Origin of the sequence: Amycolatopsis sp. NPDC049253 (assembly GCF_040678995.1) — a bacterium.
Lineage (GTDB): Bacteria > Actinomycetota > Actinomycetes > Mycobacteriales > Pseudonocardiaceae > Amycolatopsis.
In genome coordinates this window covers 1-115,343 of sequence record NZ_JBFAQX010000023.1, presented here as the reverse complement: position 1 = coordinate 115,343, position 115,343 = coordinate 1, and the positions used below count along the sequence as shown (strand labels likewise).

Annotated in this window: 67 protein-coding genes (1 of these 67 running past the window's edge); 39 read left to right on the top strand and 28 right to left on the bottom strand. The window is 72.3% G+C overall.

What is annotated here, in order from left to right; all coding sequences use genetic code 11:
• The 9 genes from AB0K15_RS35940 to AB0K15_RS35900 all read left to right on the top strand — a co-directional run.
• Positions 1–80: the 3' end of an AMP-binding protein gene (locus AB0K15_RS35940; protein ID WP_364060961.1), read on the top strand. Its footprint begins 1,423 nt before the window's first position; only the last 80 of its 1,503 coding nucleotides appear in the window; its start codon lies off the left edge, out of view; the stop codon is at positions 78–80.
• A 5-nt stretch (positions 81–85) separates the two neighbouring features.
• Complete coding sequence (locus AB0K15_RS35935; protein ID WP_364060958.1) at positions 86–475, top strand: type II toxin-antitoxin system VapC family toxin; 390 nt, start codon at positions 86–88, stop codon at positions 473–475.
• 170 nt (positions 476–645) lie between these two features.
• Positions 646–2,097, top strand: a complete 1,452-nt coding sequence (locus tag AB0K15_RS35930) for an AMP-binding protein (RefSeq protein WP_364060955.1) — start codon at positions 646–648, stop codon at positions 2,095–2,097.
• Positions 2,094–3,308: a type III PLP-dependent enzyme gene (locus AB0K15_RS35925; protein WP_364060952.1), complete on the top strand. Its 1,215-nt coding sequence runs from the start codon at positions 2,094–2,096 to the stop codon at positions 3,306–3,308. Before AB0K15_RS35930 ends, AB0K15_RS35925 begins: the two co-directional genes overlap by 4 nt.
• The gene (locus AB0K15_RS35920; RefSeq protein ID WP_364060949.1) at positions 3,305–3,793 is read left to right on the top strand and encodes a cobalamin-dependent protein; all 489 of its coding nucleotides are present in this window, start codon (positions 3,305–3,307) and stop codon (positions 3,791–3,793) included. Before AB0K15_RS35925 ends, AB0K15_RS35920 begins: the two co-directional genes overlap by 4 nt.
• A complete protein-coding gene (locus AB0K15_RS35915) occupies positions 3,790–5,058 on the top strand; it encodes a methylaspartate mutase (RefSeq protein ID WP_364060946.1) in 1,269 nt (422 codons plus the stop codon). Before AB0K15_RS35920 ends, AB0K15_RS35915 begins: the two co-directional genes overlap by 4 nt.
• The gene (locus tag AB0K15_RS35910) at positions 5,055–6,251 is read left to right on the top strand and encodes a cytochrome P450 (RefSeq protein ID WP_364060943.1); all 1,197 of its coding nucleotides are present in this window, start codon (positions 5,055–5,057) and stop codon (positions 6,249–6,251) included. Before AB0K15_RS35915 ends, AB0K15_RS35910 begins: the two co-directional genes overlap by 4 nt.
• A 108-nt stretch (positions 6,252–6,359) precedes the next feature.
• On the top strand, positions 6,360–22,187 hold the full coding sequence (locus AB0K15_RS35905; protein ID WP_364060940.1) for a type I polyketide synthase: 15,828 nt from the start codon (positions 6,360–6,362) through the stop codon (positions 22,185–22,187).
• Positions 22,184–27,487 (top strand): type I polyketide synthase, encoded by a 5,304-nt coding sequence (locus AB0K15_RS35900; protein ID WP_364060937.1) that lies wholly within the window; start codon positions 22,184–22,186, stop codon positions 27,485–27,487. Before AB0K15_RS35905 ends, AB0K15_RS35900 begins: the two co-directional genes overlap by 4 nt.
• 159 nt (positions 27,488–27,646) lie before the next feature.
• Here the strand turns inward: AB0K15_RS35900 and AB0K15_RS35895 are convergent, their stop codons facing one another.
• Positions 27,647–27,913, bottom strand: coding sequence for a hypothetical protein (locus AB0K15_RS35895; protein ID WP_364060934.1), 267 nt, complete (start codon positions 27,911–27,913; stop codon positions 27,647–27,649).
• A gap of 109 nt (positions 27,914–28,022) precedes the next feature.
• Positions 28,023–28,814: an alpha/beta fold hydrolase gene (locus AB0K15_RS35890; protein WP_364060931.1), complete on the bottom strand. Its 792-nt coding sequence runs from the start codon at positions 28,812–28,814 to the stop codon at positions 28,023–28,025.
• A gap of 211 nt (positions 28,815–29,025) precedes the next feature.
• Between AB0K15_RS35890 and AB0K15_RS35885 the strand changes: the two genes are divergently transcribed.
• From AB0K15_RS35885 to AB0K15_RS35875, 3 genes are read left to right on the top strand one after another with little or no spacing between them, the layout of a single operon-like run.
• Complete coding sequence (locus AB0K15_RS35885; RefSeq protein WP_364060928.1) at positions 29,026–31,623, top strand: LuxR C-terminal-related transcriptional regulator; 2,598 nt, start codon at positions 29,026–29,028, stop codon at positions 31,621–31,623.
• A 14-nt stretch (positions 31,624–31,637) separates the two neighbouring features.
• Positions 31,638–31,790, top strand: coding sequence for a LuxR C-terminal-related transcriptional regulator (locus tag AB0K15_RS35880; RefSeq protein WP_364060925.1), 153 nt, complete (start codon positions 31,638–31,640; stop codon positions 31,788–31,790).
• 46 nt (positions 31,791–31,836) lie between these two features.
• Positions 31,837–32,538 carry an MOSC N-terminal beta barrel domain-containing protein gene (locus AB0K15_RS35875; RefSeq protein WP_364060922.1) on the top strand — a complete coding sequence of 234 codons (702 nt, stop codon included), beginning with the start codon at positions 31,837–31,839 and terminating at the stop codon, positions 32,536–32,538.
• Positions 32,539–32,610: 72 nt separating this feature from the next.
• On the opposite strand, the gene AB0K15_RS35870 is transcribed toward AB0K15_RS35875, so the two are convergent.
• From AB0K15_RS35870 to AB0K15_RS35860, 3 genes are all read right to left on the bottom strand, one after another.
• The gene (locus AB0K15_RS35870) at positions 32,611–33,570 is read right to left on the bottom strand and encodes an NAD-dependent epimerase/dehydratase family protein (RefSeq protein ID WP_364060919.1); all 960 of its coding nucleotides are present in this window, start codon (positions 33,568–33,570) and stop codon (positions 32,611–32,613) included.
• Positions 33,571–33,583: 13 nt separating this feature from the next.
• The gene (locus AB0K15_RS35865) at positions 33,584–34,876 is read right to left on the bottom strand and encodes a nucleotide sugar dehydrogenase (RefSeq protein ID WP_364060916.1); all 1,293 of its coding nucleotides are present in this window, start codon (positions 34,874–34,876) and stop codon (positions 33,584–33,586) included.
• Positions 34,877–34,939: 63 nt separating this feature from the next.
• Complete coding sequence (locus AB0K15_RS35860) at positions 34,940–35,623, bottom strand: PIG-L family deacetylase (RefSeq protein WP_364060913.1); 684 nt, start codon at positions 35,621–35,623, stop codon at positions 34,940–34,942.
• 346 nt (positions 35,624–35,969) lie between these two features.
• On the opposite strand from AB0K15_RS35860, the gene AB0K15_RS35855 reads away from it, so the two are divergent.
• Positions 35,970–46,877 (top strand): SDR family NAD(P)-dependent oxidoreductase, encoded by a 10,908-nt coding sequence (locus tag AB0K15_RS35855; RefSeq protein WP_364060910.1) that lies wholly within the window; start codon positions 35,970–35,972, stop codon positions 46,875–46,877.
• 51 nt (positions 46,878–46,928) lie between these two features.
• Here AB0K15_RS35855 and AB0K15_RS35850 read toward each other — a convergent pair whose 3' ends face one another.
• The gene (locus AB0K15_RS35850; protein ID WP_364060907.1) at positions 46,929–47,654 is read right to left on the bottom strand and encodes a TetR/AcrR family transcriptional regulator; all 726 of its coding nucleotides are present in this window, start codon (positions 47,652–47,654) and stop codon (positions 46,929–46,931) included.
• Between the two features lie 79 nt (positions 47,655–47,733).
• Here AB0K15_RS35850 and AB0K15_RS35845 point away from each other — a divergent pair, with 79 nt between their 5' ends.
• From AB0K15_RS35845 to AB0K15_RS35795, 11 genes are all read left to right on the top strand, one after another.
• The gene (locus AB0K15_RS35845) at positions 47,734–48,174 is read left to right on the top strand and encodes a hypothetical protein (RefSeq protein WP_364060904.1); all 441 of its coding nucleotides are present in this window, start codon (positions 47,734–47,736) and stop codon (positions 48,172–48,174) included.
• 167 nt (positions 48,175–48,341) lie between these two features.
• A complete protein-coding gene (locus tag AB0K15_RS35840; RefSeq protein ID WP_364060901.1) occupies positions 48,342–48,518 on the top strand; it encodes a hypothetical protein in 177 nt (58 codons plus the stop codon).
• Positions 48,519–48,523: 5 nt separating this feature from the next.
• Entirely contained in the window at positions 48,524–49,282 is a 759-nt protein-coding gene (locus tag AB0K15_RS35835) for an ABC transporter ATP-binding protein (RefSeq protein ID WP_364061014.1), read from the top strand.
• On the top strand, positions 49,279–51,825 hold the full coding sequence (locus AB0K15_RS35830; protein WP_364060898.1) for an FtsX-like permease family protein: 2,547 nt from the start codon (positions 49,279–49,281) through the stop codon (positions 51,823–51,825). Before AB0K15_RS35835 ends, AB0K15_RS35830 begins: the two co-directional genes overlap by 4 nt.
• A 98-nt stretch (positions 51,826–51,923) precedes the next feature.
• Positions 51,924–52,826 carry a nucleotide disphospho-sugar-binding domain-containing protein gene (locus AB0K15_RS35825; RefSeq protein WP_364060896.1) on the top strand — a complete coding sequence of 301 codons (903 nt, stop codon included), beginning with the start codon at positions 51,924–51,926 and terminating at the stop codon, positions 52,824–52,826.
• A gap of 108 nt (positions 52,827–52,934) precedes the next feature.
• On the top strand, positions 52,935–58,082 hold the full coding sequence (locus tag AB0K15_RS35820) for a type I polyketide synthase (protein ID WP_364060893.1): 5,148 nt from the start codon (positions 52,935–52,937) through the stop codon (positions 58,080–58,082).
• Between the two features lie 11 nt (positions 58,083–58,093).
• Positions 58,094–62,782 (top strand): type I polyketide synthase, encoded by a 4,689-nt coding sequence (locus tag AB0K15_RS35815; RefSeq protein ID WP_364060890.1) that lies wholly within the window; start codon positions 58,094–58,096, stop codon positions 62,780–62,782.
• Between the two features lie 35 nt (positions 62,783–62,817).
• On the top strand, positions 62,818–73,065 hold the full coding sequence (locus AB0K15_RS35810; RefSeq protein WP_364060887.1) for a type I polyketide synthase: 10,248 nt from the start codon (positions 62,818–62,820) through the stop codon (positions 73,063–73,065).
• Positions 73,066–73,220: 155 nt separating this feature from the next.
• The gene (locus AB0K15_RS35805) at positions 73,221–74,144 is read left to right on the top strand and encodes an ATP-binding cassette domain-containing protein (protein WP_364060885.1); all 924 of its coding nucleotides are present in this window, start codon (positions 73,221–73,223) and stop codon (positions 74,142–74,144) included.
• Position 74,145: 1 nt separating this feature from the next.
• Positions 74,146–74,973, top strand: a complete 828-nt coding sequence (locus AB0K15_RS35800; RefSeq protein WP_364060883.1) for an ABC transporter permease — start codon at positions 74,146–74,148, stop codon at positions 74,971–74,973.
• A gap of 127 nt (positions 74,974–75,100) precedes the next feature.
• Positions 75,101–75,688 carry a hypothetical protein gene (locus AB0K15_RS35795; RefSeq protein WP_364060880.1) on the top strand — a complete coding sequence of 196 codons (588 nt, stop codon included), beginning with the start codon at positions 75,101–75,103 and terminating at the stop codon, positions 75,686–75,688.
• A 480-nt stretch (positions 75,689–76,168) separates the two neighbouring features.
• On the opposite strand, the gene AB0K15_RS35790 is transcribed toward AB0K15_RS35795, so the two are convergent.
• Positions 76,169–76,933, bottom strand: a complete 765-nt coding sequence (locus tag AB0K15_RS35790) for an AfsR/SARP family transcriptional regulator (RefSeq protein WP_364060877.1) — start codon at positions 76,931–76,933, stop codon at positions 76,169–76,171.
• A 283-nt stretch (positions 76,934–77,216) separates the two neighbouring features.
• On the opposite strand from AB0K15_RS35790, the gene AB0K15_RS35785 reads away from it, so the two are divergent.
• Positions 77,217–77,825 (top strand): ScbR family autoregulator-binding transcription factor, encoded by a 609-nt coding sequence (locus AB0K15_RS35785; RefSeq protein WP_364060874.1) that lies wholly within the window; start codon positions 77,217–77,219, stop codon positions 77,823–77,825.
• Between the two features lie 6 nt (positions 77,826–77,831).
• On the opposite strand, the gene AB0K15_RS35780 is transcribed toward AB0K15_RS35785, so the two are convergent.
• Entirely contained in the window at positions 77,832–78,458 is a 627-nt protein-coding gene (locus AB0K15_RS35780) for a ScbR family autoregulator-binding transcription factor (protein WP_364060871.1), read from the bottom strand.
• 192 nt (positions 78,459–78,650) lie between these two features.
• Here AB0K15_RS35780 and AB0K15_RS35775 point away from each other — a divergent pair, with 192 nt between their 5' ends.
• From AB0K15_RS35775 to AB0K15_RS35740, 8 genes are all read left to right on the top strand, one after another.
• Positions 78,651–79,619, top strand: coding sequence for a ScbA/BarX family gamma-butyrolactone biosynthesis protein (locus AB0K15_RS35775; RefSeq protein ID WP_364060868.1), 969 nt, complete (start codon positions 78,651–78,653; stop codon positions 79,617–79,619).
• Complete coding sequence (locus AB0K15_RS35770; protein WP_364060865.1) at positions 79,616–80,605, top strand: NAD-dependent epimerase/dehydratase family protein; 990 nt, start codon at positions 79,616–79,618, stop codon at positions 80,603–80,605. The genes AB0K15_RS35775 and AB0K15_RS35770 overlap by 4 nt, the downstream gene beginning before the upstream one ends.
• 134 nt (positions 80,606–80,739) lie before the next feature.
• Positions 80,740–81,648 carry a ribonuclease Z gene (locus tag AB0K15_RS35765; protein ID WP_364060862.1) on the top strand — a complete coding sequence of 303 codons (909 nt, stop codon included), beginning with the start codon at positions 80,740–80,742 and terminating at the stop codon, positions 81,646–81,648.
• A gap of 87 nt (positions 81,649–81,735) precedes the next feature.
• Positions 81,736–85,107: a TM0106 family RecB-like putative nuclease gene (locus tag AB0K15_RS35760; protein WP_364060859.1), complete on the top strand. Its 3,372-nt coding sequence runs from the start codon at positions 81,736–81,738 to the stop codon at positions 85,105–85,107.
• Positions 85,108–86,932: 1,825 nt separating this feature from the next.
• The gene (locus AB0K15_RS35755; RefSeq protein WP_364060856.1) at positions 86,933–87,595 is read left to right on the top strand and encodes a TetR/AcrR family transcriptional regulator C-terminal domain-containing protein; all 663 of its coding nucleotides are present in this window, start codon (positions 86,933–86,935) and stop codon (positions 87,593–87,595) included.
• An 11-nt stretch (positions 87,596–87,606) separates the two neighbouring features.
• Complete coding sequence (locus AB0K15_RS35750; RefSeq protein WP_364060853.1) at positions 87,607–88,767, top strand: NAD(P)/FAD-dependent oxidoreductase; 1,161 nt, start codon at positions 87,607–87,609, stop codon at positions 88,765–88,767.
• A 6-nt stretch (positions 88,768–88,773) separates the two neighbouring features.
• On the top strand, positions 88,774–89,967 hold the full coding sequence (locus AB0K15_RS35745) for an MFS transporter (protein WP_364060850.1): 1,194 nt from the start codon (positions 88,774–88,776) through the stop codon (positions 89,965–89,967).
• A 107-nt stretch (positions 89,968–90,074) separates the two neighbouring features.
• On the top strand, positions 90,075–90,335 hold the full coding sequence (locus tag AB0K15_RS35740) for a PLD nuclease N-terminal domain-containing protein (protein WP_364060847.1): 261 nt from the start codon (positions 90,075–90,077) through the stop codon (positions 90,333–90,335).
• Positions 90,336–90,389: 54 nt separating this feature from the next.
• Here AB0K15_RS35740 and AB0K15_RS35735 read toward each other — a convergent pair whose 3' ends face one another.
• Positions 90,390–90,908 (bottom strand): lytic polysaccharide monooxygenase auxiliary activity family 9 protein, encoded by a 519-nt coding sequence (locus AB0K15_RS35735; RefSeq protein WP_364060844.1) that lies wholly within the window; start codon positions 90,906–90,908, stop codon positions 90,390–90,392.
• Between the two features lie 260 nt (positions 90,909–91,168).
• Here AB0K15_RS35735 and AB0K15_RS35730 point away from each other — a divergent pair, with 260 nt between their 5' ends.
• Complete coding sequence (locus AB0K15_RS35730; RefSeq protein WP_364060841.1) at positions 91,169–92,530, top strand: NAD-dependent succinate-semialdehyde dehydrogenase; 1,362 nt, start codon at positions 91,169–91,171, stop codon at positions 92,528–92,530.
• A 373-nt stretch (positions 92,531–92,903) separates the two neighbouring features.
• Here the strand turns inward: AB0K15_RS35730 and AB0K15_RS35725 are convergent, their stop codons facing one another.
• The 9 genes from AB0K15_RS35725 to AB0K15_RS35685 all read right to left on the bottom strand — a co-directional run bounded on the left by AB0K15_RS35725 (position 92,904) and on the right by AB0K15_RS35685 (position 100,809).
• Positions 92,904–93,632 carry a class I SAM-dependent methyltransferase gene (locus AB0K15_RS35725; RefSeq protein WP_364060838.1) on the bottom strand — a complete coding sequence of 243 codons (729 nt, stop codon included), beginning with the start codon at positions 93,630–93,632 and terminating at the stop codon, positions 92,904–92,906.
• Complete coding sequence (locus AB0K15_RS35720) at positions 93,629–94,219, bottom strand: TetR/AcrR family transcriptional regulator (protein ID WP_364060835.1); 591 nt, start codon at positions 94,217–94,219, stop codon at positions 93,629–93,631. The genes AB0K15_RS35725 and AB0K15_RS35720 overlap by 4 nt, the downstream gene beginning before the upstream one ends.
• 5 nt (positions 94,220–94,224) lie before the next feature.
• Positions 94,225–95,085 carry an alpha/beta hydrolase gene (locus AB0K15_RS35715; protein WP_364060832.1) on the bottom strand — a complete coding sequence of 287 codons (861 nt, stop codon included), beginning with the start codon at positions 95,083–95,085 and terminating at the stop codon, positions 94,225–94,227.
• Positions 95,086–95,182: 97 nt separating this feature from the next.
• Positions 95,183–96,376: an ornithine--oxo-acid transaminase gene (gene rocD / locus AB0K15_RS35710; RefSeq protein ID WP_364060829.1), complete on the bottom strand. Its 1,194-nt coding sequence runs from the start codon at positions 96,374–96,376 to the stop codon at positions 95,183–95,185.
• Between the two features lie 20 nt (positions 96,377–96,396).
• Positions 96,397–97,272 carry an amino acid ABC transporter permease gene (locus AB0K15_RS35705; RefSeq protein ID WP_364060826.1) on the bottom strand — a complete coding sequence of 292 codons (876 nt, stop codon included), beginning with the start codon at positions 97,270–97,272 and terminating at the stop codon, positions 96,397–96,399.
• On the bottom strand, positions 97,269–97,913 hold the full coding sequence (locus AB0K15_RS35700; protein ID WP_220243445.1) for an amino acid ABC transporter permease: 645 nt from the start codon (positions 97,911–97,913) through the stop codon (positions 97,269–97,271). The genes AB0K15_RS35705 and AB0K15_RS35700 overlap by 4 nt, the downstream gene beginning before the upstream one ends.
• A 25-nt stretch (positions 97,914–97,938) precedes the next feature.
• Positions 97,939–98,883: a transporter substrate-binding domain-containing protein gene (locus AB0K15_RS35695; RefSeq protein ID WP_364060823.1), complete on the bottom strand. Its 945-nt coding sequence runs from the start codon at positions 98,881–98,883 to the stop codon at positions 97,939–97,941.
• Between the two features lie 43 nt (positions 98,884–98,926).
• The gene (locus AB0K15_RS35690) at positions 98,927–99,670 is read right to left on the bottom strand and encodes an amino acid ABC transporter ATP-binding protein (RefSeq protein WP_364060820.1); all 744 of its coding nucleotides are present in this window, start codon (positions 99,668–99,670) and stop codon (positions 98,927–98,929) included.
• Positions 99,670–100,809 (bottom strand): C45 family peptidase, encoded by a 1,140-nt coding sequence (locus tag AB0K15_RS35685; RefSeq protein ID WP_364060817.1) that lies wholly within the window; start codon positions 100,807–100,809, stop codon positions 99,670–99,672. The genes AB0K15_RS35690 and AB0K15_RS35685 overlap by 1 nt, the downstream gene beginning before the upstream one ends.
• A 179-nt stretch (positions 100,810–100,988) precedes the next feature.
• Here AB0K15_RS35685 and AB0K15_RS35680 point away from each other — a divergent pair, with 179 nt between their 5' ends.
• Positions 100,989–101,822, top strand: coding sequence for a PHB depolymerase family esterase (locus tag AB0K15_RS35680; RefSeq protein ID WP_364060814.1), 834 nt, complete (start codon positions 100,989–100,991; stop codon positions 101,820–101,822).
• 77 nt (positions 101,823–101,899) lie between these two features.
• On the top strand, positions 101,900–102,802 hold the full coding sequence (locus tag AB0K15_RS35675; RefSeq protein ID WP_364060811.1) for a MurR/RpiR family transcriptional regulator: 903 nt from the start codon (positions 101,900–101,902) through the stop codon (positions 102,800–102,802).
• Here AB0K15_RS35675 and AB0K15_RS35670 read toward each other — a convergent pair.
• Genes AB0K15_RS35670 through AB0K15_RS35655 form a run of 4 tightly spaced genes read right to left on the bottom strand, consistent with a single transcriptional unit; the run spans position 102,799 to position 106,537 of the window.
• Positions 102,799–103,677, bottom strand: coding sequence for a GntR family transcriptional regulator (locus AB0K15_RS35670; RefSeq protein ID WP_364060808.1), 879 nt, complete (start codon positions 103,675–103,677; stop codon positions 102,799–102,801). The genes AB0K15_RS35675 and AB0K15_RS35670 overlap by 4 nt on opposite strands.
• A 9-nt stretch (positions 103,678–103,686) precedes the next feature.
• On the bottom strand, positions 103,687–104,103 hold the full coding sequence (locus AB0K15_RS35665) for a cupin domain-containing protein (RefSeq protein WP_364060805.1): 417 nt from the start codon (positions 104,101–104,103) through the stop codon (positions 103,687–103,689).
• Positions 104,100–105,449, bottom strand: coding sequence for an NAD-dependent succinate-semialdehyde dehydrogenase (locus tag AB0K15_RS35660; protein ID WP_364060802.1), 1,350 nt, complete (start codon positions 105,447–105,449; stop codon positions 104,100–104,102). Before AB0K15_RS35660 ends, AB0K15_RS35665 begins: the two co-directional genes overlap by 4 nt.
• A gap of 8 nt (positions 105,450–105,457) precedes the next feature.
• Entirely contained in the window at positions 105,458–106,537 is a 1,080-nt protein-coding gene (locus AB0K15_RS35655) for an isocitrate/isopropylmalate family dehydrogenase (RefSeq protein WP_364060799.1), read from the bottom strand.
• 174 nt (positions 106,538–106,711) lie between these two features.
• On the opposite strand from AB0K15_RS35655, the gene AB0K15_RS35650 reads away from it, so the two are divergent.
• Entirely contained in the window at positions 106,712–107,929 is a 1,218-nt protein-coding gene (locus AB0K15_RS35650) for a CopD family protein (protein ID WP_364060796.1), read from the top strand.
• 225 nt (positions 107,930–108,154) lie between these two features.
• Here AB0K15_RS35650 and AB0K15_RS35645 read toward each other — a convergent pair whose 3' ends face one another.
• A complete protein-coding gene (locus tag AB0K15_RS35645) occupies positions 108,155–108,499 on the bottom strand; it encodes a hypothetical protein (protein WP_364060793.1) in 345 nt (114 codons plus the stop codon).
• 29 nt (positions 108,500–108,528) lie between these two features.
• Positions 108,529–109,488: a hypothetical protein gene (locus AB0K15_RS35640; protein WP_364060790.1), complete on the bottom strand. Its 960-nt coding sequence runs from the start codon at positions 109,486–109,488 to the stop codon at positions 108,529–108,531.
• Between the two features lie 61 nt (positions 109,489–109,549).
• Between AB0K15_RS35640 and AB0K15_RS35635 the strand changes: the two genes are divergently transcribed.
• Entirely contained in the window at positions 109,550–110,086 is a 537-nt protein-coding gene (locus AB0K15_RS35635) for a helix-turn-helix transcriptional regulator (protein WP_364060787.1), read from the top strand.
• Here the strand turns inward: AB0K15_RS35635 and AB0K15_RS35630 are convergent.
• From AB0K15_RS35630 to AB0K15_RS35615, 4 genes are all read right to left on the bottom strand, one after another.
• Positions 110,080–110,700 carry an ABC transporter ATP-binding protein gene (locus tag AB0K15_RS35630; RefSeq protein WP_364060784.1) on the bottom strand — a complete coding sequence of 207 codons (621 nt, stop codon included), beginning with the start codon at positions 110,698–110,700 and terminating at the stop codon, positions 110,080–110,082. The two genes, AB0K15_RS35635 and AB0K15_RS35630, sit on opposite strands and share 7 nt — an antisense overlap.
• Entirely contained in the window at positions 110,697–111,362 is a 666-nt protein-coding gene (locus tag AB0K15_RS35625; RefSeq protein WP_364060781.1) for an ATP-binding cassette domain-containing protein, read from the bottom strand. Before AB0K15_RS35625 ends, AB0K15_RS35630 begins: the two co-directional genes overlap by 4 nt.
• Positions 111,349–114,030, bottom strand: a complete 2,682-nt coding sequence (locus AB0K15_RS35620) for an ABC transporter permease (RefSeq protein ID WP_364060778.1) — start codon at positions 114,028–114,030, stop codon at positions 111,349–111,351. The genes AB0K15_RS35625 and AB0K15_RS35620 overlap by 14 nt, the downstream gene beginning before the upstream one ends.
• 111 nt (positions 114,031–114,141) lie before the next feature.
• The gene (locus tag AB0K15_RS35615) at positions 114,142–114,570 is read right to left on the bottom strand and encodes a transcriptional repressor (protein WP_364060775.1); all 429 of its coding nucleotides are present in this window, start codon (positions 114,568–114,570) and stop codon (positions 114,142–114,144) included.
• Positions 114,571–114,731: 161 nt separating this feature from the next.
• Here AB0K15_RS35615 and AB0K15_RS35610 point away from each other — a divergent pair, with 161 nt between their 5' ends.
• Positions 114,732–115,157, top strand: coding sequence for a transcriptional repressor (locus AB0K15_RS35610; protein ID WP_364060772.1), 426 nt, complete (start codon positions 114,732–114,734; stop codon positions 115,155–115,157).
• Positions 115,158–115,343 lie beyond the last annotated feature (186 nt).

The following is a 115,343-nucleotide window of genomic DNA, read 5'->3' as shown; positions in this document are numbered from 1 at the left end:
TCCCGCTGAACTCCAACCGGAAGATCGACCGGAAAGCCCTGGCAGTGGAGGCCGAAGTGCTGCTCACACCGGTAGCCTGACCCGCGTGGCGAAGTACGTGATCGGGCCGGAGGTCGCGCTGCGGCTGGCCGAGGAGCAGGGCGTGGTGGGGCACCGGTTGCTGGCGCCCACGCTCATCCGTTCGCACGCGTTGTCCGCGCTCTACGCGCAGGTGCGCCGCGGTGAGCTGACGAAGAAGGACGCGGCCGTGCGGCTCGACCGCGTGCGGGCGTTGAAGATCCGGCTGCTCGGCGACCGGGTGCTGCAGGCGACGGCGTGGCAAGTCGCCGAGGAACTCGGCTGGGCGGACACGTACGTCGCCGAGTACGTGGCGTTGACGCGGTTGCACGGCGACGCGTTCGTGACCCTCGACGAGCAGCTCGCCCGTGGCCTCGACGGAGTCGTGCCGGTCGCGGGGTTCGATGCGCTGAGCTGAAGCCCGTCTGAAACGGCCTGCTGCGCCTGGGTTTCCGGGCACGGCAGGCCGTTTTCGCGCGCGTGCTTAGGGGCGGTTAGGGGTGTGGCCACGCGCGCCGCCGCGGCTAGTTTTCCCGGAGTCGAGGGGCGGATCGAGGCCCCGGTTCTCGAGTTCTGGTGGGAGCAGTCGTGAACGGTACTTCGCTCGTCCATTCCCTGCTCGACGAGGCGGTGGCCGACGCACCCGGGTCGACGGCCGTGCGCGACCGGGCCGGCGCGTGGACCTACGCCGAGCTGGCCGCGTGGAGCCACGCGGTGGAGGTGGTGCTCGCCCGGCGCGGAGTGAGGCGCGGTGACCGGGTGGTCGTGCAGCTGCCCACCACGCGTGAGCTGGTCGCGTTGTTCTTCGGCACCACCCGCCGCGGCGCGGTGTTCGTGCCGGTGAACCCGGCGATGAAGGCGTTCCACTTCGACTCGGTGGTGGGCAACGCCGAGCCGGTGCTCGTGGTCACGGCCGAAGAGTTCGCTCCACTGTGGACCGAGGTCGAAGCCGCCTACGGCGCACGCGCCGAGGTGACGGACGTCGATCCCGACGACGTCGCCGTGCTCATCTACACCTCCGGCAGCACCGCCGCGCCCAAGGGCGTGATCGGCCCGCACCGCCAGGTCACCTTCGCCGCCGGCGCGATCCAGGCCGTGCTCGGCTACCGCGGCGACGACGTCGTGTTCTGCCGCTTCCCGATGTCCTGGGACTACGGCCTCTACAAGGTCCTGCTCTCGACGCTGGGCCGCAGCGAGATCGTCCTCGCCGATGCGGAGTCCGACCTGCGGCTGCTGCAGCGGATGCGTGAGGTCGGCGCGACGATCGTGCCCATCGTGCCCTCGCTCGCCACGATGATCGCCACCCTCGCCGGGCGCGAGACCGAACCGGCCGCGCCCGTGCGCCTGTTCACCAACACCGGCGCCGCTCTCCCGGAGAGCACGATCTCGCAGCTGCGCGCCGCGTTCCCCGGTGCCCGCGTCGTGCGCCAGTTCGGCCAGACCGAGTGCAAGCGCATCACGATCATGCCGCCCGACGAGGACGACCAGCGCCCCGGCGCGTCCGGGCTGCCGCTCCCGGGCACGTCCGTGCACATCCTCGCCGCCGACGGCACCGAGCTGCCGGCCGGCGACATCGGCGAGATCGTGGCCGCCGGCCCGCACGTGATGCCGGGTTACTGGCGCGCGCCGGAGCTGTCCGCCCGTGCGTTCCGCCGCGACGAGACCACGGGCGAGCTGCGCCTGCACACCGGCGACTACGGCCGCCTCGACGCCGACGGTTACCTCTACTTCGAAGGCCGCCGCGACGACATGTTCAAGCGCAAGGGCATCCGGATGTCCACTTTGGAGATCGAGGCCGCCGCCATGGACATCCCGGGCGTGCGCGCGGCCGGCGCGATCCCGCCGAGCGACACGCGGGACCTCGCGATCTGCGTCGAGAGCGACCTGCGGCCCACCACCGTGCTGCGTGAGCTGGCGAAGCGGCTCGAACCGCAGAAGGTCCCGTCGCTGTGCCACGTCGTCGACGAGTTCCCGCTCACGGCGCACGGCAAGAACGCCACGAAGGAACTGGCCCTGCTCGTGGAAGGCGCGCGCAAATGACCGAGTCACTGGCCGAACGCTTCGGCACCCCCACCTACGTCTACGACCTCGACGTGGTCGCCCAGTCGCGCGACCAGCTCTTCGGCCTGCTGCCCGAGGGTTTCGAGGTCTTCTACGCGCTGAAAGCCAACCCGCACCCCGAGATCGCCCGCGAGCTGCGCCACGGTGGCTGCCGCGCGGAGATCAGCTCCACCGGTGAGCTGGCCAACGCACTGCAGGCCGGCTTCGCCCCGAGTGAGATCCTCTACACCGGCCCGGGCAAGACCGACGCCGAGCTGGCGCAGGCGATCGCGACCGGCGTGCGGCTGTTCTCCGTGGAGTCGCTCACCGATCTGCAGCACGTCGGCGTGGCGGCCGAGAAGCACGGCGTGGTCGCTTCGTGCCTGCTGCGCGTGAACACCACGCAGGGCAGCGCGTCGACCGGCATCCGCATGATGGGCCGGCCGTCGCAGTTCGGCATCGACGCCGAGACGCTGCCGTCGCTGATGCCCGCGTTCAAGGCCGTGCCCGGCACGCGCGTGGCCGGCGCGCACTTCTTCACCATGAGCAACGCGAAGGACGAGGACAGCCTGCTCGGCGAGTACGAATTCGTGCTGCAGTCGGCCGCGCAGCTGCACCAGGAAGCCGGTCTGCCACTGGAGCTGCTCGACATCGGCGGTGGCTTCTCCTCGCCGTACGCGGTGCCGGGCCCGCGCACCGACTACCCGAAGCTGCGGGCGGGGCTGGCCCAGCTGCTGGACCTGTACCTGCCGCAATGGCGGACGGGCGAGGTCGAGCTGGCCTGCGAGTCGGGCCGGTACCTGTCCGGCAGCTGCGGCTTGCTGCTCGCCGGGGTCGTGAACGTCAAGGAGAGCCGCGGCAGCAGGTTCGTGATCCTCGACGCGGGCATCAACGTCGTCGGCGGGCTGTCCGGCATCGGCAGGCTGCTGCCCGCGGCCGTCGGCATCGAGGACACCGATCCGAACGGCGAGACCGGCAGCCTCGTCGGTCCACTGTGTACTCCCGGTGACTCGCTCGCGAAGGCCGCGCGGCTGCCCGAGCTCGCGCCCGGCGACGTGGTGACCGTGCCGAACGTCGGCGCGTACGGCGTGACCGCCAGCCTGATCAGCTTTCTCGGCCGGCCCGCGCCGACGGAGGTCGTGGTGCGCGGCGACGAGGTCGTGTCCGTGTCGCGGCTGGACTACCAGCGTGCCTACGAGGTTTCGCCGTGAGCGAGGAGATGAACGCCTACCGCGGCGGCGTCGGCACGGAACCGCCGCGCACGGTGATCGTGAGCAGCATGGCGTCCGACTCGCACACGTGGAACCTCGTGTACCTGGAGCTGCTGGTCGGTGAGCTCGGCTTCGACGTGGTGAACCTCGGCGCGTGCGTGCCCGACGAGCTGCTGGAGTCCGAATGCCTCAGCCGGCTCCCGACGATGCTCGTGCTCAGCAGCGTCAACGGGCACGGCTACCAGGACGGCCTGCGCGTGATCCAGCGCCTGCGGTCCTTTCCCGAGCTGCGCGCGCTGCCCGTGGTGATCGGCGGCAAGCTCGGCGTCGACGGCCCGCTCACCGAAGAGGAGACGGCGCGGCTGCTGCTCGCCGGCTTCGACGCGGTGTTCGACGACCAGCAGAACAATGCGTCCTTCCGCCGGTTCGCCGCGACGTTGACCGCCGGTGCCGCTCAGCTCCCCGTGCGGGTGGAGGGGGTGTGAGCTTCGAAGAGTTCGTGGCGAGCCGGCACGCGGCCGGACAGCTGGTCGTGCAGCCCCGCATGGGGTTCGCCGACCCGGCCGCGATGCGCGCCGGGCTGGCGGCGACCAGGAACGCGGCCGCCACCACCGTCGGTACCGTCACGCTCGACAGCTACACCCGTGTGTGCGACACCGATTCCGTCGCGCACGCGCTGGCCCACGGCATCGCGCTCAACGGTTACCCCATCGTCAACCACCCGGCCGAAGTCACCCGCGCGATGCTCGACGGCCTCGAAGGCCCGGACTTTCCGGTGCAGGTGCGCCACGGTTCGGCGCGGCCCGCGGACATCTTCCGCGCGATGCTCGCCGCCGGTCTGCACGCCACCGAGGGCGGACCGGTGTCGTACTGCCTGCCCTACAGTCGCACGCCGCTCGACGAGTCCGTGCGCAACTGGTCGTCCTGCTGCGAACTGCTGGCCGACGCCGACCTGCCGGGCGGACGTGCGCACCTGGAGACGTTCGGCGGCTGCATGATGGGCCAGCTCTGCCCGCCTAGCGAGCTCGTGGCACTCAGCGCGTTGGAGGCGTTGTTCTTCTACCGCAAGGGGCTGCGCAGCATCTCGGTGAGCTACGCCCAGCAGACCAACCTGCTCCAGGACCAGGAAGCCGTCGCGGCGCTGCGCCGGCTTTGCGCCGAGCTGCTGCCCGGCGCGTCGTGGCACGTGGTGATCTATGCGTACATGGGCCTGTTCCCGCGCACGCCGGAAGGCTCGCTGAGCCTGCTCGGCACGGCGGCCGAGCTGGCGCTGAGCACCGGCTCGGAGCGGCTGATCGTGAAGACCGTCGCCGAGGCGCACCGGATCCCGACCGTCGCGGAGAACATCCAGGCGCTCGAACACGCGGGTGCCGTGCGGACCACGGAGAAGATCACCGTGGACGCCGACAACCAGGTCTACCGCGAGGCCTACGCGCTGGTCGACGCCGTGCTCAACAGCCACGAGGACCTCGGGCGCGCGATCGTGGTCGCGTTCAAGCGCGGCCTGCTCGACGTGCCGTTCTGCCTGCACCCGGACAACGCCGGGCAGGCCCGCAGCTACCTCGACCCGGCCGGCCGGCTCTGCTGGTCCGACCTGGGTTCCCTGCCGCTGCGCCGCGTGGTCGAACGCGGTCCCGGCGGTGCGATCACCTCGTCGACGTTGATGTCGGCGCTCTCGTACGTCCAGCACACCCACGACGCCCAGGCATTGGCACAGCCGATGACCGCGATTGGAGGGGATTCGCGATGAGTACGCGCCGGACCGTCCGGGCCTACCCGTTCGACATGCAGGAGATCTCCGTTTCCGAGCTGTACCACACGTTGCAGCGCGAAGAGCCGATGAGCCGGGTGCAGATGCCCTTCGGCGAACCGGCGTGGCTTGCCACCAAGTACGCCGACGTGAAGCTCGTGATGACCGACCAGCGCTTCAGCCGCGAGCTGGCGCAGGGCCTCGACCAGCCGCGGATGCGCCGCCAGCAGATGGGCGACGGCATCATGGGCATGGACCCGCCCGACCACTCGCGGCTGCGCCGCCTGGTGTCGAAGGCGTTCACCGCCCGCCGGCTGGAACAGATGCGCGAAGGCGTGCGGACGCTGGTGAACGACCTGCTCGACGGGATGGTCGCGCGCGGCGACTCCGCCGACGTCGTCGAGGAGCTGGCGCGTCCGCTGCCCGTCACGGTGATCTGCGACCTGCTGGGCGTGCCGCAGGAGGACCACAAGATCTTCCGCGAGTGGACCCAAGCGCTGGTCAGCGACGCCACGGCCAAGGGTGACGTGCTCGACGTCTACGGCGACCAGCTCGACAACTACGTCGCCGGGCTGGTGGCGCAGCGGCGCGAGGAGCCGACCGACGACCTGCTCGGCGCGCTGGTCTACGCGCGCGACGCCGGCGCCAAGCTCACCGAGAACGAGCTGATCTCCATCGCCGGCGCGGGCCTGCTCACCGGCGGTGTGGAGACGGTGTCCACGGCGCTGCCGAGCTTCCTGTTCACCCTGCTGACCCAGCCGGAGCTGCTCGCGCAGCTGCGTGCGGACCCGGAGCTGATGCCGACCGCCGTCGAGGAACTGCTGCGGTACGTGCCGATCAACACCGCCGCGATGTTCGCCCGCTACGCCACCGAAGACGTGCGCTTCGGCGATGTCGTGGTGCGCGCGGGCGACCCGGTGCTGCCGGCGCTGCACGCGGCCAACCGCGACCCGGAGGTGTTCGCGAATCCGGACACCGTCGACCTCACCCGCAGCCCCAATCCGCACGTGGCGTTCGGGCACGGCCCGCACCACTGCATCGGCGCGCAGCTCGCGCGCCTGGAACTCCAGGAAGCGCTTAAGGCGATTCTCGCGCGCTTCCCGGAAATGCGGCTCGCGGACGGTCGCGAAGGCGTGAAGTGGGAATACGGCGTGATCGTGCGGGGGCCTTCGCTCCTGCGCATCGCGTGGTGATTTCCCTGCCCCTAGCGGCTTTTTCTGGGGATCCGGGCCGGTGCCGAGCCGACTTACGATCCCTCCGACGACCAGGAATGCTGCCTTGCTACAGCGGTGGAGTGCGTTATGCGTGAGTTAGACAGGAATCCGGAATCCGGTTTCGGCCAGCGGCTGACGCACTTGCCGCCGGGCGATCGGGCGGCGTTCGTCGCGGACGTGGTGCACAGTGCCACGCGGGCCGCGCTCCGGGCCGTGCTGCCGGAGGTGCCGGCCGTCCTCGACCCGGAGAAGGCGTTCTCCGACCACGGGTTCGACTCGCTGGCGGCGGTGGAGCTGCACGCGCAGCTCACCGACGCCACCGGGCTCGACCTGCCGGTGACGCTCGCGTTCGACCACCCGACCCCGGCCGCCGTCGCGCGGTTCCTGCAGGCGCAGGTGTTCGGGGAGGAGGCCGTCGACAGTGGACTGATCGTGCGCGGTGACAACCACGACGAGCCGGTGGCCATCGTCGGCATCGGCTGCCGCTACCCGGGTGGCGCGGCTTCGCCCGAGCAGCTGTGGCAGCTGGTCGCGGACGAGGTGCACACGATCAGCGGCTTCCCGACCGACCGCGGCTGGGACCTCGGCAAGCTCTACGACCCGGACCCCGACCGGCCCGGGAGCAGCTACGTCGCCTCCGGCGGCTTCCTGCCCGACGCCGGCGAGTTCGACGCCGGCTTCTTCGGCATCGCGCCGCGCGAGGCGTCGGCGATGGACCCGCAGCAGCGGCTGGTGCTGGAGACGGCGTGGGAAGCGCTGGAGCGGGCGAAGATCGACCCGACCACGCTGCGCGGCACGCCCGCTGGCGTGTTCATCGGTGCGGAGGCCCAGGAGTACGGGCCGCGCCTGCACGAAGCTCCCGACGGCCTCGACGGCTACCTCCTCACGGGCAACGCGCCGAGCGTCGTCTCCGGGCGCGTCGCCTACTCGCTCGGTCTCGAAGGCCCGACGCTGACGGTCGACACCGCGTGCTCGGGTTCACTGGTGGCGCTGCACCTCGCGGTGCAGGCGCTGCGGCGCGGGGAGACGCACCTCGCGCTCGCCGGCGGGGTCGCCGTGATGGGTGCGCCCGGCACGTTCACCGCCTTCAGCCGCCAGCGTGGCCTGGCCGAGGACGGGCGGTGCAAGGCGTTCGCCGCGGCGGCCGACGGCACCGGGTTCGCCGAGGGCGTCGGTGTCCTCGTGCTGGAGCGGCTCTCCGACGCCGTGGCCAACGGGCACACCGTGCTCGCCGTGGTCCGCGGTTCGGCCATCAACTCCGACGGCGCGTCCAACGGGCTCACCGCGCCCAACGGCCCCTCGCAGCAGCGGGTGATCACGCGCGCGCTGGCCGACGCCGGCCTTGATCCGTCCGAAGTGGACGCGGTCGAGGCCCACGGCACCGGCACGCGGCTCGGGGACCCGATCGAGGCGCAGGCGCTGCTGGCCACCTACGGGCGGGAGCGCGAGACGCCGCTGCTGCTGGGCTCGATCAAGTCCAACATCGGACACACGCAGGCCGCCGCGGGCGTCGCCGGCGTGATCAAGATGGTCGAGGCCATGCGCCGCGGCGTGCTGCCGAAGACACTGCACGTCGATGCGCCGACCCCGCACGTCGACTGGACCGCCGGCGCCGTCGAGCTGCTGACCGAAACGCGCGAGTGGCCGCTGGTCGAGCGTCCGCGGCGCGCGGGCGTGTCGTCGTTCGGGGTCAGTGGCACCAACGCGCACGTCATCATCGAGCAGGCCCCAGCCGTCGACACCGAGGAGACGCCGGCCCAGCAGCTGCCGGTGGTGCCGCTGGTGGTGTCCGCTCGGGACGAGGACGCCCTGCGGGCCCAGGCCGCCAAGCTGGTGTCCACCGTGGATGCCGGGAACCTCGCCGACCTCGGCTTCTCCCTCGCCGCCACCCGGGCCGCGCACGACCTCCGCGCCGTGGTTGTCGCCGAGGACACCGCTGACGCCGTTCGCGGGCTCACCGCGCTGGCCGCGGGGGAGCCGGACGCCGCCGTGGTCACGGGCGAGCGCACGCCGGGCAAGCTCGCGATGCTGTTCACCGGCCAGGGTTCGCAGCGCCTCGCCATGGGCCGGGAGCTCTACCTCGCCTACCCGGTGTTCGCCGAGGTCTTCGACGAGGTCATCGACAACCTCGACGTGCAGATGGACCAGCCGCTGCGCGACGTGCTTTTCGGCGACGACGCCGACGAGCTCAATCACACGCAGTACGCGCAGTGCGCCCTGTTCGCCGTGGAGGTCGCGCTCGCCCGGCTGCTGGAGTCGTGGGGCGTCCGGCCCGACGTCCTGCTGGGCCACTCGATCGGCGAGCTCGCCGCCGCGCACCTCGCCGGGGTCTGGTCGCTGGCCGACGCGTGCCTGGTCGTCGCCGCGCGGGGCCGCCTGATGCAGGCGCTGCCGGAGGGAGGGGCGATGGTCGCGCTCGCCGCGACCGAGGACGAGGTGCAGCCGCTGCTCAACGACCGCGTGGGCATCGCGGCCGTCAACGGCCCGTCGTCCGTCGTGGTCTCCGGTGGGCGCGACGCCGTCGAGGACGTCGCCACCGTGTTCCGGCTGCAGGGCCGCAAGACGAGCGAGCTGCGCGTGTCGCACGCGTTCCACTCGCCGCTGATGGAGCCGATGCTGGCGGAGTTCCGCGAGATTCTCGAGGTCGTGGACTACGCGCCGCCGTCGATCCCGGTGGTGTCCAACGTGACCGGCCGCCTCGCCAAGCCGGAGGAGCTGTGCTCGCCGGGCTACTGGCTGTGGCACGTGCGTCGCGCGGTGCGGTTCGCCGACGGCGTGGCGACGCTGGCCGAGGCCGGCGTGACGACCGCGATCGAAGTCGGCCCCGACGCCGTCCTGTCGGCGCTGGCCGCCACCGGTCCCTACGCCGACACCATCACCTTCACCGCCGCGCAGCGCCGCGACCACGCCGAGGTCACCACCCTCGCCGGCGCGCTCGGCAAGCTGCACACGCGCGGGGTGGCGGTCGACTGGAGCGCGTTCTTCGGCCCGGCCCGCCGCGTGGACCTGCCGACGTATGCCTTCCAGCGCAAGCACTTCTGGCTCACCGCCCCGGTTTCGCACGGTGCCGCGGCCGACCTCGGCCAGCTCGCGTCGAGCCACCCGCTGCTGGCCGCGGAGATCGGCCTCGCGGGCGACGGGCTCGTGTTCACCGGCCGCGTCGGCCTGAGGACGCATCCATGGCTGGCCGACCACACCATCGCGGGCACCGCGGTGCTGCCGGGCACGGCGTTCGTCGAGATGGCGCTGCACGCCGGCGAGCAGGCCGGCTGCGGCGTGCTCGATGAGCTGACGCTGCAGGCGCCGCTCGCGCTGCCGGAGTCCGGCGGGGTCGCGCTGCAGGCCGTGGTCGGCGCGGAGGAAGACGGGCGCCGCACGATCGAGTTCCACTCGCGTCCGGACCACGACGCCGACGCCGCCTGGACCCGCCACGCCGTGGGTGTCCTCGCGACCGGTCCGGTCGTCGAGCCGGCGAGCCTGACCGAGTGGCCGCCCGCCGGCGCCGAGGTCGTCGCCACCGCCGAGCTGTACGGCGAGCTGGCCGAGCAGGGTTACGGCTATGGCCCGTTGTTCCAGGGCCTGCGCACGGCATGGCGGCGCGACGACGTCGTCTACGCCGAGGTCGCGCTGCCCGCCGCGCAGGAAGCCGCGTTCGGGATCCACCCGGCGCTCCTCGACGCCGTGCTGCACGCCACCGACTTCGCCCCGGGTGAGGCCCGGGAGGCCGAGGAGATCCGGCTGCCGTTCGCGTGGAGCGGCGTGCGGCTGCACGCCTCCGGCGCGACCGAGGGACGGGTGCGCATCACGTCGCCCGCCACCGGTGGCGTCACGCTGGAGATCACCGACCCGGCCGGCGCGCCGGTGCTGTCGGTCGAGTCGTTCCGCTCGCGGGCCGTCCGCGGTGCCGACCTCGGCACGCAGGCGCGGGACCTGCTCTACAGCGTGGAGTGGACGCCGGTCACGTCCGGCGCCGAGCTGCCCACGCTCGCCGCGCTCGGCTCGGTCGCCGGCCTCGACGTGCCTGTGGCCGACGCGCTGGTGTCGCTCGTGGACGTTCCGCGGGCCGTGCTGCTGCCGGTTTCCGTGCGCGGCAAGAACGCCGCCACCGCCGCCAAGCAGGCCGCGCACCGCGTGCTGGCTGTGCTGCGGCAGTGGCTGGACAACGAGCGTTACGAATCTTCGCGGCTGGTCGTGCTGACGCGCGGCGAGCTGGCCGACTCCGCGGTGCGGGGCCTGGTGCGGTCGGCTCAGGCCGAGCACCCGGGCCGGGTGGTGCTGGTCGAGGGCGCGGTCACGCCCGGGGCACTGGCCACGGCGCTGGGCTCGGGGGAGCCGGAGCTGCGGATCGAGGGCGGCGCCGTGCACGCGGCCCGCCTGGTGCGGCTCACCGCCGACGCCGAGCGGCCGACGTGGTCGGCCGAAGGCACCGTCCTCATCACCGGCGGCACGGGTGGCCTGGGCGCGCAGGTCGCGCGCCACCTCGTCACGAACCACGGCGTGCGCAGCCTCCTGCTGGTCAGCCGCCGCGGTGCCGACGCTCCGGGCGCGGCCGAGCTGGTCGCGGACCTGCGGGAGCTGGGCGCGCGCGTGACGGTGGCCGCGGCCGACGTGAGCAAGAAGCGCTCGCTGTCCGTGGCGCTGAAGAAGGCTGAGCAGCCGCTGTCCGCCGTCGTCCACACCGCCGGCGTGCTGGACAACGCGATGATCGGCTCGCTGACCGAAGAGCGGCTCGACGCCGTGCTGGCCCCGAAGGTCGACGCGGCCTGGCACCTGCACGAACTCGTCGGTGACGTTTCGGCGTTCGTCCTGTTCTCGTCCTCGGCGGGCCTCGCCGACGGCGCGGGCCAGGCGAACTACGCGGCCGGCAACACCTTCCTCGACGCGCTGGCCGAGCACCGCTGCACCGAAGGCAAGATGGCCACGTCGCTGGCCTGGGGTCTGTGGGACGGCGACCTCGGCATGGGCGCCACACTGTCCGAAGTGGACCGCAGCCGCATCGCGCGGCTCGGCCTCGCGCCGTTGACCGTGGCCGAAAGCCTGGCCGCGCTCGACGCGGCACTGGCCTCGGGCGCACCGGCCGTGGTGCCGACGCGCGTCGACCGCTCCGCGCTGCGGGCCCGGGGCGAGGACGTCCCGGCGGTGCTGCGGGGCCTCGCACCTGCCGGCCGTCGCCGGGCGGCCGCCGCGGTCGGGTCCGGTGAGCTCACGCCGGAGCAGCAGTTCGCCGGCCGCTTCGCCCACCTCGGTGAGGCCGACCGCGACCGCGCCGTGCTCGACCTGGTGCGCACGCACGTCGCGGCCGTGCTCGGCCACGACAGCGCCGACGCGATCAACCCGGCGCGCCCGTTCGGCGAGATCGGGTTCGACTCACTGGCCGCGGTGGAGCTGCGCAACATCCTCGATTCCGTCACCGGCATGCGGCTGCCCGCCACGCTCGTCTTCGACTACCCGACGCCGCGCGCGCTGGCCGAGTACCTCGTGGGCCGGCTGGCCGGGCTCGCGCCGGCGCAGCCGGTCGCGCCGGTCACGACCGTGGACCCGGAAGAGCCGATCGCGATCGTCGGCATCGCCTGCCGCTACCCGGGTGGCGTGACCACGCCGGAGGACCTGTGGCGGCTGGTCGCCGACGGCGAGGAGGCGCTGACCCCGTTCCCGGCCGACCGCGGCTGGAACGTCGACGCGCTGTACGACCCGGAGCCCGGCAAGCCCGGCCACTCCTACGTCAAGCACGGCGCCTTCCTGCACGAGGCCGCCGAGTTCGACGCCGACTTCTTCGAGATCAGCCCGCGTGAGGCCGCCGCCATGGACCCGCAGCAGCGGCTGTTGCTCGAAGTGTCGTGGGAGGCGTTCGAGCGCGCGGGCATCGACCCGGTTTCCTTGCGCGGCAGCGCGACCGGCGTCTTCGCCGGCGTGATGTACCACGACTGGGGCACCCGGCTCGGCACGGTGTCCGACGACATCGCCGGCTACCTCGGCAACGGCAGTCTCGCCAGCGTCGTCTCCGGCCGCGTGTCCTACGCGCTGGGCCTGGAGGGCCCGACAGTCACGGTCGACACGGCCTGCTCGTCGTCGCTGGTCGCCCTGCACTGGGCGGCGCAGGCGCTGCGCCGCGGCGAATGCACGCTCGCCCTCGCCGGCGGGGTCACGGTGATGTCCACTCCGGACACCTTCGTCGACTTCTCCCGCCAGCGTGGCCTTTCCGCCGACGGCCGCTGCCGCTCGTTCGCCGACGCGGCCGACGGCACCGGCTGGGGCGAGGGCGCGGGCATGCTGCTCGTCGAGCGCCTGTCCGACGCCCGCCGCAACGGGCACCCCGTCCTCGCGCTGCTGCGCGGCTCCGCGGTGAACCACGACGGCGCGTCCAACGGGCTCACCGCCCCCAACGGCCCCTCGCAGCAGCGGGTGATCACCCGCGCGCTGGCCGACGCCGGCCTCACGCCGTCCGAAGTCGACGCCGTCGAGGGCCACGGCACCGGCACCACGCTGGGTGACCCGATCGAGGCGCAGGCGCTGCTGGCCACCTACGGCCAGGAGCGCGAAGAGCCGCTGTGGCTGGGTTCGATCAAGTCCAACATCGGCCACACGCAGGCCGCCGCCGGTGTCGCGGGCATCATCAAGATGGTCCTGGCGATGCAGCACGAGCAGCTGCCGCGCACACTGCACGTCGACCGTCCGTCCACAGTGGTCGACTGGGCCGCGGGTTCGGTGCGGCTGCTCACGCAGCAGCAGGAGTGGGCGGCCCACGGCCACCCGCGGCGCGCGGCCGTGTCCTCGTTCGGCATCAGCGGCACCAACGCCCACGTGATCCTGGAGCAGGCGCCCGAGATCGAGCACGAGCAGCCGGAGGAGACGCAGGTCGTCGTGCCGGTCGCGCTGTCCGGCCGGTCCGCCGCCGCGGTGCGCGGGCAGGCGGCCCGGCTGCGGACCTGGCTGGCCGAGCACGAGAACGTCGGCGTCGCGGAGATCGCGCGTTCGGTGGCCGCGACGCGGGCGTCGCTGGAGCACCGCGCGGTGGTCGTCGCCGGGACCGTGGCCGAGCTGGCCGACGGCCTCGGCGCCCTGGCCGCCGGTGAGGCCGCGTCCGACCAGGTCACGGACGGGAAGCTCGCCTTCCTGTTCTCCGGCCAGGGGGCGCAGCGTGTCGGCATGGGCCGCGAGCTGTCCGAGGCCTACCCGGTGTTCGCCGAGGCCTTCGACGCCGTCTGCGTGGCCATCGATCGGCACACCGACGTGCCGCTGCGCGACGTCGTCTTCGGTACCACCGGGCTCGCCGACCGCGGGCTGCTGGACCAGACGCAGTACACGCAGCCCGGCCTCTTCGCCGTCGAGGTCGCGCTCTTCCGGCTCGCCGAGTCGTGGGGGATCGTGCCCGATGCACTCGCCGGCCACTCCATCGGCGAGCTGGCGGCCGCGCACGTCGCCGGGGTGCTCTCGCTCGACGACGCCGCCAAGCTGGTCGCCGCCCGCGGCCGCCTGATGGGGGCGCTGGCGGAGCGGCCGGGTGCGATGGTCGCGTTCGCCGCGCCGGAGGCGACCGTGCGCGCGCTGCTGGCCGGGCACGACGACGTGAGCATCGCCGCCGTCAACGGGCCCGCCGCGGTGGTGGTCTCCGGTGACGCCGGCGTGGTCGCGGAGATCGAGCGCCTGGCCGGCGACATCCAGACGCGCCGGTTGCGCGTGAGTCACGCGTTCCACTCGCCGCTGATGGACCCGATGCTCGACGAGTTCCGCACGATCGCCGCCGGGCTCGCGTATGCGGCGCCGCGGATCCCGATCGTCTCCACCGTCACCGGCCGCGTCGCCACGGACGAGGAGCTGTGCTCGCCGGAGTACTGGGTCACGCACGTCCGCGAGACCGTGCGCTTCGGCGCGGCGGTCGAGACGCTCGCCGCCAGTGGTGTCCGGACGTTCCTCGAACTCGGGCCCGACAGCGTGCTGTCGGTGCTCGGCCCGCAGAGCGTCGAGGACAGCGACGGCAACACGGTGTTCGTCCCGTTCGGCCGGCGCGACCAGGACGAGGTCCGCACGGCACTGGCCGCCGCCGGGCGCCTGCACACGCGGGGCGCGGCGAAGCTCGGCCGGCTGCTCGGCGACGGCCCGGTGCGGCTCGACCTGCCGACGTACGCCTTCCAGCACAAGCGTTACTGGCTCGACGCCACGCCGTCCGGCGACGTCACGGCCGTCGGCCAGCAGCCGCTGGCGCACCCGATGCTGGGTGCGGTCGTGCCGCTGTCCGGTTCGGACACCACGGTGCTCACCGGCCGGCTCTCGGCCGCGTCGGTGCCGTGGCTGGCCGACCACGTGGTGAAGGGCGCGATCCTCGTGCCGGGCACCGGTCTGCTGGAGCTGGCCGTCGCGGCCGGCGACCAGGTGGGTCTGCCGGTGGTGGAGGAGTTGACGCTGCAAGCCCCGCTCGTCCTGCCGCCGGACGGTGCGGTCGCGCTGCAGGTCGTGGTCGGCCCGGCCGCCGACGACCGTCGTCCGGTCACGGTGTTCTCCCGCCCGGCCGGCACCGAGGGCGACTGGACGCAGCACGCGCTCGGCACGCTCTCGGCCGTCACGCGGCCCGAGCCCGCCGGGCTGACCGAATGGCCGCCGCCGGGGGCGAGCGTGATCCCGGTCGAGGGCGCCTACGAGCTGCTCGCCGACCGCGGGTACGGCTACGGCCTGGCGTTCCAGGGCCTCAAAGCCGCGTGGCGCCGGGGCAACGAGGTGTTCGCCGAGGTCGCGCTGCCGGAACCGGCCGCGTCCACGGCCGGCGCCTACGGCCTGCACCCCGCGCTGCTCGACACCGCCATGCACGCCGACCTGCTCGGCGACCCGAGCGGCGCGACGCTGCTGCCGTTCGTGTGGAACGGCGTGACGCTGCACGCGGTCGGCGCCGCGGTGCTGCGGGTGCGCATCGTCCGGCTGGACGGTGACGAGCTCTCGGCCATCGAGGTGGCCGACAGCGAGGGCCGGCCGGTCGCGACGATCGAGTCGCTCGTGTCGCGGCCGGTGCAGAAGGGGCTCTCGATCGCACCGGACACAGTGGACGGTTCGCTGCTGAAGATCGCCTGGCAGCCCGTTACCGCGCCGGCGACAGACATCGCCGTCGTGGCCGTCGGCCGCGGCCGGGTCGGGGTGGCCGCCACCTACGCCGGGTTCGCGGACCTGATCGGGGCCGTCGACCGTGGTGAGCCGGTGCCGGAGCTGGTGACGCTGTCGGTGCCGGAACGCGAAGGCGACGTGCCGGAGGTCTCCCGTGAGCACGCGGCCTGGCTGCTGGCGGAAATCCAGGCCTGGCTCGCGGAATCGCGGTTCGCGGGCACCAAGCTCGCGGTCGTCACGCACTCCGCGACCGCCGCCGGCGGCGCAGGAGTGGACGTCACCGAAGGCGCCCTCTGGGGTCTGGCGCGCGCCGCGCAGGCCGAGCACCCGGGGCGCGTGTTCCTCGTGGACGCCGACACCGCGACCACACCCGAGGACATCGCGGCCGCGGTCGCGTCGGGGGAGCCGGAGTCCGCGGTTCGCGCCGGTTCGGTGCTCGTGCCGCGCTACGCCCGCACAGAGACCACCGGGGTTTCGCCGTTCGGCGAAGGAACGGTGCTGGTCACCGGCGGTACCGGCGGGCTCGGCAGCCTGCTGGCGCGCTACCTCGTGGCCGAGCACGGCGTGCGTGACCTGGTGCTCACCAGCCGCCGTGGCCTCGACGCCCCGGGGGCGGCGCAGCTGGCCGACGACCTCACGGACCTCGGCGCCACGGTCACGGTCGCGGCGTGCGACGTCGCCGACCGCGCGGCCGTCGCGGAGCTGCTCGACGCGTTGCCGCGGCTGTCCGCCGTGGTCCACGCCGCGGGCACGGCCGACAGCGGGGTCTTCGACTCGCTGACCGCGGACCAGCTGCACTCCGTGCTCAAGCCCAAGGTCGACGCCGCCTGGCACCTGCACGAGCTGACCGCTTCACGCGAGCTGTCCGCGTTCGTGCTGTTCTCCTCCGCCGGAGGCCAGGTGCTGCCTGCCGGCCAGGCGAACTACGCCGCGGCGAACGCGTTCCTCGACGGTCTCGCGTTGTACCGGCGCGGGGCGGGCCTGCCCGCGACCGCGCTGGCGTGGGGTCTGTGGGCCGAGAACACCGGTCTCGGCGGCGACCTCTCCGAGGCCGACCTCGCCCGCATGGCTCGCCTCGGCCTGCCCGCGGTCACCGCCGAGCAGGGGCTGGCGCTGTTCGACGCCGCGGTCGCCACGGAAGACGCCGTGGTGGCGCCGCTGCGGATCGACGTGCCCGCGCTGAAGGCCCGCACCGACGAGCTGCCGGCTCTGCTGCGCGGCTTCGTGCCGCCGAGGGCCCGCCGCGTGGCCAAAGCCAAGACCGCGAGCGCGGACAACGCCCTGGCGCACGAACTGGCCGCCCTCGTCGAGAGTGAGCGCGACCGCGTGCTGCTGGACCTCGTCCGCACGCAGGTGGCGACCGTCCTCGGCTACGCGGACAAGTCCGAAGTGGACGGATCCCGCGCGTTCAAGGAGCTCGGGTTCGACTCCCTGGCGGCAGTGGAGCTGCGCAACCTGCTCGGCACGGCCACCGGGCTGTCGCTGCCGGCGACGCTCATCTTCGATCACCCGACCGCCAAGGCCGTCGCCGATTTCGTGAAGGGCAAGCTGCTCGGCGCGGTCGCGAAGACCCCGGCCACGACCACCCGCACCCACGCTTCGATGCAGGAGCCGATCGCGATCGTCGGCATGGCCTGCCGGTACCCCGGTGGCGTGCGGTCGCCCGAGGACCTGTGGCGGCTGCTCGTCGACGAGGTCGACGCGGTCAGCGGCTTCCCGACCAACCGCGGCTGGGACACCGAGGGCATCTACGACCCCGAACGCGGCAAGCGGGGCAAGACCTACGCCAACCAGGGCGGTTTCCTCCACGACGCCGCCGAGTTCGACCCGGCGTTCTTCGGCATCGGCCCGCGGGAGGCCATGGCGATGGACCCGCAGCAGCGCCTGCTGCTCGAGACGGCGTGGGAGGCCGTCGAACGGGCCGGCATCGACCCGACGGCGTTGCGCGGCAGCCTGACCGGCGTCTTCACCGGCGCCATGTACGACGACTACGGCAGCCGCGCTCCCGGCGCGCCCGCCGACGTCGCCGCCTACATCCCCAACGGCAGCTCGGGCGCGGTCGTCTCCGGCCGGATCTCCTACTTGCTGGGGCTCGAGGGTCCGTGCATGACGGTGGACACGGCGTGCTCGTCTTCGCTGGTCACGCTGCACCTCGCGGTGCAGGCGCTGCGGGCGGGCGAGTGCGGGCTGGCGCTGGCCGGCGGCGTGACGGTGCTGTCGCAGTCGGACCTGTTCGTCGACTCCAGCCGGCAGGGCGTGCTTTCGCCCAACGGCCGCTCGAAGTCGTTCTCGGCCGCGTCCGACGGCGTCGGCTGGGCCGAAGGCGCGGGGCTGCTCCTGCTGGAGCGGCTGTCCGACGCGCAGCGCAACGGCCACGAGGTGCTCGCCGTCGTCCGCTCGAGCGCGGTGAACCAGGACGGCGCGTCCAACGGGCTCACCGCCCCGAACGGCCCTTCGCAGGAACGCGTGATCCACGCGGCGCTCGCCGCCGGTGGGCTTCGACCGTCCGAAGTGGACGCCGTCGAGGCGCACGGTTCGGGCACGAAGCTCGGTGACCCCATCGAGGCGCAGGCCCTGCTGGCCACCTACGGCCAGGACCGGCCCGAGGGCCGGCCGCTGTATCTGGGCTCGGTGAAGTCGAACATCGGCCACGCGCAGGCCTCGGGTGGGGCGGCCGGCGTGATGAAGGTCGTGCAGGCGCTGCGGCACAACCTGCTGCCGCGGACACTGCACGTCGACGCGCCCTCGCCCGTCGTCGACTGGACGACCGGGGACATCGAGCTGCTGACCGAGGCTCGGCCGTGGCTGCCGAACGGGCGACCGCGCCGCGCCGGTGTCTCGTCCTTCGGCATCAGCGGGACCAACGCGCACATCATCATCGAGGAGGCGCCTCCGTCCACTGTGGAGACGCCCAGGGCCGGTACTCCGGCGCTGCCGGTGGTGCCGCTGCCGCTCGCCGGTTCGGTGGGCCAGGCACTGGCCGACCAGGCCGCCCGGCTGGCGGAGCACCTGCGGGCGAACCCGGAGCTGGACCTGACCGACGTCGGGTACTCGCTGGCCACCGGTCGCGCGGCGCTCGACCACCGCGCGGTCGTGCTGGCCGCCGGCCGCGAGGCCGCGCTCAAGGCACTCGACGGCCTCGCCGCCGGCGGGACCCCCGCGGGCACGGTGACCGGCACGATCAGCGCGGCCGACCTGACCGCGTTCCTGTTCACCGGTCAGGGCGCGCAGCAGCCGGGCATGGGCCGCGGGCTCTACGAGGCCTTCCCGGTGTTCGCCGGCGCGTTCGACGAGATCTGCGGTCTCTTCGAGACGGAGGTGCCGCTCAAGCAGGTCATCTGGGCCGAGAAGGGCTCCGACGAGGGGAAGCTGCTCAACCAGACCGCCTACACGCAGTGCGCGCTGTTCGCGATCGAGGTCGCGCTCTACCGCCTGGTCGAGTCGTGGGGCGCCGTGCCCGACTACGTGGCCGGGCACTCGATCGGCGAGCTCGCCGCGGCCCACGTGGCCGGGGTGCTGTCGCTGGCCGACGCCTGCACGCTGGTCGCCGCGCGCGGCCGGCTCATGCAGGCGCTGCCGAGCGGGGGTGCCATGGCCGCGATCGCCGCCACGGAGGACGAGGTGCGGGCCGCGCTGCCGTCCGACGTCGACGTCGCCGCGGTCAACGGTCCGCGCTCGGTCGTGATCTCCGGGCCGGAATCCTCGGTGCAGGAGGCCATGACCGCGTTCTCCGACGCAGGGCGGCGCACGAAGCAGCTGGCGGTGTCGCACGCGTTCCACTCGGCGCTGATGGAGCCGATGCTGGCGGAGTTCGGCGCGGTTGCCGAGGGCCTCAGCTACTCCGCGCCGGCGATTCCGGTGGTGTCCAACGTGACCGGGCAGATCGCCACGGCCGCCGAGCTGTGCTCGCCCGCCTACTGGGTGGGGCACGTCCGGGAAGCCGTGCGGTTCGCCGACGGGGTCACGACGTTGCTGGGCGCCGGCGTCACGCGGTTCGTGGAGCTGGGCCCGGACGCGGTGCTCACCGGCATGGCCCGCGAGAGCGACACGGCGGCGGCCGAACGGCCGGACCGCGTGGTGCAGGTGCCGGCGATGCGGCGCGGCCGCGACGAGGTGACCACGCTGTTCACCGCGCTCGGCACGCTGTTCTCGCGCGGCGCGAAGCTCGACTGGCGGGCGCTGTTCGCCGGGCGCGGTGCGTCCACTGTGGACCTGCCGACGTATGCGTTCCAGAACAAGTCCTACTGGCTCGACGCGACCAAGGGCACCGGCGACGTCGGTTCCCTGGGCGCCAAGTCCGCCGCGCACCCGCTGCTGGGCGCGTTCGTGGAGCTTCCCGACGGCGGCGCGGTGCTCACCGGCCGCCTGTCCGCGGCGACGCAGCCGTGGCTGGCCGACCACGTGGTGATGGGCCGCACGATGCTGCCCGGCACCGCGTACGTCGAGCTGGCCGCGCACGCCGGGGACCAGGTCGGGGCGGCGGTGCTGGAGGAGCTGACCCAGCAGGCACCGCTGCTGCTGCCCGAGGACGGCGTGGACCTGCGCGTGGTCGTCGGGGCTCCGGACGCGAGCGGGCGCCGGGAGTTCTCGGTGCACTCGCGGGCGGCCGAGCGAGGTGCTTGGTCGCAGCACGCGGCGGGCACGTTGACCACCGGAACGCCGGCCGCGGAGTTCGACCTGGCGGCCTGGCCGCCGGCGGGCGCCGCGGCCGTGGACCTCACCGGGCTCTACGACGACCTCGCCGGCCTGGGCTTCGGCTACGGCCCGACGTTCCGGAACCTGCGCGCGGTGTGGTTGCGCGACGGTGAGGTGTTCGCCGAGGTCGCGCTGCCCGACGGCACGGCGGCCGGCGAGTTCGGCCTCCACCCGGGGCTGCTCGACTCCGCGCTGGGCGCGACGGACTTCCTCGTACCGGGCGGGCCGAAGGTCCTGACCGAGACGACGATCCCGTTCGCGTGGAACACGGTCTCGCTGTTCGCGGCCGGTGCCACGGCGCTGCGAGTGCGGGTGCGCAAGACCGAGAGCGGATCCGAACTGGCGCTCGCCGACGCGGCCGGCGCGCCCGTCGCGTGGATCGAGTCCCTGGTCACGCGGCCGGTGTCGGAGGGCCAGCTCGGTGCGAAGGTGCCGGACTCGCTCTACCGCATCGACTGGCTGCCCGCGTCGGGCGTGCGGCTGGCGCCGTCGATCGACGGCTGGGCCGTGCTGGGTGCCGACGATCTCGGCCTGGGCCTGCCGGTCCACGCCGAGCCGGTGGCGGCCGACGTGCTGGTGCTGCCGGTCGCGGCCGAGGACGGCGACGTGCCGGCCCGCGTCCACACGACGGTGCGGAAGACGTTGGCGCTGCTGCAGAACTGGCTCGGCCGGTTCGACGACGGCAAGCTCCTGGTCGTCACCCGCGGCGCGGTCGAGGCGGACACACCGGACCTCGCGCAGGCGCCGGTCTGGGGTCTGGTGCGGGCCGCGCAGGCGGAGAACCCGGGCCGGATCCAGCTGGTCGACGTCGACGGCAAGGCGGAGTCCGCGCAGGCGCTGCCCGCGGTGGCGGCTTCGGGTGAGCCCGAGGCGGTCGTCCGCGCCGGTGAGGTGCGCGTGCCGCGGCTGGTGCGCGTGACCGAGATCGGCGAGCCGGTCGAATGGAACCCGGACGGCACGGTGCTCATCACCGGTGGCGCCGGTCTGCTCGGTGGGCTGCTCGCCCGGCACCTCGTCGCCCGCGGTGCCCGGGACCTCGTCCTCACGAGCCGCCGGGGCCTCGGTGCTCCGGGTGCCCGGGAGCTGGTCGAGGAACTCGCCGGGCAAGGCGCGAAGGTCACCGTGGCCGCGTGCGACGTCACCGACCGCGCCGAGCTGGCCGGGCTGCTGGAGACGCTGCCGAAGCTCACCGCCGTGGTTCACGCGGCCGGGCAGATGGACAGCGCGGTGCTGGGCGCCCTCACCCCGGAGCAGGTCGAGACCGTGCTGCGGCCGAAGGTCGACGCGGCCTGGCACCTGCACGAGCTCACGGCGTCGCGGGACCTGGCGGCTTTCGTCCTCTATTCGTCGGCAGGCGGCCTGGTGCTGGCCGCGGGGCAGGCCAACTACGCGGCGGGCAACGTGTTCCTCGACGCGCTGGCCGAGCACCGGGCGGCGCAGGGCCTGCCGGCGACCTCCCTGGCCTGGGGTCCGTGGGAAGGCACCGACGGCGAGGTAGACCTGGCGCACATCGCCCGGTACGGCGTCGCGGAGCTGACCGCGGAGGACGGGCTCGCGTTGTTCGACGCCGCGCTCGCGGCCCGGCGGCCGACGCTCGTGCCGGTGGAGCTGGCCGACCTGAAGGAAGCCGACCGCGTGGCTCCGCTCCTGCGTGGCCTGGTCGCGGCTCCGTCCCGGCGAACCGCCGCGGCCGGGGCTCCGGCCGCGGCGCCCGAGGCCGGGTTCGCGGACAAGGTCGCCGCGCTGGCGGCGAGCGAGCGGGAAGCCGCGGCGCTGCAGCTGGTGTGCGAGCACGCGGCGGCGGTCCTGGGTTACGACGAAGCTTCGGCCGTCGGGGTCGAGAAGGGCTTCACGGACCTCGGCATCGACTCGCTGGCGGCGCTGGAGCTGCGCAACCGGCTCGGGGCGGCGACGGGGCTGCGGCTGCCGGCGACGCTGATCTTCGACTACCCGAGCCCGCTCCCGCTGGCCCGGCACCTGCTGGCGGAACTGCTGCCCGAGACCGAAGAGAACGCTGAGATCGAGGAGACCGACGAAGCCGCGTCCGCAGTCGCGGCGATGGACCTGGCCGACCTGGTCCGCTCCGCGATGGGTGGCGACCAGACCGACGAACGAGGTGAGTCCCGGTGACCCAGTCCCCGTCGACCGAGCAGATCGTCGCCGCGCTGCGGCAGTCCATGACGGACAACGAGCGGCTCAAGGCGGACAACAAGAAGCTCTCCGCCCGGCTGCACGAGCCGATCGCGATCATCGGCATGGGCTGCCGCTACCCCGGCGGTGTCACGACTCCGGACGAGCTGTGGCAGCTGGTCGCGGGGGGCGTCGACGCGATCGGCGAGTTCCCCTCCGACCGCGGCTGGGACACCGCGTCGATCCACGACCCCAGCGGTTCCCGGCCCGGCACGACGTACTCGAACGAAGGCGGGTTCCTTCACGAGGCCGCCGACTTCGAGCCCGAGTTCTTCGGGATCTCGCCGCGGGAGGCGCTCACGCTCGACCCGCAGCAGCGCGTGCTGCTGGAGACGGCGTGGGAAGCGGTGGAGCGCGCCGGGATCGTGCCGGCGACGCTGCGCGGGACCAGCACCGGCGTGTTCACCGGCGTGATGTACCACGACTACGGCGCAGGCAGCAGCGACGGCAGCCTGATCTCCGGGCGCGTCTCCTACACGCTCGGGCTCGAGGGCCCGTCGGTGTCGGTGGACACGGCGTGCTCGTCTTCGCTGGTCGCCATGCACCTCGCGGCGCAGGCGCTGCGGCGCGGCGAGTGTTCGCTGGCGCTGGCCGGCGGCGTGACGGTGATGGTGACGCCGGATATGTTCGTGTACTTCAGCGAGCAGCACGGGCTGTCCTCCGACGGGCGCTGCAAGGCGTTCGGCAGCGGCGCCGACGGCGTCGGCTGCTCGGAGGGCGCCGGGATGCTGCTGCTGGAGCGGCTTTCGGACGCTCGCCGAAACGGTCACCACGTGCTGGCCGTGCTGCGCGGCAGCGCGGTGAACTCCGATGGCGCGTCGAGCGGCATCACGGTGCCCAACGGGCCCGCGCAGCAGCGCGTGATCCGGGCGGCGCTGGCCGACGGTGGTCTCGAACTGTCCGATGTGGACTTCGTCGAGGCGCACGGCACCGGCACGAAGCTGGGTGACCCGATCGAGGCGCAGGCCCTGATCGCGACCTACGGCAAGGTGACGACGCCGGACCGGCCGCTGTATGTCGGGTCGTTCAAGTCGAACGTCGGCCACACGCAGGCCGCGGCCGGGGTGGGTGGCGTGATCAAGGCGGTGGAGGCGCTGCGGCGCGGTGTCCTGCCGCGCACGCTGCACGCCGACGAGCCGTCACCGCACGTCGACTGGTCCGACGGCACGGTCGCGCTGCTCGCCGACGAGCGGGCGTGGCCGGAGACCGGGCGCGCGCGGCGGGCCGCGGTGTCGTCGTTCGGCATCAGCGGGACGAACGCGCACGTGATCGTGGAGCAGGGTGACCCGGCTCCCGAGCCTTCGGCCGAGGACGGGCCCGTGACGTGGCTGTTCTCGGCCACCGGGCCGGAGGCGCTGCGGGCGCAGGCGGGCCGGCTGGCGGAGGTCTCGGGCTCGGCCGCGGACGTCGGGCTGTCGCTGGTGACCACGCGGACGTTGGGCGAGTACCGGGCCGGTGTGGTGGCGGCCGATCGTGCCGGTGCGGCACGGGCGTTGACGGAGTACGCGGCCGGGCGCACGCCCGCCGGAGTCGTCGAAGGCGTTGCGGCGCCGGGGAAAACGGCCTTCCTGTTCACCGGGCAGGGCGCGCAGCGAGCGGGGATGGGGCTCGAGCTGGCCGCCGAGCATCCCGCGTTCGCCGCCGCGCTGGACGAGGTCGCCGCCGAGCTGGATCCGCACCTGGACACGCCGCTGCGCGAGCTGCTGGCGGACGCGGCGAAGCTCGACGAGACCGGCGCCACGCAGCCGGCGCTGTTCGCCGTCGAGGTCGCGGTCTTCCGGCTGCTGGAAGCGTGGGGGGTGCGGGCGGACCGGCTGATCGGGCATTCGATCGGCGAGCTGGCGGCCGCGCACTGCGCCGGGGTGTTCTCGCTGGCCGACGCGGCCCGGCTGGTGGCCGCGCGGGCACGGCTGATGCAGGCGCTGCCGCGTGGCGGCGCGATGGTCGCGGTGCAGGCGACGGAGGACGAGGTCCTGCCGTTGCTCACCGAGGGCGTCGGGATCGCCGCGGTCAACGGGCCCGATTCGGTCGTGCTGTCCGGGGTTGAAGACGCCGTGCTGGCGGTCGTGGAGAAGTTCGCGCGAACGTCGCGGTTGCGGGTGTCGCACGCGTTCCACTCGCCGTTGATGGAGCCGATGCTGGCCGAGTTCGCCGCGGTGGCGGAGAAGGTGAGCTACTCGGCGTCGACGATTCCGGTGGTGTCCACGGCCGGTGGCGATCTGTCCACTCCGGACTACTGGGTGCGGCAGGTGCGAGAGGCGGTGCGGTTCGCCGACGCCCTGCGCACGGCGCTGGCCGACGGCGTGACCACGTTCGTCGAGGTCGGGCCGAGCGCGGTCCTCACGGCGATGGGGCAGAGCTGCCTGTCCGGCGACGAGCGGGCGACGTTCGTGCCGGTGCTGCGCAAGGACCGGCCGGAGGCCGAAAGCGCGGCCACGGCGGTCGCGACGCTGTTCACGGCCGGGGTGCCCGTCGACTTCGAGGCGCTCTACGCCGGGGCGCACCGGGTGGAGCTGCCGACGTATGCGTTCCAGCGCAAGCGCTACTGGCTCGACAACCCGACCGGCGCCCGCGTGCGTGGCGTCGCCGAGGCCGGCCAGCGCGAGGCGGGGCACCCGTTGCTGGGCGCGGTCGTGGTCGCGGCGGACGCGGGTGGCGTGGTGCTCACGGGCAAGCTTTCGCTGAGTGCGCAGCCGTGGCTGGCCGACCACGTGGTGCAGGGTGCGGCGTTGTTCCCGGGCACGGCGTTCGTGGAGCTGGCCGTGCGGGCCGGCGACGAGGCCGGCTGCCCGCGGCTCGACGAGCTGACGTTGGCCGCGCCGCTGATCCTGCCCGAACAGGGCGGGGTGCGGCTGCAGGTCACGGTCGGCGCGGAAGACGAGGAAGGCACGCGGTCGCTGGGGATCTACTCGCAGGCCGAGGGCGCTGACGAGTGGGTTCAGCACGGCAGTGGCCGCCTCTCGTCCACTGTGGACGAAAGGCCGGAAGCCGCCGAGTGGCCGCCGGCCGGTGCGGTCGAGCTCGACGTGACCGGCCGCTACGACGACCTCGCCGCCCAGGGGTTCGACTACGGCCCGGTGTTCGCCGGGCTGAACCGCGTCTGGCAGGTGGGTGACCGGCTGGCGGCTGAGGTGGCCGTGCCGGAGCAGGCGAACGCCGAGGCCTTCGGCCTGCACCCGGCGTTGCTGGACGCGGCATTGCACACGATCGGCCTCGCCGGGCCGACGGAGGACAAGCCGGTGCTGCCGTTCGCGTGGTCGGGCGTGTCGCTGCACGCCGGTGGCGCGTCGAGCTTGCGGGTGCTGATTACCAGCGACGTCGAGAACACGGTGTCGCTGACGGCCACCGACCCGACCGGTGCGCCGGTGCTGAGCGTCGAAACGCTGGCGCTGCGGCCGATCGCCGACGACGCGTTCGCGCCCGCCGGGCGTTCGGCGGTGGACGACTCGCTGTTCCGCGTGGAATGGCCGGCGTGGTCAGGTGAGCCGGCCGCCGCCGTGACGTCGGCGGTGCTCGGCGAGGACGTCTTCGGTCTCGGTGGAAAGTCTTCGGCGGACCTCGCATCGCTGGTCGCCGGGATCGGTGGTGGCGACGCGGTGCCGGACGTGGTGTTCGTGCCGTTCGCCGAGCCCGCGGAGGCCACCCCGGCAGGCGCACGCGAAGCCGTGCACCGGCTGCTGGCGTTGGCCCAGGCATGGGTCGGGGAAGAGGTGCTGGGCGCGTCGCGGCTGGTCGTCGTCGCGCGCCGCGCGATCGGCACCCGCCCGGACGAGGCCGTGGCCGACCTGACCCACGCGGCTCTGTGGGGTGTCGTGCGGACCGCGCAGCTGGAGTACCCGGACCGCTTCATGGTCGTGGACCTGGACGACGGCCCGGTGCCGGTCGCGGAGGTTCTCGGCGCGATGTACGCGGCCGAGCCCGGCGTCGCCGTGCGCGACGGCCAGGTGCTGGTGCACCGGCTGGCCAAGTTCGTGCCGGACGAAAAGCGCGTGCACCTCGACGGAACTGTCCTGGTCACCGGCGCGACCGGCGTGCTGGGCAAGCTCATCGCGCGCCACCTCGTGACGTCGTACGGCGTGCGGGAGCTGCTCCTGACCAGCCGGCGCGGCCTCGAAGCTCCCGGTGCGCCCGAGTTCGTGGCGGCGCTGGAGGAACTGGGCGCTTCGGTCTCGCTGGTCGCGTGCGATCTGGCTGCCCGTGACGCGGTGGTTTCGCTGCTGGACGGCGTTTCCCTGTCCGCGGTGATCCACACGGCCGGGGTGGTCGACGACGGTGTGCTGCTGTCGCTGACCCCGGAGCGGATGGACGCGGTGCTGCGGCCCAAGGTCGACGCCGCGTGGCACCTGTCCGAGCTGACGGCGTCGATGGACCTGGCGGCCTTCGTGCTGTATTCGTCGGCGGGCGGGACGCTGGGCGCGGCCGGGCAGGCGAACTACTCGGCGGCGAACGTGTTCCTGGACGCGCTGGCGCAACACCGCGTCGCGGCCGGGCTGCCGGGCGTCTCGCTGGCCTGGGGGCTGTGGTCGGAGGGCGGCATGTCCGGCGAGCTCGGTGACACCGACCTCGTCCGGATGGCCCGCTCCGGCGTCTTCGGTCTGTCCTTTGCGGACGGTCTCGACCTGTTCGACGCCGTCTTCGGGACAACGGAACCGGCGTTGGTGCCGGTGCGGCTGGACCTGTCCGGGCTGCGGGCCGACGCGCACAGCGTGCCGGCGATGCTGCGGGGGCTGGTCAAACGGTCGACGCGGCGCCGGGTCGAGGTGGTCGACGACTCGTGGGGCCGGATTTCCTCCCTGCCGGCCGCAGAGCGGCCACGGGCCGTCGTGGAGCTGGTGTGCGGCACCGCCGCGGTGGTGCTCGGACACGACAACGCCGCCGCGGTCGACCCGCGCAAGGGCTTCATCGAGCTCGGCTTCGACTCCTTGACGGCGATCGAGCTGCGCAACCGCCTCGACGTGGTGACCGGGCTGCGGCTGCCGGCCACGCTGATCTTCGACTATCCCTCGGTGGAGGTGCTGGCCGGGTTCCTCGCGGAGTCCGTGGAGGACGGCCCGTCCGACGTCGAGGTGCGGGTGGAGGAGCTGGTGGCGGCGCTGCGGAGCGCGGACGCCGACGTGCGGGGCAAGGTCCTGGAACGGCTGAAGACCGTCGTCGGGGAGTTCGCCGAGAACGATGAGGTCGAAGACGCCAGTGCCGACGAGCTGTTCGCGATGCTGGACGAGGAGCTCGGCGCGCACTAGCACGAACGGGAAACGGGCCGTCCACAGTGGAAACCGTGGGCGGCCCGTCGTCATGTCCGGGGGAGCGGAGCGGGATGCGCTCGACGCTCGGGGCGGACGCGGATCGCGAACCTGGGACTGTGGCGGCCCCAGGGCGTTCTGTACGCGTCGGCGGGGTTCTCAGGCTTCGGTGAGCAGACCCAGGGAGCACAGCGAGCCGGCCAGCGCGATGATGTCGTAGCGCGCGTCCTCCTCGTCGGTGCCCCACAGGCCGGACAGGACGGCCGCGGCGCGGTCGACGTCGCCGTTCTGCTGCTTCAGCGCGATCCACATCGCCGCGGCGACGGGCTCGCACTCGATCTGGCGGCGGGTGGCGCGGCAGGTGAGCTCGAGGTGGCCGTTGGGGAGCATCCGCTGGGTGACGCCGGGAGCGGTCTGGATGGCCATCATGACTACCTCCGAGGGAAGTGGTTCCGGGGTGTTTCCTTGATGTACTCAGTTTCGCGGAACCGGGCCCACCGGACCATGGGGTCGGCACCTGAACGCCAGGTGGGGTTTACCCACCCCTACCGGGGCGCCGGATCGGGGTTGCGCGCTGCCACCGAGCCAGCGTGGTGGCGACGGTGCCCACGACACCGTCGAGCTGGCTGTTCAGGTAGAAGTGCCCGCCGCCGAACACGGCGACGTCGCAGGTCCCGGTGGTGTGGGCGCGCCAGGCGCCGGCCTCGGCGAGGTCGGTCACCGGGTCGGTGTCGCCGACGAGGACGTGGATGGGACACCGCAGCTCGGCACCGCCGTCGTGGCGGTAGGTCTCCACGGCCGTGTAGTCGCCGCGGACGGCGGGCAGCACCATGCGCAGCAGTTCGTCGTCGCCCAGCACGGTGGTGTCGGTGCCGCTGAGCTCCTTCAACGCGGCGATGAGACCGTCGTCGTCACGCTGGTGGACGTATTCGATGCGCTGGGCCGAAGGGGCGCGGCAGGCCGAGGCGAACAGGCCGATCGGCTCCGCGCCGCGGGCCTCGAGCCGGCGGGCGACCTCGTAGCCGAGCGTCGCGCCCATGCTGTGGCCGAACAGCGCCACGGGGCGATCGAACCACGGGCCGAGGTCGTCGGCGAGCGCGTCGGCCATGGCGGCCAGGTCGTCGAAACAGCGTTCGCCGCGGCGGTCCTGACGGCCCGGGTACTGCACGGCGACGACGTCGGCGGGCAGCCCGGCCGCGAGGGCCGCGCGGGAGAACGGGAAGTAGGCGGTCGCCGAGCCGCCGGCGTGCGGCAGGCACACCAGCCGCACGCGAGCGTCCTCGACCGGGTGGAAGCGCCGGACCCAACGACTGGTTCTTTCGTTCACGGCAGTCACAGTTCAGGAAGTGTTCGGGCCGGTGTGCGCGCGAGCAACCCCTATCAGCCCGGGAAGTGGTTGGGGCACAAGGAAACCCGCAGCGACAGAACGTGACGTGATCACCCCTTCGGGTGACTTTAGGTCGGGGTTGGTTGCCCTTAGGGGGTCACTGCGAGTCTCGGAGTCGCAGGAAGATGACCAGTGGGTCGAGGAGCTTGCGATGGGCGTGAACTGGGGGCAGAACCGCCGAACCGATCCGCAGGAGGCAGTCGGGTTTCTGGAAGGCCTGCTGATCGAATGCGACGCCGGTGCGGGGGAAACCGTGCTGGTGGGCGGCGGTCCGGCCAGTGGTAAGACACAGGTGCTGAACCAGGTAGTGGCACGGGCGAAGGAGCTGGGCATCCTCACGCTCACCGCGACCGGCGCGGCCGACGAGCGTGAGGTGGACGGCGGCGTGATCGACCAGCTGCTGGCGGGTCCCGCGCTGCCGAAAGCCGTGGCACGACAGCAAGACAAGATCACCGAGCTGTGCGGCGCGCTGCACGGCGTGGCCCGCGAACGGCCGGTGCTGGTGGCCGTGGACGACCTTCACCACGTGGACGGGACGTCGGCGCGGCTGCTGCTGAGGTTGCAGCGGCGCACCCGTTCGGCCGCCCTGCTGCTGGTGCTGACGCAGCCCGACACCTGGTACGCCGACGGCGGCCTCGAGTTCGCGTCGCAGCCGCACCGGCACGTGCAGCTGACCCCGCTTTCGGTGGCGGCGATCGCGGAGCTGGTCGCCGGCGACGGGCCGGACGGGCTGCCCGAGCAGATCCACGAGCTCAGCGCCGGCAACCCGTTGCTGGTCACCGCGCTGGTCGACGCCTACCGCAGCAGCACCGACTCCGGCTCGGCCTACTCCGAGGCCGTGCAACGGCTGCTGCACCGCTACGGCTCACCGCTGCGGGAGGTGGCGACGGCGATCGCGGTGCTGGACACCGACGTCACCACCGAAGCCGTGGCGACCGTCGCCGGCGTGGACCCGCTCGACGCCGAGACGTCGGCCGGGTTGCTCGCCGAGTCGGGCCTGGTCGCCGGTGTGCGCTTCCGGCAGCAGCCGGCCGCGGCCGCCGTGGTGGGCGGGCTGCGAGGTTCGGAGAAGGTGTGGCTGCACGTCCGCGCCGCCGAGGTGAAGCACGCGCGGGGCCTGCCGGCCGCCGACGTCGCCCGTCACCTCGTGGCGGCTGATGAGGCGAAACCCGAGTGGGCTCTGCCGGTGCTGGTGGAAGCGGCGGAGCAGGTGATGCTCGGCGACGACGTCGAGTTCGCCACCCGCTGTCTCAAGCTCGCTGCCTCCGTGACCACCGCCGCGTGGGAGCAGCAGACGATTTCGCAGCTGCTCGCGAAGATCACTTGGCGCGTCAACCCGGCCGCCGCGGCGCCGCACCTGGCTTCGCTGCGGGCGGCGGGTGACTCGCTCGACCAGTCCGACCGGATCGCGCTCGCGCGGCAGTCGCTGTGGTTCGGTGAGCGGGACACGTTCGAACAAGCTTTCGCGGCGCTCCACGACGACGTCGAACCGCTCGACCCGCGCACGGCCGCCGAGCTGACGCTGGCCGGGCACTGGCACTACGGCGTCGCCCCGGCGGCCCCGAGCACCGACGACCCGTGGCTGCACACCGCGAACACGCTCGCTTCCGTGTGGCACACCGGTGCGACCGAAGCGACGTCGGCGTGCGCGGAGCAGATCCTGCAGAACTGCCGGCTTTCGGACACTTCGCTCGAAGCGCTGGGCACCGCGATCGTCGCGCTCGCCTACGCCGACAAAGCCGACCGCGCCGAAGGCTGGTGCACGTCGCTGAGCGAAGAGGCCGAATACCGCGGCGCGGTGACGTGGAAGGCGATGCTCGACGCGTTGGGCGCGAGCCTGGTGCTGCGCCGGGGTGAGGTCGCCGCGGCGACGGACCGGGCGAACCGCGCGCTGGCCCTGCTCGACGCGCCCAACTGGGGCGTGGCGATCAGCTACCCGCGCGCCACGCTGCTCGCGGCGCACACCGCGGCCGGCGCGTTCAAGGCCGCCGCGGCCGTGCTCCGGCAGCCGTTGCCGGAAGCGGTGTTCACCACGCTCGGCGGTGTGCGCTACCTGCGGGCCCGGGGCCAGTTCCACCTGGCCACCAACCGCGGTCTGGCCGCGGTCAGTGATTTCCAGCAGTGCCAGCGGATCCTGCGGGAGCAGGAGCTCGATCTGCCCACGGTCGTGCCGTGGCGCACCGATCTCGCCGAGGCCAACCTGAAGCTGGGGAACCCGACGCTCGCCGTCGAGCTGGCCAAGCAGCAGCTGGCGAGCGCGGCGCCGACCGACGCGTACTCGCGTGGCTCGGCCTTGCGAGTGCTGGCTTTCGCCGGTGACTCCGCCGGGCGGGCAGGGCTGCTCACCCGGGCCGCCGAAGCGTTCAAAGCCTCGGGCGACCGGTTGGAGCTGGCCCGCACGACGCGGGCGCTCAATCAGCTCGGCCAGCGCGCGGAACGCTCCGCGGGCCTGGTCAAGCCGGTGCACGTGCCGCGCCAGGCCACGCGCGCGGTGACGTCGAGACCCGTGCCGCCCCGGCCCGTCGCCCCGCGCACGGAGGTGACACCCGCACAGACGACGCTCAGCGAGGCCGAGCTGCGCGTGGCCGAGCTGGCGGCTCACGGGCGCACCAACCGGCAGATCGCGGAGACGCTCTACATCACCGTGAGCACGGTGGAGCAGCACCTGACCCGCGTCTACCGCAAGCTGGGCGTGGCCGGGCGCGCCGCGCTGGCCGGCGAGCTCGCCGGCGCCGACAGCGGGCAGTGAGGGAGACGGATCCGGTGGTGCTGAACGAGATCGAGCTGCGGGTGGCGGACCTTGCCGCCCACGGCACGAGTGTCCCCGCGATCGCGGAGCTGCTGGGCGTCTCCGCGAACGCGGTGGCCGACCACCTCACGGCCGTGTACCTCAAGCTCGGGCCGCGGGCGTCCTGAACTTCGCGCGGGGGTGCGCGGAGGCCCCGCCGGATAGGGTGAGGCGGTGCTGGGAGTGGTCGAGCGGCTGTGGCGCTATCCGGTCAAGTCCACGGCCGGGGAGCGGCTGGACCACGTCGTGGTCGAGGCACGGGGATTCGCGGGTGACCGCGGGTGGGCCGTGCGGGACGCCGACGGGAAGTTCGGGTCCGGCAAGAACACCCGCCGGTTCCGCCGCATGCCGGGACTGCTCCTGCTGGGTTCGCGGTTTTCGGACGAGCTTGGCGAAGCACGCCTGCTCGACCCGGCCGGACAGCCAGTGACCGACAGCGAAGCGTTTCTGCGGGCGTACCTCCGGCGCGACGACGTGGTACTGGCACGCGAGGGGGAAGTGTCGCACTTCGACGAGTTGCCGCTGAGCGTGCTGACGACGGCGACGCTCGACTGGGCCCGGCGCGCCCTGCCCTCGGTCGCCGTCGACGAGCGCAGGTTCAGGCCGAACATCCTGCTGCGCACCCCGCCCGGCACCGCGCCGTTCGTCGAGGACGGCTGGCTCGGCAAGACCGCCGTGCTCGGCGGAGGGACACTGATCGAGTTCGTCCGCTCCAGCGAACGGTGTGTCATGGTCAACGAGGCCCAACCCGGCCTGCCGCGATCCTCCCTGGTGCTCAAGACGATCGCCGCCGCGCACGACAACCGCCTCGGCGTGCTGGCCCGGGTGCTCACCTCGGGGCGGGTGGCACTCGGCACCCCTCTCGCACTCGCCTGACGTTGCGCACGTGAACAGGCCGAAGGCCACCAGGTGGGGAACCTGGTGGCCTTCAACGGGTGACGACGGGGGTCAAGCGGTGCGGTCGGCGACGACCGCGGCGATGATGTCGTCCAACGTGCGCGTGGGGACGAAACCGATCTGGTTGTACGCGCGGGTGCAGTCGGGGATGCGGCGTTGCATGTCCTCGTAGCCCTCGCCGTAGGCCTGCTCGTACGGGACCTTCGCGATGGTGCTCGGGGAACCTGTCGCCGAGATCACGCGCTCGGCCAGCTGCGCGATGGTCGTCTGCTCGTTGCTGCCGAGGTTGAACACCTTGCCGTACGCGGTTTCGTCGGCGAGCAGGTCGATGAGCGCGGGCACGACGTCGTGCACGTGGCAGAAGCAGCGGGTCTGCTGGCCGTCACCGAAGACGGTGATGGGCTCGCCGGCCAGGGCCTGCGTGACGAAGCGCGGGATGACCATGCCGTAGCGGCCGGTCTGGCGCGGGCCGACGGTGTTGAACGGGCGCACGATCACCGTGCGCAGGCCGTGCTCCTTGGCGTACAGGTAGGCGAACGTCTCGTCCAGGGCCTTGGCTTCGGCGTAGGACCAGCGGTTCTTCAACGGCGAGCCGATGATGCGGTCGTCCTCTTCGGACAGTCCGTCGGCGGTGTTCTTGCCGTAGATCTCGCTCGTGGACGCCACGAGGATCGGGACGTCGTGGCGCAGCGCGGCGTCGAGCAGGTTCTCGGTGCCGTGCAGGTTGGTGCGCAGGCTCTCGAGCGTCTTGTCGAGGATGGTGAACACGCCGACCGCGGCGGCGAGGTGGAACACCGCGTCGACGCCGGCCATGCACGACTCGACGGCCGCCGGGTCGGTCACGGAACCCCGGACGAAGCGGAAGCCGGGGTGCCCGGCCACGGCGGTGAGGTTGTCGAGGGTGCCGGTGCTGAGGTTGTCCAGCGCGACGACCTCGTCGCCGCGGGCCAGCAGGTGCTCGGTGAGGTGGGAGCCGATGAAGCCGGCGCCGCCGGTGATCAGGTAACGCACGTCAGGAGTCCTCTCAGTTCGCGAACAGCGTGCGGTCGAAGCGGTAGGTGGCGTCGATGACCGTGCCGCACTGGGCGAGCCACTCGTAGGAGTGCCCGGGCTGGATCGTGTGGATCAGGGCGACGTCCCAGTCGCCGCCGGCCGGGTCGACGACGTTGTCGAGCGAGCCGCCGGTCACGCGCACGTTAGGTACCAGCGGGTCGTGGTAGCCGACCTTGGCGCCCTTCGCGGCCAGCAGGTCCAGGATGTCGAGCGCGGACGACGAGCGCACGTCCTGCACCCCGGGCTTGTAGGTCACGCCGACGACGAGCACACGCGTGCCCGACATGCCCTTGCCGTCGCGCGAAAGCGCGTTGAGCACGCGGTCCACGACCTGCTTCGGGCGCTCGGCGATCGCGTGCATGGCCTGCGTGACGAGCGGCGCGTTGCTCTGCGTCGCGCGCAGCTGCCACAGCAGGTAGTGCGGGTCGCACGGGATGCAGTGGCCGCCGACGCCGGGGCCGGGGTGGAAGGCCATGAACCCGTACGGCTTGCTCGCGGCCGCGTCGATGACCTCGATGGGGTCGATGGCGAAGCCGTCGCTGATCTCGGCGAACTCGTTGGCCAGCGCGATGTTGACCGCGCGGAAGGTGTTCTCGAACAGCTTGGTCATCTCGGCCGTCTCCGGTGAGCTCACGCAGTGCACGGCCGGGGTCAGCACGTTGATCACGCGCTGCGCCATCGCGGTGCACACCGGCGTGACCCCGCCCAGCACGCGCGGCGTCTCCGCCTGCGTGTGCGTGACGTTGCCCGGGTCGATGCGCTCGGGGCTCGACGCCACGAAGATGTCACGACCGACGGTGAAGCCCCTGGCGGTCAACGGCTTCACCAGCAGCCGCTCCGACGTGCCGACGTAGCTGGTGGAGGTGAGGATCAGCGTCTGGCCGGGCCGCGCGTGGGTGATCAGGGCGGCGCACGCGCTCTCCAGCGGGCCCAGGTCGGGCATGAGGTACTCGTCGAGCCCGGTCGGCACGCACACCAGCACCGCGTCGGCCTCGGCCATGCGCGCCGAGTCGGTGGTGAGCTGGAAGTCCTCCTGGTGCACGGCCTTCTCGAGTCGGCGGTGGTCGGATTCGATGAGGTCGACCTCGCACGAGCGGATGGCGTCGAGGCGGTTCTGCGACAGGTCGATGCCGATCACCTCGACGCCGCCGGCGTGCAGGCCGAGCGCCGTCGGCAGGCCGACGTAACCCATGCCGATCACCGCGACCGACGTCAGTTTGGTGAGCTCGGTGGTGGTCCGGAATTCAGCGACAGTACTGGTCATTTCTCGTCACCCGTTTCTTGCAGGGCAGGGTAAAGGCAGGAAAGAAGGCCGGGGAAAACGCGCTCAATGCACGATCCGCACGATTTCGAACGCCTCGGCGAGCCCCGCCGAGACCTGCGAGCCGCGGTATTCGGCCAGGGCGCGCACGCCGCGTTCGCTGCGGGGGCTGGGCCACGGCTCGAGCTCCTTGCCGTAGGCGCGCAGCGCGTCGATCTTGCGGTCGAGGTGCGACTCGTCGAGCAGCTGCCAGTAGTTCGGGCGGAACGCGTTGGGCAGCCCCGAAGCTTCTCCGACGTCGGTGGCGGAGCGGATCTCGAACGTGCGCACCTCCTTGACCGGGCCGCGGCCGGGCCGGCCCGCGACCCGGGCCGCGCGGCTGACCAGCGCGTGGTCGGTGGACAGGTCGCACATGCTGGTGGCGAACACGGTGTCCGGCTCGAACTCCCGGACCTCCTGCTCGACGACGCGGTTGAGGTCCAGGTGCCGTTCGGTGTCGAGGCGGTTGTCGCCGAACTCGTGGACGCCCACGCGCTCGATGCCGAGCGTCTTCGCGGCCAGCTCGATCGCGGCGGTGCGGTTGACGACACCGGTGCCGCTCACCGACCGCGAACCGTCGTCGTTGGTCAGGATGCAGAGCGACACGACGACGCCCTCGTCGGCGAGGCGGGCGATGGTGCCGCCGGCGCCGAGCGTCTCGTCGTCGCCGTGGGCCCCCACGACCAGAAGCTTCCGAATCTTCCTGTGCATAACCGATCCCCAGTCTCAGTCCAGCGGGCGAACCTCGGGCGAAAACGAGCGAGAGAATTGCTGTGAACGTGGGGAAAATCTGTCACCCGGCCGCCGCGACCGACAACCCCTAAAGACCGTCTAAAGCGGACCTTGGTGGCGCTTCGAGCGGGCTGGTGCAGGGGCTCTTAGGGGTGGGTCCGGTCGCGCTCGCGCTTCTATCGTCGGCCTGTCTGGCCTTACCGATCCGGCCAGAAGTAGGCGGGGACCCGACCGGACGTTGCCCTGTCCGGCGACTGTTCCCGCCGTCACTGTGGTCGGATCGGTAACAAAACAGCGCAGTGTGACGTGGAAGGAACGAGGACACGTGGGCAACTCCGAAGAAAAACTGGTCGGTGCGCTCCGAGCCTCGGTGAAGGAAACCGAGCGGCTGCGCGAGAAGAACCGCCGGCTCACCGAGGCCGCGCGCGAGCCGATCGCGATCATCGGCATGGCCTGCCGGCTCCCGGGCGGCGCGAACACCCCGGAGGAGCTGTGGCGGTTGCTGGCCGGCGGCGTCGACGCCATCGGTGAGTTCCCGACCGACCGCGGCTGGGACCTCGACCGCCTTTACGACCCCAGCGGCGAACGCCCGGGCTCCAGTTATGTGCGCGAAGGCGGCTTCCTCCACGACGCACTGGACTTCGACGCCGACCTGTTCGGCATCAGCCCGCGCGAGGCCCTGCTGATGGACCCGCAGCAGCGGCTGCTGCTCGAGACGTCGTGGGAGGCCTTCGAGCGCGCCGGTATCGCGCCGCATTCGGTGAAGGGCAGCCCCACGGGTGTGTTCGCCGGCACGATGTACCACAACTACCAGGGCAGCTACGGCTCGTCGGGCGTGATCTCCGGGCGCCTGGCCTACACCTTCGGGCTCGAAGGACCCGCGGTCACGATCGACACCGCGTGCTCGTCCTCGCTCGTCGCGCTGCACCTCGCGGTTCAGGCCCTGCGCAGCGGCGAGTGCTCGCTCGCGCTGGCCGGCGGGGTGTCGGTGATGTCGACGCCGCGCACCTTCGTGGAGTTCTCCCTCGACGGCACCCTCGCCCGCAGTGCGCGCTGCCGCACGTTCGCCGACTCCGCCGACGGCACCGGCTGGTCCGAGGGCTGCGGCATGCTGCTCGTCGAGAGGCTCTCCGACGCGCGCCGCAACGGTCACCCCGTGCTCGCGATCGTGCGCGGCACCGCGATCAACCAGGACGGCGCCTCGAACGGCATGACCGCGCCGAACGGCCCGGCGCAGCAGCGCGTGATCCGCCAGGCGCTGGCCAACGCGCGGGTGACGCCGGACGAGGTCGACGTGGTCGAAGCGCACGGCACGGCCACCAAGCTCGGCGACCCGATCGAGGCGCAGGCCTTGCTGGCGACCTACGGCCAGGACCGCGCCGAGCCGCTGTGGCTGGGGTCGATCAAGTCGAACGTCGGGCACACGCAGGCCGCGTCCGGTGTCGCCGGGGTGCTGAAGCTGGTGCTGGCGCTGAACAACGGGGTGCTGCCGAAGACGCTGCACGTCGACAAACCGACCCGGCACGTCGACTGGAGCGCCGGGAGCGTCGAGCTGCTGACCGAGCCGCGGCCGTGGGTGCGAGGGGACCGGCCGCGTCGCGGTGCGGTGTCGTGCTTCGGACTGAGCGGCACCAACGCGCACGTGATCCTCGAAGAGGCGCCCGAGCCCGAAGCCGTGGAGGGCCCTTCGCGCGACGACGCGGCGGTGCCGTTCGTGCTGTCCGGGCGCACGCCGCAGTCGTTGCGGGAGCAGGCCGCGCGGCTGGCCGAGCACCTGGCGGAGAACCCCGCGGCGCCGCTCGACGTGGCGCGCACGCTGGCCGTCGGCCGGACGCACCTCGACCACCGCGCCGCGGTGATCGGGCACACGCCCGGTGAGCTGCTGGCGGCCTTGACCGCCTTGGCGGACGGTGAGCCCGGTGGCGTCAGCGGTCTGGCGCGGGGTGAGGCGACGCTCGGGTTCCTGTTCTCCGGCCAGGGTTCCCAGCGCGTGGGCATGGGCACTGAGCTCACCGCGAAGTTCCCGGTGTTCGCCGAGGCCTATGCCGCCGCGTGCGAGGAACTGGACCGGCACCTGCCCCGGCCGATCCACGAGGTCGTGGCCGGTGACGCGGACGCATTGGCGCAGACGGGGTACACGCAGGCCGCGCTGTTCGCGTTCGAGGTCGCGTTGTTCCGGCTGGTCGAGTCGTGGGGGCTGGCGCCGTACGCGGTGTGCGGGCACTCGATCGGCGAGCTGGCCGCCGCGCACTGCGCCGGGGTGTTCTCGCTGGCCGACGCGGCGAAGCTCGTCGCCGCACGGGGCAAGCTGATGCAGGCGCTGCCCGCGGGCGGTTCGATGGTGGCGATCGAAGGGACGGCCGACGAGGTCGCGGAGCACGATCCCCACGGGACCGTCGACGTCGCCGCCGTGAACGGGGCGCGGTCCGTGGTCATCTCCGGTGCGCAGGACGCCGTGCTCGCCGTGGCGGAGAAGTTCGCCGGGCGCCGCACCATGACGCTGAAGGTGTCGCACGCGTTCCACTCGCGGCTGATGGACCCGATGCTGGCCGAGTTCCGCGCGGTGGCGCGGAGCATCACCTACACCGAGCCCACGCTGTCGATCATCTCCAGCGTCACCGGCGGCGAGGTCTTCACCGAGCTGACGGACCCCGAGTACTGGGTGCGCAACGTGCGCCAGCCGGTGCTGTTCGCCGACGCCGTGCGCGCGCTGTCGGCCGAGGGCGTGAACCGGTTCCTGGAGCTGGGCCCGGACGCGCCGCTGACGGCCGTCGTGCCGCAGTCCTTTTCGGACGGTTCGGTCGCGGTGGCCGCGCAGCGCCGGGAGGTCGCCGAGGACGTCGCCCTGGTCACCGCGCTCGCGGCCCTGCACGTCCGCGGGATCTCGCCCGACTGGGCCGCGCACTTCACCGCTCGCGGCGCCGCCCGCGCCGACCTGCCCACCTACGTCTTCCAGCACCAGCGCTACTGGCTGGAGGTCTCGTCCGACTCCGGGGACGTGACGTCCATGGGCCTCGACCCGGTCGACCACCCGCTGCTGGGTGCGGCGACGCTGCTCGCCGACGCCGACGCCGAGGGCCTGGTCCTGTCCGGCCGGATCTCGGCGACCACACACCCGTGGCTGAACGACCACGTCGTCGGCGGCGCGATCCTGTTGCCCGGTACGGCTTTCGTGGAGCTGGCCGTGCGCGCGGGCGACGAGGCCGGCTGCGGCCGCGTCCGGGACCTCACGCTGCACGCGCCGCTCGTCCTGCCGGAGAAGGGTGCCGCGCGGATCCAGCTCCGGGTCGGCGCGCCCGCCGCCGACGGCACGCGGCCGATCAGTGTCCACTCGCGACCCGACGACCTGTCCACGGCGAGCGCGTGGACCCGCCACGCCGACGGCACGCTCGCCCCCGGTTCCGCGGGCGCCGCGTTCGACCTCAGCGCGTGGCCGCCCGCCGGCGCCGAGGTGATCGACCTCGACGGCATGTACGACCTGCTGGCCGAGCACGGCATGGCCTACGGCCCGGTCTTCCGCGGCTTGCGCGCCGCGTGGCGCAGCGGCGGCGACGTCTTCGCCGAGGTGGCGCTGCCCGAACAGGACCGGCTGAGCGCCGAGGCGTTCGGCCTGCACCCCGCGGCCTTCGACGCGACCCTGCACGCCGTGGGCCTCAGCAGCGCGGCCGGTGAAGGCACGACGTTGCCGTATGCGTGGTCCGAGGTGGAACTCCACGCCGCCGGTGCTTCGGCGTTGCGGGTGCAGGTCCACCCGACCGGCGAGCAGACCGTGGAGCTGCGGCTCGCGGACACCACCGGCGCGCCGGTCGCCCGCGTCGGCGGTCTGACGCTGCGGCGGATCAGCGAGGAGCAGCTCGCGGCCGCGCGATCGGCGCCGAACAGCACCGACTCGCTGTACGTGCTCGACTGGGTCCCGACGACGCTGCCCGAAGCGAGCACCACCGGCTACACCGTGTACGAAGCCGGCACCGGCGACGACGCGGAAAGCGCCCGAACGGCCGTCCACAATGTACTGGCGGAGCTGGGGTCGGCGGCCGACGGCAAGCTGGTCGTGATCACCCGCGGCGACCTCGCCGGTGCGGCCGTCGCCGGTCTCGTCCGCTCGGCACAGGTGGAGAACCCCGGCCGGATCGTGCTGGTCGAGGGCGAGCCCACCCCGGAGCAGCTCGCCGCGATCGCGGTGGCCGACGAGACGGCCGTGCGCGTGTCCGGCGAGGACGTGCGCGTGCCGCGGCTGGCCCGCGCGGTGCCGGAGCCGGCCGAACCCGTCGACTGGGCCGCCGGGACGGTGCTGCTCACCGGCGGCACCGGGGCGCTGGGCCGGATCGTCGCGACGCACCTGGCCCGGCAGGGTGCGAAGAAGCTCCTCCTGGTCAGCCGCCGCGGCAAGAAGGCACCGGGTGTCGCCGAGCTGGTCGCGAAGCTGGCCGAGCTGGGCGCCGAGGCCACCGTGGCCGCGTGCGACCTCGCCAACGCGGCCGCGGTGAAGCGCCTGCTGAAGAAGCACCCGGTCCACGCCGTGGTCCACGCGGCCGGCGTCCTCGACGACGGTGTGCTGCCGTCGCTCACGTCCGAGCGCATCGACGGTGTTTTCGACCCCAAGGCCCTCGCCGCCTGGCACCTGCATGAGCTGGCCGGCGATGTCGCCGCGTTCGTCACGTTCTCCTCCGCGGCCGGCGTGCTCGGCGCGCCCGGTCAGGCCAACTACGCCGCCGCCAACGCCTTCCTCGACGCCCTCGCCGCCCACCGCCGCGCCCAAGGCAAGCCGGCGCACTCGCTGGCCTGGGGCATGTGGGAGTCGGCCGCGGGCATGGCCGGCGAGACCCACGGCAAGCGCGGCCTCGGCGCGTTCACGGCGGAGGAGGGCCTCGCGCTCTTCGACGCGGCCGTCGGCTCGTCCGGCGACGTGTTCGTGCCGATCAAGCTCGACCTGCCCGCGTGGCGCGAGGCGGGCGGCGTGCCCGACCTGCTGCGCGCCCTCGTCCCCGCGGCGCGGCGCACGGTTTCCGACCGCGAGGTGGGCGCGGACTCCTTGCTGGGCAAGCTGATCCGGCTCCCGGCCGACAAGCGGCTCGACCACCTGCGTGAGCTGGTCATCGCGCACGCGGCCGCGGTGCTCGGGCACGGTTCGGCCGACGTCGTCGACGCCGATCGCGCGTTCAAGGACCTGGGGTTCGACTCGCTCACCGCGGTCGAGCTGCGCAACACGCTCAACGAGGCCACCGGCCTGAGCCTCACGGCCACGCTCGTCTTCGACCACCCGACCGCGGGCGATCTGGCCGCGCACCTGCACGAATCGCTGCTCGGCGACTTCGGGGACACGGCCGAGCCCGAGCAGACCGTGGTCGCGCTCGGCGCCGACGAACCCATCGCCATCGTCGGCATGGCCTGCCGCTTCCCCGGCGGCGTCCGCACGCCCGAGGAGTTCTGGCAGCTCGTCGTGAACGGCGGCGACGGCACGTCGCGCTTCCCCGAGGACCGCGCGTGGGACCTCGGCTACTGGCTCGGGATGTCGGCGGCCGCGGGCAAGGAGCCCAACGGCGGCTTCGTCACCGATGCCACCGACTTCGACGCCGGCTTCTTCGGCATCAGCCCCAACGAAGCGGTGATGATGGACCCGCAGCAGCGCATGCTGCTCGAGGCCGTGTGGGAGGCCTGCGAGTCGGCGGGCATCAACCCGTTGTCACTCAAGGGAACCGACACCGGCGTGTTCGCCGGCGTGATGCAGTCGGACTACGACCCGGGCCCGCTGGGCACACTCGCGCACAACGGCCTGTTCCGCGGCTCCGGCGCCCTCGGCAGTGTGGTCTCCGGCCGCGTCGCCTACACCTACGGTCTGGAAGGCCCGGCCGTCTCGGTCGACACGGCGTGCTCGTCTTCGCTGGTGGCCCTGCATCTGGCGATCCAGGCGCTGCGCCAGGGCGACTGCTCGCTCGCTCTTGCCGGCGGCGTGTCCGCGCTCGTCTCACCGGAACCGTTCGTGCACTTCGACAACAGCGGCACGGCGTCCGACGGGCGCACGAAGGCGTTCTCGGCCGCGGCCGACGGCGTGGGCTGGGCCGAGGGCGTGGGCCTGCTCGTGGTCGAGCGTCTGGCCGATGCGCGGCGCAACGGCCACGAGGTCCTCGCCGTGGTCCGCGCGAGCGCGGTCAACCAGGACGGCGCGTCCAACGGGCTCACCGCTCCCAACGGGCCTTCGCAGGAACGCGTGATCCGCAGAGCGCTCAAGCTGGCCGGGCTGACCGGCGCGGACGTCGACGTCGTGGAGGGCCACGGCACCGGCACCACACTGGGTGACCCGATCGAGGCCAACGCGCTGCTCGCCACCTACGGCCGCGAGCGCTCGGCCGACGACCCGCTGTGGCTCGGCTCGGTGAAGTCGAACATCGGGCACACGCAGGCCGCCGCGGGTGCGGCCGGGGTCATCAAGATGATCCTGGCGATGCGCCACGGCGAGCTGCCGATGACCCGCCACGGCGACGACCCGTCGCCGCACGTCGACTGGTCCCCGGGCACCGTGCGGCTGCTCGCGGAGACGATCCCGTGGCCCGAGCGCGACCGTCCGCGCCGCGCGGCCGTGTCGGCCTTCGGGTACAGCGGCACCAACGCCCACGTGATCGTCGAGCAGGCTCAGCCCGTCGCCGAACGCGAGCCGGTGCGGGCCCCGGGCGAGCGCGGCACGGCGCTGCCGCCGTGGCTGCTCACCGCCCGTACGCAGGAAGCTTTGCCGCTGCAGGCCGCCGCGCTGCTGGCGCACCTCGAAGAACGCCCGGACCTGGACCCGCTCGACATCGGGTTCTCGCTGGCCGGGCGCGAACCGGTGCTGTCCTACCGCGCGGCCGTGGCCGGCGACGACCGCGCCGAGCTGCTGGCCGGGTTGACCGCACTGGCCGCGGGGGAGGACTCGCCGGCCGTCGTGCGCGGCATCGCCCGCGGCGGCGTGACCGCGTTCCTCTTCCCCGGGCAGGGCACGCAACGGCCGGGCATGGGCCGCGAGCTGTGCGCCGCGTTCCCGGTGTTCGAACACGCCTTCAGCCAGGCGAGCGCGCTGTTCGACGAGCACCTCGGCCGCTCGCTGCGTGAGGTGATGTTCGCCGATGCCGGCTCGGTCGACGCGCAACTGCTCGACCGCACGGCGTTCACGCAGGCCGCCCTGTTCACCATGCAGGTGGCGCTCTACCGGCTGGTCGAGTCGTGGGGCCTGCGGCCGGGCGTGCTGATGGGCCACTCCGTCGGCGAGATCGCCGCCGCGCACGTGGCCGGCGTGCTGTCGCTCAAGGACGCGGCGAAGCTCGTCGCCCACCGCGGGCAGCTCATGCAGGAGCTCTCCGGCGGTGCGGTGTTCGCGGTCGAAGCCGACGAGGCCGAGGTGACGCCGCTGCTCACCCCCGCCTGTGGGATCGCCGCGATCAACGGCCCGCGCTCGCTCGTCGTGTCCGGCGCCGAGCCGGACGTGCTGGCCGTCGCCGGGCACTTCCAGGCGGAAGGCCGGCGTACCAAGCGGCTCGCGATCAGCCAGGCCATCCACTCGCCGTTGCTCGACGAGATCCTCGATGAGCTGCGCGAGATCGCCGAAGAGCTCACCTACGAACCGGCCCGGCTCCCCGTGGTGTCCACGGTGGACGGTGCGGCCGTGGACCCGCGGCGCTGGTGCGATCCCGAGTACTGGGTGGCGAACTGCCGCCAGTCCGTGCGGTTCCTCGACGGCGTGCGAGCCCTGGAGGAGTTCGGCGCCGCGCGGTACGTGGAGCTGGGCACCGACGGCACGCTCGCCGCGATGACCCAGACCTGCCTCGCCGGCGACCCGCGTGACGTCGTGGTGATCCCGCTGCGCGCCAAGGCCCAGGGTGAGCTGCGGGGTGCGCAGCTGGCCGCCGGGCGGTTCTTCGCGCACGGCCTCGGTCTCGCACCCGGCAAGTTGTTCCGCGGCGCCGAGCAGGTGCCGCTGCCGCCGTACGCCTTCTGCCGCACGCGGTTCTGGCCCGAGGTGGACATGGAGGCCCTGCACGCCACCGGCGACCTCGTGACCACCGGGCTCGACGCGACGGAACACCCGCTCGTGGCCGCCTCGCTCACGGTGGCCGGTTCCGCGCAGGTGGTGCTGACCGGCCAGGTGTCGGTGCACACGCACCCGTGGCTGGCCGACCACACCGTCGGCGGCGCGATCCTGTTCCCGGGTGCGGGTTTCGTCGAACTGGCGGTGCGAGCCGGCGACGAGGCCGGCTGCCCGCGGATCGACGAGCTCACGCTGGAAGCGCCGCTCGTGTTGCCGGAGCTGGGCAAGGTGCGCCTGCAGGTGGTCGTGGCCGAGCCGGACGGCTCGGGTCGCCGCGCCGTGTCGGTGTTCTCGCAAGCGGACGCCGCGGAACCGTGGGTGCGCCACGCCGCCGGGGTGCTTGCCCCGGACCCGGGCGCGGAGCCCGCGGGGCTGTCCGTATGGCCGCCGGTGGGTGCGCAACCCGTTGAGCTGGAAGGGTTCTACGAAGGTTTCGCGGCCGCGGGCCTGGGTTACGGGCCGGCGTTCCAGGGGCTCACGGCCGCCTGGGTGTCGGGTGACGAGGTGTTCGCGGAGGTCCTGCTGGAGGATCCCGCCGCCGAACGGTTCGGGTTGCACCCGGCCGCGCTCGATGCGTCGCTGCACGCCATCGGGCTCGCCGAGAGCGTGACTGTCGAGGGCGGCCTGCCGTTCGCGTGGACCGGGGTGCGGCTGCACGCGGTGGGCGCGAACCGGCTGCGCGTGCGGATCACGCCGCTGGGCGCGGACTCCGTGGCGATCGAGCTGGCCGACCGGACCGGGCGTCCGGTCGCGTCGGTGGACTCGCTGGTGCTGCGGGCCGGTGCCGGTGGCACGACGGCCGGCCGGGCGCCGGAGTCGTTGTTCGGCTGGGCTTGGCAGCCGGTGCCCGTGGCCGGTGGCGCGGACGTGCCCGCGCTGTTCCCGAGCCTCGACGCGGTGCTCGCCGCCGGGCCGGTGCCGGATGTCGTGGTGCTCGATCGCCGCACCCGGGCCGAGGTCGCCGACGGGTTGGCGGACGTGCAGAACTGGCTTTCCCGGCCGGAGTTCGCGGCGGCCACGCTGGTCGTGCTCACCGGCGGTGCGGTGGCGCGCGACGGTGAGGACGTCACGGATCTCGCCGGGTCCGCGCTGTGGGGTCTGGTGCGCGCGGCGCAGTCGGAGCACCCGGGCCGGTTCGTGCTCGTCGACTCCGACGAGGCTTCGCTGGCGCTACTGCCGGGTCTTCTCGCCTCCGGGGAGCCGCAGTTCGTGCTTCGCGCGGGAGCCGCGTATGCCGGGCGGCTCACTCGGCCGGCGCCGTCGGCTGAGCGTGCGGCCGCGTTCGGTCCCGCCGGGACGACGCTCGTCACCGGGGCGACCGGTGCGATCGGCTCTCAGCTCGTGCGGCACCTGGTGACCGGCCACGGCGTGCGGCGGCTGGTGCTGGTCAGCCGGCGCGGTTCGGCTCCCGGCCTGGTCGACGAGCTGACCGAGCTGGGTGCTTCGGTGACCGTCGCGGCCTGCGACGCCGCCGACGAAGCGGCGCTGGCCGACGTGCTCGCCGCGATCCCGGCCGAGCACCCGCTGATCGCGGTGGTCCACCTGGCCGCGGTGGTCGACGACGCGACCCTGCCGTCCCTGACCCGCGACCGGCTCTCGGCGGTGCTGCGGCCGAAGGCCGACGCGGCGCTGAACCTGCACCGCCTCACCGAAGGCCTGGATCTCTCGGCGTTCGTGCTCTTCTCCTCCGTCGCCGGGCTGCTCGGCAACGCGGGCCAGGGCAGCTACGCCGCGGCCAACACGTTCCTCGACGGCCTCGCGGCACATCGGCGGTTCCGCGGGCTGCCCGCGCAGTCGCTCGCGTGGGGCCTGTGGGAGGACGCGGGACTGCCCGAGGCCGACCGGGACCGGTTGATGCGAAACGGAATCTCGCCACTGTCCACAGCGGAAGGAATGACGCTGTTCGACGCGGCGGTGGCGCGGCCGGAAGCACTGCTCGTGCCGATGAAGGTGCTCGCCGGCGACTCCGAGGACGTGCCGCCGGTGTTCCGCGCGCTCGTCACGCCTTCGCGGCGCACAGCGTCGCGCACCGCGAGCGACGTGGACGGGCTGAAGCAGCGGCTGGCGTCGCTCGAACCGCTGCACCGCGAACGGGCCGTGCTGGACCTGATCCTGGACCGGACGGCGGCGCTGCTCGGGTACGCCGGCGGCACCGCGATCGACGCGTCGCGGCACTTCCTGGAGTCGGGCCTCGACTCGCTGACGGCCGTCGAACTGCGCAACGGCCTCAACGAGGTCACGGGGCTGCGCCTGCCGGCCACGGTGGTGTTCGACCACCAGACCCCGGCCGGCCTGGCCACGCACCTGCTGTCCGAACTGGACACGACGGTCGCGGCTCCGGCGGAAGACGATTCCCTGCAGGAGCTCTTCGCCGACGCAGTGCGCGCCGGCCGGGTGCAGGACGGGCTCAGCATGCTGGGCGCGGTCGCGAACCTGCGTCCCGCGTTCACCTCACCTGCCGACGTCGACCGGCTGCCCGCACCGGTGCGGCTCAAGGAGGGGTCGGCTGCCACGCAGCTGTTCTGCTTCGCGACGCCGGTCGCGACGGGCGGGGTTTACCAGTACGCGAAGCTCGCCGCCGGTTTCCCCGGCGATCAGGAGCTGCACGCGGTGCCGATGCCGGGCTTCCTGCCCGGCGAGGCGTTGCCCTCGACCCCGGAGGCGATCGTCGAGGTCCTCGCGGAAAGCCTGCGCAAGGCGGCGGGCGACCGTCCGTTCGCGCTGCTGGGCTACTCGTCGGCGGGCATCCTCGTCCACGCCGTCGCGGAAGCTCTGGAACGCACCGGCACCCCGGCCGCCGGCGCCGTTCTCCTGGACACCTACGTGATCCACGACGGCACCGGTGAAGAGGTCCGCGCCAGTGAAGAGGCCGCCGCGGATCTCGCGAAAGGCATGCTGCGCCACGAATCGCAGTACGGTTCCTTCGACCGCACGAAGCTCACGGCGATGGCCCGTTACATGGACCTGCTGCCGCGGATCACGGTCACGGACCTCACCACGCCGTCGCTGCTCGTGCGGCCCACGGACCCGTTCGACCCGGCCGCCACGACGTGGCGCACCACCTGGTCCCACGCGGGCGCCACCCGCACCGTCCCGGGCCACCACTTCACCCTCATCGACACCGACGCCCCCACCACCGCCCACGCCGTCGCGGAGTGGCTCACCGACCTCGCCTGACCCCCTGCTCCCGGCCGGGTGCCCGCGAGGCCTCGGCCGGGAGTTTTTTCGTCAGCGGGTCTCGGCGAAGCCCGACACTCCGGCGACCACGTGGTCGAGGCCGGCCTCGAGGTAGGCCTCCGCCTCCGGCTGTGTCGCCGGGTACTGGCCGTCCGCGACGAGGCCGGCCAGATGGTTCGAGCCGAGGCGCTCGAGGTGGGGCAGGAGGTGATCGCGCACGGCGGCGGCCTCCCCGGGGCCGGCCGGGGTCGCGAGACGCGCGGCGGCGGCGTGGGTGAAGCCCGTCACCATCGTCATGCAGCCGAGTAGGTGTCCGTTGTGGACACCGGCGCGCGTGAGAGCGGCCAGGAGGAGCTCCGTCCACGCCAGGCGGTTCGGCGTGATCGCGTCGCCGCTGCGAGGCAGGTCCAGCAGCCACGGGCGGGTCAGCAGCCGATCGACGACGGCGCGAGCCCAGGCCCGCACGTCGGCGCGCCAGTCGTCGGACGCGACCAGGGCCGGCGGCGGCGGGCCCCAGCCCGCGTCGGCGAGCAGCACCGTCAGCTCCTCTTTCGAGCTGACATAGCGGTACAGCGCGTTGGTCGTCACGCCGATCTCGTGCGCGATGTTCGGCAGGGAGGCGCCCGCGGCGCCCTCGGCGTCGGCGAGCTCCACGGCCGCCGCGACGATTTGCTCGACGGTGTGCGCGGGCCGCGGTCCTCGGCGCGGCGGCGGGGCGCCGCCCCAGGCGAGGGTGAGCCCCGGGGGCCGTTCGGGTGTCGTGTCCCTGTCCAGCATGGTCCGCATCTTCCCTGGCGAGTGCTCCGGCAGTAAACTGTGAGAGTCTTGCACTGATTCGGGCGGAGGGCGAGCGGACGTGATCGAGACCAAGCCGGTGGCTTCGGCCATCGGCAGGCTCCTGTGGCCGGAGCGCACGCGGGTCACCGAGCTGGACCGCAAGCTCGCGGTCACGCGGATCGAGCACGCACGCGATGAGGGGCAGTACGACGAAGCCGAGGCGGTGCGACGGCTCGCCCGTGTCGGATCGGCCGGCGACTACGCCGCGCTGACCGCCGGGGTGACCGGCCGCGCGGAGGCTGCGGTACCGGCGATCCTGCAGGCCGCGCCGCGGGTCGGTGCGGCCGTGTGGGCGGTGGCGAGCGTAGTCAACGTGCTCGTTTACCTCATCCTCGGCCTGGTCAGTGGCCACTGGGACGGCCCGTGGCCGATCTGGCCCGTGCTCGGCGGCGGCCTGATCGTGCTCGGCCTGTGGTCCACCCGTGAGCGCGACCGCCGGATGCGCCTCGCCGGCGAGTGACGCGCAACCCCTGACCTGCTGAAAAGGGTCCTGGGTTCCCCTGGGGCAACTGGTCCGCTAAACTGTGTAAGCCATACACAGTTCAACGATCGGGGGCCGGGATGGCCGAAACGACAGACAGTTCGACGGCCGGGGGGCGCACCACCGCTCTGAAGGTGGTGGCGATCGTGTGGCTGGTAGCCACCGGTGTGCACCTGCTGATCTGGCTGATCATGTGTGCCGTCACGCTGAGCCTGAACCACTCGCCGTTCTTCATCTGGCCGCTCATCGGCGGCGCCGTGATCGTGGTGCCCTGGTGGCTCGCGGTCCGCGGCCGCTCGAAGGAGAGGGTCACCCGGTCATGACGACGATGACGGCCACCGGGTCGCCCGTCCGGCTCGACTCGGTGAAGAAGACCTACGGGCGCGGGGAGAACGAGGTCGTCGCGCTCGCCGGTGTCAGCGTCGACTTCCCGCGTGGCAGCTTCACCGCGGTGATGGGCCCGTCGGGCTCCGGCAAGAGCACGCTGCTGCACTGCGCGGCGGGCCTCGACCGGCCCGACTCGGGCAGCGTCACGCTCGTCGGCGCCGACCTGAAGGGCAAGAGCGAGACGCAGCTGACGGAGCTGCGCCGTGAGCACGTGGCCTTCGTGTTCCAGTCGTTCAACCTCATGCCGGCGCTCAACGTCGAGGAGAACATCACGCTGCCGATGCTGCTCGCCGGTCGCGAACCGGACCGGGCGTGGATCGCGCAGGTCGTGGAGCGGGTCGGGCTCACGCACCGCGTGAAGCACCGTCCCGGTGAGCTCTCCGGTGGGCAACAGCAGCGCGTGGCGATCGCCCGCGCGCTCGCGGGCCGGTCGGAGGTGACCTTCACCGACGAGCCGACCGGCGCCCTCGACACGAGCACCGCGCTCGAAGTGCTCGGCCTGCTGCGTGAGCTGGCCGACGCCGGCCAGACGATCGTGATGGTCACCCACGACCCGGTCGCGGCTTCCTTCGCCGACACGGTGCTGTTCCTTGTGGACGGTCAGATCGTGACGCGCATGGCCGCCCCGGCCGTGGAGGCCGTGGCCGGCGAGCTGGCGCGCCTCGGCGCCCAGGCCAAGCTGGCGAGGGGGCAGCAGTGAGCCCGCGGCGCGTGGTGCTCCGGATGGCGCTGGCCAGCCTGCGGTTCCGCGCCGCCGCCTCGCTGGCGACGTTCGTCGCGATCCTCGTCGGCTGCTCGCTGCTCATCGCGTGCGGCGGCCTGTTCGAAACCGCGCTGACGCTCGACGCGCAGCCCCAGCGGCTCGCCGCGGCCCCCGTGGTGGTCGGCGGTTCGGCCGGGTTCAAGCTGCCCGACGAAGAGTCGCAGGTCGTGCCCTACAGCGAACGCGCCGGGGTGCCCGCCGATCAGCTGACGCGGCTGGCCGGCGTGCCCGGGGTGCGCCAGGTCGTGCCCGACGTCTCGTTCCCGGCGGTGGTCGTGACCGCGGCCGGGCCGCAAGCGGGCGGCGACACGCTCGCCGGGCACGGCTGGGAGTCGGCCGCGCTGGCCCCGTACACGCTGGTGAGCGGCACGCCGCCGCAGAACGCCGGACAGGTCGTGCTGGACGAGGCTTCCGCCGCCGGGGTCCAGGTCGGCGGCCAGGTGGCCATCGCCGTGGACGGCGCGCAGCCCCGGGACTTCGTCGTCACGGGCATCGCGCGCTCCGGCGTTCCCGGGCCCGCGCTGTTCTTCTCGGCCGGGGACGTGCAGCAGTTCGCCACGCACCCGGGCACCCTCGACCTCGCCGGGGTGTTCCCGGCGCCCGGCGTCGACGCCGACGATCTCGCCGGCCGCCTCGCCGAGCAGGTCCCGGGCCTGACGGTGCTGACCGGAGCCGACCGCGGATCCGCGGAGTTCCCCGGCATCGAAGCCGCGCAGCTGCCGCTGATCCTGCTCGCCGGGATTTTCGGCGGCATGGTGCTGGTCGTGATGGCACTCGTGGTGTCGGCGACGATCAGCCTCACCGTGCGCCAGCGCCAGCAGGAGCTCGCGCTGCTGCGGGCCACCGGCGCGACGCCGAAGCAGGTGCACCGCATGGTGCTCTCCGAGACGATGGTGGTCGCCGTGCTCGCGGCCGTCGCGGGCGTGTTCCTCGGCCGGTTCGTGGGCACGCGGATCTTCGCGATCACCACCGAGGACGGCGTGCTGCCGCCGCAGCTGGAGTTCAGCCAGGGGATCATCGCGTTCGCGGGCGGTCTGCTGCTGGCACTCGGGATCTCGTTCGCCGCCGCGTGGTTCGCCGCGCTGCCGGCCGCGCGGTCGCGTCCGCTGCAGGCGCTCGCCGAAGCGTCAATCCCGTCGGCGAAGGTCAACGACGTGCGCAAGTTCGGCGCGAAGATCTTCGCCGGCTTCACGGTCTTGCTGGCCGTCGCGACGCTGTTCCTGCCCGTGGACATCGCCTCGGCCGCGTGCGGTCCGGCGGTGCTCACCGGTTCGATCGCCGTCGCGCTGATCGGCCCGGAGCTGATGACCTACGTCGCCACCCGCTTCGGCCCGCTGATCCGGCGGGTCGGCGGGCGGGACGCGACGCTGGCCGTGATCAACTCGCGCACGCGCGCCGTGGCGTTCGCCGCGGTGCTCACGCCGATCACCCTCGCGACCGCGGTCGCGCTGGGCAACGTGTACGCGGAAACCACGCAGCAGCACGCGATTGTCGGCGCGTACGCCGAGCAGCTGCAGGCCGACGCGGTGGTGGACAGCGGCACCGGAGCGGTCTCGGCCGACCTGGTGCGCGCCGTGCGGCAGGTGCCCGGCGTGGGCACGGTGTCGCCACTGGTCACGAGCCAGGGCTGGATCGAGGAGCCCTACGACGGCAACGGCAGCGACCCGGGCCGGCTGCTCGGCGTCGACGCGGGTGACACCAGTGTGCTCGCGACGCCCGTCACCTCGGGGACGTTGCGCGACCTCACCGGCGACACCGTGGCGCTGCCCGAGGACATCGCGGACGACCTGGACCTCAAGCTCGGCGACACCATCACCCTGCGCCTCGGTGACGGTGGCCAGGCGCACGTGCGGATCGTCGCGCTGCTCGACAGCCCGTCGGGGTACCCGAGCATCGTGCTGCCGGCGGCTCTGCTCGCCCAGCACACGACGTCCGGGGTCGCGAGCCGGCTGCTGGTGCGCGCGGCGGACGGGCAGGACGCTTCGGCGGTCGTCGCGGCCGTCACCGCGGCGACGCACAACTGGCCCGGGGTCGTGGTCGGCGACTCGGACACCCTGACGGAGAGCTTCGCCGCGAGCGCCGACGTCGAGGCGATGATTCACTACCTGCTGGCCGTGCTGGCCATCGCGTACGCGGCCATCGCGGCGGTGAACACCCTTGCGGTGGCGGTGCTTTCGCGACGGCGGGAGTTCGGCGTGCAGCGGCTGGCGGGCGCGGGGAGGCGTCAGGTCCGGTCGATGCTCATGATCGAGGGCGGGATCCTGGCGGTGCTCGGGATCGTCCTCGGCACGGTGATCTCGCTGTTCACGATGGTGCCCATGGCGATCTCGTCGGGGACCATCGTGCCGGTCGGGCCGGTCTGGGTGTTCTTCGCGGTCATCGCGGCGGTGTTCGTGATCGTGTGGCCGGTCACCGCGCTTTCGGCTCGGCTGGCCATGCGGCGCAGCCCGATCGAGGCGGTGACGCTGCCCGGGCAGTGAGCTTTCTAGGGGTACGCGGGCCGGTTCCGGGTGGCTAGTCTCGACTTCGACTATCCGCACCGGGCCGGCCCGGTTTCCCTTTTCTGGAGTGGATTTCCATGCGAGTACTCCTGGCCGCGCCGTCGTCGCCCACCCGCGTGCGCACGCTCGTCCCGCTCGCGTGGGCGCTGCGGACCGCCGGCCACGACGTGAAGATCGCCGGACGGCCCTCGTTCGTCGAGGAGATCCTCAGCACCGGCTGCGTCGCCGTGGACCTCGAAGAAGGAGACGGGGCACCGCTCGCCGAATCGGCCGCGCTGGTCGAGTTCGCGAAGCTCTGGCAGCCCGAGGTCGTGGTCTCCGACGCGCTGGCGCCCGCCGGCACGGCCGCCGCCCGTGCGGTCGAGGCCGTGGCGGTGCGGCTGCTGGGCGCCGGTGACGAACCGTCTGCTTCCGACGCTGACGCCACGTTCGACGTCGTCCCGCCGTCGTTGCGGGACAAGGGTTCGGCCGTGCGGGCGGTTCGGCATGTGCCCCACTTCGGCCCCGTGGTGGTGCCGAACTGGTTGCGCCGCAGGGCGCGGCGGACCCGGATCCTGCTTGCCCTCGCCGACACTTCGCTGTTCGGTCCCGTCTTCGACGCCGTGGCCGGCGTGGACGCCGAGCTGCTGTGCGCGGCCGGCGCCGACGCGTTCCCGCCCGGGACCACGGTGCCCGCCAACGTGAAGCTCGTCGACGCGGCCCCGCCCGCGGCCGTGCTGCCCACGTGCGCCGCGGTCGTCCACGACGGCGATCCGGCACTCGCGCTCGCCGCGGTGGCCCACGGCCTGCCGCAGCTTTCCCTGACCGGCACGGCTTTCGCGGCTCGCGTGGCCGAGGCGGGCGCGGGGTTCGTCGGGGCCGTCGACCAGCTCGCCGACGTGGTGGCCGACGACGCTGTGCGGGCCCAAGCCGTGGCACTGCGCGAAGAAATCGCCGCATTGCCGGCTGCGCACACTGCGCTGGCCGAGCTGACGCGGTGATTGTGGGGCCGCCCCGGCCCCGTTAGGGGTGGGGCGGCCACCAGGGCCTCGGTAGCGTTTTCGACGTGGCACCTTCCACCCCTTTCCGCGGTTAGGTGGGTCGAATCCGTGAGCACCGAAAGCCCGTCCGGTGAGAACGAGCGAAAACTGCTCGGTTATCTCAAACGCGCGACGACGGAACTGCGCGAGACCAAACGCGCCCTGCAGGAATCGCGCGACCGCGACAGCGAACCCCTGGCGATCGTCGGCACGGCCTGCCGCTACCCGGGCGGGGTCCGCACGCCCGAAGACCTGTGGCAGCTGGTCGCCACCGGCACCGACGCGATCGGCGAGTTCCCGGCGGACCGCGGCTGGCCGCTCGGCACACTGCACGACCCGGCCGGCGAACGTCCCGGCACCACGAATACGCGCGAAGCCGGTTTTCTCTACGACGCGGCCGAATTCGACCCGGAATTCTTCGGCATTTCCCCGCGTGAGGCGCTTTCCATGGACGCGCAGCAGCGGCTCATGCTCGAAACGGCGTGGGAAGCGCTGGAACGCGCCGGAATCGTGCCGGAAACCCTGCGGGGCAGCAGCACCGGCGTGTTCGCCGGGGTGATGTACCACGACTACGCGGGCCACGCGGCCGCCGGCAGCGTGGTGTCCGGCCGCGTCGCCTACGCGCTCGGGCTGGAAGGTCCCGCGCTCAGCGTGGACACCGCGTGTTCCTCCTCGCTCGTCGCCCTGCACTGGGCCGGCCAGGCGCTGCGCCGCGGTGACTGCTCGCTCGCGCTCGTCGGCGGCGTCACGGTGATGGCCACGCCCGAGACGTTCGTGTACTTCACCGAACAGCGCGGGCTGTCCGACGACGGGCGCTGCAAGGCGTTCGCCGCCGCGGCCGACGGCACGGGCTGGGGCGAGGGTGCGGGCATGCTCGTGCTGGAACGCCTTTCCGACGCTCGGCGGCTGGGCCACCCCGTGCTCGCCGTCGTGCGTGGCAGCGCCGTGAACTCCGATGGCGCGTCGAGTGGCTTGACTGTCCCCAATGGACCCGCGCAGCAACGGGTGATCCGGAGCGCGCTCGCGTCGGCCGGCCTCACTCCCGCCGACATCGACCTCGTCGAGGGACACGGCACCGGCACGAAGCTCGGCGACCCGATCGAGGCGCAGGCCCTGCTGGCCACCTACGGTCAGGACCGCACGGAACCGCTGTGGCTGGGTTCGCTCAAGTCCAACATCGGCCACACCCAGGCCGCGGCGGGCGTCGGCGGCATTATCAAGGTCGTCGAGGCGATCCGCCACGGCATCCTGCCGAAGACGCTGCACGTGGACGCTCCTTCGCCCCACGTCGACTGGGCGTCGGGCGCGGTCGGGCTGCTCACCGAAGCGCGCGAGTGGCCCGAGGTCGGGCGGCCGCGGCGGGCGGCGGTGTCGTCGTTCGGGATCAGCGGCACCAACGCACACGTGATCATCGAGCAGGCGGAAGAGCCTTCCCCGGAGCCGGAAGCGACGGTGCCGGTGGTGGCGTGGCCGCTGTCGGCGGACTCGGCGGATGCGCTGGACGCCCAGGTGCGGAACCTCGCCCAGCGCCTCGATCCCGCGTTGCCGATCACGGACGTCGGGTTTTCGCTGGCCACGACTCGGTCGTCCCTCGACCACCGCGCGGTGGTCGTCGGCACGAACCGCGAAGAGCTGCTGGCGGGGCTGGCCGAGGGTGGTCTCCGCGGCGTCCGCGGCTCGGGCGGCACGGCGTTCGTCTTCATCGGCCAGGGCGCGCAGCACGCGGGCATGGGCCGGGCCCTCGCGGCCGCGTACCCGGTGTTCGCCGAGGTCTTCGACCAGGTGTGCGCGCTGCTCGACCCCGGTTTGAAGGCGGCGCTGGACGACGCCGAACTGCTGGAGCGGACCGGGTACACGCAGCCGGCGCTGTTCGCGTTCGAGGTGGCGTTGTGCCGGCTGGTCGAGTCGTGGGGCGTGACGCCGGACCACGTGCTCGGGCACTCGATCGGCGAGCTGGCCGCGGCCCACGTCGCCGGGATCCTGTCGCTGGAGGACGCCGCCACGCTGGTCTCGGCGCGCGCGAAGCTGATGCAGGCGCTGCCGGCCGGCGGTGCGATGGTGGCAGTTCAGGCGACCGAGGAAGAGGTGACGCCGCACCTCACCGCGTCGGTGAGCGTCGCCGCCGTCAACGGCCCGGACTCGGTGGTGCTCTCCGGCGCCGAGGACGCCGTCGCCGCGGTGGTCGAGCGGTTCGAGGGGCGCAAGTCCACGAGGCTGAAGGTGTCGCACGCGTTCCACTCGCCGCTGATGGAGCCGATGCTCGCCGAGTTCGCCGCCGTGGCCGAGAAGCTGACCTACGCGCAGCCGAAGATTCCTTTCGTCTCGACGGCCGGCGGCGATCCGTCCACTCCGGGCTACTGGGTGCACCAGGTCCGTGCGGCCGTGCGGTTCCACGCCGGCGTGCAGACGCTGATCGGCCACGGCGTCACCACGTTCCTCGAGGTCGGACCGGCCGCGGTCCTCAGCGCCACGGCGGCCGAGACCGGCGCTTTCGTCCCCGCGCAGCGCAAGGGCCGGCCCGAGGCACACGCGCTGGTGACCGCCCTGGCGACCCTTCACACCCGCGGTGTCGAGGTGGACTGGCGCGCGTTCTACGCCGGCGCCCGGCGCGTGGACCTGCCGACCTACGCCTTCCGCCGCACCCGCTACTGGCTGCCCGCCACCACGGCGTCGGGCGACCCGGCCGAGCACGGCCAGGAACCCGCCGCGCACCCGATGCTCAGCTCGGTCGTCCGCCTCGCCGGCAGCGGCACGGTCGTGCTCACCGGCCGGCTGTCGGCCACCGGCTGGATCGCCGACCACGTCGTGCTCGGCACGGTCCTGCTGCCCGGCACCGCGTTCGTCGAGCTGGTGCAGCGCGCCGCCGACGAGGTCGGCTGCGCGCACCTCGAAGAACTCACGCTCGAAGCCCCGCTCACCCTGTCCGAGGGGGCCGCGATCCAGGTGCGGGTGGAGGCGGCCGACGCCGAGGGCCGCCGGGCCGTGACCGTCCACTCGCGCCGCGACGAGGCCGACGGGTGGGTGCGCCACGCGAGTGGTTTCGTGACACCCGAGGCCGAAGCGCCGTCGTGGCAGCTCGCCGAATGGCCGCCCGCCGGCGCCACCGAGGTCGCGCCGGCCGACCCCTACGAGACGCTCGCCGCCCTCGGCTACGACTACGGCCCCGCGTTCCGGGGCCTGCGGGCGATGTGGCGGGCCGGCGACGACGTCTACGCCGAGGTCGCGCTGCCCGCCGGCGCGCAGGCCCGCGACTACGGCCTCCACCCCGCTCTGCTCGACGCCGCCCTGCACGCCCAGCTGCTCGGCCCGGCGCCCGCGGACGGAGCGGCACCGATGCTCCCGTTCTCCTTCTCCGGCACGACGTTGCACTCCGCCGGCGCTTCGGCACTCCGGGTGCGAGTGACGCCGGCCGGGCCGGACACCATCACGGTGCGGATCGCCGATGCGACCGGCAGCCCCGTGCTGACGGTCGCCGCCCTCGCCGCCCGCGCCGTCTCGCTCGACAAGCTCGGCGGTGCCACGGACTCGCTGTTCCGGACGTCATGGGAGCCGGTGAACGAAACCGTTCCCGTGGAGGACGCGCGCGTTCTCGAACTGTCCACTCCGGACGGACCGGAACCCGCCGCGGCCCGCGCGGTCACCCGCGAGGTGCTGGCCGCCATCCGCGAGACGCTCGACGGGACCGGCCGCTTGGCCGTCGTCACCCGCGGCGCCGTGTCGGTGGCGGGGGAAGACGTCCACCCCGCGTTGGCGACGGCCTGGGGCCTGGTCCGCGCGGCCGAGGCCGAGCACCCGGGCCGGTTCTTCCTTGTCGACGGCGATCCCGCGCCGGCGTTGGCCACGGGCGAGCCCGAAGTCGCCGTCCGCGACGGACAGGCCTTCGTGCCCCGCTTCACCACCGCCGCACCCGACGCGAAAGACCTGGGCTGGGATCCCGAGGGCACCGTCCTCGTCACCGGCGGCACGGGGGGCCTCGGCGCCGTCGTGGCCCGCCACCTCGTGACCACCCACCGCGTGCGCAACCTGCTCCTCACCAGCCGCCGCGGCGCGGACACACCCGGCGCCGCCGAGCTGCGCGACGAACTCACCACCCTCGGCGCGCACATCACCATCGAGAGCTGCGACGTCACCGACCCGGACTCCGTGCGGTCCCTCCTGGAGAGCACGCGGGTGACCGCCGTCGTGCACGCCGCCGGTGTCCCGTCGGCCGGCCGTGTCGAAACCCTCACCGCGGAAGAAGCCGACCGCGTCTTCGCCCCCAAGGTCGACGGCGCCTGGAATCTCCACGAGCTGACCGGAGACCTCGACGCCTTCGTCCTGTTCTCCTCCGCGGCGAGCTCCGTCCTCGCCGCCGGCCAGGCCGGGTATGCGGCCGCCAACGCCTTCCTCGACCAGCTCGCCGAACACCGCCGTGCGCAAGGCAAACCCGCGACCTCCCTCGCGTGGGGCGCGTGGGCCGAGGACGGTGGCATGGCCGGCGAGCTCGACGCCGCGGACCTGCGCCGCCTCCGTCGCCTGGGCACCCCGCCGATGGCGACCGGTGAAGCGCTGGCCCTGCTCGACGCCGGCCTCACCGCCGGCGACGCCGTGCTCGCGCCCGTGCGCCTCGATCGCGCGGCGCTGAGGGCTCGCCGAGACGCGCTCCCGCCCGTGTTGCGAAGCCTGGTCCGCCCGGCCGCACCCCAGCGAGCCACCCGTTCCGACGGCGCCGTCGCCGCCCGCCTGGCCACGGTGCCGGAAGGCGAACGCGAGGTGTACTTGCTGGAGGTCGTGTCGGAGCAGGTCGCCGCGGTTCTCGGCTTCACGAGCGCGGCCGCGGTCGAGCCGCAGCGCGCGTTCCAGGAGATGGGGTTCGACTCCCTCACCTCTGTCGAGCTGCGCAACCAGCTCGGCGCGCTGACCGGTCTCAAGCTCACGGCCACGGTCGTGTTCGACCACCCGACGCCGGCGGCGCTCGCGCGCCGGCTGCACGACCTGCTGGGCGAGGGCCGGGGCCCGGCCGACCCGGTGCTGGCCGAGATCGACCGGCTCGAGGCTCTGCTCTCGGGCGCCGCCGGCTCGCTCAACGGCTCGACCGGCAAGGTCACCGCCCGCCTCGACGCGCTCGTGCGCAAGTGGGCCGACGCGCACATGGACCGCGAAACGGCCGCCGACCTCGGCGAAGCCACCGACGACGAGCTCTTTGCCGTGCTGGACGACGAATTGGGCATCGGATGAACAGGCAGACCATGAGCAACGAGGACAAGCTCCGCGACTACCTGAAGCGCGCCACCGCGGACCTGCAGCAGGCCCGCCGGCGGGTGCACGAGCTGGAGGCCCGGGACACCGAGCCCATCGCGATCATCGGCATGAGCTGCCGCTACCCCGGCGGCGTGCGGACGCCGGACGACCTGTGGGCCGTCGTCGACGAAGGCCGCGACGTGATCGGCGAGTTCCCCGCCGACCGCGGCTGGGACATCGAGGGTGTGTACGACCCGACGCCGGAGCGGCCGGGCAAGACGTACACGCGCCACGGTGGTTTCCTCTACGACGCCCCGGATTTCGACGCCGACTTCTTCGGCATCAGCCCGCGCGACGCCCGCCGCGCCGACCCGCAGCAGCGCATCCTGCTGGAAGCGTCGTGGGAGGCGTTCGAGCGCGCCGGGCTCGACCCGCATTCGCTCAAGGGCAGCCCCACCGGCGTCTACGCGGGCGTGATGTACCACGACTACAGCGGTGGCAGCCCCGACGGCAGCCTCGTGTCCGGTCAGGTGTCGTACACGCTCGGGCTCGAAGGCCCGTCGGTGTCGGTGGACACGGCGTGCTCGTCTTCGCTCGTCGCGCTGCACCTGGCGGCGCAGGGGCTGCGGCGCGGCGACTGCACGCTGGCGCTGGCCGGCGGTGTCGCCGTGATGGGCACGCCGGAGATGTTCGTGGACTTCTGCAGCCGCCGCGGCCTGGCCGCCGACGGGCGCAGCAAGTCGTTCTCCGACGACGCCGACGGCACGTCGTGGGCCGAGGGCGTGGGGGTCCTCGTGCTGGAGCGGCTGTCGGACGCGCAGCGCAACGGCCACCGCGTGCTCGCCCTCGTGCGCGGCTCGGCGGTGAACCAGGACGGGGCCAGCAACGGTTTCTCCGCACCCAACGGCCCTTCGCAGGTCCGCGTGATCGAGGCGGCACTGGCCGACGCCGGGCTGTCGGTGTCCGATGTGGACGCCGTCGAGGCGCACGGCACGGGCACCGCGCTCGGCGACCCGATCGAGGCGCAGTCGCTGCTGGAGACCTACGGGCGGCGCACGTCGGGTGAGCCACTGCAGCTCGGGTCGATCAAGTCGAACATGGGGCACCCGCAGGCCGCGGCCGGTGTCGCCGGGGTGATCAAGATGGTGCAGGCGCTGCGGCGCGGCAAGCTGCCGCGCACGATCCACCTGGGCACGCCGTCGAAGCACGTCGACTGGACGTCCGGCGCCGTGGAGCTGCTCGCCGAGCCACGCGACTGGCCCGAAGTGGCGCGGGCGCGCCGCGGAGCGGTGTCGTCGTTCGGGGTCAGCGGCACCAACGCGCACGTGATCCTGGAGCAGGCCCCGGAGACCGAAGCCGCCGAGCCGGCCGAGGCGCGGGTGTACCCGCTCGTGCTGTCGGCGAAGAACCCGGCCGCGCTGGCCGACGCGGCCGGCCGTCTGGCGTCCCATGTGGACGCCGGACTCGCCGGGGTGGCGCACACGCTGGCGACCGGCCGGGCCCGGCTGGACCAGCGGGCCGTGGTCCTGGCACACGATCCGGAGCAGGCCGCGGAAGCGCTGCGGGAGTTCACCTCCAGGCCCGACGTCGTCACCGGCACCGCCGACGTCCGCGGCAAGACGGTGTTCGTCTTCCCCGGCCAGGGTTCGCAGTGGACCGGGATGGCGACGCGGCTGCTGGAGCAGTCGCCGGTGTTCGCCGAGCGCATGGCCGAGTGCGACGCCGAGCTGGGCAAACTCACCGGCTGGTCGATGCTCGCCGTCCTCCACGGCGAGCCGGGCACGCCGCCCGCGGACCGCGTGGACGTGGTGCAGCCGATGCTGTGGGCCGTGATGGTGTCGCTGGCCGCGGTGTGGCGCGCGCACGGCGTGGAGCCGGACATGGTCATCGGCCACTCGCAGGGCGAGATCGCCGCCGCGAGCGTCGCGGGTGCACTGTCGCTTGAAGACGGTGCTCGGGTGGTCGCGCTGCGCAGCAAGGCCATCGGCGAGATCCTCGGTGGCCGCGGCGGCGGGATGCTCGCCGCCGGCCTGGCCGCGACCGACCTCGAAGCCCGCCTCGGCGCGTGGGACGGCCGCATCTCCGTGGCCGCCGACAACGGCGCCACCTCCGCCGTGCTCTCCGGTGACGGCGACGCGCTCGACCAGCTGCGCGACCAGCTCGTCGCCGAGGGCCTGCGCGCCAAGCGCGTGCCGGTGGACTACGCGTCGCACTCCGCGCACGTCGAGCACCTGTCCGATCGGCTGCTGGCCGCCCTCGCCCCGATCAGCCCCCGCCGCGGCGAGGTCGCCATGACCTCCACGGTGACACTCGAAGCCGTCGGCGATTCCACGGTCGACGCCGCGTACTGGTTCGCCAACCTGCGCCGGACGGTCCGGTTCGCGCCGGTCGTCGCGCAGCTCGCCGCCGCCGGCTACACGCGGTTCGTCGAGATCAGCCCGCACCCGGTGCTGACCATGAGCATCCAGGAGACCCTCGACGAGGCCGGCCACGCCGGTGCCGTCACCGGGACCTTGCGTCGCGACGAAGGAGACCTGACGCGGTTCGCGACCTCGCTCGCCGAGTACTGGGTCCGCGGCGGTTCGGTCGGCTGGCCGTCGTTGCTCCCGGCTGCCGGGCTCGTCGACCTGCCGACCTACCCGTTCCAGCACAAGCGCTTCTGGCACGAGGAAGAGCCGGCAACTCAGCCGACGACGATGCCGGTCGCCGATCAGGAGTTCTGGCACGACGTCGCCGGGGGTGACGTCGACGCGCTCGCCGCTCGGCTGGGTCTCGAGGCGCAGCCCCTCGCCGAGGTCGTGCCGGCGCTGGCCGCGTGGCACGGCCGCCGCACCGAACTGTCCACCGTGGACTCCTGGCGCTACCGTGTGGCGTGGACGCCGCTCGGCGGCGTCACCGGCAGGCTGACCGGCACGTGGCTGGTCGTCGCCCCGGCGGGCACCACCGAGCTGGCCGACGCCCTGGCGGAGCAGGGTGACGTCGTCCGCCTGTTCGTCGAGAGCACCGACGACCTCGCGACCCTGATCACCGAGGCGACGGCGGTCCGGCCGTTCGACGGCGTGCTCTCGCTGCTCGCCGTCGGCGCGGACAACCCCGCGCTCACCACGATCGAGCTGCTGCAGGCCCTCGGCGACCTCGATGCGCCGATCTGGGTCGTCACGCAGGGCGCCGTTGCCGTGGACGCGTTCTCCGACGCCGACCCGGCCGCCGCCATGGTGTGGGGCCTCGGCACGGTCGCCGCGCTCGACCGCCCCGGCACCTGGGGTGGCCTGGTGGACCTCACCGGCCCCGGCGACGCGGCGAAGCTGGCGGCCGTCGTGTCCGGAGTGGACGATGAAGATCAGGTCGCGATCCGCCCGTCCGGCGTCTTCGCCAAGCGCATGGTCCACGCGCCGCTCACCGGCGACGCTCCCGAGCGGACCCCGCGCGGCACCGTGCTCATCACCGGCGGCACCGGCGCGGTCGGCGCGCACGTCGCGCGTTGGCTCGCCGCGCAGGGCGCCGAGCACCTCGTGCTCACCAGCCGCCGCGGCCTCGACGCCGACGGCGCGCGCGAGCTGGTCGAGGAGCTGTCCGGCACCCGCGTCACGGTCGCCGCGTGCGACGTCACGGACGCGCAAGCGCTTGCGGCCCTGCTCGAAGAACACCCGCCGACGGCCGTCGTCCACGCCGCCGGGGTGCTCACCCGCGAGCCTTCCCTCGACGACGTCACGCCCGAGCAGTTCACCGCCGCCCTCCACGCGAAGGTCTCCGGCGCCGCCCTGCTCGACGAGCTGCTCGGCGACACCGAGCTCGACGCCTTCGTGCTGATGTCCTCGGGCGCGGCCGTCTGGGGCACCTCAGGCCAGCCCGCCTACGCCGCCGGCAACGCCTACCTCGACGCCCTCGCCCGGCGCCGCCGCGCGAACGGCCGCACCGCCACCGCCGTCGCCTGGGGTTCCTGGGGCGGCGGGGGCATGGTCGACGCCGAGGCGAGTGACCTGCTGCGCCGCATGGGCCTGGCCGAGATGGCACCCAACCTCGCGGTCGAAGCACTGGGCCAGGCCCTCGCCCACGACGAGACGCACCTGGTCGTCGCGGACATCGACTGGGCCGCGTTCGCACCCGTCTACCAGCTCGCCCGGCCGCGGCCGCTGCTGCGCGCCCTGCCCGAGGTCACCGCCGACGAAGCTCCGGTCGAGTCCACCGGTGACCTCGCCGGGAAGCTCGCCGGCCTGACCGGCCCCGAACAGCGCCGCATGCTGCTGGAGCTGGTGCGCGGCGAGGTCTCGGCCGTCGCCGGCTACGACGGTGCCGGTTCGGTCGAGCCGGCCCGCGCGTTCAAGGAGCTCGGCTTCGACTCGGTGACGGCGGTCGACCTGCGCAACCGGCTCGGCGCCACCACGGGGCTGAAGCTGCCCGCGACCGTCGCGTTCGACCACGTGAACCCGCAGGCGCTCGCCGAGCACCTGTGGACGCAGCTGTGTGAAGGCGACGCCGAAGTGCCGCTCGAAGTGGAGCTCGACCGCCTGGAGGCCGTCGCCGCTTCGCTCGACGCCGCGGAGATCGACCGGTCGCGCATCGTCGCGCGGCTGCAGGCGATGGTCACCACCCTGCACAAGACGCTGGCCGGCACCGGCGGTGGCGCGGAAGCCGCGCTGGAGGCCGCGACCACCGACGAGCTGTTCGCCCTCATCGACAACGAGCTCGGCGCCTGACACCCGCCCACTGCAGCGACAAGAGGAATCTGGCGATGACTGACGAAAACAAGCTGGTCGACTACCTCAAGCGGGTGACCGCCAACCTCCAGGAGACGCGCGAGCGGCTGCGTGAGGTCGAGGCCGCGGGCGCCGAGCCGATCGCGATCGTCGCGATGGGCTGCCGCTACCCGGGCGACGTCCGGTCGCCCGAGGACCTGTGGCGCCTGGTGGCCGAGGGCCGCGACGCCATCGGCGGGTTCCCGGCCGACCGCGGCTGGAACCTGGACACGCTCTTCGACGCCGACCCCGACAGCCCCGGCACGAGCTACGTCAGCGAGGGCGGCTTCGTCACCGACGCGGGCGAGTTCGACGCGCCGTTCTTCGGCGTTTCCCCGCGCGAGGCCCTGGCGATGGACCCGCAGCAGCGGATCGTGCTGGAGTTGGCGTGGGAGACGTTCGAACGCGCCGGCATCGCGCCGCACTCGCTCGCGAAGCAGCAGGTCGGCGTGTTCGTCGGCAGCGGCGGGCAGGACTACTACGACGAGCTGCCGGCCGCGGTGCTCGCCGGTGAGGTCGAGGACTACCTGAGCACGGGCAACGCCGGCTCGGTCATCTCCGGCCGCATCGCCTACGCGCTGGGCCTGGAGGGCCCGGCCGTCACGATCGACTCGGCCTGTTCGTCTTCGCTCGTCGCGCTGCACCTCGCGGTGCAGTCGCTGCGGCAGCGCGACTGCTCGCTGGCGCTGGCCGGGGGCGTGATGGTGATGTCGCGACCCGGTCCGTTCCTCGCGTTCAGCCGGCAGCGCGGCCTCGCCGCCGACGGCCGCTGCAAGGCCTTCTCCGACAGCGCCGACGGCACCGGCTGGGCCGAGGGCGCGGGAACCCTGTTGCTGGAACGGCTTTCCGACGCCCGCCGCAACGGCCACCCCGTGCTCGCCGTCGTGCGCGGCTCCGCCGTGAACTCCGATGGCGCGTCCAACGGCCTCACCGCACCCAACGGTCCCTCGCAGCAGCGCGTGATCCGGCAAGCGCTGGCCAACGCGCAGCTGTCGGCGTCCGACGTGGATGCGGTGGAGGGCCACGGCACCGGCACCACGCTGGGCGACCCGATCGAGGCGCAGGCCGTGCTGGCCACCTACGGGCAGGACCGCCCGGCGGGCAAGCCGCTGTGGCTGGGCTCGATCAAGTCGAACATCGGCCACGCGCAGGCCGCGGCCGGCGTCGGTGGCGTGATCAAGGTCGTGCAGGCGTTGCGGCACGGGCTGTTGCCGAAGACGCTGCACGTCACCGAGCCGTCGACCGAGGTCGACTGGTCTTCCGGCGATGTGGAGCTGCTGCGGGAGGCGCGTCCGTGGGCCGCGGGCGGACGCCCGCGCCGGGCCGGGATTTCGTCGTTCGGGGTGAGTGGCACCAACGCGCACGTGATCGTCGAGGAGGCGCCGGCTGCGGAAGCCGCCGAGGTCGTGGCGCCGAGCTGGCCCGAGGGTGTGGCCGTGCCGATGCCGCTGGCCGGGCACGGGTCGGCCGCGTTGTCGGCACAGGCGGCTCGGCTGTCCGGAGTGGACGGTGTGTCGGCGCTGGATCTCGGGTTCTCGCTGGCTACGTCTCGGTCGCCGTTGTCGCACCGGGCCGTGGTGCTGTCCGAAGACCCGGCGACGGCGATCGCCGCGCTGGCCGCGGGGGAGACCGCGCCGGGGCTGATCACCGGCTCGCAGGCGGAGGGGCAGACCGCGTTCCTGTTCTCGGGCCAGGGTGCGCAGCGCGCGGGGATGGGCTTCTCGCTGGCGGCCGCGTTCCCCGTGTTCGCGTCGGCCTTCGACGAGGTGTGCGCCGAGCTGGACCGGCACCTGGACCGTCCACTCAAGACGGTGGTCGCCGAGAAGCCGCGCCTGATCAACCAGACCGGGTACACGCAGCCGGCGTTGTTCGCCGTCGAGGTCGCGCTGTTCCGGCTGCTGCGGTCGTGGGGTATCAAGCCCGACTACCTGCTGGGCCACTCCATCGGTGAGCTGGCCGCCGCGCACGTCTCCGGCATCCTGTCGCTGGCAGACGCCGCCACGCTCGTGGCGGCTCGCGCGAAGCTGATGCAGGCGCTGCCGGGCGGTGGAGCGATGGTCGCGCTTCAGGCGGCCGAGGACGAGGTCACGCCACACCTGACCGATTCCGTGAGCATCGCGGCGATCAACGGCCCCGGCTCCGTGGTGCTGTCGGGCACCGAGGACGCCGTCGCCGCCGTGGTCGCGCGGTTCGACGGGTGCAAGTCCACGAAGCTCAAGGTCTCCCACGCGTTCCACTCGCCGCTGATGGAGCCGATGCTCGCCGAGTTCGCCGCGGTCGCCCGGCAGCTCACCTACGGCCCGCCGGCGATCCCGATCGTCTCCACCGTCGGCCCGGGTGTCGACATGTCCACTCCGGGCTACTGGGTCGGCCAGGTGCGTGCCGCTGTCCGCTTCCACGACGGCATCAGCACGCTCACCGGCCACGGCGTCGGCCGGTTCGTCGAGGTCGGACCCGACAGCGTGCTGTCCGCGCTCGTCCGGCAGACCACTCAGGCCGGTGCCGCGACCGTCGTGCCCGTACTGCGCAAGGACCGCGCCGAGCCGCAGGCCGCGCTCACGGCGCTGGCCGAGCTGTTCGTCAGCGGTCTGGAGCCCGACTGGGCCGAGGTCTTCGCCGGCCGGGGCGCGAAGCGGGTCGACCTGCCGCCGTACGCGTTCCAGCGCAAACGTTACTGGCTCGCCGCCCGCGCCAACCGTGACGAGCTCACCGGCGCCGGTCTCACCGCGGCCGGTCACCCGCTGCTCGGCGCGGCCGTCGCGCTCGCCGACAGCGATGGGGTCGTGCTCACCGGGCGGCTGTCGGTCGAGACGCACGCGTGGCTGGCCGAGCACCGGCTCGGCGACGTCGTGGCCGTGCCCGGCACCGCGTTCCTGGAGCTGGTCGTGCGCGCCGGCGACCAGGTCGGTACCGGCCGCATCGAAGAGCTGACGCTGGGCAGCCCGCTCGTGCTGCCCGCTCGCGGTGGCGTTCAGGTGCAGGTCACCGTCGGTCCCGCGGGGGAGCACGACGTCCGCACGGTCACCGTCCACTCGCGACCCGAGGAGGGCGACCAGTGGACGCTGCACGCGTCCGGCACCGTCGCCCCGCAGTCGCCGCGCGGCGGAACCGAGCTGACCGAGTGGCCGCCCGCCGGCGCCGAGCCCGTCGCGATCGACGGGATCTACGAGGACTTCACCGGCACCGGCCTCACCTACGGCCCGCTGTTCCGCTCGCTGCGCGCGGTGTGGCAGCGCGGCCGCGAGGTGTTCGCCGAGGTCACGCTGCCCGAGGACAGCGACGCCGAGCGCTTCGGCCTGCACCCGGCCGCGCTCGACGCCTGCACCCACGCCCTGCGCGTCGCCGGCGGCGGTGACGGCGGCGTCGGCCGCGTTCCGTTCTGCTGGACCGGCGTCGAGCTGCACGCCACCGGCGCGTCCGCGCTGCGCGTCCGCTTCACCCCGACCACGGACGACGGCTTCGAGGTCGTCCTGGCCGACCCCACCGGTGCGCCCGTGGCGACGGTCGCCGAGACCGTGTTCCGCGCGTTCACCACTCCCGTCGCGGCGGAGCAGGCCGCGCCGTTGTACCGCGTGGAATGGCAGCGGGCGGCGGTTCCCGAGTCCGCCATGGACACAGTGGACACCTCGGGCCTCGAGGTGTTCGACTGCACCGCCACCACCGGTGATCTGCACGAACCGACCCACCGCGTGCTCGCCGCGCTGCAGAGCTGGCTTGCCGAAGCTCATCAGGAGCACGAACGCCTGGTCATCGTGACCCGCGGCGCCGTCACGGCCGGTGGCGATGTCACCGACCTCGCCGCGTCCGCCGTGTGGGGGCTCGTGCGCTCGGCGCAGGAGGAGAACCCCGAGTCGTTCCTGCTGCTCGACCTCGACCCCGAAACCCAGGCCGAAGACGTCGTGGCGCAGGTCCTGGCCTCGGGTGAGACCCAGGCCGCCGTCCGCCTCGGGGTGGTCCTCGCGCCGCGCCTCGTGCGCACGGCACCCGAGCTGGAGCGCCCGTACTTCTGCCCCCACGGCACGGTGCTGGTCACCGGCGCGTCCGGCGCGCTCGGCGGCAAGCTCGCCCGGCACCTGGCCGCCGAGCACGGCGTGCGCCGGCTGCTGCTGGTCAGCCGCCGGACCACACCGGAGCTGGAGCAGCTGGCCGCCGACCTGCGTGAGCTCGACGTCGACGTGCGGCTCGCGCGCTGCGACGTCGCCGACCGCGCCGCGCTGGCCGAGGTCCTCGCGGACATCCCGGCCGAGAACCCGCTGACCGCCGTGGTCCACGCGGCCGGCGTGCTCGACGACGGTGTCGTCACCGCGCTGACCCCCGGCCGCGTCGACACGGTGCTCGCGCCCAAGGTCGACGGCGCCGTGAACCTGCACGAGCTGACCCGCGACACCGCGCTCTCGGCGTTCGTCCTGTTCTCCTCGGTCTCCGGCGTGCTCGGCGCGCCCGGCCAGGGCAGCTACGCCGCCGCCAACGCGTTCCTCGACGCCTTGGCCGCCCACCGCGTCGCCCACGGCTTGCCGGGCCTCTCGCTCGGCTGGGGCCTGTGGGGCGAGGTCGGCGGCATGGGCGGCACGCTCACCGCGGAAGAGGTGACGCGGCTCGCGTCGAGCGGCATCGTGCCCCTGTCCACGGCGGACGGTCTCGCGCTGTTCGACCGCGCGCTCGCGGTCCGGCAGCCGACCGTGGTCCCGGCGAAGCTCGACCTGCCGGTGCTGCGCAAGCTCGACCGGATCCCGCGCACGCTGGAGCAGCTCGTCGGCCGCGCGGCCCGGCGCGTCGCGGCCCACGCCGAGGCGGCCGAGGACTCGTTCGCCGGACGCCTGCTGCGGCTGCCCGAGGAGGACCGGCGCGACGCCGTGCTGGAGCTGGTGCGCGGCCACGCCGCCACCGTGCTCGGGTACGGCGGCGCGCACGAGATCGAGCCGGTGGCCCAGTTCCAGTCGCTCGGCTTCGACTCCCTGACCGCGATCGAGCTGCGCAACGGCCTCACCTCCGCCACCGGCCGGCGCTTGCCGGCGACGCTCATCTTCGACCACCCGACCCCGTCCGCGCTGGCCACGCACCTGCTGGCCGAGCTGGCCGGCACCACCGAAGACATCGGCACGGTCGCGTCGGGGAGCTCCGACGAACCCATCGCCATCGTCGGCATGGCCTGCCGCCTGCCCGGCGGCGTGACCTCGCCCGAGCAGCTGTGGGAGCTCGTGGCCGAGGGCCGCGACGCCATCGGCGACTTCCCGGCCGACCGCGGCTGGGACGTCGCGGGCCTGCTCGACCCGACCGGCCGCCGCCCGGGCACGACGTATGTCGCGCGTGGCGGGTTCGTCTACGACGCGGGTGACTTCGACCCGGCGTTCTTCGGTATCTCACCCAAGGAAGCGCCGATGATCGACCCGCAGCAGCGGCTGCTGCTCGAAGCGTCGTGGGAGGCGCTGGAACGCGCGGGCATCGACCCGGTGTCCCTCAAGGGCAGTCCGACCGGCGTGTACGCGGGTGTGCAGTACCACGACTACGTGGGCGCGAACAGCGCCGGCTCGATCGTCACCGGGCGGGTGTCCTACACACTCGGGCTGGAAGGGCCGTCGGTCAGCATCGACACCGCGTGCTCGTCTTCGCTGGTCGCGATGCACATGGCGGCCCAGGCCCTGCGTGGCGGCGACTGCTCGCTGGCGCTGGCCGGCGGTGTGACGGTGATGGCGACGCCGGAGACGTTCGTCGAGTTCAGCCGTCAGCAGGGACTCGCCGCCGATGGCCGGTGCAAGGTCTTCTCCGACGACGCCGACGGCACGACCTGGTCCGAAGGCGTCGGCGTGCTCGTGCTGGAACGGCTCGCCGACGCGCGGGCCAACGGGCACCCGGTGCTCGCGGTCCTCAAGGGCAGCGCGGTCAACCAGGACGGTACTTCCAACGGCCTCACCGCGCCCAACGGTCCCGCGCAGCAGCGCGTGATCCGCGCCGCGCTGGCCGATGCCGGCCTCGAACCGTCCGAAGTGGACGCGGTCGAGGCGCACGGGACGGGCACGAAGCTCGGCGACCCCATCGAGGTCCAGGCACTGCTCGCGACCTACGGCACGCAGACCTCCGCCGACCGTCCCTTGTGGATCGGCTCGGTGAAGTCGAACATCGGCCACACGCAGGCGGCGGCCGGTGCGGCGGGCGTCATCAAGATGGTCCTGGCGATGCAGCACGGAGAGCTGCCCGCGACGCTGCACGTCGGCCGTCCGTCGACCGAGATCGACTGGTCCACCGGCGCGGTCCGGGCGCTGGTCGAGCCGGTGAAGTGGCTGCCGAACGGGCACACGCGCCGGGCCGGCGTCTCGTCTTTCGGCGTCAGCGGCACCAACGCGCACGTGATCCTGGAGGAAGGGGACCGGCGCGAGGTGGTCTCCGGCGGCGGGGTGCCCGAGTACGACGGACCGGTCGCGTGGCCGGTGTCCGGTCGTGGTGCCGCGGCGCTGCGGGCGCAAGCCGAGCAGCTCATGTCCTACGTGGACGAAGAGCCCGAGGGCAGTCTCGCCGACATCGGCCTGTCGCTGGCCACTGCCCGCAGCGCGTTCGACCGCCGGGCGGTGCTGATCGGCAGCCGGTCGCCGCAGTTCGTGCGCGGCCTCGCGGCGCTGGTCGACGAAGAGGAGGCTCGCGGCGTCGTCAGCGGTGTCACCACCTCGGGCCGGACGGCATTCCTCTTCGCCGGCCAGGGTTCGCAGCGCGTCGGCATGGGAAAGCGGCTCGCCGAGCAGCAGCCCGCGTTCGCCGCCGCGTACGACGAGGTCTGCGCGGAGCTGGACAAGCACCTGGACCGCCCGATCCGCGAGGTCATCGACAGCGGCGAAGGCCTCGACGAGACGCGTTACACGCAGCCCGCGCTGTTCGCGCTGGAGGTCGCGCTGTTCCGCCTGGCCCGGTCGTGGGGCGTGAAGCCCGACGTGCTGGCCGGGCACTCGATCGGCGAGCTCGCGGCGGCACAGTGCGCCGGTGTGCTCTCGTTGGCCGACGCGGCGAAACTCGTCGTCGCTCGTGGCGCGCTGATGCAGGCGCTGCCCGACGGAGGCGCGATGGTCGCGATCGATGCCACCCCGGACGCGGTGCGCGAAGCCGCGGACGGCACGGTGGACCTCGCCGCGGTCAACGGCCCGAGTTCGGTGGTCATCTCGGGTGCGGCCGACGCCGTGGCCGCGGTCGCGGCGAAGTTCGAGCGCACCAAGCAGCTGCGCGTGTCGCACGCGTTCCACTCGCGGCTCATGGAGCCGATGCTCGCCGAGTTCCGTGCGGTCGCCGAGAACTTGACCTACGCCGAGCCGCGGATCCCGGTGATCTCGACCGTGACCGGCGGGCCGGCGGACCTCACGTCGCCGGACTACTGGGTGCGCCAGGTCCGTGAGGGCGTCCGGTTCCGCGACGCCGTCACCCGCGCCGCGGCCGATGGGGCCACGCGGTTCCTGGAGCTCGGCCCGGACACCACGCTCACGGCGATGGCCACCGCGTGCCTCGACGACCGGCCGGAAGGGCTGGTGCAGGCCGCCTTGCTGCACCGGGACCAGGACGAGGCGGTCACCGCGCTGACCGGGCTCGCCCGGCTGCACGTCAGCGGCCTTGACGTCGACTGGACCGCGGTGTACGAACCGACCGGCGCGCGCAAGGTCGCGCTGCCGACCTACCCGTTCCAGCGGCAGCGTTACTGGCTGGAGAGCACCGCGTCGGCACCCGGTCAGGAGGACCACCCGCTGCTCGGCTCGGCGCTCGAACTGGCCGACGCCGGCGGGCTCCTGTTCTCGGGCCGCGTCTCGGTCGGCACGCACCCGTGGCTGGCCGACCACGTCGTCGGCGGCTCGATCCTCTTCCCCGGCACCGGGTTCGTCGAGATGGCGATTCGCGCGGGAGACGAGGCCGGCTGCCCGCGGCTGGACGAGCTGACGCTGGAGTACCCGCTCGTGGTACCCGAGCGCACCGGCGTGCGGGTGCAGTTCGCGCTCACCGCGCCCGACGGCAGTGGCACGCGGACGTTCGCCGTCCACTCGCGACCGGACGGCGACGGGACCGCCTGGACCCGCCACGCCACCGGCCGGCTCGCCAAGGCGGACAGGGCCGGCGGGTTCGAGCCCGGCCCGTGGCCGCCGGCCGAAGCCGAGCAGGTGCGGCTCGAGGGCACGTACGAGGAGCTGGCGGAAGACGGCCTGGCGTACGGTCCGGCGTTCCGCGGGCTTGTCGCCGCCTGGAAGCACGACGGCGAGGCGTACGCCGAGATCCGGCTGCCCGCGTCCGTGTCCGAAGTGGACCGCTATGGCATCCACCCCGCGGTGCTGGACGCGGCCCTGCACACCATCGGCGTCTCCGGTGCGCTCGGCAAGGAGCCGGTGCTGCCGTTCGCCTGGGAGGGTGTCCGGTTGCACGCGGTCGGCGCGACGACGCTGCGGGTGCACGTGAAGCCGGTCGGCACCGGGGCCGTCGCCCTGAACATCGCCGACGGCACGGGTGCGCCGGTCGTCTCGGTCGAGTCGCTGCTGCTGCGCCCGATGTCGGCGGTGCCGCAGGCGGCCGAGCCGAGCGGCGGGGACGCGCTGTTCCGCGTGGCGTGGGAGCCGGCGGAGCTCGACGCCGTCGCCGAGGTCACCGACTGGACGGTGGTGGGTGCCGACCCGTTCGGCCTCGCCGGTGAGCTCGGCGCGGAGACCACCGCGGACTTCGCCGACGCGTCGGGCCTGCGCGTGGTGTCGGCCGGCGGGGACGACGTCCACGCCGAGCTGCACCGCGTCCTCGGGCTCCTGCAGGAGTTCCTGGCCCGTCCGGACGGTTCGCTGCTCGTGGTGACCCGTGGCGCGGTCGCCACGGAGTCCGGGGAGAACCCGGATCCCGTCGGGGCGGCCGTGGCCGGGCTGGTGCGGTCGGCACAGGCCGAGCACCCGGACCGCGTCACGCTCGTCGACCTCGGCACCGGCACGCCGACCGGCCGCACGCTGGCCGCGGTGTCCGCTTCGGCCGAGCCACAGGTCGCATTGCGTACCGGTGCCGTGCTCGTGCCGCGGCTGCGACGGGCGACCGACGCGGCGGCACCACCGGTCTGGAAGACCGACGGCACCGTGCTCATCACCGGCGCGACCGGCGCGCTGGGCAGTGCGGTGGCTCGGCACCTGGTCGCCGAACACGGAGTGCGGAGCCTGCTGCTCGTCAGCCGCCGGGGTGCGGAGGCACCGGGCGCGGCTGACCTGCGCGACGAACTGGGCGGCCTCGGCGCCGAAGTCACGCTCGCCGCGTGCGACGTCGCCGACCGCGCCGCGGTTTCCGCGCTGCTGGAGGGAGTCCGGCTGCAGGCCGTGGTCCACGCGGCGGGTGTGCTCGACGACGGTGTGCTCACCTCGCTCACCCCCGAGCGGCTCGACTCGGTGCTGCGGCCCAAGGTCGACGCCGCCGTGACGCTGCACGAGCTGACCCGCGACGCGGACCTCTCGGCGTTCGTCCTGTTCTCCTCGGCCGCCGGCGTGCTCGGCGCACCGGGCCAGGGCAGCTACGCCGCGGCGAACGCCTACCTCGACGCGCTGGCGGCCCGCCGCCGCGCCGAAGGGCTCGTCGGCACCTCGCTCGCGTGGGGCCTGTGGGAAGGCGGCATGGGCGACGCCGTCCAGGACGCCGACGCGCACCGAATCGGGGAGACGGGCATCACCGCGTTGTCCACTGAGGACGGCCTGCGGCTGCTCGACTCGGCGGCGGGTTCCGCGGAACCGCTGCTGGTGCCGATCGCACTCGACCCGCGCGTGCTGGCGGCATCGAGCGTCGAGGACCTCCCGGCCGTGCTGCGCGAGTTCGCCGACGCACCGGGCCGGCGGGCGGCGCAGGACGCGGCCGACGACACGGAGTCATTGGCGCAGAAGCTCTCGGCGCTGCCGGTGGCCAAGCGCGTGCCGACGATGCTGACGCTGGTGCGCACCCACGCGGCCGCCCTGCTCGGCCACGCGGGGCCGGAGGCGGTGGAGGCGGACCGCTCGTTCAACGAAGTCGGCTTCGACTCGTTGTCCGCCACCGGGTTCCGCAACAAGCTGAGCCTCGTCACGGGGCTGAAGCTGCCCGTGAGCCTCATCTTCGACTACCCGACGCCGCGGATCCTGGCGGAGCACCTCGTCGGCGAGCTGGCGCCGCAAGCGGCCGAAACTCCGGTGCCCGAGGACGAGCAGCCGGCGCTGGACGCCTCGGCGATCGACGAGCTCGACGCCGACGCGCTCATCAGCATGGCGATCGGGGGAGGCGACGACGACTGACCGGCAGTCGACCCCTAACTCCGTTCCACCCGGCCATTATTGCCGCTGCGAAGGCGCCTGTGGCCCACTGGTACGGACAGTTCACCGGGCTCCCGGCCGGTGTCCGAGAAGAGAAGTTCTTCATCGATCTTGACCCGAACGAGGAGAGGTAACCGATGGTCACCGGCTACGCAATAGAAGCACGGGGGCTGCGCAAGTCCTATGGCGACGTCGACGTGCTGGAGAGCGTCGACCTCAGCGTGGAGCGGGGCACGATGTTCGCGCTCCTGGGCCCCAACGGCGCCGGCAAGACCACGACCGTGCGGATCCTCAGCACGCTCCTGGAGGCCGACGGCGGCACGGTGACCGTCAACGGCCACGACCTCAAGGGCCCCAAGCGAAAGGTGCGCGAGCAGATCGGCCTGACCGGCCAGGACACCGCAGTCGACGAGCTGCTCACCGGGCGCGAGAACCTCGAGATGATGGCCCGGCTGTTCCACCTCTCGAATGCCGACGCGAAGGCGCGCGCCACGGAGCTGCTCGCGCAGTTCGACCTCGTGGACGCGTCGACGCGGCAGGTCAAGACGTACTCCGGTGGCATGCGCCGCCGGCTGGACCTCGCGATCAGCCTCATCACGTCGCCGCCGGTGCTGTTCCTCGACGAGCCGACCACCGGGCTCGACCCGCGCAGCCGCTCGGCGATGTGGGACGCGATCCGGCAGCTGCTCGACGGCGGCACCACGATCCTGCTCACCACCCAGTACCTCGAGGAAGCCGACCAGCTCGCCGATCGCATCGCCGTGATCGACAAGGGCCGCGTGGTCGCCGAGGGCACGGCGGCCGAGCTCAAGCGCCGGGTCGGCACCGAACGCCTCAAGCTCACCTTCGCCACCCCCGTGGAGGCTGAGCGCGCGCACACCGTCGTCGAGGGCGTGCTGCTCGACACGACGGTGAGCATCGCGATCGACAACCCCGCGCAGGTCCGGCGGGTGCTCAACCAGGTCGCGGACGCGGGCCTCGAGACCACCGATCTCGAGCTCTCGGAGCCGACCCTCGACGACGTCTTCCACACCCTGACCTCGACCGCGGGAGCGAAGTGAGATGACCCAGACCCTGTCCAGGGAGACGGAGGGGACGCAGATCCCCGCCACTCCCGCCCGCTCGGCGTTGTCGCTCGCGGTGTCCGACTACCGGGTGCTGATCGGGCGCAACCTCAAGCACGTCACCCGCAACCCGGAGATGCTGATCCAGGCCGTTTCGCTGCCGATCGTGCTGCTCCTGCTGTTCCGCTTCATGTTCGGCGGCGCGATCAACCTGCCCGGCATGAACTACATCGACTATCTGGTGCCGGGCCTGATCGTGATCAGCATTGGCTTCAACTCCACGTCCACTGTGGTCGGTGTGTCCGCCGACCTCACCAACGGCCTCGTGGAGCGCTTCCGCTCCATGCCGATGGCCGGCTCGGCCGTGCTGGTCGGCCACGTGGTCTCCGGCGTGCTGCGCAGCATGCTCTCGCTCGTGGTGATGGTGGCCGTCGGGCTCGCCATCGGCTTCCGCCCCGGCGGCGGCGTCCTCGGCTGGCTCGGCGCGGTCGGCCTGCTGGTGCTCTTCGCGGCCGGCGTGTTCTGGCTGGCCACCCTGCTCGGCTCGATCGCCAAGACGGTGGAAGGCGCGAGCGGCCTGGGCATGATCCTGGTCTTCGTCCCGTACGCCACCAGCGCCTTGGTGCCGACGGCGTCGATGCCGAGCGTGCTGCGCGTCATCGTCGACAACCAGCCGGTGACGGTCCTGATCGACGCCGTCCGCCACCTGATGAACGGCTCCGCGCTGGGCGCCACGGGCTGGCTCGCGCTGGCCTGGTGGGTCCCGATCACGGTGCTCGCGGCCGTGCTGACGGTGCGCAAGTTCCACCAGCGCGCGACGGTCTGAGTTTCGCTTCCCAGAGGGCGGCCCGCCTGGTGCGGGCCGCCCTTCCGTCGTGTGCAAGGTCGACTTTAGGTGGGTCGGGCACTCTGCGTTGAGCAGCCAAGACCAGTGCGTGAAGTGAGGTGGCATGATGCCGACCCGCATCGACGAGTTGCCGGCCGACGTCCTCGACGTGTGGCTCGCCCCGCTGGCGGACGACCCGGCCGGGGCCGTGGCCTTTCTTGCCGAGGTGACTGATCGGGTCGCCCGTCGGCGTGGTGGTGGGCAAGTGCTGGTCCTCGGTGGAGGGCCGGTGGCGGATGCGTTGGCCGGGGAGGGTTACGCGGTCACGGTGGGTTCGTTTTCGCATGGGCTGCCGGTGGGGTCGCGGTTCGACGCGGTTTACGTCGGTGGGGACGCGTTGTGCCGGTTCTCCGGGCAGCGGGGGCAGGTGCGTGCGGTGCGGTCGCTGGCGCGGTTGTTGCGGCCGGGCGGGGCGCTGGTGGTGCAGGGGAGGCAGCCTGATCCGGGGCGGTGGGCTGCGGATGTCTGGGTGGGTGAGGTGGATTGTGTTCGGCAGCGGGTGGTGTTGGGCGGGTCGGTTTTGCGGTACGTGTGGCCGGCTGAGTTGGATTTGATGGCTGAGCTGGCGGAGTTGGCGTTGGATTCGCGGTGGGGTGGGTGGTACGGGGAGCCGGTCGAGTGTGGCGGGCCGGTGGTGTCGGTGTATCGGAGTTGAGGGTGGTTTGTGTGGGGTGGCGTCGGTTCCGGCTCGGCGTGCTGCGCACACCATTGCCGGGTGTCGGGTGGGGCACCCCGATTTTTGATGGTGACGACGGTAGGGATCGGCTTGTCAAGGCGGGAAAGCGTGCCTTGACAAGCCGATCCCTACCGTGTGGGGGAAAAGCATCGGGGGGCCGGCCGGGGGAAGGGTGCGGGGAGGGGGTGGTGGGGTGGTGAGTTGGGTTGCCGGCCGGCGGTTGGTGAGGTGGATTGACGGGTGGCCCGGGTGGCTGGCTTGAGGAATCGTTGGATTCGAACGGCTTTTGGCTCGTCCCACAGCGCCGCACAGGTGGCCGTATGTCTGTCCGCGCCACGATCGCCACCGTCGCCCGGCGGAGGTACTTGCGGAGGCGGGTAGGTGGGGAAAGGCTTGGCACAGCAAGAAGGCCCGGCTACTGCAGCAAAGCAGTAGCCGGGCCTTCCGTTGACCGCCGAGTCACACTGCGTCCGACATTTCCCCCACGAGGATGCTCTGGTGAAGTTTGCGCAGGGACACGCCGGGCTCGATTCCCAGTTGCTGCACCAGGTTCTGCCGTGCCGAGGCGAAGGTTTCGAGGGCCTCGGCACGGCGGTTGGAGCGCAGCAGGGCGGTCATGAGGTACTCGTAGAAGGTCTCGCGCAGGGTGTGTTCCTTGGCCAGCGCCGAGAGTTGGCCCACGACTTCGCGGTGGCGGCCGATGAGCAGCTCGGTTTCCATGAGCAGTTCGAGGCACTCCAGGCGCGTCTCTTCCAGCAGGGTGGCGTACGCCTGCACGTCGGGCGAATCGGTGAAGCCGCCGAAGGCTGGGCCGCGCCAGAGGTCCGCGGCGTGGCGCAGGACGGTGGCCGCCTGGCCGTAGCTGCGGTCCCAGTGCAGGGCGCGGCCCTCCTGGTAGAGCCGGGTGAAGCGGTCGGCGTCGAGCTCGTCGATGCCGACGTGCAGGGAGTAGCCGCGCGGGCTGGTGACCACGGGACTGTCCTCGGCGTCGGCCGGGGTGCCGCGGAGGAGCTTGCGCAGCTGGGAGACGTAGACGTACAGCGCGGCGCTCGCGCGCGCCGGCGGGTTTTCGCCCCAGATCTCGCCGATGAGGTGCTCAGTGGTGACCACCTGGTTGCTCTTGGCCAGCAGCACGGCGAGCAGCGTCTCGATCTTGCGTGCCCGGGGTGCGCTGACACCGGGCCGGCCGCTGACTCTGATCTGCCCCAGAATTTCGTAGTTCATCTTGAACGCCCTCCGGTGTCCGCGTCGTCGGGGGGCCGGCATCGGCGGCGCCCCCAGCGCCCCTGCCTGCCGGACTTGCCTGGCCCCACGTGAGCAACTTACCAAACCGGGAGGTCGGTTTTCAAGACAAAACCGGGAGGTCGGTCTGTTTTGATCAAGAAAAAGGGCCTCGTTCCAGGTAGTAGCCCCGACTTGTGCCCGAGATCCTTGTAAACCGGGCGGTTGGTATCTTACTCTGGACGGGTCGGGACGGACGTGCCGGCCGGAGCGGATGGGGACGACGGTGACGAAGCAGGCGCGCGCGGAGCAGACCCGGCTCTTGTTGCTGGACGCCGCCGCCGAGCTGCTGCACCGCGACGGCTACGCGGCTACGAGCATGGTGGACATCGCGCGCCAGGCCGGCGTCACCAAGGGCGGCCTGTACTTCCACTTCTCCTCGAAGGACGAGGTCTGCGACGAGGTCCAAGGCGCCGCGGTGGCCGTGCTCCGGGAGCACGTGGACCGCGTCGACCGCCAGCGCGGCGCACCCGCCCTGCGCAGGCTCGCCGAGCTCAGCCGCGCGCTGATGCGCTGGCTCGGTACGGATCCCAAGGTCGGCGCCAGTTTCCGGCTCACCCGCGAGAGGGGTTCGAAGGACGCCCGCTACGTCGCGTTCACGCGCGCCTGGCTCGCCCAGGTGCGGCGCTACATCGCCGAGGCGCACGGTGCGGGCGAGCTCAGCGCGGAGGTGCTGCCCGACATGGCGACACTGCTGGTGGTCGTGACCTGCGTCGGGCTCGAGTCGGTGGTCGCGAGCGGCACGATCCCGGCCGACACCGACCTCTCGCGCACGCTTTCCGAGCTCTGGCGCGTGATCGAGCTGGCCGAGCCGGTGCCGAGCACCGCGCGATGAGCCAGGTCAGGCGGGCTGCTCTTCGAGGACCCCGGCCGGGTTGAACTTGTGCAGCCGGCGCGGCGGCACGATCGAGGGCAGCAGCGTCGCCCACATGAACGTGACGCGCTCGCGCAGGTCGGTCCGGTCCGTGAGGACCTGGGAGCTCAGCTGGATCCCCGTGAACGACCCGACGGCGTACTGCGCGAGATCGTGGGTGTTGATCTCCTTGCGCACGTCACCCGAGGCCTTCGCGGCGAGCAGGCACCCGTGGACGAGGTCGATCCACTGCTTGTAGGCGTTGGCGGCCGGCGTGACGAACGAACCCTGCTCGATGACGAGCCGGATGCTGGCGCGCACGAAGACGTCGTTCTGCAACCCGGTGGCAAGGGTGTGGCACCAGTCGATCACTGTCTGCAGCCCCGGGTTCGTCAGCGCCGGCGACGAGTCCGCCACCGCAAACTGCTCCTGCATCAGCGCTTCGGCGAGATCTTCCTTCGATTTGAAGTGGAAGTACAGCGCACCCTTGGTCACGCCGGCCTCGGCCAGGATGTCGGACAGGCTCGCCCCGAGGAATCCGACCGCGTCGAACCGCGACGCCGCGGCGGCGAGGATGGTCTTACGGGTCTGCTCCGCGCGTTCCTGGCGAGCCACGCCTAACTCCTTCGTGCACAAGGGGATGAGGTCCGTCGTGGACCGGTGCAAGCGCTCAGTGTACCGGTCGGCGGGCCGAAGAGCCAGCGAAAAAAACCGGTAGGTAGGTATGGTTTTGGCTCTCGGATTCCGCTAGAAATTGAACGGGGGAGCACTGGGGAAACTGGGGAATTTCTTTCTGGGAGGTCCGACATGGTCGGCACACTGCTAGCGGAGACATTAGGAAGATCATCCACTGAAACGATCGATGAAACTCCGGCGAAGAGACCGATTGACTTCCAGCAGACGATCCCGCGCAGCCTCGTGCACCGCGCGGCTGTCTCGGAAGTCTTCGTCACCGATCTGAACATCCTGGGGCCGGGACGCTTCGAGCTCGGCGCCCAGTGGCCGCGGCGCCACGGCTTCTTCGGCCCGCGCACACCGGCTTCACACGACCCGTTGCTGTACACCGAAACCTGCCGGCAGGCCGCGATGCTCCTCGCCCACCGGGCGTACGGGGTGCCGCTCGGCTACAACTTCCTCTCCGACCACAAGGCGTACGACGTCGACGAGGCGGGGCTGGCCACCGACTCCCGTCCGGTGAACGTGGTGTTGCAGGTCAGCGCGCACGACGTGCAGTACCGCGGCAAGAACGTCGGCGGCATGCGGTACGAGTTCGACGTGTTCCGCGACGGCACGCACGTCGGCACGGCTTCGGAGCGCTGGCGGTGCGTGTCGTCGGCGGTCTACCGGCGGCTGCGCGGCGACCACTTCGCGGCGACGCCGTTCCAGGTCACGGTGCTGCCGACCGTCGAGCCGGCCGAGGTCGGGCGCAACCACGCGCAGGACGTGCTGGTGGCGGCCACTTCGGAGGCGGGCGTCTGGGTGCTGCAGTTCGACCCGGACCACGCGGTGCTGTTCGACCACACGGTGGACCACGTGCCGGGCATGGTCATGGTCGAGGCCGCGCGGCAGGCCGCGTTGCTCACGGTCGGCGACCCGCACGCGCTGCCGCTGCGGGCGGAGATCGAGTTCGACGCCTACGTGGAGTTCGAGGCCGAATGCCGGGTCGTGGCCACGGAACTGGCCCCGGCCGAGGACGACTGCCGCCTGGTGCGCGTGGAGTTCCGGCAGTACGGCAAGACCGCGGTGACGACCACGCTGGCGATGCGTCTGTCATGACTGCCGGCCTGGGGGCGGTCAGTACGACAGACATCCTGGTCACCGGCGCCACCGGCTTCATCGGCTCGGCCGTGGTGCGGGAGCTCGTCGCGAGCGGGTGCGGCCCGCGCGTGCGGGTCCTCGTGCGGCGGCCGCTGCCGGATCGGACGGCGGAGTGGCTGGCGGACGCGGGCGTGCGGTCCGTGCCGGGTGACCTCACCGACCCGGCGAGCCTGGCCGGGTCGTGCGCGGGCGTCACCACGCTCGTGCACCTCGCGGCGCAGGTCGGTGGGGACGAACAGCGGTGCGCCACCGTCAACGAGGACGGCACCCGCGCGCTGCTCGCGGAGGCGGCGCGCGCCGGCACCACGCGGGTGCTGCATCTGAGCACCTGCGCGGTCTACCGCGACGGCGACCACCGCGGTGCGTCGGAGTCCGCACTGGTCACCGCTCCGGCGTCGGCCACGAGCCGCAGCCGGCTCGCGGCCGAACGGCTCGTGCGCGCGGCCGGTGGGGTGGTCCTGCGGCCGCACCTGGTCTACGGCGTCGGCGACCGGCACGTGGCCCCCGCGCTGGTGCGGTGGCTGCGCGCCGTCCCGGCGTGGGCGGCGGGCGGCGACGCGCGGACGTCGGTGGTCTCGGTCACGGATCTCGCGGCGGTCGTCGTCGCGCTGATCCACCGGCCGGGCTCGCCGGGGGAGGTCTTCCACGTGGCCGACCCGCGGCCTGTGCGCCTGCGGCGCCTGGTGACAGCCGTGTGCGACCTTTTCGGTGAGCCGGTGCCCGCGGCCGATCTGCCGCTCGGCGAGCACCGGGAGCGGACGCGGGAAGCCTTGCCGTGGCTCAGTGATCACCAGTATTCCCTGCTCACGAGGGACCACTGGTACGAGAGCAGCCGCGTCTGGGCTCACACGGGCGTGCCGACCGGGCCCGGCCTCGTCGCGCGGCTGGCCGAGGCGGCGGAGTACTACCGGGAAACGCTCTTCGGCCGCGTCGGCGGAATATGACACGATTCGAAGATCGAATAATGCGGAAAGTGCCCGCTTGAATTCGCACAGCAATTTCGATCATGACGGCCACCCGGAATGAACCGGGTGGCCGTCGCTTTTCCTCGTGGCCGGTGATCGTCGAAGATGGCGGCATGTCACGACGTGAGCTCGTGGTGCTCGGGTCGGCGAGCCAGACGCCGACCCGGCACCGCAACCACAACGGGTACCTCCTGCGTTTCGACACCGACGGCGTGCTGTTCGACCCGGGGGAGGGCACGCAGCGGCAGATGACCCACGCCGGCGTGGCCGCCGCGGAGCTCACGCGCATCTGCATCACCCACTTCCACGGCGACCACAGCCTCGGCCTCTCCGCCGTGCTGCAGCGGCTGTCGCTCGACGCCGTGCCGCGGCCCGTGCGCTGCCACTACCCGGCCTCCGGCCAGGCGTTTTTCGAGCGCCTGCGCTACTCCACCGTCTACCACGAGCGCGCCGAGGTCGTCCCGCGGCCGGTGCTCGCCGACGGCTGGACCGACGGCCCGATGTCCGCCCACGCCCTCGACCACCGCATCGACTGTTTCGGCTACCGCTACACCGAACCCGACGGCCTTCGCATGCTCCCCGACCGCCTGGCCGCGGCCGGCGTCCGAGGTCCGGACATCAGCCGGCTGCGGCGGGAGGGTTCGCTGGAGGTCGACGGCCGCACCGTTCACCTCGCCGACGTCAGCGAGCCGAAACCCGGCCAGGTCGTCGCGTTCGTGATGGACACCCGCCCGTGCGCGGGAGCCCTGGACTGCGCGCGCGACGCCGACCTGCTGGTCGCCGAGTCGACCTTCCGCGACGCCGACGCCGACATCGCCGCCCGCTACGGCCACCTCACCAGTACCGACGCCGGCCGCCTCGCCGCCGAGGCGGGCGTGCGCAAGCTCGTGCTGACCCACTTCTCACAGCGCTACCCCTACGCGGAGGCCGACGCGTTCGGCGAGGAGGCGGCGGAGGTGTTCGACGGGGAGATCCACGTGGCGCGCGACTTCGACGTGATCCCGCTGCCCCGCCGGCGCTGACGGCTCACCGGCCGTGACCTGGGCCGTCGGCGTGTCGGTGCCCGGGGTGGGCGGGGCGCGCCGGCGGTCGTGCCAGACTTCCGGGCGATGTACACGCCGTCCGATCTCGCCGATCTGCTCGAGTGCGAGCACCGGAGCGTCCTCACGCAGGCACTGGCGGCGGGGCTGCCCGGTGCGCCGAGGCCCGGTTCGGGACCTGATCAGCTGGCGGTGAAGCACGGGCGCGCGCACGAGGAGGCGACGCTCGGGCGTTTGCGGGCCGAGCGCAAGGTCGTGGAGATCGAGGAGCGCGATCCGGTCGTCGCGGCGAAGGCGACGGAGGAGGCGCTGCGCGCGGGCGCGCCCGTGGTCTACCAGGCCGTGTTCCACGACGACGAGTTCACCGGCCGCGCCGATTTCCTGCTGCGCGACGACGAAGGCCGCTACGAGGTCTACGACACCAAGCTCGCGCGGCACGCCAAGCCGTCCGCGGTGGTCCAGCTGACCGCGTACGCCGACGCGTTGCGCCGCGCCGGGTGGTCCGCTGGTCCGGACATGCACCTGCTGCTGGGCGACGGCACCACCCGCACACTGCGCGTCGACGACTTCCTCCCGCTGCTCGACCGCTTGCGCTCGCGGCTGCGCGACCGCCCGGCCCGGCTGCCGCTGCAGCTGTGGGCCGACGAGCGGCCGGCGTGCGGAGCCTGCGGCTTCGCGCAGCACTGCTCGACGGCGCGCGAGGCCGACCGCGACCTGTCACTCGTTGCGGGCATGCGCGGTGACCAGCGGCGCAAGCTCGTGACGGCCGGCCTCGCCACGATCGACAAGCTCGCCGCCGCCGGGCCCGACGACCGCCCGCGCGACATGTCGGCGACCACCTACACCACTTTGCGTGCGCAGGCCGCGATCCAGGTGCGCCAGGACGAGACGGGCGAGCTCGCCTACGAGGTGATCGACCCCGCCGCGCTCGCCGAGCTGCCGCCGCCGAGCCCGGGCGACGTCTTCTTCGACATGGAAGGCGACCCGTACGCGCTGGCGGGCACCGGGCTCGAGTACCTCTTCGGCGCGGTGACGGACGACGCCGACGGTCAGCGGTTCACCCCGTTCTGGGCCCACTCGCGGACGCAGGAGAAGCGCGCGTTCGAGGAGTTCGTGGACTTCGCCACCGCGCGGCTGGCCGAGCACCCCGGCGCGCACGTCTACCACTACGCGCCGTATGAGGTCACCGCCATCAAGCGGCTCGCCGCCGTGCACGGCACCCGTGAGGAAGAGGTGGACGAGCTGCTGCGGGGCGGCGCGCTCGTCGACCTGTACGCGGTGGTGCGCAAGGCGTTGCGGGTCGGGCAGCGGTCGTACTCGATCAAGTACCTCGAGCCGCTCTACATGCCCGCCGCGCGCGAGGGCGACGTGAAGACGGCCGCGTCGAGCATCGAGGCGTACGAGGATTACCTCACGCTCACGGCGGCCGGCGAGCCGGAGCGGGCCGGCGAAGTGCTGCGCGGCATCGGTGAGTACAACGAGTACGACTGCGTGTCCACCCTGCGGCTGCTGGAGTTCCTGCACCGGGTGCGCGCGGACGAGGGCATCGAGCTCGTCGTGCCGGAGCCGGAGTCCGATGTGGACGCCCTGCTGCGGGAGACCGAGGAAGACGTCGCGGCGCAACGGCGGGCGGAGCGCGCGGCGGCGATGGCGGCGCTCGTCGATCCCCTGCTCGAAGGCCTGGCCGACGACCCGGCCGAGTTCACGCCCGACGATCACGCCCGTGCACTGCTGGCCGCGTCCGTCGGGTACCACCGGCGCGAGACGAACCCGGCGTGGTGGGAGTTCTTCCGCCAGTTGGCCGCGCCGCTCGGCGACCTGGAGATCGACACGACGTGCGCGGTGCCCGTTTCGGTGTCGGCCGGCGAGTGGGTGCCGCCGTCCGGCCGGCTGCGCACGGCGAAGCGGACGCTCGTCGTGGCCTGCGACCCGGACCGGCCGCACCCGTTCGCGCCGGGTGACGACGTGCGCCTGCGGTACGGCGCCGAAGCGCGCGACGCGAAGGTGGTGGCTTCCTCGGCCGTCGAGCTGACGCTGGAGGAGAGCAGCGCGCCCGACGCGACGTCGAACGACCGCCCGGCCGCGGTGCTGCCCGGCAGCCCGGTGCGGCCGTCGCCCAAGGACGAGGCCGTCGCGGACCTCGCGCGGCTCGTCGGCGAAACCCTGCCTGCGTTGCCGAAGCACCCCGGTGTGGACCTGCTGCGCCGCACGGCGCCGCGGCTGCGGAACGGCGGCCCGTTGCCTGCCGCGGGCGAGGATCTGGTCGCGACGGTGATCGAGGCCGTCGACGCGCTCGACGGCTCCGTGTTGGCCGTGCAGGGCCCGCCGGGCGCGGGGAAGACGTACCTGGCGGGCAAGCTGATCGCGCACCTCGTGCGTTCGGGCCGGACGGTCGGGGTCACGTCCAACAGCCACAAGGCCGTGGAGAACGTGCTTTCGGCCGCGCTCGGCAACGATCCTTCGCTCGCGTGCGCCAAGCGCGCGAAGCGGACGCCGGATCCCGCTGCGCCCTGGGAGCAGCCGAAGAACAACAACGCGCTGGTGCGCTGGCGCGAGGAACACGACACCGGGCACCTCGTGGGCGGCACGGCGTGGACGTTCGCCAACGCGGCCGTGCGCGCGGAGCCGTTCGACGTGCTGGTGATCGACGAGGCCGGTCAGTTCGCCCTGGCCGACGCGCTGGCCGTGTCGACGTGCGCGAAGAACGTGGTGCTGCTGGGTGATCCGCAGCAGCTGCCGCAGGTGGTGCAGGGCACGCACCCGGCGGGCGCGGAGGCGGCGGCGCTGGGGCACCTGATCGGCGACGCCGACATCATGCCGGCGCACCTGGGCTACTTCCTCGACCAGACGCGGCGCATGCACCCGGCGGTGTGCGCGCCGGTGTCGCGGCTGTCGTACGCCGGGTTGCTGCACTCGCACCCGTCGGCGGCGCGGTCGGTCGACGGGGTCGCCTCGGGGCTGTACCTGGCGTCGGTGGAGCACCGCGGGAACACGACGCGTTCGGTGGAGGAGGCGGCCGAGGTCGTCTCGGTGATCTCGGCGCTGCACGGGCGCACGTGGGAGGGCCGGCCACTGACGGAGGCCGACTTCCTCGTGGTGGCGCCCTACAACCTGCAGGCCCGCGTGGTCACGCGCGCGCTGGCCGAAGCCGGCTTCGGCGACGTGCGCGTGGGCACGGTCGACCGGTTCCAGGGCCAGGAGGCGCCGGTGGTGGTGACGACGATGACCTCGTCCTCGGCCGTCGACCTCCCGCGCGGGCTCGACTTCCTGCTCTCGCGCAACCGGCTGAACGTCGCCCTGTCGCGGGCGCAGTCGGTGGCGGTGCTGGTGTGTTCGCCGCACCTGCTGGAGGCCGACATCCGCACGGTCGAGCAGATGCGGCTGGTGTCCGGGATGCTCGGGCTGCTGCAGGACGCGCTGCCCTGGCCCGGCTCCGGATAAGGGCGTGCCCCCGGTCCCGTCGCTGCGGAGGGGGAGTTCGCGCGGGCCGGGAGCGGGGGCACTGGTTCCCGCCTCGGGCGCCGCGCCGATGGGGGGATCGGTGGGTGCGGGCGGGAGCTTTCTCTTTGCGGGCTCAAGCCGGTACGGGGGGTCGCCTCTCGGCGAGTGGCGCGACCCGGCGTCTTGCGACGGCCCGGGAAGGCAGTGGGTGAGGCCCGGGGACACCCGCCGTACCGACATCTTGTACAACGCCTGCGCGGGGCCGGTGTTCCGGATTTCCCTTGTGACGCAGGTCGCTCAGGTGATTTTCATGATCCATTGTGGACGCTTGGATGCCCCCGCTCCCGCCGCGGCAGTGGGTCCGGCGGCAGGAGCAGGAGCACATGAGCCCACCCCGCGCTGCCTCGGGGCAAACCGCGGCGCTGCGGGGTGGGGTGGTCTGAGGGGTCGGGGCCGATGCGGGGGTCGCTTCTCGGCGAGTGGCGCGACCCGGCGTCTCGCTCCGGTCCGGGAAGGCAGTGGGTGGAGCCCGGGGACCCCTCCGTACCGGCAGTGGATGTAACCGGGGTGGCTTCGGGGGTATTCCCGATGATCCACAGTGGAGGGTGGGGCGTGCTCCCGCTCCCGGCTCCGCCGGCCGGGGGCCCGGCGGGCGAGAGCAGGAGCACTGGCGCCCGTCCCGTGCCGCGTTGGGGGAGCGCAGGGCAGCGGGGCGGGTGGTCTTGTGCCGGCACGGGGGTCGCCTCTCGGCGAGTGACGCGACCCGGGGCCGGCGAACCGGCTGTCCGGGAAGGTGAAGTGTGGAGCCCGGGGACCCCTCCGTACCGACAGTCTGTACAACGCACGCGGCCTGCGAATGTTCCACGGCCCGCGAGTGACGTGGATCGCGACCGTTCGGGTGACGGCTTCGCCCGTGCGTCGCCACTTCGCGTGGGCGGTGTCGGTCAGCGACGTGGGGAAGTCGCCGCGGTAGAGGGGGAATGAGCGCCGGCGGAACTTCGCCAGGCGGTGCGCCGGATGATTCCGGCCGGCGACGGTCGCCGGGCTGCCACGCCGCTCGGAACCTTCGCCGCGCGGCGGGTCCGCGTGGTCGCCGGCCGCGGGCGGCTTCGACGCGCGTGGTCCGGACCGCGACCGGCGGGTGGCTCACCTTGCGGCAGAAGGCCGGTGACCGCGTGTCGCAAGCGCGTTCCTCCCGGGGCGCGGTGGGTGCTGTTTGTGTGGCCCCCTGGGCGCGGAAGGGGGACTACCAGGGGGCCTGGCCCGCCGCCCGGTCGGGGGAATGTCGAGGCTGAGCGGGTTGTCGGTGACACTAGCGGTAGAAGTCGATCTAGGATCAGTCCACGAAACGGTGAATCGTTCAGGGTGATCACTTACTCCTGGTGATCATCTCTGGTGGGACGGTTTCCGGCCCCTTCGGAAGCGCCGAACCACGGCGTGCGGACTTCGCCCAGCCCGGCCGGACCGGCGGGCGAGTCGAGCGGGGCGGCCCCCGTGGGGACTCAGGGCTTCCTGACCGCGCGAAGTTCCGGACGGTCCTCGAGGAACAGCGAGGCGAGGGCTGACGGGCCGTCCTCGGAGGTCCGGGGAAGTCCGCGGCCGACGGTGTCGGCCAGGAGGTGGTCCGAACCGGTCGCCGGGTAGCGGAGGTCGGTGCCTGCTTGGCGAATCGCTGTTCCGACCGCGTTTCGGCCTCGGTGACCTGCACGGCCCGCCCTCCATCTCGCACGGCTCTCGGCAATCAGGGCGCGGCCGGACTGGTGGTCGTGACGAACATGTTCGTCACGACCTTGTTCGTAACGAACATGTTCGTTATCGTGAAGGCATGACCGCACCACGAAGCCGCCGGGAACGTCCGGCCAAGCCGGCCCTCACGCGCGCCGGGATCATCTCCGCCGCGCTCGCGATCCTGCGTGCCGAAGGCCTGCCGCGGCTGACGATGCGCCGGCTCGCGCAGGAGCTCGACACCGGTGCGGCGTCGCTGTACGTCTACGTGCGCAACACCGTGGAGCTCCACGCCGCGGTGCTCGACGAGCTGCTCGGCGAGGTCGAGCCTGCCCCGTCGGGCGGGACGTGGGCCGAGCGGCTCGAAGCCGTGCTCGGTTCGTACACGGCGGTGTTGTTCCGCTATCCCGGGCTGGCGCAGTCGGCGCTCGTGGCGCGCCCCCGCGGGGACAACTACCTGCGGCTGGTCGACACGCTGCTGGGGTTGCTCGCCGAGGGCGAGGTGCCGCGTTCGCAAGCGGCGTGGGGCGTCGACCTGCTGTTGCAGACCGCCACGGCGACCGCGGCGGAACACGCCGACGAGCGCCCCGAAGACGGCGAGGAGTGGCAGGCCCTCGCGGCCGTCCTCCGTGACGCGTCGCCACGGAAGTACCCGCACCTGGCCGCGGCCGGTACCGAGTTGCTGTCCGGGGAGCCCGGTGAGCGGTTTTCCTGGGCGTTTCGCGCGCTGATCGCCGGAATCGCCCGCACCCCGAGAACTTGAAGGAGAAGACCATGAAGATCACCGTCATCGGAGCCGGCCTCGGCGGGCTGACGCTCGCGTCCGTGCTCCGCCGCAACGGCATCGAGGCCACCGTGCTGGACCTCGACGCGTCGGCATCGGCCCGCGCCCAGGGCGGGATGCTGGACATCCACGAGGAAACGGGCCAGGCCGCGTTGCGCGCGGCCGGGCTGTACGAGGAGTTCCTGCCGCTGATCCACCGCGGCGGGGAGGCCCTGCGCGTGCTGGACCGCCACGCGGTGGTGCGACTGTCCGAAGAGGACGATGGTCAGCGTGCCCGCCCGGAGGTCGAGCGCGGTGCGTTGCGCGACCTGCTGCTCTCGTCGCTGCCCGAGGGCACCGTCCGCTGGGGTGCCAAGGTGGCTTCGGCCCGTCCGCTGGGCGATGGCCGGCACGAGGTGACGCTGGCCGACGGCTCGACGCTGGAGACGGACGTGCTCGTCGGGGCCGACGGGGCCTGGTCGCGGATCCGGCCGCTCGTCTCGGCCGAGGTGCCCGCCTACACCGGGATTTCCTTCGTGGAGCTGGATCTGCTGGACGTCGCCACCCGGCATCCCGAAAGCGCGGCGCTCATCGGCGGGGGCACGTTCTTCGCGCTCGGGCCGGCGCGGGGCATCCTGGCGCACCGCGAGCCGGACGGCAGCGTGCACCTGTACCTCGCCCTGCAGGTGCCCGAAGGCTCGGTCGATCCGGGCGACACGGCGGCGCTCGCGCGCGAGTTCGCCGGCTGGGCGCCGCAGCTGCGGGCGTTGATTGCGTCGGCGGACAGCGAGCCGGTGTCACGGCCGATCCACGCGCTGCCGGTGGGCCACGAATGGGAGCGCGTGCCCGGGGTGACCTTGATCGGCGACGCGGCGCACCTGATGTCGCCGTTCGCCGGGGAAGGCGCGAACCTGGCGATGATCGACGGTGCCGAGCTGGCCTTGGCCGTCGTCGAGTCCGGTGCGGACGTCGAGGCCGCTCTTGCCCGGTACGAGAAGGCGATGTTCCCGCGCAGCGCGGAGGCCGCGCGGGGCTCGGCGGAGAACCTGGTGACGATGTTCGCCGCGGACGCGCCCGACGGTCTGCTCGCGGTGTTCGGAGGACACCGAAATTCCGTCGACCGCCGCGGTGAAGATCGTTACGCTCTGGGCTCGTCCGACCCGGGGGGATGATCTGGCGTGCGGAGCCGTGGTGGGGCGGTGCTGCTGGCGGCCCTGGTGGTCGACTCGACGGGCAACGGGTTGTTCCAGCCGCTGTCGGTGCTGTTCTTCGCGAAGCTGACCACGGTGCCATTGGCGCTGATCGGCGTGCTGCTCAGCGCGGCGAACGCGCTGACGCTGCCGGTGCCGCTGATCGCCGGGCGGCTGGCCGACCGGATCGGTCCGTGGGTGCTGGTGGTCGCCGCGCAGGGTGCGCAGGGGATCGGGTTTCTGCTGTTCACGTGCGTCACCGGGCCCGCCGGGATCTTCCTCACCGCCGCGCTCGTGGCGGTCGGGGTGCGGTTCTTCTGGTCGTCGGTGTTCACGGCGGTGGCGGATTTCGTCGACGGCAGCGAGAAACCGCGGAGCAAGGACGTCTGGTTCGCGTGGATGAACGTGACCCGCACGGCCGGGCTGGCCGTCGGCGGCCTGATCACCGGTGTCGTGGTCACGATCGGCACCCCGGCCGCGTATCGCGCGATCGCGTACGGCTCGGCGGCGTGCTTTCTCAGCGCGGGCGTGGCGATCGCGGTGCGCGTGCGGGTGCCGCGGCGCGCCGAAGGCGACGCCGGCGGGTACCGCGGGATGCTGCGGGCGCGGCCGTTCCTGGCTTTCACCGGGCTGAACGCGGTGTTCGCGTTGACGAGCATGATGCTGGCGCTCGGGTTGCCGGTGTTCGTGACCGTGGGGCTGCACGGCCCGCCGTGGCTGGCGCCCGCGCTGCTGGTGGGCAACACCGTGCTGCTCACGGTCCTCACCGCGCCGGCGGTGCGGCTGGTGTCGCCGCTGCGCAGGACGCGAGTGCTGATGGCCTCGGCGGTGCTGTGGGCGGCGTGGTGCCTGGCGTTCGCGCTGCTGGTGCCGGGACGGCTCGGGTGGGTGGTACCGGTGCTGCTCGGCGCGACGTTCCTGTTCACCGCGGCCGAGACCGTCCACGGTCCGGTGTCGCAGTCGCTGGCCACGGAGCTGTCGCCGCCCGGCGCGCGAGGGCGTTACCTGGCGGTGTTCCAGTACTCGTTCACGGTCGCGAGCCTGGTGGCGCCGGCGTTCTTCACCACGCTGTTCGAGGTCGGGTACTGGCTGCCCTGGCTGGTCCTGGGCGTGGTGAACGTGTTCGCGGCGCTGGCCATACGGTTGCTGGAGCGGGTGATCCCCGTCGCCGCTACTACTTAAGGATTACGCGAGACGAGCCGTCGAGCCGATTCGGGCCGGCGGCGCGCGCTCTCATACTGGACCCATCGCGTCCGATGTGGACCGACGAGAAACCAGGGAGAGGACCGATGACCATCCCCACCGCGCTGGCCGCCGCCGCTCAGGACGGCCCGCACGCCGCGAACATCGCCGTCGCCGTCGGGATCATCGCGGTGATCCTGATCCCGGTGGTGTTCTTCCTCGCCGCGCTCTTCAGCGTGCTCGGAAGCCCGCTGGGCGGCGGGATGAAGCTGGTGTGGGTCGTGTTCGCGTTCTGCGCGCCGTTCCTCGGACCGCTGCTGTGGTTCCTGGTGGGGCGGCGCAGCGCCGAGGCCGGGGCGTACCGCTGAGTCTGTTGTGGACTGAAGCGGCGGACGGGTTTCCGGACCCGTCCGCCGCTTTCGTCAGCTCACCTGCAGGTCGACGCAGGAGTAGAACGCGTTGGCGGTGTCGGCGATGTTCCAGATGGCCAGCACGGTCTGGTGGCCCGTGCGGTTGCCCAGGTTCACCGAGTGCGACACGGTGGCCGGCGGCACCTGGTTGTTGCCGCTGAAGCTCGCGATGCGCGTGGTGCCGATGTAGTACTCGTAGGTGCTGGTCTTGTGCCGTGCGGTGAACGTCCAGTTGAACGTGACCGTGCGGCCGGTCGCGGTGGCGCGCCAGGGCTTGTTGTTGTCGTTGAGCTCGGCGAAGCGCGCGACGCCGCCGTTGCAGGTGCGCTGGCCCTTCGCACCTTCCACGCTCTGCGGTTCCCACTTGATGTCGCCGCAGGACACGATGTTCTGCGCGCATTGCGCCTGCCGGCTCGCCGGCGCGTTGACGTAGCCGTGGGCGCTGGCCGTGCCCACGGGGCCGACCAGCACGATCACGGGGGCGATCGCCGCACCGGCGAGGGCGGCCACGAGCTTGCGGTTCGTTTTCATACCGGGCTCCTTCGACAGCGGTGCCCGCTCCCACGGATGGCCTTGGACGGGCGCGATCGAGCCGCCGCGTGGGAAGTGCGCGGGCGGGAAGAGGGGGAATGTGGTCTAGACCATAATGAGAACCGGGCGTTTCGGTCAAGAGGTAGCAAACTTCTGGAGTAGTCGGACGACCTTCGCCGGGCTAGTGCATACTGTATGCAGTTTGGTAGCCTGAGTGCGTCCGACCGCTCGTTTCGTCGAACACGGAGGCTCTCGCCGCGATGTACACCGTCACCGACCCGGCCACGGGTGAACTGATCGAGCAGATCGAGAACGCCACCGACGACCAGGTGCGCGACGCGATCGCCCGCGTCCACCGCGGCTACCTGTCCTGGCGGGAACGGCCGGTCGCCGAGCGCGCCGAGATCGTCGCGCGCGCGGGCGAGCTGTTCGCCGAACGGTCCGACGAACTCGCCGCCATCATGACCCTCGAGATGGGCAAGCGCATCAACGAGGGCCGCGGCGAGGTGGGCATCGTCGTGGACATCTTCTCCTACTACGCCGAACACGGCCCGTCCCTCATCGCCGACGAGCCGCTGAAAATTCGCGGCGGCGACGCCGTCATCCGGAAAGAGCCCATCGGCGCTCTGCTCGGCGTGATGCCGTGGAACTTCCCCATGTACCAGGTCGCGCGGTTCGTCGCGCCGAACCTGGTGCTGGGCAACACCATCCTGCTCAAGCACGCGTCCATCTGCCCGCGCTCGGCCGTCGCGATCGAGCAGGTCCTGCGCGACGCCGGCGTGCCGGAGGACGCGTACGTCAACGTGTTCGCCTCGTCGCGCCAGGTCCCGTCGATCCTCGCGGACCCGCGCATCGTCGGGGTTTCGCTGACGGGCAGCGAACAGGCCGGCATCTCGGTGGCCGCCGAGGCGGGACGGAACCTGAAGCGCTGCGTCCTCGAACTGGGCGGCTCGGACCCACTGATCGTCCTGGACACGGACGACCTGGACGAGACGGTGAACGCCGTGGCCACGGCCCGCATGCGCAACTGCGGCCAGTCCTGCAACGCGCCCAAGCGCATCATCGTGGTGGGGGCGCTGTACGACGCGTTCGTGGAGAAGCTGACCGCGCGCGTGGCCTCGTTCTACCTCCCCGGCGACCCTTCGGACCCTTCGACGAAGCTCCCGCCCCTGGCCTCGGTCTCCGCCGCCGACGAGGTCTTCGACCAGGTGTCGACGGCCGTTCGCCAGGGCGCCGTCCTGCGCACGGGCGGACACCGCGTGGAGGGCCCGGGCGCGTACCTGGAGGCCACCGTTCTGACCGACGTGACCCCCGACATGGACGCCTACCGCGACGAGATCTTCGGGCCGGTGTTCCTGCTCTTCCCGGCTTCTTCCGACGACGAGGCCATCTCCATCGCCAACGACTCGCCGTTCGGCCTGGGCGCCAGCGTCTTCGGCACCGACCCGGCCCGCATGCGCGCGGTCGCGAACCGGATCGAGTCGGGAATGGTGTACTTCAACAAATCGGGCGGCTCGCAGGCGGATCTGCCCTTCGGCGGCATCAAGCGCTCGGGGATGGGCCGGGAGCTCGGGCCGTTGGGGATTGAGGAGTTCATGAACAAGAAATCGATCCGGTTGTGAGCTGCCGGGTTGTGATCCTCGGCCCGGTCAGGCCGTCGTCAAGCCGCCGCGGATTCGTCCGTGGCGGCTTGGTCGGCGGTGTGTGCTTGCTGGTTTTTCTGGTGTGGGTGCTCGGGTGATCGAGTCCGCTGACGAGCTCGTTCGGCTGTGGTTGATCCCGGATCCGGAGCGGCCGGACCTTCAGGAAGCAGAGGTGCGGCTTCCTGAAGGCCACCAGTCCGACATACGGCAGGCCCGGCGAGCGCTCCACGAGCTCAGCTGTTTCACCCAGGCACCCGACGAGTGCTACTCCGACCTGAAGTGACGTCGATCCGCACTGGGCGGGGATCGGGGCGACGAGGCGAGCCGTCGAGACCCGAGGAGCGGCAACCGTTCACGTGCTGATCAACCGAAAACCGACGTCCAGGGAGTCCAGCGCCAGCAGGTCGGCATGCCGCCGCTGCCAGGTGCCGGAAGCCAAGTCGGCGCGTAAGGAAGTGATGGCGCGGGCCACGGCGGCGGGTGGGGTTTGCGCGAGGGCCGAGCAGGAACGGCGGACGCGTTCGTCCAGGTACGCGGCGGGGCGGCGCCAGTGGGCGGGGTAGACGCCGTCCTGGAAGTCCCACGGAACGGGCAGCACCTCGACCGCGGAGGCGCCCAGTTCGGTGGCGATGTCGGTGGCGGAGGGGCGGGAGCGTTCCAGCGAAGCGACTTCCGGGAGGTACTCGCGCGTAAGCCAGAAGTCGGCGTGGAGCGACGTGTCGTAGGCCAGGACGACTTGGCGCGAGGCGACGCGGCGGAGTTCGGTGAGGCCGCGGCGCCAGTCGGGCCAGTGGTGGACCGTGAGGACGGCCAAGGCGACGTCGGCGGAGGCTGAGCGCAAAGGCAGGTGTTCGGCGACGGCTCGCACCGCAGGAGCCGCCGCGGGAGGGCGCTGAGCGAGCATGCGGCGGGAAGGCTCGATGGCCGCCACGGTCGCGGGTGGTTCGTAGGAACCCGTGCCGGCGCCGATGTTGACGACCGAAACCGCGGGGCCGACCGCCGCGAGGATGCGGGCCATCCACCGAGGGTCCGTGCGGCGGCCGAGGGAGTAGTCCTTGCCGATGCTGTCGTAGACGGTCATGAGCGCAGCAGAGAACCCAGCCAGCCCGCGAAAACCGCCTGCGTCTCGGCCAGCACGGCAGCCTGATCCGAAGCCGAAGCGATCATCCGCGCCGCCTCCATCACCGCGCTCAGGATGAGCTGCGCCAAAGTCCCGATGGGCAGGTCCACGATCAAGCCCGCCGCGTGGGCCTGAGTGAGCGCCGAGACCAGCAACCCCAACCCGTACTCGCCCTCGATCTCGCGCCAGACGTCCCAGCCCAGCACCGCCGGGGCGTCCGTCAGGGAGATGCGCTGGACCTCCGGGCGAAGACAGGCCTCCAGGAACGTCCCCAGCGCCGTCGTCATCCCCACCAGAGGATCGGCGGCCGAAGCCATCACCGCCGACACCTCCGCCGTCAGCTCGCGTTCCAGTTCTTCCACCACCGCGCGGAACAGGCCCAGCTTGTCGCCGAAGTGGTGGTAGAGCGCGCCGCGCGTGACGCCGGCCGTGCGGGTGATCTCTTCGGCCGGTACGTCGTGGTAGCCGCGCGTGCCGATGAGCTCGCGGGCGGCGCTGACGAGGGCCGCGCGCGTGCTGTCGGAACGTTCCTGCTGAGTGCGTCTCACCCGGCCTAATCTGCCATGACGCTCGCGAACTCGACGATGTGCCCGGCGAGCACGTCGGGCTGGTCCTCCGGGACGAAGGTGTACGAGTCGGCGATCTCCACGACGCGAGCGTCCGGCAGCAGTTCCGCCAGCCGGTACGCGAAGCGCACGGGGAACAGCTTGTCCTCCGAAGCCCAGGCCAGGAGCACGGGCCGCGAAAACGACCGCAGCCGCTCCGCCGCAGCCAAGGTCAGCCGCGGATCCACCGAGCGCAGGAGCTTCCGCAGGTCCCGCCGGACACCGCGGGATCGGCGCAGGCGAAGCAGGTACTCCGAGGCCACCGCCGGATCCAGCGGCTTCTTCGTCACCCACCCGAACAACAGCGGCAACGGCCACAACGCCCGAACCCGCAACAGCTGACCCAGCACGGCCATCGACCCCGGCACCTTCGCCAAAGTCGGCAGCGGCTTGAAGATCGGCGGGAAGAAGTACTCGAAGCTGTCCGACGGCGTCAGCACCACCCGGCCGACGCGCGCCGGATGACGCGCGAGCAGCAACTGCGTGATGGCGCCGCCGGTGTCGTTGGCCACCAGGGTCACGTCGCGCAGGTCGAGGGCCTCGAGGAAGTCGCCGAGCAGGGTCGCCATGCCCGGGGCGCTCAGATCGGCGTCGGCGCGCATGGGGATCTCGTGGGCGCCCAGGGGCAGATCCGGGGCCAGGCAACGGAATCCGGCCTCGGCGACGGCAGGCACGACCTTGCGCCACAGCAGCGCGTTGGTGAGCACCCCGTGCACGAAGACGACCGGATGCCCGGCCCCGCGTTCGTAGTAGCGCACCTCGCCCTGCGGCAGGCGGATGCGGTGGTCCTGTCCGAGTGAGGAAGTCATGCGCCCAAGATACATACATACAGTCTGTATGTAAATGCGACGGCGGACAGAACTGTGCCCGCCACACCCGGAGGTGCGGCGGGCACAGGGGGATGGGTCAGGAAAGTTCGGCGGCCAGCTGCGAAACGCCCCAGCGCAGGTCCTCTTCGGACACCACGAGCGGCGGCGCCAGCCGGATCGTGCTGCCGTGCGCGTCCTTGGCCAGCACGCCGCGGCGAAGCAGGCCTTCGCAGACGTCCCGGCCCGTGCGGCCGCGCACGTCGATGCCGGCCCACAGACCGCGCACCCGCACCGCGTCGACCGCAGACGAAGGCAGCGCGGAGAGCAGAGAAGCGAACACCCGGCCCAGCTCGTCGGCCCGGCGCTGCGGCTCACCCGTCTTCAGCTTCCGCACCACCGCCGTCCCGACAGCGCACGCGAGCGGGTTGCCGCCGAACGTGCTGCCGTGCTCGCCCGGCCGGAACACGCCCAGCACGTCACGGCGCGACACCACGGCCGACACCGGCATGATCCCGCCGCCCAAAGCCTTGCCCAGCACGTACATGTCGGGCACGACATCCTCGTGGTCGCACGCGAACGTCCGCCCGGTCCGCCCGAGGCCCGACTGGATCTCGTCGGCCACGAACAGCACCCCGGCTTCGGTGCAAAGTGAGCGAACCTCACGCAGATAACCCGCCGGCGGCAGCACCACACCGCCCTCGCCCTGGATCGGCTCGATCAGCACCGCCACGGTGTCCTCGTCCACCGCGGCCCGCAACGCCTCCGCGTCGCCGAAGGGCACGGTCACGAACCCCGGCGTGAACGGCCCGTGGTCGGCGGTGGCCTCGGGGTCGTCCGAGAACCCGACGATCGTCACCGTCCGGCCGTGGAAGTTGCCGCCCGCCACCACGATCTTCGCGCGCCCGGCCGGCACGCCCTTCACGCGGTAGCCCCACTTGCGGGCCGTCTTGATGGCCGTCTCCACGGCCTCGGCGCCGGTGTTCATCGGCAGCACCATCTCCATGCCGCACAGCTCGGCGAGCTCGGAGGCGAAAGTGCCCAGCTGGTTGTGGTGGAAGGCGCGGCTGGTCAGGGTCAGCCGGTCGAGCTGGGCGTGGGCGACGGCCAGCAGCTCGTCGTCACCGTGACCGAAGTTGAGGGCGCTGTAGCCCGCGAGCAGGTCGAGGTAGCGCCGGCCTTCGACGTCGGTGACCCACGCGCCCTTGCCTTCCGTGAGCACCACGGGCAGCGGGTGGTAGTTGTGGGCCAGTGCGGCTTCGGCGCGTTCGATCTCTTCGCCGGTGATGGACATTTCTCTCCGCTTCGAAAAAATCAGACGAGGGTTCCGGCCGGCTGCGAGGCCGCCGGCTCGGGATCGGGCTCCGGCGCCGGCCGGTCCGGGCGGCGCCGGACCTTCTTCGGCCGGTCGAGCAGCTCGGCGACGCGGGACAGCCCGAAGTTGATGACGATGTAGATGACCGCGGTGAAGGCATAGGTTTGCACGAAGTTGGCGTTGTACTCGCCGATCACCTGACCGTCGCGCAGCAGCTCGGGGTAGCCGACGACGTAACCGAGGCTCGATTCCTTCAACGTGCGGATCACCTGCGTGACCAGCGCCGGCCGCAGCGACCGGAACACCTGGGGCAGCACCACGAGCACCATCGTCTGCCCGCGGCGCAGGCCGATCGCCGCGGCGGCGTCGAACTGGCCGCGGTCCAGCGAGTTGACGCCGGCGCGGACGATCTCGGCGAAGACCGCCCCGGCGTGCAGCACGATCGGGATGGTCAGCACCCAGAACGGCGGGAGGTTCCAGCCGAACATGGGCAGGCCGATGAGGAAGAAGTACACGAGCAGGATCAGCGGGATCGCGCGGAAGAGCTCGATCAGGCCGGCGCACGGGATCGAGACCCACTTGTGCGTGGACAGCCGGCCGAGGCCCATCAGCGTGCCGAACACCAGCGAGATCGCGGCGCCGGTGAGGCCGACCTCCAACGTGGTCAGCAGGCCCTGCAGGAGGTACCGGATGTTCGACCACTCGATGAGCGGTGCCCACAGGCGCGCGGTGAGCTGCTGCACGTGGGCGAGCTGGGCGATGGCGCCGCCGACGATGCCGATCAGCGCGATGACGGCCACGACGGTGGCGACCTTCAGCCGCTTCTGACCTCGGGGCCCGAGTTCGTCGAAAAGGGCGGGGGAGCTCGACTTCATCGTCGGATGCGAACCTTCCGTTCGACGACGCCGGTCAGCTGGCCGATCGTCAGGGTGATCAGGAGGTAGCCGATGACCGCGGCGATGAAGGTCGGGATCGGCTGGGCGAAGTCGAGGTTGAACTGACGCGCCGAACCGGTGAGCTCCTGCACGCCGACCGCCGCGCCGAGTGCCGAACCGAGGCACACGTTGATCAGGATGTTGCCCAGCGGCTGCACCATCGACCGGAACGCCTGCGGCAGCACGACCTGCCGCAGGACGCCCGAGAATGTGAGGCCGATGGCGCGCGCCGCCTCGATCTGGCCGAGTGGCACGCCGGCGATGCCGGAGCGCACCGTTTCGCAGATGTAGGCGCCGAAGTACAGCCCCAGCCCCAGCACGACCGACCCGAACAACGGGACGGTCGCGCCGAGGTAGGGCAGGCCGAAGACCACCATGACCATCACCAGCAGCATCGGCGAGTTGCGCAGGCAGTGCACGTAGAACCCGGCGGCCGCCCGCAGCGGCCCGATCGGGCTGACGCGGCAGACACCCAGCAGGGTGCCGATCACCAGCGCCAGCGGAAACGCGATCGCGGCCAGCTCGAGGGTCGTCAGCAGACCGGTCAGCAGCTCACCGAGGTGCGCGAAGAGCACGGACATGGGGTCTCCGATTTCGGGGTTCGGCTCAGACGCCGGGGACGGAGCCGAGCTTCGGCGGGGCGGGCGGCGGGGTCTTCAGCAGCTTGCCGACGGTGCCCTGCCAGAGCTTGGTCCAGGTGCCGTCGGCCTCGATCTTCTGCAGGAACTCGTCGACGACCTGCTTGAACACCGGGTCGTCCTTGGGCTCGCCGATGCCGAAGGGGTTGGAGCCGAACGTCGCGTCGAGCAGCTTCACGTCCGAGCGCGTCTGGATCGCGCCGAGCAGCGAAGCGTTGTTCAGCGTCACGGCGTCGGCGCGGCCCTGCTCCACCGCGGCGATGCACTGCGCGGTGGTGTCGAACAGCACCGGCTGCGCGGTCGGCACCTCGGTGACCAGGGCGGTCTTCGCCGCACCGGACTCGGTGGCCACCTTCTTGCCGGCGAGGTCCTTGGCGCTCTTGATCGTGGTGTCCGTGGACTTCACGATGATGCCGCTGGCGGCCATGTAGTACGGGCCGGAGAAGTTCACGAGCTTGGCGCGCTCCGGCGTCATCGTGTACGTCTGGATCGCGACGTCGATCGTGTGGTTGCCGAGCAGGCCCTCACGGGTGTCGGACCCGCCGCTCTGCATCTTCGCCGACGGCTTGCCCAGCAGGTACTTCGCGAGCAGGTCGGCCATGCCGGCGTCGAAGCCGGAGATCTTGCCGGTGGCCGGGTCGAGCTGCGAGAAGCCCAGCGTGTTGCGGCTGCCGGCCCAGACCAGCTCGCCACGCTGGCGGATCTTGTCCAGCACCGGCGAGTGCGGCAGGTTCTGGCCCACCGGCGCGCCCGCGACGGCGTCGTCCTGGCTGATCATCTTGGCGACGTCGGCGGCGGCCGGCTTCGCGGCAGCGCCGCCGGGGGCCGTGGCCGGGGCGCTGCCGCACGCGGCGAGCAGCGCGCCCGCGACGACCACCGCGCCCACGGCGGCGGTCATTCTGGTGAGCTTCATTGCTTTCTCCTTGTCACGGTGGGGAAATTCAGTGCTGGAGGGACTAGTGCTGGAGGACTTTGGACAGGAAGTCCCGCGCCCGGGCGGTGCCGGTGCGGTCGAAGAACTCTTCGGGGGTGCCCTGCTCGGCGATGCGGCCTTCGCTCATGAAGACCACGCGGTGGGCGGCGCGGCGGGCGAAGCCCATCTCGTGCGTGACCACGACCATCGTGGTGCCCTCCGCGGCCAGCGAGGTCATCACGTCGAGGACCTCGCTCACCATCTCCGGGTCGAGCGCGCTGGTCGGTTCGTCGAACAGCACGATCTTGGGGTTCATCGCGAGCGCCCTGGCGATGGCCACGCGCTGCTGCTGGCCGCCGGAGAGCTCGGCGGGCAGCTTGTCGGCCTGGTCGGCCACCCCGACGCGGTCGAGCAGCCGTCGTGCGGTTGCTTCGGCCTCACGCTTGGGAATCCCGCGGACGCGGATCGGCCCGAGCGTCACGTTCTCGAGCACACTGCGGTGCGCGAAGAGGTTGAACGACTGGAAGACCATGCCGACGTCGGCCCGCAGCCGCGCCAGCTCGCGGCCCTCGGCGGGCAGCGGCTTGCCGTCGAGCGTGATGGTGCCGGAGTTGATCTTCTCCAGGCGGTTGATGCAGCGGCACAGCGTCGACTTGCCCGACCCGGACGGGCCGAGGATCACCACGACCTCGCCCTGGTGGATGTCGAGGTCGACGTCGTGCAGCACCTGCACCTCGCCGTAGCTCTTGTTCACACCGCGCAGACTGGCGAGCACGGGTCCGGGCATCAGTGACCTCCGGGGCCGTCGTAGAGCTGCCAGGGCAGCAGTTCGTAGTCGTTCTCACAGGGGTTGCCGATCGCCACGCGGTACTCACCGCTGGTCAGGTCGACCAGGCTCGAGGCGATCGTCTTGTAGCGCTTGAGATCGGGGGCCCGGTCGTCCGGGTGGGCGCACACGCCGTCGGGGTGCCCGGTGTGGTCGCTCATCGTCGCGGCGACGACCTTGCGCACCTCGGCGGAGCTGGTGGCCGTGCGCGCGGACGCGAGCGCGCGTTCGATCACCTGCACGCGGTAGAGCGAGTCCACAGGGGACACGCGGTGGGTGGCGGCGATCCGGTCGGGCACACCGTACTGGTAGTGGTTGCCGTGCACCAGCATTCCGTGGGACGGCAGGCCCCAGCGGTGCACGACGGGGGTGGTCTCGTAGTCCACCGCGACGCCGCCGCGGTGGGTCACCAGCAGGTTGGTGGCGATGTGCTGGTGGACGTCGAAGGGCACCTGCAGGGCGCTCTTGAGGTAGTCGTGGTCGAGGATCATCCGGCGCAGCACCGGCTGCGGGATGCCGATCGGTGTGCCGAAGGCGCCGTTGAGCCCGTTGGCGTTGAGCGCGATGCCCGCCGAGTTGGCGCCGTGACGGCCGATCTGACCGGCCTCGACCTGCATGATGAGGGTGGGCTTGGGCGGCTGGACCACGCGCAGGAGCACCACGGTGTCCTGCGTGCCTTCACGCCAGTCCCAGTTCTGTCCACAGTAGACGTGGCCGTCTCCGGTCGCCTCGGGCAGCAGGGCGAAGGAGGAACAGCCGTCGGCCGGCTCTTCGTCCTCGGCGACTCCCGGGTTGAAGGCGCTGTCGTTGTTGCGGACGATCTCGCCGCGCGCGTTGAGCGCGAGGATCTCGTCCTGGTGCACGCCCGCGCCGTCGGCGATCGCGTCCATCTCTTCGAGCAGGTGCGGTGCGACGGCGGCGATCGGTGCGCGCCAGCGCCGGGCCGAGGCCTGCACGTCCGTCCACTCCAGACCCGAGGAGAGCCGGAAAGCCTCGCGGTAGTAGGCGATCGACGTGCGGATCTCCGCCCTGGCGGCCTCTCCGTAGGCGAGCCCCCGCTCACGGGGGCCACCTTCGATCTGGACCAACCGGACTGCCATGAATACCTCTTTCCCGGTGCTGGCGATTCGTTGAAGGTTTGCGCTACATTCATCAGGAACTTGTAGTGGCAGCTACGGATAAGATAGACCGTGCTACGAAGTTGTCAACACCTGTCGTCGTTACTACATGGTTACGACGGTGCAGGACGGTCCCACGCCATGCCAAGGAGATCCGCTCCATGACGAGCCCCCAAGCGACGCCCGACTCCGCCCGAGTCCTCGACCCGACGGAGTTCTACTACGGCGGGCCGACGCCGTTTTTCGCGCTGCAGAGCGACCAGCGCTTTTCCTACTGCCTCTACGTGCCCAGCGCCCACCGCACCTCCGAGACGCCGCTGCCGCTACTCGTCCTGATGCACGGCACCCAGCGCACCGCGGAGCGTTACCGCAACGACTACCGTGAGTTCGCGGAGCAGAACGACACCATCGTGCTCGCGCCGCTGTTCCCGGCGGGCATCGCGCAGCCCGGCGACCTGCACGGCTTCAAGCGCCTGAGCTTCGAAGGCATCCGCTACGACCTGATCCTGCTCGACATGATCGCCGAGGTCGGAGCGCGCTTCCGCGTGGACGTCGACCGCTTCTACCTGCACGGCTTCTCCGGCGGCGGGCAGTTCGCGCACCGCTTCGCCTACCTGCACGCCGACCGGCTGGCCGCGTTGTCCATCGGTGCCCCGGGCCGCGTCACGCGGATCGACCCGGACGTCCCGTGGTGGCTGGGCACCGCCGACGTGCGCGAGCTGTTCGGCACCGACGTGCAGGTGGAGGCGCTGCGCAAGCTGCCCGTGCAGATGATCGTGGGCGGCGAGGACAAGGACACCTGGGAGATCGCGGAGCCGGGGATCGACGCCGGCGGTGACACGCGGATCGAGCGGCTGACCACGTTGCGCAAGAATTTCGAGAGCAACGGGATCGACGTGCAGTTCGACGTGGTGCCGGGGGTCGCGCACCGGGGGTTGTTGATCCAGCCGGTGGTGAAGGCCTTCATCGCCGGGGAGCTGACGCGCCGGCCGTAGCGGGTGGCGGGTTCACGGGGTACGGCCGCACCGTGGCGGCCTTCCCGTGGGCACGCGGATCGGGAAACGAGGGTGGGATGGAGAACGAGGAAGAGTCGCTGCGCGCACGGATCGCGCGGTGCCTGCCGAAGATGTCGCGGGCCGAGCGGACCGTCGCGGAGTACCTGCGCGACCACGGCCGCTACGCCATATTCGCGACGGCCGAGCAGATCGGCGGCGCGACGGCGACCAGCGACGCGACCGTGGTGCGCACCGCGAAGTCCCTGGGGTTCGCGGGCCTGATGGACCTGCGCCGCAGCCTGGCGCGCGAGGTCGCGCTGGAGACCAGCCCGTCGCACCGGCTGCTGACCGAGCTGCCCGACGGCGCCACCGCGGGCGATGCCGTGGTGGACAAGGTCTTCACCGACGCGACCGAGCGGCTGGCCGCCACCTGGCGGCTCGTGCAGTCCGACGAGTTCCTGCACGCGGTCGACCTGCTGGACGACGCGCGCGAGGTCCTCAGCTTCGGCCTGGGGGCCTCGGGCCTGGTCGCGCGGTACCTGACCATGCGCCTGGTCCGGATGGGCCGCCGCGCGCGGTCCACGGGCGCCACGGGCTTCCAGCTGGCCGACGACCTGCTCGGCCTCGGCCCGGACGACGTCGTCGTGCTCTACATCCCCGGCCGGATCCTCGGCGAGATCGAGGTGCTGCTCGATCACGCCGAGGAGGTCGGCGCCCGGGTGGTGCTCGTGTCCAGCTCGCTGGGGCCGTTGTTCGGCTCCCGCGTGGACGTGGCGCTCACGGCCCCGCAGAGCGCCAGCAACTTCACCGGGGAGATGCTGAGCGCGGAGGTGCTCACCGACGCGTTGGTGCTGCGCCTGGCCTCCCGCGACGAAAACCGCGCCACGAAGACGTCGGAACTGCTCACTTCCTTGCGTTCCGACCTGATCAACGGCGATCTGCGCGCACCGCGCCTGCCGCGCGGCGACGGGGTCGCTTAACCGGAACTGGCCGTTTTCTCCACGCTGACGGTGCTCAGGTGGCGCCGCAGGTACTCCGCCGCGTCCGCGGTGCGTCCGGCCAGCAGCAGGTCCGCGATGTCGACGTGCTCGCGGCAGCGCACCGCGGCCCGGTCGCGCGGCAGCGTCCGCCGGTACTCGATGAGGCGGCGCAGGTTGTCCACGCGGCGCAGCGAGTCGATGAAGAACGTGTTGTGGCTGCACGCCACCACTGCCTCGTGGAAGGCGCGGTTGCGGGCGAACAGCTCGGTGTTGCTCACGGTGTGCGCGGCACCCTCGGCGAGCTCGAGCTGTTGCGCGCGAACGAATTCGATGGCCGCGTGGTCCACGGCGAAGCCGGGTTCCAGCAGTGCGGCGGGTTCGAGCGCGAGGCGGAAGCGGTAGCTGTCCTCATAGGACTCCTGCGACGTCAGCATCGGCTGGAACTCCCAGCCGTAGCCGGGCAGGCGCTCGATCCAGCCCTCGCCGGAGATGCGGCGCAGCACGGCCGTGACCTGGGCCGGCGTGAGGGCGTAGCGGCGTGCCAGCTCGCTCTCGCTCACGCGGTCGGGCAGTTCGCCGTCGAGCCGGTCCGACGCGATGCGCAGGTACTGCTCCTCGTCCTCGTCACCGGTCTCGACGGTGAGCTCGGTGACCGGGCGGGCCACGGTGTGGCCGCCGCCGGGCTCGGCGACGGCCACCACCCCCTCGTCCGCCAGCAGGCGCAGCGCCGCCCGCACGGGCGAGCGCGAAACACGCAGGTGCGCGGCCAGGGTGCGCTCCACCAGCCGCGTGCCCGGCTCGGCCGCGGTCTCGCGGATGTAGCCCACGATGCGCGCCGCGACCTGCCGGGTGAGCGGGGTCGGGGTCTGTTCCACTTACCCAGGCTAGCGCCGGTGCTCGGCATCCACCCGGGTGGTGGTGCCGGTCGCGACGATCGTGCGGGTGGCCTCCACCGAGGCGTAGGTCCAGAGGATCCGCATCGGCGCTGTGGGCGAGGCGTTGCGGAACCGGTGCGGCACGCCCGCGTCGACGTAGGTGGTGTCCCAAGTGGACAGGTGGTGCTCGGCGCCGTCGATCTCCACGATCGCCTCGCCCTCCAGGATCACCACGCTCTCGGGGCAGTTGTGCGTGTGCAGCGGGATGCCCGCGCCGCCGTCGAAGAGCGTCTGGCCGTTGAGGAACACCTCGGCGCCCAGCGCCTTGCTGACCAGCGGGATCGTGCGCGCGCCGCCGCCGCGGTCGGCCGCGGCCAGCTCGGCCGGCCGCAGCACCACGGACGGGAACGGCTTCGATTCGGTCATCGGGTCCCTCCGAACCACACGGTCTTCACGTTCACGAACTCGCGGATCCCGTCCGCGCCCAGCTCCCGGCCGTAGCCGGACTTCTTGATCCCGCCGAACGGCAGCCGGGGGTCGGAGGCGACCATGCTGTTCACGAACACCGCGCCGGCCTGCAGGCCCTTGGCGAAGCGCCGGGCGCGTTCCGAAGACCGCGTCCACACGGCGGCGCCGAGGCCGAACTCGGTGTCGTTGGCCAGCGCCAGGGCCTCGTCGTCGCCCGAGACGCGCACGATGGCCGCGACCGGCCCGAACGTCTCCTCGTCGAACGCCGCCATGCCCGGCTTCACGCGGTCGAGCACCGTCGGCGCGTAGAAGTACCCCGGGCCGGCCACGGGCTCGCCGCCCGTCCGCAGCACGCCGCCGGCGGCGACGGTGCGGCGCACCTGGTCGTCGAGCCCGTCGCGCAGGTCCTCGCGCGCGAGCGGGCCGACGGTGGTGCCCGCCTCGGCCGGATCGCCCACCCGCAGCCGTTCGACCGCCGCGGTGAAGGCCTCGGCGAACTCGTCGGCCACGGCTTCGTCCACGATGAACCGCTTGGCGTTGACGCAGCTCTGGCCGTTGTTGAGGAACCGCGCGCGCACGGCCGTCTCGGCGGCGGCCGGCACGTCGGCGTCGGCGAGGACCACGAACGGGTCCGAGCCGCCGAGCTCCAGCACCTGCTTCTTGAGCGCGGCGCCGGCCTGGCTCGCCACGAGCGCGCCGACCCGGGTCGACCCGGTCAGCGTGACAGCGGCGATGCGGTCGTCGGCGATGAGCTTCGCGACCTCACCGACGTCGACGAGCAGCGCCCGCACCAGCCCGGCGGGCGCCGCGGCCTTGCGGAACACGTCCTCGATCGCGAGCGCGCAGCCCGGCACGTTGGTGGCGTGCTTGAGGATCGCGCCGTTGCCCGCGGCCAGCGCCGGGGCGGCGAAGCGGAAGAACTGCCAGAACGGGTAGTTCCACGGCATCACGGCGAGCACCACGCCGAGCGGTTCGGCCACCACGGACGCCTCGGCCAGCACCGGGCGCTCGGCCAGGTACTCCGCGGCGTGCTCGGCGTAGTGCACGCAGTTGAGCGCGCACTTCTCGATCTCGGCCTCGGCCTCGGCGAGCGGCTTGCCCATCTCCTCGGTGATCAGCCGCGCGTATCCGGCCTTGCCCGCGCGCAGGACCGCCGCCAGCTCGCGCAGCAGCTCGACGCGTCCGGAAAGCGATTTCTCGCACCACTCGGCCTGCGTGGCCACGGCCGCATCCAGTGCGGCGTCGACCTCTTCGGCCGTGTGCAAGTCGTAAGTGGACAGTGGCTTGCCCGTCGCCGGGTTCACGGACCGGATCATCGCGCACCCACCGGGAGGCCGGTGACGGACTCGGAAACCGCGCCGGCGAACGCTTCGGTGCCGAGTGTGCCGCCGACGTCCGCGGTGCGCGTCGCCGGGTTGTCGAGCACGGAGTCCACCGCGCGGGTCACGAGCTGCGCGCCCGCCACGAGCGCGTCGTTGCCGTCGCGGCGCCCGCGCCAGTCGAGCAGCATCGCCGCGGACAGGATGAGCGACGCCGGGTTGGCCACGCCCCGGCCCGCGATGTCCGGGGCCGAACCGTGCTGCGCCTGGCCGACGCAGACGTCGTGCCCGGCGTTGATCGAGCCGCCGAGGCCGAGGCTGCCGGACAGCTCCGAGGCTTCGTCGGACAGGATGTCGCCGAACATGTTGGTGGTCACCAGCACGTCGAAGCGCGCCGGGTCGCGCACGAGCAGCGCCGCCGCCGCGTCGACGATCAGCTCTTCCAGCTCCACGTCGGGGAACTCCTGGGCGACCGCGCGCACCTCGCGCAGGAACAGGCCGTCGGACAGCTTGAGCACGTTGGCCTTGTGCACCGCCGTGACCTTGCCGCGGCGGCCGCGGGCGAGCTCGAACGCCGCTCGCGCGACGCGGGCGGAACCGCGCGCGCTGACCTTGCGCACGGACAGCGCGAGATCGGGGTCGGGCATGAACTCGCCGGTGCCGGCGAACATGTTGCGGTCGGAGTAGAAGCCCTCGGTGTTCTCGCGCACGATCACGAGGTCCATGGGCTTGCGCAGGATGCTCAGGCCCTCGCGCGAACGGCACGGGCGCACGTTGGCGAACAGCTCGAACGTGGTCCGCAGCGCGGCGGACGGGTTGATCCCGCCCTCCTCGCGCGGCGGGTACTCGTAGTGCGACACCGGGCCGAGGAGCGTGCCGTCGACCTCGGGCACGCGCTCGAGGACCGACGACGGCAGTGTGGTGCCGTCGGTGGCGAGTGAGGCCAGGCCGATGTCGCGTACCTCGAAGCTCAGGCCGAGCCCGAGCCGCCGGTCCGCGGCGCCGAGCACGTCCAGGGTCGCCGCCGTGATCTCCGGGCCGATTCCGTCGCCGGGCAGGACGAGGACTTTCACGGACACTCCTTCCAACTGCGGATTTTTCGACTCTGGTTTTTCACTCTAGCAATATACCATCAATGTAGTGGACGCTTCAGTCTTCACAATCGTTGTAGGATCAGCTACCTTTCACCGCCAAGAGCCTCCCCACCTGTCCGGCTCAAGTCCCCCCGCTCGAGGAGATGGCTGCCGATGTCGCTGCTGCTCACCCAGGCCGTGTCCGCGGCCGAAGCGAACCCGACCCCCGAGGTTTGGCGGGTCATCACGAAAATGGCTTACTTCGCCGGCCTGATCGGGTCGATCGGCGGCTGCATGCTGTACCTGATCGTGCTGCGGCCCGTCTTGAGACGGCCGTCGGTCGACCCGGCCGACCGTGCGGTGCTGCAACGCCGCGCCGGCCTCTACTACGCGCTCGTCGGCACGTGGTTCCTGGTGGCGCTGTACTTCCAGATCGCCGGCAAGGGCGCCCGCGTGAAGGGCAAGGAAATCCCGTTCGGCGACGCGCTGTCACCGGCGGCGGTCTGGCGCTTCATCTCGGTGCCGGGCAAGAAGGGCGACTGGATCTCCAGCGGCGCCGAGGCATTGATCCAGTACTCGCTGTGGGGTCTCGCGGCGATCGTGCTGATGCTGGCGTTCTCGCCGCGGCTGCGGGAAAAGCTCGGCGTGCTCACGCTGACGTCGCTCGTCATCAACTTCGTGGCCTACCAGGTCACGCTGCTGCCGACGAACTTCGCCAAGGCGACCGGCGACACCATCGCCAACTCGCTGCTCGACCACCTGCACGTCTTCTCGATCTCGACGTGGGTCGGCGGCATCGCGGGCCTGGTGATCCTGGCCTTCTCTCGGCGCAAGCTCACCCGCGGTGCCGGCGACACGTTCGCCCAGATCTGGACGCGGTTCTCGACGCTGGCCATGGTCGCCGTCGGCTGCATCCTGATCACCGGCCTGTACCTGGCCTACACGCTGATCGGCAGCCCGTCGGAGCTGTTCACCACGAGCTTCGGGCGCTTCCTCGTCATCAAGGTGTCTCTGGTCCTCACGATGATCTGCATCGGTGCGGCCAACGAGTTCGTGATGATGCCGCGCATCGCCCGCGCCCGAGCGGCCGGCGCGGAGGGCTCGGTGTTCAAGCTGGCGCTGCGCACGTTCCCCGTGCTGGTGACCGTGGAAGTCGTCCTGGCCATCGGAGTGCTGTTCGTGCTCTCGTTCCTGACGGGCTCGGCGCGCGCCGAGGCCGGCGACCTCGCCGACCCGACGCTGAGCGGCAGCGTGATCGGCATCGGTGTGGTGCTGGCGATCCTGATCGCGGTCTCCTTCGTGACCACCGCGAAGGTGTCCGACCGCCTGTCTCGTTCGGCGGTGCGCGCCGACGAGGTCCAGCAGCGTGAGGCCGTGGCCGCCGAGAGCTGAGCGTCAAGGGCTCGTCAGGGAAGTGCGTTGGCGAGTCAAGCCTTCGTCGGGCCCATGCCCGCCCCACCGCCGTTCGGGAGACCGTGAGGGTCCAGAACGAGAAGGTGGTGGCGGGCATGGGCACGGTGGTTTCCGCGGTGGCGCTGGTGGCTCTTTCGGCGGTGCTGGCGCTGGCGTTGCGCGTGTCTTCGCGGAGGTGAGCGGTTCCCGTCGTGACGGCGCGGTCTAGTTCTGCGTGTCCTCGGTGACCTCCGTGGCGCAGGAGACGTCTTTCCCGGTGTGCTGATCGACCTGCTTCCGCTCCACGGTGATCCGGCAGGTCGCCGGGCCGTCCTGGGCCTCGACGCGCATGGTCACCTTCCCGAGCCCCTCGGGGATGCGCCCGATCTCGGTCGGCAGTGTCGCGGTGGTGACGTCAGGCTGCTTCACGCCCGGATAGGTCAGCGTGATCTTCGCGGGGCCTTTGCCGTCCACGGCGAACTTGGTGTCGTAGGTGTGGCTCTTGGCGCCACACGCCGCGAGCGGCAGCACCAGGGCGGGAAGCAACAGGGCGACAACGGCTTTGTTCATGCGCTCAGCGTCGTGCGCGTCCGGCGCGATCACTTCGGCTGAACGGCCGGGCCGCCTCCTCCTTTCGGCCGGATCGTGCGGCGGATGAAGTCGCACATGGCAGGGAACGCGGGCTTGGGCGAGTAGTCGTCCCGGAGCAGGCCGAAGCCGCTGGTCCACCCGGCGTCCGAGCGGGTGTCGCGCAGGCCGAAGAGTTCGTAGGCCGCGACGCCGGCGTCCGAGTCCACTATGGACTGGGCGACGGTTTCCAGGACCACGCGCTGGGTGGCTTCGGCGCGGTCGTCGCCGGTGGGCCAGCCCGTTTCGGTGATGTGGATGGGCGTGGTCGCGGGGACGCCGGCGGCGGTGGTGACCGAGCGGAATCCCGTGAGCAGGAAGGTCACGGCCGCGGCGAGCCGGTCGTGCGGGATGCGGCGGAAGACGTCGGGGAAGAGGTCGAGGCCGACGAAGTCCAGTCGCGCCAGGTGGTCCGGGCCGATCGCCGAGGCCAGGCGTCCCCAGAACGCGGGGTCGGCGGGGCCGGCGGAGTTCACGCCGATCCGGACGTCGGCGCCGAGGCGCTCGCGTTCGGCGAAGGCGGCGGCGACGCCGGCGCCGACGGCTTCGAAGCAGCCCGGGCTGCCGCCGTCGAGCGGGGCCGGCACGTTGAGCTCTTCGCCGACCTGCACCTTGCCGCCGCCCCAGGCGGCGACGTCGCGGACGGCCTGGCGGACGAAGCCGGCGAAGCCGTCCGGGTCGGGTTCGCGGCTTTGGTAGCACGCGACCAGGTCGATCAGCCGGCCCTCGCCCGCGTACAGCTCGGGCCGTTCGGGTGTCCGGGACCACTCGTTCCCGAAGTGCCGGTAGCTGCGGACGTAGAAGTGCGGCGCGTCCCCCTGGAGTTCCTTCAAGGCCGCCAACGTCGCGCCGGGGTCCTCCGGCGGGCAGGGCAGCGGCTTCAGCTCGACCAGGTCGGCGTCGACGACACCGGGCCAGATCCCGAAGATCACAGGTACCTCCTCATAGCCGTATACGGCTAACCGTATACGGGCAATGGGATACTGTTCAAGCGTGCCCAAGAACGCGCTCGACAACCCGCTGGTGCTGCCGATCCTCGGCTTGCTCGTGGAGCAGCCGCGCCACGCGTACGCGGTGTTCAGCGAGGTCCGCAGCCGCTACGGCTACCTCGAAGTGCGCAACGCGACCGTCTACACACTGCTGGACCGGCTCACCGCCGAAGGGTGGGTCGCCACCACGGGCGGGGCCGAGCGCGACGTGCTCGCGGTGACCGACGACGGCGTCGCCGCGCTGGCCGAGCGCGTGCGCAAGCAGCTCGGCGCGGATCTGACCGGCGGGCCGCCGTTCGTGACGGCGTTGGCGTACCTCGGGATTCTGCCGCCGTCAGAAGCGCAAGCCGTGCTGCGCGAGCGGATCGAGCTCGTGCGAGGGGAGATCGAAGGGCTCGAAACCGCCACGCGCGAAGCGGCCACGCTCGAGGTCCACATGATCGAGGCGTACTACCTGCTCTCGCGGCTGCGCCACGACATCGAGTGGCTGGGGCGCACGGCGGACCGCATCGGCGACGGCGAGCTCGCCTGGCCTCAGTGAGCGGCGCCCGTCAACGCGATCGTGCGGTCGGTGTGCGCGGCCAGCAGGGGGTCGTGACTGGCGACGAGCACGGCGGCGCCCGCGTCGGCGGCGGTGCGCAGGCGGGCGAGGACGACCTCGGCGTGGGTGCGGTCCTGGTGTGACGTCGGTTCGTCGGCGAGCACGAGGGTGGGCGCGGTGGCCAGCGCGCGGCCGACGGCGGCGCGTTGTTGTTCCCCGCGGCTGATTTCGGTGGGGAGACGGTCGGCGAACTTGGCGAGGTCGAGGGTTTCCAGCAGCTTGGCGAGATCGGCGTTGCCGCCGGTGCGGGCGGCGAAGGCGAGGTTGTCGGCGACGGTGAGCTCGTCGAACAAGCCGATGGACTGCGGCACGAAACCCAGGTGCTGCCAAGGCATTCGCGCCATCGGGACGTCCGGCAGCACCGAACCCGGTGTGACGCTGCCGGTGTCCGGGGTTTCCCAGCCACCGGCGATCATCAGCAGCGTGCTTTTGCCGGAACCCGACGGGCCGGTCAACGCGACGAGCTCGCCGGGGTGCAGCGCGAAGCTGATCGGGCGCAGGACCTGGGTGCTGCGGTAGCTCTTCGAGACGTCGGTGAGGGTGAGCACGGTCATCGGATGCGTCCGTCCACGAGTTCGATCACGTCATCGGCCGCGGTGACCAGTTCGGGGTCGTGGGTGGCGACCACGACGGCGTGCCCGAGCACCGCCAGCCGGCGAACGGCGTCGCCGACGAGGTGGGCCGACGCGCGGTCGAGCTGGGCCGTCGGCTCGTCGGCGAGCAGCGCGGCGGGATCGCCGGCAGCGGCGAAGGCGAGGGCGACGCGTTGCTGTTCGCCGCCGGAGAGGCCGCTGGGTCTGCTGTCGCCGCGGTGCCCGAGCCCGAGGGTGGTGAGCAGTTCGCTCGACGGGGTGCCGGTACCGCGCAGGCGGGTGGCGAGTTCGAGGTGCTCGTCGACGGTGAGGTAGCCGAGGAGGTTGTCGACGGGGTTCTGGAAGACGTAGCCGAGCCGTTTCCGGCGCAACCCCCGGCGGCCCCGAGCCGACAACGCCGTCGCGTCGACGCCGTCGACCTCGACGCGGCCGCGGACGGGGCGTTCGAGGCACGCGAGGATCCGCAGCAGGGTGGACTTGCCGGAGCCGGACGGCCCGACTAGCGCGGTGACCCGGCCGCGGGCGGCGGACACGGAAACCTCTTGCAGGGCGACGACATCGTGGGTCGCGGTCCGGTAGGTCTGGTACACGTCTTCGCACCGGAGCGCGTCAGTTCGTGTCACGCAGCACCTCCGACGGGCGGGCGCGCGAGACGGCGCGCTGGGCGGCCAGCGTGGCGAGCACGGCGGCCAGCAGGGTCGCCGCGGCGAGGCGGGCGGTGAGCGACCACGGTGCGGCGATCAGGGTGCCGGGTGCGGCGGCCGGGTCGAGGTCGTAGCCCGCGCTGGTGATCGCGACGGCGATGGCGGCGAAGCCGAGACCGGCCACGAAGCCCGTGGCCAGCAGGCCGCCGACTTCGTAGAGCAGGGCGCGCCAGTGTGCGCGGGGCCCGATGTCCATGCGCCGCAACAACAAGTACGCGCTGCGCCTCGCCCGCGCCCGGGAATTCAGGTACAGCAACAGCCCCACGAGCACGATCGCGCCGGCGAGCACGGACACCGCGGTCAGGAACAGGAACGTGTAGGTGATCGCCGCGTAGACCCCGTTGGCGGTCACGTCCTGGGCCTGGCTCAGCGTGCCGACGGGGACGTGAGCGGCCGACAGCGCGGGGACGATCCGCGCGGGGTCGCCGCGCAGCCACAGCTCGTGGTGCAGGTTCTCCCCGGCGAGCTGCGTCAGCACGTCGCGGCGGACGATCATCAGGGGGAACCCGGCGCTCTTGCCGGGCAGCTGGGGGACGCTGGTGACGGAGAACTCGACGGTGTGACCGTTGATCTCCACCGGCGTCGGCCCGGACGTGCCGGGGATCCCGGCCAGCACACCGGCGGGTGCGCCGGGTGCGGTCAGCCCGGCGATCAGATCGTCGAGGGCCGGGCCGGGCAGGAGGTTGTCCCAGAAGGCGGTGTTCGTGAACGTCGCCGGGTCGACGCCGAGGACGTTGACGGTGGTGTGGCCGATCGTGCCGGAGTCGTAGCGCTCGACGAAGCCGGCCGCGAACCCGGGTGGCGCCTGCGCGGGCCCGGTCAGGTCGACGACGACGTCGGTGCCGACCACGAGCTGGCCCTCGGCGTGCAGCGTGCGCTGGACCGAGCCGGTGACCGTGGTCGCGTACACCGACAGCGCGATCGGGATCGCCGTCGCGCCGATCAGCACGGCCGCGGCGGCCGGTGCGGAGGCGAGCCGCCGCCAGGACAGGAAGGCGACGGCCCGCGACAGGGCCACCGGCCGCAGGCGGACCACGGAGAACCGGACGATGCGCGCGGCCAGCAGCGCCAGGCCGATCACCAGCAGCAGCGGCACCACGATCAGCCGCGGGGGAATCCGCGCGACGGTCCCCGCCGCACCGACGCCCGCTTCCGGATCGTCACCGAGCACGAAATAACAGACAACCGCGGCGCCCAGCGGCAGCAGTTCCCACGGCCAGTCGCGGCGGCGGGTGGTACGCGCGTCGAACAATGCGGTGATCCGGCGTCCGCTGGAAACGGCGATCGCCCCCAGAGTCACCAGCAGGGCGGCCGCGGCGCCGAGCACCGAGCCGGCGAGCGCGCCGGGTGTGACGAGCGGACTCGGCCCCAGCGCCGCCACGAGGTAACGCGCGAGGAACCAGCCCACGACGCTGCCGAGCACCACGACTGTGCCGACCTCCAGCACCGCCTTGCCCACCAACGCGAACGGCCCCACCCCGCGCGAGGACAACACCGCCAGCTCGGCGCGGCGCCGGTCCACCCAGAAGGAGCCCGCCGCCGCGGCGATCACGAGCCCGGCCAGCGCGCCCACCGCGCCCATCGGCACGACGGTGGTCGCCAGCTGCGTGGTGACCTGGTCGGCGCGGACCACCATCCCGCCCAGCGAAGACGTGTACTCCGTGCCACCGAACCGGTGGAACGCTTGCCCGAGCGGGTCGCCGGGGTTTTCGGTGCGGGCGCGGACGTGCTCCAGCCCGGCCACCACGGGCGGGGCGCTCGCCGTGGTCATCCCGGTGGTGTCGACGGAGCTCTCCACCAGGTTCTGCACGCCGGAGTCCGGGGTGACGATGTGGAAGAAGTCGTCCGGAGACACGAGCGCGACCGGGTACGTGCCGGTGTTGGACAGCGGGCTGCCGCGGTAGAGGCCGACGAGGCTGCACCAGTACTGCTGGTCCGGCAGGGAACGCAGGTCGCGGTAGATCCCGGCGACGCGCATCGTCGACGTGCTGCCGCCTGCCGGGGCGGTGGCTTTGCCGGTGGGCTTGAGGTCGTTGCGGGAGCCGCCGCGGACGGTCACGAGGTCGCCGGCGTGGAGGTTCTTGAGCGCGGCGAACTGGTCCGGCAGCCAGATTCCCGGCCCGGTCCCGCGCTGGACCACCTGGATGTGGTTCTGGAAATCCGTGCGCGAGATGAGGTTGACGACCGTCTGTTCCGGGTTCGTCGGCGTGCCCGTCGCCGTTTCCACCGACGCGCCGGACACCACGGTCGACACCGGCGCCGAAGCCCGGGGTACCTCGGCCGTGGCCTGTCCGGCGAGCCTCGCGCGCGTGTCGTAGAGGTTCCTGCCGACCTGCTCGGCCACAGCGGGGTCGCGCTGCCGCATGGGCAGGCCGCCCTGCCACTGCGCGCCGACCGCCCACCCACACGCCAGCGACGTCTGCTGCTGCAGCGTCGCGTTGCCCGCCGCCGAGAGGAACAACGCGACGGCCGTGGCGGGCAGTGCCACCAGAACCGCGGCCGCCGCGACGGCGATCACCACCGCCGGATTGCGCCACCCCGTCCGCACGGCCCGCGACCACGGCGTGGGCAACCCCCTCCTCGGCATGCCGAGGAGTTTCACACAAGCGGTTGCCGGTCAGTGCGCGCCGAGATCGTTTCGAGACGCCCGCGTCGGCCGGCCACACTCGCGCGACGACGGACTGTGGCGAAATCCCGCTCAGCGGGCCGGTTCGGGGTGTGCGTGCCCGTCTGGAGCGCAGTGCGAGCAAACGCCGGTGAGGATCGGCGCGCTGGTGGCTTCGGCCGTGCCGACGGAGTCGAGGCGGCCGCAGTTCGTGCACAGCAGGTGGCCGTGTTCGGGGCCGGTCAGCTCGTAGCGCTGGGCGACGCCGACGGTGTCGAAGCGGCGGACGAGCCCGGCGGACACACCGGTGGCGAGGACGTCGTGGATCGCCCGCGTGGAAGCGAAGCGGAGGCGGCGGCGGACGTGGGGGAGCAGTTCGGCGACGGTGGTGTGCGGCTGCTCGGCGAGGGTTTCGAGCACGACCTGGCGGGCGGTGGTCACGCGCAGGCCGGCGCGGCGCAGGCGGGCCCCGGCGTCGATGTGGCCGGGCGGCGGCTGCGGAAGCGTGGGAGTCGGGGGCACACGACCTTTCTAGTGCCTAGAGTTGATGCAGTCAATTGTCTGATGGAGTCAAGTATGCGTTACTCGGCGGCGTAACGGCAGGTGGGCAGGCGTTCGGCGGGGCACCTGTGAGCTTCTCCACGGCAGACTTGATGCAGTCCATTCTGGGGTACGCTGCGGCCATGGACGGGTTCGGGGTGCGGTTGCGCCGGGTAGGACTGCGCAACACGCCGCAGCGGCGAGCGGTGCTGGCCGCGGTCGAGCGGCACCCGCACTCGACGGCGGCCGAGCTCGCCGTGGACCTCGAAGCCGACGGCGTGGCCGGCGGGCTCTCCCGTCAGGGCCTGTACAACGTGCTCGAAGACCTCGTCTCGGCCGACCTGCTGCGCTCGCTGGAACCCGCTGGCTCACCCGCGCGCTTCGAACCGCAGCGCCACGACAACCACCACCACCTCGTGTGCCGCGGCTGCGGCGCGATCCAGGACGTGCCGTGCGCCGTCGGTGCCCCGCCGTGCCTCGACCCGATCACCGCGCCGGGCTTCCGCGTCGAAGCGGCCGAGGTGACGTGGTGGGGCGTGTGCGATGCGTGCGCCGCTGCTGCCGGGTGACGTCCGTCCACAACGGACTGACGGCCGCCGGATCGGGTGTCCCCGGCGAGGATCGGCTCTGGCGGAGGCCGCGAAGGTCAACAGCCGGCAGCTAGCTGTTGCGGGTCGTGACGTTGGTGTCGGCTGACGGGGTCTGAGGATGGGGACGGGTCTTTCGGCGGCAGGATGAGAAGTGCGACCCACTCG

Bases quoted from the DNA above. Each gene is read 5' to 3' on its own strand.
- AB0K15_RS35925 (WP_364060952.1), top strand. From the start codon at position 2,094: ATGACCGAGTCACTGGCCGAACGCTTCGGCACCCCCACCTACGTCTAC.
- AB0K15_RS35910 (WP_364060943.1), top strand. From the start codon at position 5,055: ATGAGTACGCGCCGGACCGTCCGGGCCTACCCGTTCGACATGCAGGAG.
- AB0K15_RS35905 (WP_364060940.1), top strand. From the start codon at position 6,360: ATGCGTGAGTTAGACAGGAATCCGGAATCCGGTTTCGGCCAGCGGCTG.
- AB0K15_RS35895 (WP_364060934.1), bottom strand. From the start codon at position 27,913: ATGGCCATCCAGACCGCTCCCGGCGTCACCCAGCGGATGCTCCCCAAC.
- AB0K15_RS35885 (WP_364060928.1), top strand. From the start codon at position 29,026: ATGGGCGTGAACTGGGGGCAGAACCGCCGAACCGATCCGCAGGAGGCA.
- AB0K15_RS35865 (WP_364060916.1), bottom strand. From the start codon at position 34,876: ATGACCAGTACTGTCGCTGAATTCCGGACCACCACCGAGCTCACCAAA.
- AB0K15_RS35860 (WP_364060913.1), bottom strand. From the start codon at position 35,623: ATGCACAGGAAGATTCGGAAGCTTCTGGTCGTGGGGGCCCACGGCGAC.
- AB0K15_RS35850 (WP_364060907.1), bottom strand. From the start codon at position 47,654: ATGCTGGACAGGGACACGACACCCGAACGGCCCCCGGGGCTCACCCTC.
- AB0K15_RS35835 (WP_364061014.1), top strand. From the start codon at position 48,524: ATGACGGCCACCGGGTCGCCCGTCCGGCTCGACTCGGTGAAGAAGACC.
- AB0K15_RS35825 (WP_364060896.1), top strand. From the start codon at position 51,924: ATGCGAGTACTCCTGGCCGCGCCGTCGTCGCCCACCCGCGTGCGCACG.
- AB0K15_RS35815 (WP_364060890.1), top strand. From the start codon at position 58,094: ATGAGCAACGAGGACAAGCTCCGCGACTACCTGAAGCGCGCCACCGCG.
- AB0K15_RS35810 (WP_364060887.1), top strand. From the start codon at position 62,818: ATGACTGACGAAAACAAGCTGGTCGACTACCTCAAGCGGGTGACCGCC.
- AB0K15_RS35805 (WP_364060885.1), top strand. From the start codon at position 73,221: ATGGTCACCGGCTACGCAATAGAAGCACGGGGGCTGCGCAAGTCCTAT.
- AB0K15_RS35800 (WP_364060883.1), top strand. From the start codon at position 74,146: ATGACCCAGACCCTGTCCAGGGAGACGGAGGGGACGCAGATCCCCGCC.
- AB0K15_RS35795 (WP_364060880.1), top strand. From the start codon at position 75,101: ATGCCGACCCGCATCGACGAGTTGCCGGCCGACGTCCTCGACGTGTGG.
- AB0K15_RS35790 (WP_364060877.1), bottom strand. From the start codon at position 76,933: ATGAACTACGAAATTCTGGGGCAGATCAGAGTCAGCGGCCGGCCCGGT.
- AB0K15_RS35775 (WP_364060868.1), top strand. From the start codon at position 78,651: ATGGTCGGCACACTGCTAGCGGAGACATTAGGAAGATCATCCACTGAA.
- AB0K15_RS35770 (WP_364060865.1), top strand. From the start codon at position 79,616: ATGACTGCCGGCCTGGGGGCGGTCAGTACGACAGACATCCTGGTCACC.
- AB0K15_RS35765 (WP_364060862.1), top strand. From the start codon at position 80,740: ATGTCACGACGTGAGCTCGTGGTGCTCGGGTCGGCGAGCCAGACGCCG.
- AB0K15_RS35760 (WP_364060859.1), top strand. From the start codon at position 81,736: ATGTACACGCCGTCCGATCTCGCCGATCTGCTCGAGTGCGAGCACCGG.
- AB0K15_RS35755 (WP_364060856.1), top strand. From the start codon at position 86,933: ATGACCGCACCACGAAGCCGCCGGGAACGTCCGGCCAAGCCGGCCCTC.
- AB0K15_RS35750 (WP_364060853.1), top strand. From the start codon at position 87,607: ATGAAGATCACCGTCATCGGAGCCGGCCTCGGCGGGCTGACGCTCGCG.
- AB0K15_RS35740 (WP_364060847.1), top strand. From the start codon at position 90,075: ATGACCATCCCCACCGCGCTGGCCGCCGCCGCTCAGGACGGCCCGCAC.
- AB0K15_RS35735 (WP_364060844.1), bottom strand. From the start codon at position 90,908: ATGAAAACGAACCGCAAGCTCGTGGCCGCCCTCGCCGGTGCGGCGATC.
- AB0K15_RS35730 (WP_364060841.1), top strand. From the start codon at position 91,169: ATGTACACCGTCACCGACCCGGCCACGGGTGAACTGATCGAGCAGATC.
- AB0K15_RS35725 (WP_364060838.1), bottom strand. From the start codon at position 93,632: ATGACCGTCTACGACAGCATCGGCAAGGACTACTCCCTCGGCCGCCGC.
- AB0K15_RS35715 (WP_364060832.1), bottom strand. From the start codon at position 95,085: ATGACTTCCTCACTCGGACAGGACCACCGCATCCGCCTGCCGCAGGGC.
- rocD (WP_364060829.1), bottom strand. From the start codon at position 96,376: ATGTCCATCACCGGCGAAGAGATCGAACGCGCCGAAGCCGCACTGGCC.
- AB0K15_RS35705 (WP_364060826.1), bottom strand. From the start codon at position 97,272: ATGAAGTCGAGCTCCCCCGCCCTTTTCGACGAACTCGGGCCCCGAGGT.
- AB0K15_RS35700 (WP_220243445.1), bottom strand. From the start codon at position 97,913: ATGTCCGTGCTCTTCGCGCACCTCGGTGAGCTGCTGACCGGTCTGCTG.
- AB0K15_RS35695 (WP_364060823.1), bottom strand. From the start codon at position 98,883: ATGAAGCTCACCAGAATGACCGCCGCCGTGGGCGCGGTGGTCGTCGCG.
- AB0K15_RS35690 (WP_364060820.1), bottom strand. From the start codon at position 99,670: ATGCCCGGACCCGTGCTCGCCAGTCTGCGCGGTGTGAACAAGAGCTAC.
- AB0K15_RS35685 (WP_364060817.1), bottom strand. From the start codon at position 100,809: ATGGCAGTCCGGTTGGTCCAGATCGAAGGTGGCCCCCGTGAGCGGGGG.
- AB0K15_RS35680 (WP_364060814.1), top strand. From the start codon at position 100,989: ATGACGAGCCCCCAAGCGACGCCCGACTCCGCCCGAGTCCTCGACCCG.
- AB0K15_RS35675 (WP_364060811.1), top strand. From the start codon at position 101,900: ATGGAGAACGAGGAAGAGTCGCTGCGCGCACGGATCGCGCGGTGCCTG.
- AB0K15_RS35665 (WP_364060805.1), bottom strand. From the start codon at position 104,103: ATGACCGAATCGAAGCCGTTCCCGTCCGTGGTGCTGCGGCCGGCCGAG.
- AB0K15_RS35650 (WP_364060796.1), top strand. From the start codon at position 106,712: ATGTCGCTGCTGCTCACCCAGGCCGTGTCCGCGGCCGAAGCGAACCCG.
- AB0K15_RS35645 (WP_364060793.1), bottom strand. From the start codon at position 108,499: ATGAACAAAGCCGTTGTCGCCCTGTTGCTTCCCGCCCTGGTGCTGCCG.
- AB0K15_RS35630 (WP_364060784.1), bottom strand. From the start codon at position 110,700: ATGACCGTGCTCACCCTCACCGACGTCTCGAAGAGCTACCGCAGCACC.
- AB0K15_RS35620 (WP_364060778.1), bottom strand. From the start codon at position 114,030: ATGCCGAGGAGGGGGTTGCCCACGCCGTGGTCGCGGGCCGTGCGGACG.
- AB0K15_RS35610 (WP_364060772.1), top strand. From the start codon at position 114,732: ATGGACGGGTTCGGGGTGCGGTTGCGCCGGGTAGGACTGCGCAACACG.